The 114199-nt window shown below is 66.6% G+C and carries 101 protein-coding genes and 4 pseudogenes (2 of these 105 cut by a window edge); 57 read left to right on the top strand and 48 right to left on the bottom strand.

What is annotated here, in order from left to right:
• Positions 1-897, top strand: partial view of an ABC transporter ATP-binding protein gene (locus tag AB0N05_RS15765; RefSeq protein WP_364693489.1) — the 3' portion only. 819 nt of this gene lie to the left of the window's left edge; only the last 897 of its 1716 coding nucleotides appear in the window; its start codon lies beyond the left edge, outside the window; the stop codon is at positions 895-897.
• On the opposite strand, the gene AB0N05_RS15760 is transcribed toward AB0N05_RS15765, so the two are convergent.
• Positions 898-1509 (bottom strand): helix-turn-helix domain-containing protein, encoded by a 612-nt coding sequence (locus AB0N05_RS15760; RefSeq protein ID WP_364693486.1) that lies wholly within the window; start codon positions 1507-1509, stop codon positions 898-900.
• Positions 1510-1579: 70 nt separating this feature from the next.
• Between AB0N05_RS15760 and AB0N05_RS15755 the strand changes: the two genes are divergently transcribed.
• A complete protein-coding gene (locus tag AB0N05_RS15755) occupies positions 1580-2455 on the top strand; it encodes an alpha/beta hydrolase (protein WP_364693483.1) in 876 nt (291 codons plus the stop codon).
• Here the strand turns inward: AB0N05_RS15755 and AB0N05_RS15750 are convergent.
• Positions 2452-3111 carry a helix-turn-helix domain-containing protein gene (locus AB0N05_RS15750; protein WP_364693480.1) on the bottom strand — a complete coding sequence of 220 codons (660 nt, stop codon included), beginning with the start codon at positions 3109-3111 and terminating at the stop codon, positions 2452-2454. The two genes, AB0N05_RS15755 and AB0N05_RS15750, sit on opposite strands and share 4 nt — an antisense overlap.
• Positions 3112-3366: 255 nt before the next feature.
• Here AB0N05_RS15750 and AB0N05_RS15745 point away from each other — a divergent pair, with 255 nt between their 5' ends.
• From AB0N05_RS15745 to AB0N05_RS15735, 3 genes are all read left to right on the top strand, one after another.
• Positions 3367-5268 (top strand): CocE/NonD family hydrolase, encoded by a 1902-nt coding sequence (locus tag AB0N05_RS15745; RefSeq protein ID WP_364693477.1) that lies wholly within the window; start codon positions 3367-3369, stop codon positions 5266-5268.
• A 466-nt stretch (positions 5269-5734) separates the two neighbouring features.
• Positions 5735-6430 carry an aquaporin gene (locus AB0N05_RS15740; RefSeq protein WP_364693474.1) on the top strand — a complete coding sequence of 232 codons (696 nt, stop codon included), beginning with the start codon at positions 5735-5737 and terminating at the stop codon, positions 6428-6430.
• 31 nt (positions 6431-6461) lie between these two features.
• The gene (locus AB0N05_RS15735; RefSeq protein WP_364693471.1) at positions 6462-8096 is read left to right on the top strand and encodes an amidohydrolase; all 1635 of its coding nucleotides are present in this window, start codon (positions 6462-6464) and stop codon (positions 8094-8096) included.
• Positions 8097-8370: 274 nt separating this feature from the next.
• Here AB0N05_RS15735 and AB0N05_RS15730 read toward each other — a convergent pair whose 3' ends face one another.
• Positions 8371-9633 (bottom strand): MFS transporter, encoded by a 1263-nt coding sequence (locus tag AB0N05_RS15730; protein ID WP_364693468.1) that lies wholly within the window; start codon positions 9631-9633, stop codon positions 8371-8373.
• A gap of 86 nt (positions 9634-9719) precedes the next feature.
• On the opposite strand from AB0N05_RS15730, the gene AB0N05_RS15725 reads away from it, so the two are divergent.
• On the top strand, positions 9720-10679 hold the full coding sequence (locus AB0N05_RS15725) for a helix-turn-helix domain-containing protein (protein ID WP_364693466.1): 960 nt from the start codon (positions 9720-9722) through the stop codon (positions 10677-10679).
• Positions 10680-10761: 82 nt separating this feature from the next.
• Here the strand turns inward: AB0N05_RS15725 and AB0N05_RS15720 are convergent, their stop codons facing one another.
• The 6 genes from AB0N05_RS15720 to AB0N05_RS15695 form a co-directional block, all read right to left on the bottom strand.
• Positions 10762-11811: a lysozyme inhibitor LprI family protein gene (locus AB0N05_RS15720; RefSeq protein ID WP_364693463.1), complete on the bottom strand. Its 1050-nt coding sequence runs from the start codon at positions 11809-11811 to the stop codon at positions 10762-10764.
• 57 nt (positions 11812-11868) lie between these two features.
• Positions 11869-12996, bottom strand: coding sequence for an ATP-binding cassette domain-containing protein (locus AB0N05_RS15715; RefSeq protein WP_364693460.1), 1128 nt, complete (start codon positions 12994-12996; stop codon positions 11869-11871).
• 27 nt (positions 12997-13023) lie between these two features.
• Positions 13024-13863, bottom strand: coding sequence for a carbohydrate ABC transporter permease (locus AB0N05_RS15710; RefSeq protein WP_364693457.1), 840 nt, complete (start codon positions 13861-13863; stop codon positions 13024-13026).
• Positions 13863-14777 (bottom strand): sugar ABC transporter permease, encoded by a 915-nt coding sequence (locus tag AB0N05_RS15705; protein WP_364694610.1) that lies wholly within the window; start codon positions 14775-14777, stop codon positions 13863-13865. The genes AB0N05_RS15710 and AB0N05_RS15705 overlap by 1 nt, the downstream gene beginning before the upstream one ends.
• A gap of 62 nt (positions 14778-14839) precedes the next feature.
• Positions 14840-16159, bottom strand: a complete 1320-nt coding sequence (locus AB0N05_RS15700; protein ID WP_364693455.1) for a sugar ABC transporter substrate-binding protein — start codon at positions 16157-16159, stop codon at positions 14840-14842.
• 7 nt (positions 16160-16166) lie between these two features.
• Positions 16167-17198 carry a sugar-binding domain-containing protein gene (locus AB0N05_RS15695; protein ID WP_364693454.1) on the bottom strand — a complete coding sequence of 344 codons (1032 nt, stop codon included), beginning with the start codon at positions 17196-17198 and terminating at the stop codon, positions 16167-16169.
• Positions 17199-17297: 99 nt separating this feature from the next.
• On the opposite strand from AB0N05_RS15695, the gene AB0N05_RS15690 reads away from it, so the two are divergent.
• Together AB0N05_RS15690 and AB0N05_RS15685 are read left to right on the top strand one after the other, a co-directional pair.
• Complete coding sequence (locus AB0N05_RS15690) at positions 17298-18725, top strand: mannitol dehydrogenase family protein (RefSeq protein ID WP_364693451.1); 1428 nt, start codon at positions 17298-17300, stop codon at positions 18723-18725.
• Positions 18726-18762: 37 nt separating this feature from the next.
• Positions 18763-19182, top strand: coding sequence for a hypothetical protein (locus AB0N05_RS15685; RefSeq protein ID WP_364693448.1), 420 nt, complete (start codon positions 18763-18765; stop codon positions 19180-19182).
• 3 nt (positions 19183-19185) lie between these two features.
• Here AB0N05_RS15685 and AB0N05_RS15680 read toward each other — a convergent pair whose 3' ends face one another.
• Positions 19186-19737, bottom strand: a complete 552-nt coding sequence (locus AB0N05_RS15680; RefSeq protein ID WP_364693445.1) for a hypothetical protein — start codon at positions 19735-19737, stop codon at positions 19186-19188.
• A gap of 164 nt (positions 19738-19901) precedes the next feature.
• Between AB0N05_RS15680 and AB0N05_RS15675 the strand changes: the two genes are divergently transcribed.
• The 3 genes from AB0N05_RS15675 (at position 19902) to AB0N05_RS15665 (ending at position 23182) form a co-directional block, all read left to right on the top strand.
• Positions 19902-21137 (top strand): sensor histidine kinase, encoded by a 1236-nt coding sequence (locus tag AB0N05_RS15675; protein ID WP_364693442.1) that lies wholly within the window; start codon positions 19902-19904, stop codon positions 21135-21137.
• Entirely contained in the window at positions 21127-21822 is a 696-nt protein-coding gene (locus tag AB0N05_RS15670; RefSeq protein ID WP_364693439.1) for a response regulator transcription factor, read from the top strand. Before AB0N05_RS15675 ends, AB0N05_RS15670 begins: the two co-directional genes overlap by 11 nt.
• Positions 21823-22096: 274 nt before the next feature.
• Positions 22097-23182 carry an alpha/beta hydrolase family protein gene (locus tag AB0N05_RS15665; protein WP_364693436.1) on the top strand — a complete coding sequence of 362 codons (1086 nt, stop codon included), beginning with the start codon at positions 22097-22099 and terminating at the stop codon, positions 23180-23182.
• Positions 23183-23431: 249 nt separating this feature from the next.
• Here the strand turns inward: AB0N05_RS15665 and AB0N05_RS15660 are convergent, their stop codons facing one another.
• Positions 23432-27373 (bottom strand): arabinosyltransferase domain-containing protein, encoded by a 3942-nt coding sequence (locus AB0N05_RS15660; RefSeq protein WP_364693433.1) that lies wholly within the window; start codon positions 27371-27373, stop codon positions 23432-23434.
• 114 nt (positions 27374-27487) lie between these two features.
• Positions 27488-27802 carry a hypothetical protein gene (locus AB0N05_RS15655; protein ID WP_364693430.1) on the bottom strand — a complete coding sequence of 105 codons (315 nt, stop codon included), beginning with the start codon at positions 27800-27802 and terminating at the stop codon, positions 27488-27490.
• 184 nt (positions 27803-27986) lie between these two features.
• Here AB0N05_RS15655 and AB0N05_RS15650 point away from each other — a divergent pair, with 184 nt between their 5' ends.
• Positions 27987-29900, top strand: a complete 1914-nt coding sequence (locus tag AB0N05_RS15650; RefSeq protein ID WP_364693427.1) for a DUF6301 family protein — start codon at positions 27987-27989, stop codon at positions 29898-29900.
• A 5-nt stretch (positions 29901-29905) separates the two neighbouring features.
• Here AB0N05_RS15650 and AB0N05_RS15645 read toward each other — a convergent pair whose 3' ends face one another.
• Positions 29906-30724, bottom strand: a complete 819-nt coding sequence (locus AB0N05_RS15645) for a DUF1460 domain-containing protein (RefSeq protein ID WP_364693424.1) — start codon at positions 30722-30724, stop codon at positions 29906-29908.
• 117 nt (positions 30725-30841) lie between these two features.
• Between AB0N05_RS15645 and AB0N05_RS15640 the strand changes: the two genes are divergently transcribed.
• The 3 genes from AB0N05_RS15640 (at position 30842) to AB0N05_RS15630 (ending at position 34209) form a co-directional block, all read left to right on the top strand.
• The gene (locus tag AB0N05_RS15640) at positions 30842-31510 is read left to right on the top strand and encodes a class I SAM-dependent methyltransferase (RefSeq protein WP_364693421.1); all 669 of its coding nucleotides are present in this window, start codon (positions 30842-30844) and stop codon (positions 31508-31510) included.
• 336 nt (positions 31511-31846) lie between these two features.
• Positions 31847-32905, top strand: coding sequence for an aminotransferase class V-fold PLP-dependent enzyme (locus AB0N05_RS15635; protein ID WP_364693418.1), 1059 nt, complete (start codon positions 31847-31849; stop codon positions 32903-32905).
• A gap of 47 nt (positions 32906-32952) precedes the next feature.
• Positions 32953-34209, top strand: a complete 1257-nt coding sequence (locus tag AB0N05_RS15630; protein ID WP_364693415.1) for a serine hydrolase — start codon at positions 32953-32955, stop codon at positions 34207-34209.
• Positions 34210-34727: 518 nt separating this feature from the next.
• On the opposite strand, the gene AB0N05_RS15625 is transcribed toward AB0N05_RS15630, so the two are convergent.
• Positions 34728-35537, bottom strand: a complete 810-nt coding sequence (locus tag AB0N05_RS15625; protein ID WP_364693412.1) for an IclR family transcriptional regulator — start codon at positions 35535-35537, stop codon at positions 34728-34730.
• Between the two features lie 100 nt (positions 35538-35637).
• On the opposite strand from AB0N05_RS15625, the gene hutH reads away from it, so the two are divergent.
• The 5 genes from hutH (at position 35638) to hutI (ending at position 42654) form a co-directional block, all read left to right on the top strand.
• Entirely contained in the window at positions 35638-37176 is a 1539-nt protein-coding gene (gene hutH / locus AB0N05_RS15620) for a histidine ammonia-lyase (RefSeq protein ID WP_364693409.1), read from the top strand.
• A gap of 5 nt (positions 37177-37181) precedes the next feature.
• A complete protein-coding gene (hutU, locus tag AB0N05_RS15615; protein WP_364693406.1) occupies positions 37182-38831 on the top strand; it encodes a urocanate hydratase in 1650 nt (549 codons plus the stop codon).
• Positions 38832-38835: 4 nt separating this feature from the next.
• Positions 38836-40071: an allantoate amidohydrolase gene (locus AB0N05_RS15610; RefSeq protein WP_364693403.1), complete on the top strand. Its 1236-nt coding sequence runs from the start codon at positions 38836-38838 to the stop codon at positions 40069-40071.
• A 112-nt stretch (positions 40072-40183) separates the two neighbouring features.
• On the top strand, positions 40184-41479 hold the full coding sequence (locus AB0N05_RS15605) for a formimidoylglutamate deiminase (RefSeq protein WP_364693400.1): 1296 nt from the start codon (positions 40184-40186) through the stop codon (positions 41477-41479).
• Positions 41476-42654, top strand: a complete 1179-nt coding sequence (hutI, locus tag AB0N05_RS15600) for an imidazolonepropionase (RefSeq protein WP_364693398.1) — start codon at positions 41476-41478, stop codon at positions 42652-42654. The genes AB0N05_RS15605 and hutI overlap by 4 nt, the downstream gene beginning before the upstream one ends.
• 16 nt (positions 42655-42670) lie before the next feature.
• Here hutI and fmdA read toward each other — a convergent pair whose 3' ends face one another.
• From fmdA to AB0N05_RS15585, 3 genes are all read right to left on the bottom strand, one after another.
• Positions 42671-43924 carry a formamidase gene (gene fmdA, locus AB0N05_RS15595; protein ID WP_364693395.1) on the bottom strand — a complete coding sequence of 418 codons (1254 nt, stop codon included), beginning with the start codon at positions 43922-43924 and terminating at the stop codon, positions 42671-42673.
• Between the two features lie 18 nt (positions 43925-43942).
• Positions 43943-44224 (bottom strand): FmdB family zinc ribbon protein, encoded by a 282-nt coding sequence (locus AB0N05_RS15590; protein ID WP_364693392.1) that lies wholly within the window; start codon positions 44222-44224, stop codon positions 43943-43945.
• 133 nt (positions 44225-44357) lie between these two features.
• A complete protein-coding gene (locus AB0N05_RS15585; protein WP_364693389.1) occupies positions 44358-45449 on the bottom strand; it encodes a substrate-binding domain-containing protein in 1092 nt (363 codons plus the stop codon).
• A 51-nt stretch (positions 45450-45500) separates the two neighbouring features.
• On the opposite strand from AB0N05_RS15585, the gene AB0N05_RS15580 reads away from it, so the two are divergent.
• Positions 45501-45947 carry a MarR family transcriptional regulator gene (locus AB0N05_RS15580; RefSeq protein WP_364693386.1) on the top strand — a complete coding sequence of 149 codons (447 nt, stop codon included), beginning with the start codon at positions 45501-45503 and terminating at the stop codon, positions 45945-45947.
• A gap of 10 nt (positions 45948-45957) precedes the next feature.
• Entirely contained in the window at positions 45958-46119 is a 162-nt protein-coding gene (locus tag AB0N05_RS15575) for a hypothetical protein (protein ID WP_364693383.1), read from the top strand.
• A 78-nt stretch (positions 46120-46197) separates the two neighbouring features.
• Here the strand turns inward: AB0N05_RS15575 and AB0N05_RS15570 are convergent, their stop codons facing one another.
• Entirely contained in the window at positions 46198-47538 is a 1341-nt protein-coding gene (locus tag AB0N05_RS15570; RefSeq protein ID WP_364693380.1) for a putative glycoside hydrolase, read from the bottom strand.
• Between the two features lie 123 nt (positions 47539-47661).
• Here AB0N05_RS15570 and AB0N05_RS15565 point away from each other — a divergent pair, with 123 nt between their 5' ends.
• A complete protein-coding gene (locus AB0N05_RS15565; RefSeq protein ID WP_364693377.1) occupies positions 47662-48672 on the top strand; it encodes a polysaccharide deacetylase family protein in 1011 nt (336 codons plus the stop codon).
• 41 nt (positions 48673-48713) lie between these two features.
• The gene (locus AB0N05_RS15560) at positions 48714-49256 is read left to right on the top strand and encodes a YaeQ family protein (RefSeq protein ID WP_364693374.1); all 543 of its coding nucleotides are present in this window, start codon (positions 48714-48716) and stop codon (positions 49254-49256) included.
• On the opposite strand, the gene AB0N05_RS15555 is transcribed toward AB0N05_RS15560, so the two are convergent.
• Entirely contained in the window at positions 49200-50747 is a 1548-nt protein-coding gene (locus AB0N05_RS15555; protein WP_364693371.1) for a serine hydrolase domain-containing protein, read from the bottom strand. The two genes, AB0N05_RS15560 and AB0N05_RS15555, sit on opposite strands and share 57 nt — an antisense overlap.
• 24 nt (positions 50748-50771) lie before the next feature.
• On the opposite strand from AB0N05_RS15555, the gene AB0N05_RS15550 reads away from it, so the two are divergent.
• Positions 50772-51593 carry a thioesterase family protein gene (locus AB0N05_RS15550; protein ID WP_364693368.1) on the top strand — a complete coding sequence of 274 codons (822 nt, stop codon included), beginning with the start codon at positions 50772-50774 and terminating at the stop codon, positions 51591-51593.
• 55 nt (positions 51594-51648) lie between these two features.
• Here AB0N05_RS15550 and AB0N05_RS15545 read toward each other — a convergent pair whose 3' ends face one another.
• From AB0N05_RS15545 to AB0N05_RS15530, 4 genes are all read right to left on the bottom strand, one after another.
• On the bottom strand, positions 51649-52875 hold the full coding sequence (locus tag AB0N05_RS15545) for a cytochrome P450 (protein WP_364693365.1): 1227 nt from the start codon (positions 52873-52875) through the stop codon (positions 51649-51651).
• 10 nt (positions 52876-52885) lie between these two features.
• On the bottom strand, positions 52886-54118 hold the full coding sequence (locus AB0N05_RS15540; protein ID WP_364693362.1) for a cytochrome P450: 1233 nt from the start codon (positions 54116-54118) through the stop codon (positions 52886-52888).
• Positions 54119-54399: 281 nt separating this feature from the next.
• Entirely contained in the window at positions 54400-56124 is a 1725-nt protein-coding gene (locus AB0N05_RS15535) for an AMP-binding protein (protein ID WP_364693359.1), read from the bottom strand.
• 12 nt (positions 56125-56136) lie between these two features.
• Positions 56137-56292: a hypothetical protein gene (locus AB0N05_RS15530; protein ID WP_364693356.1), complete on the bottom strand. Its 156-nt coding sequence runs from the start codon at positions 56290-56292 to the stop codon at positions 56137-56139.
• A gap of 221 nt (positions 56293-56513) precedes the next feature.
• On the opposite strand from AB0N05_RS15530, the gene AB0N05_RS15525 reads away from it, so the two are divergent.
• A complete protein-coding gene (locus AB0N05_RS15525; RefSeq protein ID WP_364693353.1) occupies positions 56514-57365 on the top strand; it encodes a phytanoyl-CoA dioxygenase family protein in 852 nt (283 codons plus the stop codon).
• On the opposite strand, the gene AB0N05_RS15520 is transcribed toward AB0N05_RS15525, so the two are convergent.
• A complete protein-coding gene (locus AB0N05_RS15520; RefSeq protein WP_364693350.1) occupies positions 57362-58288 on the bottom strand; it encodes a cyclase family protein in 927 nt (308 codons plus the stop codon). The two genes, AB0N05_RS15525 and AB0N05_RS15520, sit on opposite strands and share 4 nt — an antisense overlap.
• A 120-nt stretch (positions 58289-58408) precedes the next feature.
• On the opposite strand from AB0N05_RS15520, the pseudogene AB0N05_RS15515 reads away from it, so the two are divergent.
• Positions 58409-58531 (top strand): annotated as a pseudogene (locus AB0N05_RS15515) (transcriptional regulator); the annotation flags it as partial.
• A 53-nt stretch (positions 58532-58584) separates the two neighbouring features.
• On the opposite strand, the gene AB0N05_RS15510 reads toward AB0N05_RS15515, so the two are convergent.
• The 4 genes from AB0N05_RS15510 to AB0N05_RS15495 form a co-directional block, all read right to left on the bottom strand.
• On the bottom strand, positions 58585-58713 hold the full coding sequence (locus AB0N05_RS15510; protein ID WP_364693347.1) for an SDR family NAD(P)-dependent oxidoreductase: 129 nt from the start codon (positions 58711-58713) through the stop codon (positions 58585-58587).
• Positions 58714-58859: 146 nt separating this feature from the next.
• Positions 58860-59063, bottom strand: coding sequence for a cold-shock protein (locus AB0N05_RS15505; RefSeq protein ID WP_067702963.1), 204 nt, complete (start codon positions 59061-59063; stop codon positions 58860-58862).
• A gap of 229 nt (positions 59064-59292) precedes the next feature.
• A complete protein-coding gene (locus AB0N05_RS15500) occupies positions 59293-60084 on the bottom strand; it encodes a hypothetical protein (RefSeq protein WP_364693343.1) in 792 nt (263 codons plus the stop codon).
• A 118-nt stretch (positions 60085-60202) separates the two neighbouring features.
• Positions 60203-60763: a lipoprotein LpqH gene (locus AB0N05_RS15495; RefSeq protein WP_364693340.1), complete on the bottom strand. Its 561-nt coding sequence runs from the start codon at positions 60761-60763 to the stop codon at positions 60203-60205.
• Between the two features lie 129 nt (positions 60764-60892).
• Here AB0N05_RS15495 and AB0N05_RS15490 point away from each other — a divergent pair, with 129 nt between their 5' ends.
• From AB0N05_RS15490 to AB0N05_RS15475, 4 genes are all read left to right on the top strand, one after another.
• Positions 60893-62551, top strand: a complete 1659-nt coding sequence (locus tag AB0N05_RS15490; protein ID WP_364693337.1) for a hypothetical protein — start codon at positions 60893-60895, stop codon at positions 62549-62551.
• Positions 62548-63570: a hypothetical protein gene (locus tag AB0N05_RS15485; RefSeq protein ID WP_364693334.1), complete on the top strand. Its 1023-nt coding sequence runs from the start codon at positions 62548-62550 to the stop codon at positions 63568-63570. The genes AB0N05_RS15490 and AB0N05_RS15485 overlap by 4 nt, the downstream gene beginning before the upstream one ends.
• A 1-nt stretch (position 63571) precedes the next feature.
• Positions 63572-65089: a tetratricopeptide repeat protein gene (locus AB0N05_RS15480; RefSeq protein ID WP_364693331.1), complete on the top strand. Its 1518-nt coding sequence runs from the start codon at positions 63572-63574 to the stop codon at positions 65087-65089.
• Positions 65090-65341: 252 nt separating this feature from the next.
• The gene (locus tag AB0N05_RS15475; RefSeq protein ID WP_364694607.1) at positions 65342-66574 is read left to right on the top strand and encodes a hypothetical protein; all 1233 of its coding nucleotides are present in this window, start codon (positions 65342-65344) and stop codon (positions 66572-66574) included.
• Between the two features lie 5 nt (positions 66575-66579).
• Here the strand turns inward: AB0N05_RS15475 and AB0N05_RS15470 are convergent, their stop codons facing one another.
• Genes AB0N05_RS15470 through merB form a run of 3 tightly spaced genes read right to left on the bottom strand, consistent with a single transcriptional unit; the run spans position 66580 to position 67576 of the window.
• Positions 66580-66726 carry a hypothetical protein gene (locus AB0N05_RS15470; RefSeq protein ID WP_364693328.1) on the bottom strand — a complete coding sequence of 49 codons (147 nt, stop codon included), beginning with the start codon at positions 66724-66726 and terminating at the stop codon, positions 66580-66582.
• Positions 66726-66908 (bottom strand): hypothetical protein, encoded by a 183-nt coding sequence (locus tag AB0N05_RS15465; protein WP_364693325.1) that lies wholly within the window; start codon positions 66906-66908, stop codon positions 66726-66728. Before AB0N05_RS15465 ends, AB0N05_RS15470 begins: the two co-directional genes overlap by 1 nt.
• A 23-nt stretch (positions 66909-66931) precedes the next feature.
• Positions 66932-67576, bottom strand: coding sequence for an organomercurial lyase (gene merB, locus AB0N05_RS15460; protein ID WP_364693322.1), 645 nt, complete (start codon positions 67574-67576; stop codon positions 66932-66934).
• 287 nt (positions 67577-67863) lie between these two features.
• Here merB and AB0N05_RS15455 point away from each other — a divergent pair, with 287 nt between their 5' ends.
• The gene (locus AB0N05_RS15455) at positions 67864-69195 is read left to right on the top strand and encodes a serine hydrolase (RefSeq protein WP_364693319.1); all 1332 of its coding nucleotides are present in this window, start codon (positions 67864-67866) and stop codon (positions 69193-69195) included.
• Positions 69196-69245: 50 nt separating this feature from the next.
• Here the strand turns inward: AB0N05_RS15455 and AB0N05_RS15450 are convergent, their stop codons facing one another.
• Positions 69246-69899, bottom strand: coding sequence for a zinc ribbon domain-containing protein (locus tag AB0N05_RS15450; protein WP_364693315.1), 654 nt, complete (start codon positions 69897-69899; stop codon positions 69246-69248).
• 163 nt (positions 69900-70062) lie between these two features.
• Here AB0N05_RS15450 and AB0N05_RS15445 point away from each other — a divergent pair, with 163 nt between their 5' ends.
• From AB0N05_RS15445 to AB0N05_RS15435, 3 genes and pseudogenes are all read left to right on the top strand, one after another.
• The gene (locus AB0N05_RS15445; RefSeq protein WP_364693313.1) at positions 70063-70539 is read left to right on the top strand and encodes a hypothetical protein; all 477 of its coding nucleotides are present in this window, start codon (positions 70063-70065) and stop codon (positions 70537-70539) included.
• A 257-nt stretch (positions 70540-70796) separates the two neighbouring features.
• Entirely contained in the window at positions 70797-71021 is a 225-nt protein-coding gene (locus AB0N05_RS15440) for a hypothetical protein (protein ID WP_364693310.1), read from the top strand.
• Positions 71022-71303: 282 nt separating this feature from the next.
• Positions 71304-71828: pseudogene (locus tag AB0N05_RS15435) on the top strand (HAD-IC family P-type ATPase); the annotation flags it as partial.
• 371 nt (positions 71829-72199) lie between these two features.
• Here AB0N05_RS15435 and AB0N05_RS15430 read toward each other — a convergent pair.
• Positions 72200-73627 (bottom strand): DUF1254 domain-containing protein, encoded by a 1428-nt coding sequence (locus tag AB0N05_RS15430; RefSeq protein ID WP_364693307.1) that lies wholly within the window; start codon positions 73625-73627, stop codon positions 72200-72202.
• Between the two features lie 324 nt (positions 73628-73951).
• On the opposite strand from AB0N05_RS15430, the gene AB0N05_RS15425 reads away from it, so the two are divergent.
• Positions 73952-74620 (top strand): DUF3159 domain-containing protein, encoded by a 669-nt coding sequence (locus AB0N05_RS15425; RefSeq protein ID WP_364693304.1) that lies wholly within the window; start codon positions 73952-73954, stop codon positions 74618-74620.
• Positions 74621-75194: 574 nt separating this feature from the next.
• On the opposite strand, the gene AB0N05_RS15420 is transcribed toward AB0N05_RS15425, so the two are convergent.
• Complete coding sequence (locus AB0N05_RS15420) at positions 75195-75785, bottom strand: TetR/AcrR family transcriptional regulator (RefSeq protein ID WP_364693302.1); 591 nt, start codon at positions 75783-75785, stop codon at positions 75195-75197.
• A gap of 444 nt (positions 75786-76229) precedes the next feature.
• Here AB0N05_RS15420 and AB0N05_RS15415 point away from each other — a divergent pair, with 444 nt between their 5' ends.
• The 4 genes from AB0N05_RS15415 (at position 76230) to AB0N05_RS15400 (ending at position 82376) form a co-directional block, all read left to right on the top strand.
• The gene (locus AB0N05_RS15415; RefSeq protein WP_364694604.1) at positions 76230-78071 is read left to right on the top strand and encodes an alkyl sulfatase dimerization domain-containing protein; all 1842 of its coding nucleotides are present in this window, start codon (positions 76230-76232) and stop codon (positions 78069-78071) included.
• Between the two features lie 20 nt (positions 78072-78091).
• Entirely contained in the window at positions 78092-79993 is a 1902-nt protein-coding gene (locus AB0N05_RS15410) for an alkyl sulfatase dimerization domain-containing protein (RefSeq protein ID WP_364693299.1), read from the top strand.
• 140 nt (positions 79994-80133) lie between these two features.
• Positions 80134-81432, top strand: coding sequence for a vWA domain-containing protein (locus AB0N05_RS15405; RefSeq protein WP_364693296.1), 1299 nt, complete (start codon positions 80134-80136; stop codon positions 81430-81432).
• A complete protein-coding gene (locus AB0N05_RS15400) occupies positions 81429-82376 on the top strand; it encodes a DUF6569 family protein (RefSeq protein WP_364693292.1) in 948 nt (315 codons plus the stop codon). Before AB0N05_RS15405 ends, AB0N05_RS15400 begins: the two co-directional genes overlap by 4 nt.
• Positions 82377-82587: 211 nt before the next feature.
• Here the strand turns inward: AB0N05_RS15400 and AB0N05_RS15395 are convergent, their stop codons facing one another.
• On the bottom strand, positions 82588-82944 hold the full coding sequence (locus AB0N05_RS15395; RefSeq protein WP_364693290.1) for a hypothetical protein: 357 nt from the start codon (positions 82942-82944) through the stop codon (positions 82588-82590).
• 245 nt (positions 82945-83189) lie between these two features.
• On the opposite strand from AB0N05_RS15395, the gene AB0N05_RS15390 reads away from it, so the two are divergent.
• Together AB0N05_RS15390 and AB0N05_RS15385 are read left to right on the top strand one after the other, a co-directional pair.
• Positions 83190-84188: a DUF5996 family protein gene (locus AB0N05_RS15390; protein ID WP_364693287.1), complete on the top strand. Its 999-nt coding sequence runs from the start codon at positions 83190-83192 to the stop codon at positions 84186-84188.
• A gap of 111 nt (positions 84189-84299) precedes the next feature.
• Positions 84300-85673 carry a phosphatidylglycerol lysyltransferase domain-containing protein gene (locus AB0N05_RS15385; protein WP_364693284.1) on the top strand — a complete coding sequence of 458 codons (1374 nt, stop codon included), beginning with the start codon at positions 84300-84302 and terminating at the stop codon, positions 85671-85673.
• 48 nt (positions 85674-85721) lie between these two features.
• Here the strand turns inward: AB0N05_RS15385 and AB0N05_RS15380 are convergent, their stop codons facing one another.
• The 3 genes from AB0N05_RS15380 to AB0N05_RS15370 all read right to left on the bottom strand — a co-directional run bounded on the left by AB0N05_RS15380 (position 85722) and on the right by AB0N05_RS15370 (position 87742).
• Positions 85722-86474, bottom strand: coding sequence for an alpha/beta fold hydrolase (locus AB0N05_RS15380; RefSeq protein WP_364693281.1), 753 nt, complete (start codon positions 86472-86474; stop codon positions 85722-85724).
• A gap of 82 nt (positions 86475-86556) precedes the next feature.
• On the bottom strand, positions 86557-87306 hold the full coding sequence (locus tag AB0N05_RS15375; protein WP_364693278.1) for an SDR family oxidoreductase: 750 nt from the start codon (positions 87304-87306) through the stop codon (positions 86557-86559).
• A 55-nt stretch (positions 87307-87361) separates the two neighbouring features.
• Positions 87362-87742 carry a hypothetical protein gene (locus AB0N05_RS15370; RefSeq protein ID WP_364693276.1) on the bottom strand — a complete coding sequence of 127 codons (381 nt, stop codon included), beginning with the start codon at positions 87740-87742 and terminating at the stop codon, positions 87362-87364.
• 252 nt (positions 87743-87994) lie between these two features.
• Between AB0N05_RS15370 and AB0N05_RS15365 the strand changes: the two genes are divergently transcribed.
• The 8 genes and pseudogenes from AB0N05_RS15365 to AB0N05_RS15330 all read left to right on the top strand — a co-directional run bounded on the left by AB0N05_RS15365 (position 87995) and on the right by AB0N05_RS15330 (position 98840).
• A complete protein-coding gene (locus AB0N05_RS15365; protein ID WP_364693273.1) occupies positions 87995-88573 on the top strand; it encodes a sigma-70 family RNA polymerase sigma factor in 579 nt (192 codons plus the stop codon).
• A gap of 121 nt (positions 88574-88694) precedes the next feature.
• Positions 88695-89150 carry a Rieske (2Fe-2S) protein gene (locus AB0N05_RS15360; RefSeq protein ID WP_364693270.1) on the top strand — a complete coding sequence of 152 codons (456 nt, stop codon included), beginning with the start codon at positions 88695-88697 and terminating at the stop codon, positions 89148-89150.
• A gap of 320 nt (positions 89151-89470) precedes the next feature.
• Positions 89471-90256, top strand: a pseudogene (locus tag AB0N05_RS15355) (N-acetylmuramoyl-L-alanine amidase); the annotation flags it as partial.
• A 1333-nt stretch (positions 90257-91589) separates the two neighbouring features.
• The gene (locus AB0N05_RS15350) at positions 91590-92600 is read left to right on the top strand and encodes an Hsp70 family protein (RefSeq protein WP_364693267.1); all 1011 of its coding nucleotides are present in this window, start codon (positions 91590-91592) and stop codon (positions 92598-92600) included.
• A gap of 178 nt (positions 92601-92778) precedes the next feature.
• Positions 92779-93786 carry a diiron oxygenase gene (locus AB0N05_RS15345; RefSeq protein WP_364693264.1) on the top strand — a complete coding sequence of 336 codons (1008 nt, stop codon included), beginning with the start codon at positions 92779-92781 and terminating at the stop codon, positions 93784-93786.
• A gap of 18 nt (positions 93787-93804) precedes the next feature.
• The gene (locus AB0N05_RS15340) at positions 93805-95391 is read left to right on the top strand and encodes an FAD-dependent oxidoreductase (RefSeq protein ID WP_364693261.1); all 1587 of its coding nucleotides are present in this window, start codon (positions 93805-93807) and stop codon (positions 95389-95391) included.
• A 615-nt stretch (positions 95392-96006) separates the two neighbouring features.
• The gene (locus tag AB0N05_RS15335) at positions 96007-98280 is read left to right on the top strand and encodes a hypothetical protein (RefSeq protein WP_364693258.1); all 2274 of its coding nucleotides are present in this window, start codon (positions 96007-96009) and stop codon (positions 98278-98280) included.
• 275 nt (positions 98281-98555) lie between these two features.
• Entirely contained in the window at positions 98556-98840 is a 285-nt protein-coding gene (locus AB0N05_RS15330) for a hypothetical protein (RefSeq protein WP_364693255.1), read from the top strand.
• Positions 98841-99364: 524 nt separating this feature from the next.
• Here the strand turns inward: AB0N05_RS15330 and AB0N05_RS15325 are convergent.
• The 9 genes and pseudogenes from AB0N05_RS15325 to AB0N05_RS15285 all read right to left on the bottom strand — a co-directional run bounded on the left by AB0N05_RS15325 (position 99365) and on the right by AB0N05_RS15285 (position 107046).
• Positions 99365-100129: a glucose 1-dehydrogenase gene (locus tag AB0N05_RS15325; protein WP_364693252.1), complete on the bottom strand. Its 765-nt coding sequence runs from the start codon at positions 100127-100129 to the stop codon at positions 99365-99367.
• A gap of 144 nt (positions 100130-100273) precedes the next feature.
• Positions 100274-100840, bottom strand: coding sequence for a hypothetical protein (locus AB0N05_RS15320; protein ID WP_364693249.1), 567 nt, complete (start codon positions 100838-100840; stop codon positions 100274-100276).
• A 218-nt stretch (positions 100841-101058) separates the two neighbouring features.
• A pseudogene (locus AB0N05_RS15315) lies at positions 101059-101211 on the bottom strand (FAD-dependent oxidoreductase); the annotation flags it as partial.
• 39 nt (positions 101212-101250) lie between these two features.
• Complete coding sequence (locus AB0N05_RS15310) at positions 101251-101967, bottom strand: sirohydrochlorin chelatase (protein ID WP_364694601.1); 717 nt, start codon at positions 101965-101967, stop codon at positions 101251-101253.
• Between the two features lie 112 nt (positions 101968-102079).
• Positions 102080-103378 carry a GTP-binding protein gene (locus AB0N05_RS15305; RefSeq protein ID WP_364693247.1) on the bottom strand — a complete coding sequence of 433 codons (1299 nt, stop codon included), beginning with the start codon at positions 103376-103378 and terminating at the stop codon, positions 102080-102082.
• Positions 103378-104316 carry a sulfate adenylyltransferase subunit CysD gene (gene cysD, locus AB0N05_RS15300; protein WP_364693244.1) on the bottom strand — a complete coding sequence of 313 codons (939 nt, stop codon included), beginning with the start codon at positions 104314-104316 and terminating at the stop codon, positions 103378-103380. Before cysD ends, AB0N05_RS15305 begins: the two co-directional genes overlap by 1 nt.
• Positions 104313-105023 (bottom strand): phosphoadenylyl-sulfate reductase, encoded by a 711-nt coding sequence (locus tag AB0N05_RS15295; protein WP_364693242.1) that lies wholly within the window; start codon positions 105021-105023, stop codon positions 104313-104315. Before AB0N05_RS15295 ends, cysD begins: the two co-directional genes overlap by 4 nt.
• A gap of 13 nt (positions 105024-105036) precedes the next feature.
• Positions 105037-106833: a nitrite/sulfite reductase gene (locus tag AB0N05_RS15290; RefSeq protein ID WP_364693239.1), complete on the bottom strand. Its 1797-nt coding sequence runs from the start codon at positions 106831-106833 to the stop codon at positions 105037-105039.
• Between the two features lie 120 nt (positions 106834-106953).
• The gene (locus AB0N05_RS15285) at positions 106954-107046 is read right to left on the bottom strand and encodes an Ms4527A family Cys-rich leader peptide (RefSeq protein ID WP_354835468.1); all 93 of its coding nucleotides are present in this window, start codon (positions 107044-107046) and stop codon (positions 106954-106956) included.
• 174 nt (positions 107047-107220) lie between these two features.
• Here AB0N05_RS15285 and AB0N05_RS15280 point away from each other — a divergent pair, with 174 nt between their 5' ends.
• The 7 genes from AB0N05_RS15280 (at position 107221) to AB0N05_RS15250 (ending at position 113985) form a co-directional block, all read left to right on the top strand.
• Positions 107221-107628, top strand: coding sequence for an SgcJ/EcaC family oxidoreductase (locus AB0N05_RS15280; RefSeq protein ID WP_364693236.1), 408 nt, complete (start codon positions 107221-107223; stop codon positions 107626-107628).
• 152 nt (positions 107629-107780) lie between these two features.
• On the top strand, positions 107781-108965 hold the full coding sequence (gene hemW, locus AB0N05_RS15275; protein WP_364694598.1) for a radical SAM family heme chaperone HemW: 1185 nt from the start codon (positions 107781-107783) through the stop codon (positions 108963-108965).
• Positions 108966-109102: 137 nt separating this feature from the next.
• The gene (locus AB0N05_RS15270) at positions 109103-110248 is read left to right on the top strand and encodes an epoxide hydrolase family protein (protein ID WP_364693233.1); all 1146 of its coding nucleotides are present in this window, start codon (positions 109103-109105) and stop codon (positions 110246-110248) included.
• 41 nt (positions 110249-110289) lie between these two features.
• Positions 110290-110856, top strand: a complete 567-nt coding sequence (locus AB0N05_RS15265) for a thioredoxin family protein (protein ID WP_364693230.1) — start codon at positions 110290-110292, stop codon at positions 110854-110856.
• A 152-nt stretch (positions 110857-111008) separates the two neighbouring features.
• Positions 111009-112049 (top strand): heat-inducible transcriptional repressor HrcA, encoded by a 1041-nt coding sequence (hrcA, locus tag AB0N05_RS15260; protein WP_364693228.1) that lies wholly within the window; start codon positions 111009-111011, stop codon positions 112047-112049.
• A gap of 36 nt (positions 112050-112085) precedes the next feature.
• Positions 112086-113240, top strand: coding sequence for a molecular chaperone DnaJ (gene dnaJ, locus AB0N05_RS15255; RefSeq protein WP_364693225.1), 1155 nt, complete (start codon positions 112086-112088; stop codon positions 113238-113240).
• A 4-nt stretch (positions 113241-113244) separates the two neighbouring features.
• Positions 113245-113985, top strand: a complete 741-nt coding sequence (locus AB0N05_RS15250) for a 16S rRNA (uracil(1498)-N(3))-methyltransferase (RefSeq protein WP_364693222.1) — start codon at positions 113245-113247, stop codon at positions 113983-113985.
• Here the strand turns inward: AB0N05_RS15250 and AB0N05_RS15245 are convergent.
• Positions 113969-114199, bottom strand: partial view of an MFS transporter gene (locus AB0N05_RS15245; RefSeq protein ID WP_364693219.1) — the 3' portion only. It continues 1047 nt past the right edge of the window; 231 of the gene's 1278 nt are visible here — the last part of the coding sequence; the start codon falls outside the window, past its right edge — the gene reads right to left on this strand; it ends in the stop codon at positions 113969-113971. The two genes, AB0N05_RS15250 and AB0N05_RS15245, sit on opposite strands and share 17 nt — an antisense overlap.

The raw sequence follows: 114199 nt of genomic DNA, 5'->3' as shown, positions 1-114199 counted from the left end.
TTGGCCATTCTGGTGCTCGCCGCCCGCTGCGCCGACCCCTTGCTGTCGCTGTCGGATATCGGCGGCAAGCTGCGCGGCGCACGATCCGAGCTGGCCCGGCTCGACACCATTCTGAACACCCCGCCGCTGCCGGAACCCGCCGAGCCGATCCGGCCGGAACGCCGGGACCTGCGATTCGAGTCCGTCACCTTCCGGCAGAACGGCCGCACGGTGATCGACGACCTGTCGCTGTCCGTGCCGCAGGGCCGTAGGCTCGCCATTGTCGGCCCCTCGGGTGCGGGCAAAAGCACTCTGCTGCAATTGATCGCGCGGTTCTACGACGTGGACGCGGGCGCGGTCCGGGTGGGTGGCGTGGATGTGCGCGCGATCAGTACCGAGGTGCTGATGGAGCAGATCGCCATCGTCTTCCAGAACGTCTATCTCTTCGACGGCACCATCGAGGAGAATGTGCGACTCGGCCGCCCCGACGCCGCCCCGGCCGAGGTGCGCGCCGCGGCCACCGCGGCCGGGCTCGACGAGGTGATCGAGCGCCTGCCCGGCGGCTGGTCAGCCGCTGTCGGCGAGGGCGGCGCACTACTGTCCGGCGGTGAGCGCCAACGTGTTTCGATCGCCCGGGCGCTGTTGAAGGACGCGCCCATAGTGCTGCTGGACGAGGTTACCTCCGCGCTCGACCCGGTCAACGAGGTCGCCGTCCACGCGGGCGTCGAACGCCTGATGTCCGGCCGCACAGTGGTTTTGGTGGCGCATCGACTGCGCACCGTGCAGAGTGCCGACCACATCGTGTTCCTCGACGGCGGTCGCGTGGTCGAGGAGGGTACGCATGATGAGCTGCTGCGCCGCAATGGCCGGTACGCCGATTTCTGGAACATCTCGCTGACACCCGTTGCGAGTGAATGACTATCGGGCAGTCCCGGCGAGGGTCGCGCGCACGATGTCGATCCACCACTCGATGGTGAGATCGTGTGCGCCCGAGGCCAATCCGGCGCTCCGGCGGAAGTCATCGCCGAACAATGGCTCCAGTGAAATGGCCTGATGCAGTGCGGCCACCGTGATCTGGATCGTCTCCCGTGTCGGGGGCGTCCGGCCGGTGGCCGCGCAGGCCGTTTCGGCCTGCGCGTGCAGGCGATCCACGACCTCGTCGAGCAGCCCGCCGCCGGTGTCGCGCCAGCCCGATCGATGCAATGCGAGCGCCAGGTCGGCATAGCCGTCGGCATAGAGCGCGGACAGCGCGCGCACCAGCTGGGCCGGGTCGACCGGTCCATCGGACCAGGTGCTCAGCACGGCGCGCAGTTCGGATTTGAGCTTGCGTCCGCCGAAGCGCAGGAGCTCGGCGAGCAGCTGTTCCCGGGTGCCGAAGTGGTGGTTGACCGCGGCGTCGGACACCCCGACCTCGGCGGCCACGGCCCGCACCTGCACGGCCGTGGGACCGCCCGCGGTGAGGAGCTTTTCGGCCGCTTCCAGGATCAAGCGCTTGGCATCGTCGGGTTTGCGTCGTACGCGGGGAGCCACGGGCCAGATCTTACCTTGACCGCCCAAGGTAGGAGTTTTACCTTGGAGGTCCAAGGTAAGGAGTTTCGTGATGAACCGACAGACCACGATCCCTTCGATGACCGACCGGGCGGCCGCACTGGGTGTCCGGATCCACGACCCCGCCCCGCCGCGCGAATTCGACTACTTCCACGCGGGCTGCCGATTGCACGGATTCGACTGGGGTGGAACGGGACCCGCCGTCCTGCTGCTACATGGTGGCCGATTGACCGCCCGCACTTGGGATTTCGTCTGCCTCGGCCTGCGTGGCGACGCTCGCCTGATCGCCCTGGACCTGCGCGGCCATGGCGACAGTGACTGGTCCGAGGACTATCGCATCGCCACCATGGCCGAGGACGTCCTCGCCGCCGCCGATCACCTCGGCTTCGATCGAGTCCGCCTGGTCGGCATGTCGCTCGGCGGCACGGTCGCGGCCCACCTCCGCGGCGCGCATCCCGATCGCGTCGAGCGGCTGGCGCTGATCGATGTCGCGCCCGGCGTCGACTTCGAGAGCACCGAGCGCATGCGGACCTTCCTGCTCGCCCTCGGCCCGGTCGCCGAACTCGATTCGGTCGTAGATGATGCCTTGCGGGTCAATCCGCTGGCCGATCGCGCCGCCGTCACTTATCGAATGAGCACCATGTTTCGCCATACGCCCGAAGGGGATTGGGTGCCCAAGGCCGATCCGAGACCGCCCGATTTCCCCGCCATCATGGCCGCCGTCGAGAGCTTCCCCGTGCAGCTCGCGGGCCTGCCGGTCCTGCTCGTGCGAGGTGAACGCAGCCGGGCGCTTCCGCAATCCGCCGCAGAGCGTCTGATCGGCAGCCTCCCCGGGAGTGCGCTCGTGGTGGTGCCGGACGCGGGACACAATGTCCAGGAAGACAATCCGGCAGTGCTGATCCCCGTATTGCGGGGGTTCCTGACCTAAGGGCGGGCCGGTAGCAAGCCGTCGACCACCGCCGACAGCCCCTCCCGATAACTGTCGAGGGTATTGAACTCCGACCAGCGATCGGCGACCGAGGCGAGGTAGGGGTGGGTGTCCGCGCTCAATTCGGCGATGACCCCGTACTGATAGGCGGGCTCGCCGGATCGGGCCCGGCGGCGCGCGCTGTTCACCCGGATCATCAGATTGCCGACGATATAGAACCAGATCGTGCGGTAAACGAATACGGCGCGCTCGGGGGTGCAGCCGTATTCGATTGCCGCACCGAGCATCTCATCGACGACCCACAGCGCCGACGGCCCGATAAGGTCGTCGCCGGTCAGCACCTCGACAATCCACGACCGCTCGGACAGCAGCTCGTAGAGCAGTACGGCAGTCTCCAGCAGCCGCTCCCGCGGATCCTGCGGCAGCTCGGGCCGCGGCATCTGCCGCGCATGCGCCTCCATGACGAGCAGCAACAGCTGATCCTTGTCCCGCACATGGTGATACAGCGCCATGGGCGCACTGCCCAGCTCGGTGGCCAGCCGCCGCATGGACAGCTTGTCGGCCCCCTCGGCCTCCAGAACGCGATCGGCCGCGGCAATGATCGCCTCCACCGTCAATCGCGGTGGCCGCCCGACGCTTCTCGCTTCGCGCGCCACGGATTACCGCAGGTCTCGAACAGTGTGGTGGCGGGTCATGCCTGCGATGTTATCCGCCGAGCCGGAAGCCACATCTACGCGGACGGACGTGCATCTCCGAGGGCACCCTGAACTTCCGGGGTCCGGCCTCACCGGAGGAGTAGGCATCGGTCACCGGCAGGGCATTGGCGCTGCCCGACCGATGGGCGAGTGTCTGTCTGGGACAGATTGTTCCAATTCGCGGACAGATACGGCCGGGCGGGGCAGGCTTGATCCATGGCGACACCGCTCATCCCCACGCCCGTTCCGCGCCCCGCGGATGCCCGCTTCGAGATCGGGCAGGAGCAATACCCCGCGGTCCATACGGACACCACGGTCACCATTCCGATGTCCGACGGCGTGATCCTGTGCGCCGATGTCGGGCGGCCCGCGTATCGCCGGGAAGAACCCGCGGACGGCGCATTTCCGGTGGTCGTGACCTTCACGCCCTACAACCGGATGGGCAATCGCTCGGGTGCGCGGTTCGCTCGGGTGGCCAAGCGCTTGGGGCGCGCGGTGCGCGGGTCGGATAGGCGGCGGTTCACCGGTCGAGACCTGGTGCACACCATGGCCGGTGGCGCGATGGACGTGTTCGCCACCAACCGGACCCTGGTTTCGCGCGGCTATGTGAATGTCGTGGTGGATGTGCGTGGCACCGGATCCTCCACCGGCAGTTGGGATTTCTTCAGTCCGCGCGAGCACCGCGATTACCTCGAGGTGCTCGAGTGGATTCGCGAACAGCCCTGGTGTGATGGACATCTGGCGATCACCGGTATCTCCTACGGCGCGATCGCCGGACTCATCGCGGCGGGCCAGCGGCCCGAGGGCCTGGACGCCGTTTTCGCGATCGTCGCCGGTGAGGACCCGGTGCGCGAACTCGGACTGACCGGCGGCGTGCCCACACCCGGTATGGCGGTGTGGCTGGCGGCGGTGAATATCGCCAAGTTCCTGCCGTCGCCGCGCGGCATGATCCGCAATCGGGTGCTCGGGCCGTATGTGCGCGACCGCCTGCGGGATCCGGCCAGCGGGCTGGGCCTGGCTACCCGGATCGCCACGACCGATGGTCATCCGGACGGCTTCCTCAATGATCAATGGCAGTCCCGGCTGCCCCGATTCGAGGACATCACCGCGGCCACCTGGATTCATGGGGCCTGGCATGACGTCTACAACCGTTCCAACTTCCGCATGTTCGATCGCCTCGGCCTGAGCGGGGGAGCGAAGCAGGTGCTTGTCGACGACGGCTATCACATCAGCTTCGGCAGCGGCTTCGGCGAAACAGGCAACCCGCCCGCCCTGGACGAGCTGCAATGCGCGTGGTTCGACAAGTGGCTCAGGGGAATCGACAACGGGATCGAGGGCTACGGGCCGGTGACCGTTCGCAGGCAGGGCGGGGGCGGATGGATCTCGCGCCCGAGTTTCCCGGACGCCGCCGCCACTGTGCGAAGGCTCTACCTGGCCGCCGAGCCCAGCGGTTCGGCAGCGCACGCGGCCACCGATGCCTCATTGGGGGACCTACCGCCGCAGGGTCCGTCATTCCTGCCACTGCCGACCGTCTCAGCCGGTGCCGCCTCCAATAACACCGCGCTCATGACCATGGGCGCACTCACCCTGCTCGGCCGCCGCTACGGTTCCGACGACCGCCGCGCCGAGGCCGCCGCCATCACCTTCACCACCGACCCGCTCCTCGCCGATCTCATCCTGTCCGGCCCGCTGAACCTGCACCTGCGCGTGGAAGCCGGTGGCACGGACGCCTTCTGGTCGGTGACCGTCACCGATGTCGAACCCGACGGCGCGTCCGCGCCCCTGACCCGCGGCGCACTCCTGTCCTCGCTGCGCGCTATCGACGAGAAACACAGCACCTATGTGGACGACGAACTCGTCTTCCCGCTGCACACCCTCCTGGCCGAATCGGTGCTCCCCGTCGTCCCCGGCGAACCCTTCGACATCGATATCGAGATCAACCCCACCGAAGCGGTCCTGCGCGCGGGCCACCGCTTGCGGGTCGCGATCGCGCCCAGGAGTTCCCCGCGCCATCTGCTGACCCCGTCCTTGAAGCGAAAGATCAACGGCCAGACCATAATCCTCGACCCCGACCACCCCAGCTACCTCACCTACCTGGCGGTCGATCCCGCTTCCTAGCCTGGCGTGGGTCACCTCGCACCCGAGTCTCTTTCGCTCAGTCACCGCGCGCGTTTCGAACCGAACGGCATACGCGGGCGGTTTGCGGAGACGACTGTTCGGCGGGAATTCCGCTGCCCGAGAGGGCGACTCGGCTCCGTCAAGACAACTGGTCGAACCAATCGCCTCCGGAGTTCGTGCTGTAGTGCGTGCCGCCGCGTGCGGACCTACTCAGCTAGGCCGGTCATGAACGACTGCATCCAGACCTTCCTGGACATCGAAGTCTGTCGGTTCCCCGTCGCGTACGACCCTGAGGCGAAAGCCTTCTGGGTGTGCGGACATTCGCTGCCCAGCCCCACCCGAAGCGATTCGAACTATTGCGGTGAGGTCTGTCTCGACCCCGATGCGCGGCTGCGTCGGCACGACCGGATCGCGGCGCTTCGGCGCGAACGGGAACTAGTCACCAGTTCGAAATTGGAGATCGGAAATGACTAGAGCGGCCTCGAAAACGACCACTGCGCAACAGCACCCCGACACCACCCGCCGGGATCTCGCGGGCAAGCTTGTCGTCGAAGGCATCGGCACCTTCTTCCTGGTGTTCACCATCGGCACGGCGGTGCACAGCGGGAGTGCGCTCGCACCGCTGGCGATCGGCGCGGCGCTGATGGTGATGATCTATGCGGGCGGCCACATCTCGGGCGGGCATTACAACCCCGCCGTGACGCTGGCGGCCCTGGTCCGCGGCCGGATCGGATTGATCGCGGCCGCCGCCTACTGGATCGTTCAAGTGGTCGCGGGACTCGTGGCGGCCCTGATCGTGCGCCTCGTCCTCGGCGGTCCCGCGGCGAGCAGTTCCCTGGATCCGTCCGGTCGCCCGCTGACCAATGCGCTGATCGCGGAATTCCTGTTCACCTTCGCCCTGGCGTATGTGGTCATGAATGTGGCCACCAGCGCGGATCATCCGAACAACTCGTTCTACGGCCTGGCCATCGGCTTCACCGTGGCGGCGGGAGCGGTTGCGGTCGGCGGCATTTCCGGCGGCGTATTCAATCCGGCCGTGCTGTTCGGCGGCCTGGTGATGGGCCTGTTCGGGGCGTCGACGCTGGTGTACCTGATCGTGCAGCTGCTGGCCGGCGCGCTGGCGGGCCTGGCCTTCCGCATGCTGAACCCCAACGACGCGTAGACCGGGATCCGCATCTGTCAGGATCAGTCGTGTGAAACCCGCGGACTTGGTCTTCCTCGGCGGCACGGTCCTGACCATGGATGCTGCCCGCAGTCGTGCCACAGCCCTGGCTGTGACCGGCGATCGCATTACCGCTGTCGGCCATCAGGAGGTGCGGGAGTACATCGGGCCGGGGACCGAGCTGGTCGACCTGAGCGGGAAGGCCTTGCTGCCCGGATTCCAGGACGCGCATGTGCACGCGGCGGCCGCCGGGGTCGAATTGGGTGCCTGTGACCTCACGGGCACCACCGACCTGAACGAATACCTGCGGCGGGTCGCCGCCTATGCGACCGCGCATCCGGAGCGGGAATGGATTACCGGCAGCGGATGGTCGCTGGAGAGTTTCCCGGGTGGCATGCCGACACGTGCGCAGCTGGACTCGGTCGTCGCGGACCGGCCCGTCTATCTGACCAATCGTGATCATCACGGTGGCTGGGCCAATAGCCGAGCCCTCGAAATCGCCGGTCTCACCGCCGATACGCCGGAGCCGCCCGACGGCCGCATCGAACGCGAATCCGACGGCACCCCAACGGGAATGCTGCAGGAGGGAGCGACCGACCTCGTCGAGCGATTCGTTCCGCCGATCACTCCCGCGGAACGGCTGGCCGGACTATTGCGCGCGCAGGCGGTACTGCACGCTCTGGGCATCACGGGCTGGCAGGAGGCCATTGTCGGCCCCTACGGCGATGCCTTCGACTGCGCCGCAGCCTATCTCGACGCCGCCGAACGCGGCCTGCTCACGGGACGGGTGACCGGAGCCCAATGGTGGGAACGCGAGCAAGGCGTCGAACAGATCCCGGCAATGATCCAGCGCCGCAAGGATTTCGCGGTCGGCCGCTTCCGCCTCGACACCGTCAAGATCATGCTCGACGGCATAGCCGAAAACCAGACCGCCGCAATGACCGCCCCCTACAAGGACAGCAAAGGCTGCTGCACCACCAACACCGGCCTCAGCTTCATCGACCCGGCGGCCCTGCGCTCCCACGTAACCGACCTGGACGCCAATGACTTCCAGGTCCACTTCCACGCCCTGGGCGACCGCGCGGTCCGAGAAGCCCTGGACGCCATAGAATCCGCTCTCCACACCAACGGCCCCCGAGGCAACCGCCACCTCCTGGCCCACCTCCAGGTGATCCACGCCGACGACATCCCCCGCTTTCACCACCTCGGCGCGATCGCCAACCTCCAACCCCTCTGGGCCGCACACGAACCCCAACTGGACGACTTGACTCTCCCCTTCCTCGGCGGCGACCTCCCCACCCGCCAATACCTCTTCGGCGACCTGGCCCGAGCGGGCGCAACCCTCGCCTGCGGCAGCGACTGGCCGGTCAGCGACCCCAACCCCCTCGCCGGAATCCACACCGCCGTCAACCGAGCAACCCCCGGCTCCACCCTCCCACCCCTCCTCCCCGCCCAGCGCCTGGACCTCATGACCACCCTCGCCGCCTACACCGCAGGCTCAGCCCACGCGAACCGCCGCGACGACACCGGCACCCTCCGCACGGGCCTGCTGGCCGACCTGGTCATCCTCGACCGCGACCCATTCACCGTGGCCCCCAATGAGATCGCCGACATCACCGTCGCGGAGACCTACGTCGGCGGAGCCCGCGTATACGGCCGAGAGTGATGTCGTAGCGGCACGCCTCGCGGGCCGCCTGTGTCACTGCTAGCCAGTCTTGCCGCGACATTCCGGCGGTGAGCATGCACTGGTGGAGGGCTTTTCCGGCGTGTCGCCTGCACCAGTGCATGCTCGAGGGCTTCAAGATGATGGTTCAAACCGTCTTCCTGGCACCGGATTTGGCCCCGGCCGCATCGTGCGTTGATCTCTCCGGGAGCCACGCCTGACATGGCCATTCCCCGGAACCGCGCGGTCGGCGGCCCCGGGGATGGCACTGGTGCCACTATGGCTGCGGTACGGCGGAAACTGTGGAGCGCGGACCGACCGTAGCGGGGATGGTTTTGCTTGCGGTGGCTCGATGGCGGGCGATGGCCAGGGTCATGGTGCCCAGCGACGCCACAATGATTCCCGCGCCGAAGATTTGGATGGTGTGCGCGGCCCCGAGATGGCGGGCCGTGTATCCGGCGGCGATGGCGGGCAGGGAGATCGCGGCGTAGGCGACGATATAGAAGGCCGCCATCACCTGTGCGCGCCGATCCGCCGGGGCCGCAGCGCCGATGGTGCGCACTGCGCCGAACATGCCACTGCCCATACCGAATCCGATGACGACGGCGGAGAAGAGGAAGGCCAGGGCGTCTCCGGAACGGGTCACCGACAAGGCCAGGCCGACAATGCCGGTCGACAGTATTGCCATGCCCCAGGCGATTTGGTCGGTCGGCGCCACCCGCTGCGTGTACACCGAGGCCACCGCGCCCGCGCCGCCCATGGCCAGAATCGAACCGCCCGCCGGGAGATAGCTCGTGGTGTGCAGCAAGGCCGGGGCGATCGCGCCGACCAGGCCCAGGAACAGTCCGACGATCGACCAGGCGCAGGTGATGCCCAAGCCCGCCAAGGTGAACGCCCCGAGGATCCGACGCGGCACGCCGGGGGCGCTGAACCGGAATCGAGTGCGCGACACCATGGTTTCCGGCATCAGTAGGCTGCCGCCCAACAAGAGCGCGACCAGCACCGCGAGCAGGATGAACGGCGTCACCAGCGGATCGGCCACGTATTGCACCAGCAGCGCCCCGGCCATGCCGCCGAGCCCGACGCCGAGCCCGCTCGCGACGACGTTGTAGAGCCCGGCCTTGGCCGGATTCTCACCGCGATACAGCTCCAAGAGCGCCGCACCGGCCGCGCTGATGGCGATCCCGGTCGAGAGTCCTTGCACGGCACGGGCGATGAACAGCCAGGTCACATTGGTGGCGTTGATGAAAATCAGCATCGACAGGAGCAGCCCGGTCAGCCCGGCCGCGATGACCGGGCGGCGGCCCACGGCGTCGGAGACGCGGCCGAACAACAGCAGCGTGGCCAGCACGCCGAAGCAGTAGATGGCGTAGATGAGTGTCACGGTCGAGGTGTCGAGATGCCAGTTCGCCGCATACAGCTTGTACAGCGGCGAGGGCATGGCGGACGCGGCCAGGCACAGCCCGATCACCGCGGCGGCCAGCGTGAATGCCAGCCGGTCTGGCAACCGCGGCACGCGCGAAATATCAATCGAAGTCATGACATTCAGCGTGGTCCGGTGACTGGTTCCTGACGAGTGGCAGAAAGGCCTAACTTGATGAAAATTCTGCCAGTACTCTGGAGTGCATGGGTACGGGAGTAATCGCGGTCGCCATCACGGACCGCATGGCATTGTTCGAAATGTCCATTGCCGCACAGGTGTTCGGTCTCGAGCGGCTCGATCTGATGGACCCGTGGTATGAGCTGCGCATGTGTGCCGCCGATCCCGGCGTCACCCGGGTCGAGCACGGCTTCGTCGTCGATACGCCCTACGGCCTCGACGCGCTAGAGGACGCGGACACCGTCATCGTGCCTGGTCTGGACCCCAAGGAGGTGACTGCGGGCACCGTCGATCCGCGCCTGATCCCCGCCGTCCTCGCCGCGCACGCCCGCGGAGCCCGCATGGTCTCGCTCTGCACCGGCGCATTCGCCTTGGCGGAGGCCGGGCTGCTGGACGGCCGCCGCGCCACCACCCATTGGCGCTACGCCGATCTCATGCGCTCCCGCTACCCGAAGATCGAAGTCGATCCGGCGGTCCTCTACGTGGACGACGGGGACGTGCTGACCAGCGCGGGCGTCAGCGCCGGAATCGACTTGTGCCTGCACCTGATTCGCACCGACCTCGGCGCGGACATCGCCAACCAGGTGGCCCGCCGCATGGTGGTCCAAGCCCACCGCGCGGGCGGCCAGGCCCAATACATCGAAGCCCCCATGCCCCGCTCCACCGGCGACGGCCTGGGCCCCCTCCTGCAATGGGCCACCGAGAACCTCGACCAGCAGCTCACAGTCACCCAATTGGCCCGCACCGCAGGCCTCTCCACCCGCACCCTGGCCCGCCGCTTCACCGAGGCCACCGGCACCACCCCCCTGCGCTGGCTACACGCCGAACGCCTGACCCGAGCCCGCCAACTACTCGAATCCACCGACCTCCCGGTCGAACGCATCAGCCAACTCTGCGGCATGGGCACCGCCGGAAACCTCCGCCACCACTTCACCCGAGAAGTAGGCGTCACCCCCATGACCTACCGCAGATCCTTCCAACCGTGACCACCAGCCTCGAGTGTTCATTAGTGCAGGCGACACGCCGGAAAAGCCCTGCACCAATGAACACTCGTTGCTCGGCAAGCGGCTATTTGAGGCGCTTCCACTCCGCGACGGGGGTGTCGGGGGAGTAGGTGAAGCTGCCGGGTTGGTTGAGGCGGGCTTTTGCGCCCTTGTAGGAGAGGCAGAATCCGTAGTTTTCGCCGGGGGCTACGTGGTGACCGGCGGGGCTGGTTTTATTGGCTGGGGTTTGGCCGGGGGTGATTTCGGAGCCCTTGGCGAAGTAGAACTGGGTGGGGTCGACCGTGAATCCGGAGGGGCCGCCGATGATTTGCCAGCAGGTGGTGCTGGCGGCTTGGGCTTCCGATGTCACGGTGGCGGCTATGCGGGAACCCTTCGGGGTGGTGTACCAGTCGGCGAGGGCCCAGTCGCTGTCTTTGACGTCGTGATTCTCTTTGAATGTGGGGAGGCCGAGCGTCGCTTTCGGGACCGTGATGCCCTGGAGGTCGGCCAGGCGGGCCTCCGAGATGTCGAGCAGGCATTTCGCGAAGGTGATTCGGTCGATGGTGCCGCCAGTCTTGAAGACATTGCAGGTGTTGGGGCGGGCGGCCAGCCAGGCGCTGTCCTCGGCGAGGATGTCGGCTCGGCCGGATTCCGGTTCCTTGGTGAAGCGCGCGAGTTGGAGGGCGTCTATGGCCGCATCGGTGTTCTCGATATGGTCCTGGTAGCAGGACGCTATGTCGCTGGTGGAGTTCTTCTGGGAGCAATCCTCCAGCGCGGAATGGGCTTTCGCGGGCTTGCCGTCCGTGGACCAGGGCTCCACGGTGTAGACGAACGGGGTCCCGGCGGCGGTGGTTGTCACCGGTGCCGCCGGTTTGGTCGCCGCCGGTGGTGCCGCCGCCGGGCTCGCCTGTGGCGACGAGGTGAGGCTTCGCACCGCGACGACCCCGCCGACGGTGAGTGCCGCACCGATCACCGCCGCCGCCACCGCGATGATCACGTATCGCCGGGTCTGCGAGCGTTTCGGGATCCGGCCGTGCGCGCGGTCCATGCGCGCCAGGTCCTCATCCGAAAAGCGTTCGAATACCTCGGTGTCCTGGTTCCATACGTCATCGGAACGCTGTTCCCCCCACGCCATCGCAGTTCCTCTCCATGATCGATTCGCTCTGACATCGATTGGTGAGGTTTGTCTGTTTCATTGGCTCGAGCGGGCGTGGACATCGGCGTCGACAACACGCTCGCCGGTGGTGGGGTGGAACAGATGCACGATGCCGCCATCACGGACACGCAGGGTGATGGACTGGCCCGGTTTGGCCGGAGCTCGGTGCGGGGAACGAGCCACGAACAGGCCGGAGCCATTGGTGGAGAGCGTGGCCGGGCGGCCGTAGACGTAGGACTCGCTACCCAACTCCTCGATCAGCTCGACCGTGACCGGGAAACCCGGTGCGCCGCCGTCGATGTCGAGTTGTTCGGGTCGGATGCCCACGGTGACGGAAGTCAGGTGGGCCGCCGCCAGCTGATCCAGGGTTTCGCGGGGAAGCCCGAGCGTGCTGCCCGCGAGAACCACGCCATCGGACCGGATCTCCGCCTCGAAGAGGTTCATGGCGGGGGAGCCGATGAATCCCGCGACGAAGGCATTCGCGGGGCGGTCATAGAGCTCGGTCGGCGGGCTGAACTGCTGAAGCTTGCCGTCGCGCAGCACGGCCACCCGGTCGCCCATCGTCATGGCCTCGACCTGATCGTGCGTGACGTAGACCGTGGTGGTGCCCAATCGTCGTTGCAGCGCGGCGATTTGGCCGCGCGTCGCGACACGCAGTTTGGCATCGAGGTTGGACAGTGGCTCGTCCATACAGAACAGCCGGGGCTCGCGCACAATGGCCCGGCCCATGGCGACGCGCTGGCGTTGTCCGCCGGACAGTTTGGCGGGCTTGCGATCCAAATACTCGGTCAGATCCAGCAATTGGGCCGCGGCGGCGACGCGGCGCTTGCGCTCCTCCAGCCCCACGCCGCGCATCTTGAGCGCGAATCCCATGTTCTCGGCCACGGTCTTGTTCGGATAGAGCGCGTAATTCTGGAAGACCATGGCGATATCACGATCCTTGGCCGCCACGCCGACCATGTCCTCATTGTCGATGGTGATGGACCCGGCATCGATCTCCTCCAGCCCGGCGAGCATGCGCAGCGCGGTGGACTTGCCGGAGCCGGACGGCCCGACCAGGACCACGAACTCGCCGTCGGCGATATCGAGATCGAGGGAATCGACGGCCAGGCTGGTCGCGCCCGGATAGACGCAGGAGGCGGATCGGTAACTCACGGTGGACATTTCGTACATCCTTAATTGGATACAGGCTTACTTGATCGCGCCGAAGGACAGCCCGCGCACCAGCTTGTTCTGGGCGAGCCACCCGGCAAGAATGACCGGCAGCGCGGTGAGCACCGCCGCCGCCGAGAGTCGCGCCCAGTACAGGCCCTCGCCGGTGATGAATCCGACCAGATACACCGGAATCGTCTGGGCCTGCACCGCGGTGAGGTTCACCGCGAAGAAGAATTCATTCCACGAGAAGATCACGCAGATCAGCGCGGTGGCGGCGATTCCGGGTGAGATGAGCGGCAGGATGACCTCCCGCATGGCCGTCCACAGGCTCGCGCCGTCCATGCTCGCGGCCTCCAGTATTTCGCCGGGCACCTCGAGGAAGAACGAGCGCATCATCCAGACGGCGATGGGCAGATTCATGGCGGAGTAGAGGATGACCAGCGCCCAGATATTGTCCAGCAGGCCGATATCGCCGACGATCACATACAGCGGCACGATGGCCGCCACGACCGGCAGCATCTTGGTGCTGATGAAGAAGAACAGCGCGTCCTTCGTCTTGCGGACCGGGCGCAGTGACAGCGCGAACGCGGCCGGAATGCCCAGGGCAAGAACGAGAATCGTGGATATCACGGTCGCGAAGGCGGAATTGGCCAGGCTGGTGCCGATACCGCCGTCCAGCACCGCGCGGAACTGATCCAGGGTGGGTGCGAAGAACAGCTTCGGCGGATCGGTGTAGGCGTCGCCCTCCTGTTTGAAGGCGGTCAGCGCCATCCACAGCACCGGGAAGAAGAAGCCGATGCCGATCACCCAGGCCAGCACGCCCCAGCCGATATTGCCCCAATTACGTTGCCTGCGAATACTTGTGGCGGCGGTCATCAGGCTGCCTCCTCTTTTCCGGTGAAACTGGTGAAGATCAGGCGCAGCGCCAGGGTCGCCACCACGATGGTGGCCACGACCGTCACCACGCCCATGGCCGCGGCCTGCCCGATATCGAAGCCGAGGAACGCGCGCTGATAGATGTAGAAGGGCAGATTGGAACTGGCGATACCGGGCCCGCCGGAGGTCATCATGTAGACCGCGTCGAAGGTATTGACCAGGTAGATCGCCCCCAGCACGGTGCCGAGTTCGAGGAACCGGCGCAGATGCGGCAGGGTGATCTCCCGGAACAGCGCGAAGGTGCCCGCGCCGTCGACCCGCGCCGCCTCCATGACGTCCCGAGGTAGCGATTGCAAGCCCGCCAGGATGAGCAGCATCATGAACGGCGTCCACTGCCAGACCAGATCGGCCATGACGGCGGGCAGCGGATACCGGCTCACCCAATCGATGTGATGCACGCCGAACGGCTTCAGCACGAAATTGACCAGGCCGAACACCGGGTCCAGCAGCGTCGTCTTCCAAATCAATGCCGCGGCAACGGGAGTCACCAGAAATGGCGTGATGAGCAGCGTGCGCACCACGCCGCGGCCGAAGAACGCCCGATCCAGCAGCAGCGCGAACAGCAGCCCCAGGATCGCCGAGATCAGCACGGTGCCGACGATCAGCACAATGGTGTGCCAGGCCACCTGACGGAACTGACTGTCGCGCACCACATCCGCGTAGTTCTGCAATCCGACGAAATGCTGGGAGCCGGGCCGCACCAGGTTCCACGACTGGGTCGAGTAGAACAGCGTGAAGACGAACGGTATCTGGGTGACGACGACCATGAAGATCAGCGCGGGCAGCAGCGGCCCGCGACGCCGCCAGCCTTCGACCCGGGAGATCCTGTCCCGCTTCGAGACGAGCGGCGGCACCGCTGCCGAAGTACCCGCCTGGGCCGCTGAATCCTTTGTGGCGGTGAATGTTCCGGACACGGCTAGTTGTCCTTCCGATAGGTCTTGCCGACCACCTCGGCGTACTGCTGAGACTGGGCGAGAGCATCGTGCACGCTGGTCCGCCCCGCCACCGCGGCGCTGATCTGCTGGCTGACTCTGGTGCCCAGGTCCTGGAATTCGGGAATGGTGAGGAACTGAACCCCGGTGTAGGGCACCGGTTTCACGGTGGGATGTTCGGGATCGGCACTCGCCATGGCTTGCAGGGTGACCGCGCCGTAGGCCGCCGATTCCTTCTTGTACCCGGGAATGTCGTAGGTGGACAACCGGCTTCCCGGTGGCACGTGCGTCCAGCCGAGCTGCTCGCCGACCATCCGGATGTACTCCTTGGAGGTCATCCAGGAAATGAATTTCCATGCGGCGTCGGGCTTGTCGCTGGTCTTGGGAATGCCGAGCGACCAGGTGTAGAGCCATCCGGACTGTGGCGTGGACTGGATCGGCGCGAGCGCGTACCCGACATTGCCCGCCACCTTGCTGGACTTGGGATCCTCGGTGACGCCGACCGCAGCGGTGGCGTCGTACCACATGGCGGCGTGACCCTGCGAGAACTGCGTAGCGCATTCGCCGAAACCGGCTGTGGCAGCGCCCGGTTCGCCGTACTTGCGGATCAGGTCGATGTAGAACTCGGTGGCGCGGGTGGTCTCCGGACTGGTGAGCTGCGCGTTCCAGTTCTCGTCGTACCAGCGTCCGCCGAAGGTATTGATCACGGTGGTCAGCGGCGCGAGCGATTCGCCCCAGCCGGGCTTGCCGCGCAGGCAGATGCCCGCAGTGTCAGGCGTATTCAGCTTCGTGGCCCAACCCGCGACCTGATCCCAGGTGGGCTGCGCGGGCATGGTGATCCCGGCCTGATCGAACAGGTCCTTGCGATACATCAGGAAGGAGGATTCGCCATAGAACGGCACCGAGTACATATCGCCCTGATACGACAGCGACTTCTGCAGCGACGGAATGATATCCGCCTTGTCGTAGCCGGGGTTCTGCTTCATGTACGGGTCGAGGTCGACCAGCCAGCCATTGGCCGCCCACTGCGGCGTTTCGTAATTGCTGATCATCACGGCATCGAATTCACCGGCCCCGGTCGCCACCGAGGCGGTGATTTTGGCTCTGGCCTCGTTCTCCGAGAGCGAGGTGAATTTCAGTTTGATGCCCGGGTTCTCGGCTTCGAACTTGGGGGCCAAGCCGATCGCATCCTGCATCTGCGAGTTCGACACGATCGCGATGGTGACCGTATCCGCGCCGCCGCCGGTGAACGAACCCGCTCCCGCGCAACCGGTTGCTACCAGTGCGACGGTCGCGAACAGCATTGCGAGCCTAGGTGTTCGGCGCCTTCGATGGGTTGGGACCGAATGTCGCATCGGTCGCCTCCTTCTTCCTATCCAGCAGCCAGCGCGCGCAGCCGACATCGGTGACCAGGACCTTGGCCAGGCCGCCGAGCAATGCCGCGTGGATGGCTTGATGCTTGATCTCTCCGCCGGAGACCAGCACCGCTGTCCGGCAGGCCCGGACCGCGTTCAGGGGCACCGAGACCGTGCGCGCGGGTAGATCGCCGCCCGCATCGGTGCCATCGCTTCTGAAGAACCGCCCGCCGATTTCGCCGACCGCGCCGCGTTCGTGCAGTTCGGCGAGGGTCCTCGCGTCGAGGTATTCCCCGGCGTACAGGGTGGTCGCCGTGGAGGCCGTGCCGACGCCGAAGGCCATGACATCGGCGGCCGCGCCGATCGAAAGCGCCTGTCCCACCGCGGAATCCTCGATCAATGCCTTGACCGTGGCCGGATCGGCGTAGAGCGGGGCGTACAGCCGGACGGGGGTGGCGCGCAGGACTTCGGCGCAGCGGCCCAGGGTGTAGTCGATGCCGGTCTGATAGTCGGCGGCGGTGAACGCGCCGTCGAGTTGGACCACCCGTGCGCAGCGAGTTGCCCTGGCGCGCAGGGCCTTCGCGATCGCCACGGTCTCGGGGCCCCAGGTGAAGCCGAGGACATCGTGCGGTTGTAGTCGCCGCACCAGGACTTCGGCGGCGGCGCGCCCCAGCACGTGATCGCCCGGAGCCTCATCCCCGCCGGGTGCGCCGACGACGCGGGCCTCGGTGAGTCCGAAGCGCTGTTCCAGCTCGTGTTCCAGCTCCGTGTGCACGGTGTCGCGCAGCTCGCCGGGGAGGGTGATCTCGATGCGGACCAGGCCCTGGGCGCGGGCGCGGGCCACCAGTCGGCCCGCGGTGGCCCGCGAAACGCCCAGCTTGGCAGCGATTTCCGCCTGCGTGGCTCCCTCGAGGTGGTAGAGCTCCGCGGCCCGCAGGGTCAGCCGCACGTCGTCCGACGTGGTGGGTGGGGGCGGGTCGAGCGTCACGGCGGTTCCTCATCGGTGAGCAAATGCTCAACGTGTGAGCGATTGCTCATGAAGGTATCATTCGAAATGTGATGCACGCAACAATCATTCGGGGCGGTCATGACTGAACCCAACGAGCGCAATCTGGCGGCAATCGCGAACCGAATTCCGGTCCCCACCTACGATCGAGAGGAGATAGGCACGGCCATAGTGCATTTCGGCATCGGTGGCTTCCATCGCGCGCATCAGGCGTGGTATCTGGACCGATTGCTGGAACAGGGCGGATCGCGCGACTGGGGAATCTGCGGGGTCGGCGTGCTGCCCGGCGACCGCCGCATGCGTGACGTGCTCGCCGCACAGGACGGTCTCTACACGCTGTGCGTGGCCGAACCGGGTGGCGAATGGACGCCTCGGGTGATCGGGGCGATCGTCGAATACCTTTATGCGCCCGATGATCCCGAAGCAGTGGTCGAGACGCTGGCCGATCCGAACACCCGCATCGTCTCGCTCACCATCACCGAGGGCGGATACCGCCCGGAGCTTGCGCAAGACGCCACGGCCGTCAGCGTATTCGGCCTGGTGACAGCGGCTTTCGCGCGCCGCCGCGCCCGCGGCCTGCCGCCGTTCACCGTAATGTCCTGCGACAATATTCCGGACAATGGCGCGGTCGCTCGCGAGGCCTTCGTCGCCTTCGCGCGGCGGCAGGATGCCGGACTGGCCGAGTGGATCTCGCGTGAAGGGGCCTTTCCCAGTTCGATGGTCGACCGGATCACCCCGGGCACCACCCCGGCGATGATCGCCGAATTGCGGCATCGGTTCGATATCGCGGACGGCTGGCCGGTCCTGACCGAGCCCTTCGATCAGTGGGTGCTGGAGGACGAATTCCCGTTGGGCCGACCGGAATTCGACCTTGTCGGCGTGCAGCTCGTCACCGATGTCGCGCCCTACGAGTTGATGAAGCTGCGCCTGCTGAACGGCGGCCATCAGGCACTCGCCTTCCTCGGCTACCTGGCTGGCCATCGCATGGTGCACGACGCGTTGGCCGATCCACCGCTGGCACGGTTCCTGAGCCGGTATCTCGAGCGGGAAGCGCGGCCGACCCTGCGCCCGGTGCCCGGCATCGATCTCGCCGCCTACTGCCGCACGCTGCTGGAGCGATTCGGCAATCCGGCCATTGCCGACACCATTGCCCGCCTGTGCGCCGACGCCTCGGAGCGAATCCCGAAATGGGTGGTGCCGGTGATTCTCGATCGACTCGACCACGACGGCGATATCGACTGCGGCGCAACCGTCCTCGCCGCCTGGGCCCGCTACTGCGAGGGCGTCGACGAGCAGGGCGATCCGATCGAGATAGTCGATCCGCGCCGAGACCGACTACTGGCCAACGCACTGAGCCAGCGCCACGACCCCCTGGCCTTCCTCGCCGACCGCGACCTTTTCGGGGACCTCATCGACAACCCGCGATTCGTCGCCTCCTATCGGAAGGCCCTCGACTCCCTGATCACCCGCGGGGCCACGGCAACCCTCACGGAACTGATCGGCGAGTAGTGCTGTGAGCTGCTCGGATTGCCTCGCGGAGAGGTCCGTGCCAGCCTGGTCCCAGAAGGAAGCCCCGCCGAGGCGCGCCGCATGCGCGCGGCCGGTCCGGGCGCTGGAGGAGGACGCCGTGCGGCACCAAGCCGGGTTGGAGGAGGTAGCGGTGCTGCGGGTCAGCATCGAATTCACCGATAGCGAGTATCGATCCGTCGATATCAGTTGGTCGCTGTCACCCGAGGCGGCGGCGCATAAGCGGCTGGAGTGCGCCCGCGTTTTCCTGATAGCCCTCGACGGCACACCGGCACGGACCTACCTGGACATTGTGGACACCCACCCTCGGGCATCGGTACGACTTCCCGGCGGATTGTCCCCCGGCGAATACGCCGTCGAGATCGACGCCTATGGCAGCTCCAGCTGGGGCGACGGCCGCCTGGACGCCCACGGCCGAAGTCCCTCGTTCACCCTGTAGATCTCATACCGATCGGGTATCGCGCAGGAGAAGACGGTCGAGCAGCCATGCGGCCGCCACCATCATCAGCGCGCCATCGAAGTAGTGGAAGGCCATCGCGCCCAGGTAGCTCGGGCCACCCCAGGCATTGACGGTGAAATTCGGGTCGAGGCCGCCGAGAACTTGGATGCCCATGCGGAAAGGGCCGAACAGCAGCAGCGCGGCGGGTGGGATCGCGGCGAGCAGACGGAAGATGGTTTTCGGCCGCCGCGGCACCGAGGCGAAGGTGTATCGAATCCGGTGTGCCGCAGACTTTCCGAGCGGTGCGAGGAGCACGATTGGCGAATGTGGCTGCGCGCGGCGGCGTTCGATGACGATGAAGATCGTCGAGGCGACCAGCGCCAGAATGATGTGCTGCCACAGTGCGTCCGTGCCCGGGACAAAGGGCTGCCGCTCCGGAGAGCGCTCCAGATAGGTCACGCCGCCCGCGATGACACCGGCCAGGAACAATCCGGAGGCCAGCGCGACGAGCGGAATCGACAACTGCCGGGCAATGGTGGGCGTGGTTGTGTTCACGGCGTTCAGAATCGTCGGCGCGGGCCATTGCTGTCGTCGGGCCGAGAGCTGGTTCGGAGGTCATCCCCGGGGTGGATGCCGCGCGCTCGTCCATCTCCGGGATGACGCGGGTATCGGACTCGCGCCGGACTCGGACCGCGGGTGTGGGGGATTACGGTCGGGATATGACCACCGCACTGTCCGCCGACCAGCGGGAACCGCATTCGCCACCAGCGCCTCGGTGGCGTCGTCCGGATCTGTGGCCGCATCGGGGCGAATCCGTGGATGCGATCGACGCGCTCATCGCGCTCGCGTCATTCGCCGTATTCACCTTGCCGATTCTGGTGGGTTGGACGGACGGGGTCGGATCGAAACCGGCCATCGCGGCGTTCGGGGTGCTCGCCGTCGCGCCGCTGCTGGTTCGGCGTCGTTGGCCGATGGCGACGCTGGTGGCGGTCACCGTCGTCATTTGCCTGGCCTCGCTGTGCGGGGTTCGGTTCACGCTGTGGGTGAGCAATGCGGGACCGGCCATCGCGGTCGCGGTGTTCACCGTGGCGGATCGACTGCCGCGCAAGGTTTCGCTGCTCGCGACCGTCGCCGCGGTGCTGGCCACCATTGTGGCCGCCCAGTTCGATATGGCCTGGCATCCGGATCAGGACCAGAACATGGTTCAGCTCGTGGCGGCCGCGCCCGCATGGCTGCTCGGCTACCTGCTGCAAACCCGTCGCGGGTACGGGCGGCAGCTCGAGGCCGAGGCGCGCGGGCAGGTTATCGAGCGGGAACGCCGGGTTCGGGCCGAGGAGCGGCTGCGGGTATCGCGGGATGTGCACGACGTGCTCTCGCACACGCTCAGCATGATCGCGGTCCGATCCGGGGTGGCGCGCCTGGTCGCCGATGAGCAGCCGGACGAGGCGAAACGCGCGCTGGCGGCGATCGAGACGGCCAGTCGGGAGGGGCTCGGCGAGCTGCGGCGGGTCTTGAATCAGCTCAGAGATGATGTGCCGCAACAGGATCAGAGCGAGCCGACGCTGGAGGCGGTGGCTCAGCTGGTGGCGGAGACGCGGCATCCGGGTCTCGCCATCGACTATCGCGCGAGTGGGCCGGTCGCGGCGTATCCGGCCTTGCTGGAGACTTCGGCGTATCGCATCGTCCAGGAGGCGCTGACCAATATCGTCAAGCATTCGCACGCCTCGCACGGCTGGGTCGAGGTGCGTCACGCGGCGGAGGAGTTGACGATTTCGGTTTATGACGATGGGAGGGGCGGGCCTGCGAGTCCGGATGCCGGGCAGGGGCTCGGGCTCCTCGGTATGCGCGAACGGGTCTCGCTGTTCGGCGGAACGCTGGAGGCCGGTCCGCGGGCGGAGGGTGGATTCGGCGTCGTCGCCCGGATTCCGATCGATCGGGCCGCCGATGACCACTGAGCCGCAGGGCCGAATCCGGGTATTGATCGCGGATGACGAGGCCCTCGTCCGCGCGGGCTTCCGCATTCTCGTCGATTCCGCCGCGGATCTCACCGTCATCGGCGAGGCCGCGAACGGCGCGGAAGCGGTCCATCTGACCCGGCAATCGCATCCCGATGTCGTGCTCATGGATATCCGCATGCCGATCATGGACGGCCTCGAGGCGATGCGGCATTTGGCGGCAAGGGAATTCGAGGCCACCCGCGTCATCATCGTGACAACCTTCGATCAGGACGAGCACGTCTACCGGGCCTTGCGCAGCGGGGCCAGCGGCTTCGTGCTCAAAGACACTCCGCCCGAACAGTTGCTGCACGCGATTCGAGTGGTGGCGGGCGGCGAGGCCTTGCTGACGCCGAGCATCACCCGCCGCATGATCGGCGAATTCGTGCGCCGGGCACCGGTTTCCGAGATGCGCGACACCCGGCTCGAACAGCTCACCGACCGTGAACGTGAGGTGCTTGAGCAGGTTGCCGCCGGACGATCGAATGCCGAGATCGCCGCGGTGTTGTTCGTCAGCGTCGCCACGGTGAAAACCCATGTGGGACGCCTGCTGACCAAGCTCGACGCGCGTGATCGGGCGCAGCTCGTGGTGTTGGCGTATGAGACGGGAGTGGTAGCGCCCGGCGGCAATCCGGGGCACCGATAGTTCCGTTTGGAAATCCGGCAATTCGCACCCGGTCTGACCAGCACAATCGAGGTCGGCTGCCTCACAGCCCCATTCGATGAGACCCCCGCGTGGCGAGCGGATATGCTGCACCACAAGATCTGCCGCGACGCGTCTTCGCGGCGGCGGGTCGATCGTGGGGACGCGGCTCGAGGGGCCGCACAACAGAAAGGCCGAATTGGATATGCGTGGCGTGGCTGTGCGAGGGGCGCAGGAGCGCCGACACAGATCCCGGGGTGGATGGCTCAAGCGGTCCGTGATCGGAGCCGTGGTGGTCGGACTACTGCCGTTCGGGGCGTCGGTGGTAGCGGCCGGACCGGCCTCGGCTGATCTTGATCCGTCGGCGATCGATTTCTGGGTCGACTCCAGCATGGGCAAGATCAAGTCGCGGGTCGTTCGCGCGGCCGACGGCAATACCGACCGGGTGGTGTACCTGCTCGACGGTGAACGCGCCCTGAGCAGCGGCAATGGCTGGGAAGTGCACACCAGCATTCCGGCCGAACTGGCCAAGTTCAATATCAATGTGGTGATGCCGGTCGGCGGCATGTCCAGCTTCTATGTGGACTGGGATCAGCCGAGCAGCTTCAGCGGCTACAACCCCGACTCGAACGGCCTGCCCGGCGCGGACTCCGGTTCGGCCATCGCGGGCTTCGACGAGACCATCGGCAAGACCAGCACCTACACCTGGGAGACCTTCCTCACCCAGAACTTGCGTGACGCGCTGCGGGATCGCCTGGGCTTCAGCACCTCTCGCAATGGCGTGTTCGGCCTGTCCATGGGCGGCGGCGCGGCCCTGATGCTGGCGGCCTACCACCCCGATCAGTTCAACTACGCCGGTTCGCTGTCGGGCTACCTGTACCTGTCCGCTCCGGGCATGCGCGAGGCGATCCGCCTGGCCCAGCTCGCCGCCGGCGGCTACAACGTCGACTCCATGGCCGCCGCGGGCAGCGCCAAGTGGGCGCGCATGGACCCGTACCAGTTCATGCCGAACCTGATCGCCAATAACACTCGCCTCTACATCGCCGCGGGCAGCGCGGTTCCGGCCAACCAGGATCTCTCCAACTCGGACGCGATCACCCTCGGCATGCCGCTCGAAGGCATCGCCCTGGCTAATACCCGTGCCTTCCAGTCGAAGCTCCAGGGCCTCGGCTACGACAACCTCACCTACGACTTCCCGAGCATCGGCGTCCACAACTGGGGCAACTGGGAACAGGTAGCCAAGCGCCTGGGTCCCGACCTGGCCCAGAACATCGGCAAGCCACTACCCCCGGGAGCCCAGCCCGGCCCGCCCGCCGACGGCCAAGGCCCTCCCGGTGGCGGCGACGGCCCTCCGGCCAAGTAACAACCCCGGAGGCCCCGAGCTCTCGGCCTCTTGGTTCGCTTTCCGACTTCGCCCACGTAATCGCATTCGATTACGTGGGCGAAGTGCTTGGAATACAGGTGAAGTCGGCGCAACGCCTCGGCCGCCGGTGCACCCTGCATGCTTCTTGCTGAAATGCGCTGGGGCGCACCACCTGTTGGTGGTGCGCCCCAGCGCATTCGGTGAGTGGGTCCGGGACGGTCTCGGTCGGTGGACCTTGAACGTCTCGGATCAGCGGAGCTTGATGGGGGAGTCCTTGCTCATGCCCCAGCGGTCTTCGACCTGCACCTTGACGGCGGCCGCGGGGGCCTCGGTGTAAGGGGTCAGGCGTTGGAGTTCGCCCCAGTCCCGGGTCCAGTCATGGTTGAGATAGGTGGGGACTGGGTGGGACTGGGTGAGGAGGGTGATCCAGCCGAGGGGGCCGCCATTGGCGTCATTCTGCCAAGTTTCGGAGACCTGGGAATTGAGCTTGTCCGGGGTGATGCGCCAGCTGGGGAGCTGGGCTACGCCGTCGGTGGTGTCGAGGGGGTGCTGGCACGGGAAGGCCAGGCCCACATGGAAGTCCGTCAGGACCGGGTCCGTGCTGCCCACCACGGTATTGAGGGTGTCCAGGCGCGGGAGGCGAGGTGGGGTGACGGCCAGCCACTGCTTGCCGGTCGGGTCGTCGGTCTTGGCGACCAGGCGAATCGCATTGGTGCCGCGGGGAATTCGATCCAGGCCGATCGGCAGGTTGCGCCAGGCGGGAGCGCCGCCGACATTCGGGGGCACCAGATCGCCGAGGGCCTGGATGGTGCCGTCGTCGGCGCGATGGGCGAATTCCAGCTTCAGCTGCTGGCCTTCGACCTTCTTGCCGTCATCGTCCACGGCGGCGATCTTGCCCGCCACGGTCAGCACCAGCACCTTGTAAGTGGAATCCTGCTGCACCGCAGCCGGATCCAGCTTGTACCACTGCGTGGTCAGGTGTCCCGGCTGCTGCTGGCTGACCGGCTGGCCGCCCGGCTGCTGACCGCCCGGCTGTTGTCCGCCGGGTTGTTGTCCGCCCTGCTGGCCACCGGGCTGGCCGGGCGGCTGTGAGCCGCCCGTGCTGCTGCCCAGTACGGGTGTACGAGCCGGATCCAGGCCGAACGGCAATGCCACTGTGCTGCCATTGATTCCGGGCTGAGTATTCCCGCTGGGACCACTCGGGCCGCCGGGGCCGCCACCGGGACCGCCGCCGGATCCACCGCTGGGCGGCGGACCGGACGGGCCGTTTCCGCCACCGGGCACATCCCCGGGTTCAGGGATCAGACTGCCGACACCATTGGCGGTGAAGCCGGTGTTCTCGGCGGAGAGACCGTCGGCAGCCGAGCCGGTGTAGGGCTGTAGTAGCGAGTCCGCCGTATTCGTCTCCACCAGAACGTCATCCGCCAGCGCGCACGGCTTACCTTGCAGAGTGCGCAGATTCGACGAGGCAACCGAATAGGCCGGGTGCTGGGAGACGGCGGCCGTGATCATCGACGCCAATTCGAACAGCACCAGCGCGGCCGCGGCCACGGTCAGCGGCCGCATGGCAATCCAGTCGAAAGCCCGTGCGCCAGTGGCATTTCCGGTCGGGTGATACCGCTCGAGATAGTACTGCCGAGCCGCCACCGCCAGGCACAGCACCGCCAGCACCAGGAACAGCGTCGAGAACCCCGCCCCGGCCAGCGTCGGCGCATGCGCGGCCCACGGCACCCCGTAGCCGGACACATACCACCAACCATTCGTCCCCGCGAAGGTCACGCCCAGCAGGAACAGCACCCCCGCCGCGAACAGCGAACGGTTGTACCGAGCCCGAATCGCATTGCTGCCCACCGCAACCGCGGTCACCGCCGCCAACGCCCCCGCCAGCCCCGCGTACACACCGAAATGATGCGTCCACTTGGTAGGCGTGAACATCATCAGCAACAGCGACATGAACACAATGGCAAGCACCCGAGCCACCGGCCCGCGCGCGGTATCCGGAATCCGCCCACCCTTACGCAGCGCCACCAGCACGCACACGCCCAGGCACAACAGCATCCCGATCACACCGAACCGCCGAGCCAGCGACCCATCCGGATTCTGCGACAACAAGGTCTGCCACCGAACGATCTCCTCGAACCACGAGTAATCCGGCCCGATAACCTTCCGCACCCGCACAGCCTCGAGCACCGTCGCCAGCGTCTGATCCGCGAACACCACAACCAGCACAAGCACGCCCGCGGCCACAATCGGCGCCAGCATCGCGCCGTAGCTCAACAGCCTTCCCGCACGCCCGGAACCGGCTTCGGCATGAGTGCGGGCGGAATCAACTCCGGACCGAGAGCCGTCGGAACCCGACGCCGCTCTGGAACCGCCGGAACCTGCTCCTGCTTCGGTACTAGTGGAATCGGCTGCCGCCAGGGAGCCGCCGGAACCCGCTTCCGCATCGGTAGTGGTGGAACCGGCTGCCGCCCGGGTGCCGCCGGAACCGGGTTGGGTGCGGGTGTCGGCGAAACCTGCGCGGGCGCGCGTGCCGATTGTTCTGAGTACCGGCCACATTCCGGCGATCAGGGCTGCCAGGCAGATCAGGCCGGAGGGGCCCGCTGCCAGGGAGAAGGCCGCGATCAGTGCGGCGATGGCGGCTGGGAGTAGGCGGCGGGTGGCTATGGCGCGTTCGATGGAGCACCAGGTCAGGAGTGCGCCCAAGGCGATCAGGGGTTCGGGGCGGAGGCCGTTGTTGTAGGGGAGCCAGAAGGCTAGGAAGACCAGGCCCGCTGTCCAGAGGGCCGCGGCGCTGCCGCGTACTCGGGAACCCAGGCGGGGTAGTACTTCTCGGCTGATGACCCACCAGCACAGGACTCCGGCCAGGAGCGACGGTAGGCGCATCCAGAGGCTGGCCTCGCTGACTCGGGTCATCTGGGCCAGGATCTCGTATGGCCAGCCGAAGGGGGCCTCCGCGACGCCGAACCAGCGGTAGTAGTTGGCTGTGTAACCGGCTGCCTTCGACGCTCGGGCCATGGTGAGGATGTAGCCGTCGTCGGAAGTGTTGGCGCCGATCACATGCCAGACGCCCAGCGTGCCGATGACCACGGCGTCGGCGAGGGTGAAGCGCCACCAGCGGGCCGGGAGGAAGCGGCGCGCGCGGCGACCGTCACGAGTGTCGATGAAATGCAGGCAGATCAGGGCGATCAGCGTGCACAGCACCGCGCCGATAATGGCGGCCAGCTTGAGCGGGGTCGGGCTGGAGGAGAAGCGCGAATCCAGTTCGGCGTGCAGGCGCGAATTGTCGAGCCGCATGCGGTCGAAATCGGTGTAGATGCCGACGATCTGCGGGCGCACGTCCTTGGTGATCGTGGTCCGGTACGGGCTGCCGTCACTGCGCAGGACGCCGGTCAGCTCGGCGGTGGTGGTATCGGAATTCGAGTGGATGGCCAGCGCTCCGCAAATGGTGGCCGGTGGCGCATTCGGGTCCGAGGCCGGTGGCGCACCGGGCGCGGTCGCGCTGCCATCCTGGGCCGCACCCGTGGTGGGCGGCGTCGAACCGGGCGGCGGCGTCGATCCGGGTGGGGGAGTCGATCCGGGAGGAGGCGTGGAACCCGGTGGCGGAGTTGCGCCAGGCGGCGGAGTTGCGCCGGGTGGTGGGGTCGATCCGGGCGGGGGAGTTGCGCCGGGCGGCGGAGTGGATCCGGGCGGCGGCGTCGAACCCGGCGGCGGAGTCTTCCCAGCCGCGGGCCCCATACCGGCCGGATCAGCGCCGGGCGCACCGACTCCCGCCGGAGTCGTGCCTGGTTCGGGCGCTTTCGCCACTCCGGTGATATCGGCGAGCGAGGCCGTCAGCAGCGGAATATCGCGCAGCAGCACCGAGAGCGTGCGCCCGCCATCGGAGTCCGTGATCCGCACCAGCAGGCCCTTTTCGGCCGCGCCGGGCGCTGTCGAGGGAATCGTGGACAGCACGGTCCCGCTGGGCAATCCGCGCAGCACCGTGCACGGCACGCTCAGATACAGATTGAGCGGCACGTAATCCACCAGCGGCGCGGTGACCTGAACCGTCTGCTCCTGCGGCCAATCCAGGCTCGTCCGGTCCTGCCGCACCGGCAGCAGCGGTGTCAGCACCGCCAGCAGTATGCCGAGCACACCGGCTATGAGACCGATCAATCGAATCCGCAAGAATCCCCCCGAAACAACACGCACGAACGCCGATGCTAGCCATAGTTCGGTGCGATCAACCACTCACGACGGAGCCGGCGGGCGGGCATAGGCCCACCGCGCCGGCTCCGATGTCGTGAGTTCGCGTGCTCAGGAGGGTTATCGGCCCAGCTGGTTGCAGGCGCCGGTGCCGCTGGCCTCGCCGACCACCGGCGGCATGCCGAGGATGGTGCAGTAGGCGCCGGCCGGCATCGGCTCGATCTTGATGTCGGAGCCGTTGATGCAGTTGATGAAAGCCGGGTAGCCCTGGATCGCGGTCTGCACCTGCTGGTACTCGCCACCGACCTGCTGGCACACCGAGATGGCCTGGGAATCGAAGTCGGCGGGGTTGCCAGCGCTGGCAGAGCCGGTGCTGACAGCGGTCAGCGCCGCCGCGGCGAAGCCCACGAGAGCCGCAGTACGGACGTTGATCATGGTGAATCTCCTTGATGTTGGGAGGCTTTGGTTCCGGTTCCCGACCTCCGGACACGGTACGGGGCGATCGCCCGCCCGGCCAAGCCTTCCTGCTACCCATCGGGAAAGTTTGGGGAGAAACCCCTAATGATCACCGCGAAACATTGCGGTCGAACACGTCGGCGTGTGGCGTTAGTGTCGGGCTGTGCGTGACGACTTGCGGGTGGATCTGGCGGGCGCGATCGAGTTGGCGGGGGTGGCAACGGGATTCGATTGGACATGGGATATCGCCGATATCCAGAAGTTTGCTGACGCGGCGGGGTGGAGCGGGCTCGAGCCGGGAACCGATATGGGTCAGGGCGGTTGGTTCGCCTCTACCGGCCTCGACGTGTGGCAGGGATCGGCGATGTTCTGGTGTGGGGATGAGCGGCTCGCGTACGTGCGAGTCGCCCTCAGCAGCCCGGCCTATGAGCATGACCCGGAGACGCCCGATACCGTGCGTGCCGCCTTCGATACAGCCGTCGCGGAATTCCACAGGGTCTGGGGTGATCCGGTGCAGGCCACGGCCGGACCGGAGCAGGGACCGTGCTGGGCGTTCCCGAACCTGTTCGCCGGAGTGGTGGTCGGCCCCCAAACAGTGGATCTCATGCTGATCAGCCCCGCGGAACAGCAGTACTGGACCGAGAAGAACGCACGGCGCACAGCGTGGAACACCGAGCTCAGCGCCTGGGAGCTGTTCACCGACAGCCTCGCCGCATTCCTGGACGGCTACCGCGCCGAAGGCACCAAACTGATCATCAGCGCGCCCGGAAATCGGTACGCGCAATTCGCCTTCGATGACGGCGGCCTGTATGCCGAACTGGCCGCCGCCGAATTCATCGAAGACGACTACCGGTATGGGCCACAGGTCGAGGCCGCGCTGATCGCGGACGGCTGGATGTGGCCGGAGCCGGACCGCAACTGGTCGCGGCAGCTGTCGAAACCGGTGAACACCTTCGGCTACAACGAATTGGCGGGCATCGTCGTCTTCGGTTTACAGGCACTGGGCATCGAGACACCGGACGAACTGCTGGCGGACGCGTGGATCGACGGCTCAGCCGACACCGTCGATCTCTCCGGATTGGGCATCCCGCCACACCCGAACATCGGTCCCCGTCGGGACCGGCAACGCGCGGCATCCGGTATTCGGATCGAGAGCGACCCGGAGGACGACCTGGCCGTGGATGTGCCCGGCGCGATCCGCATCGTCACTGCGGCAATGGCTTTCGAATGGACCTGGACCGAGGCTGACGCGGAGCGATTCGCCGCCGATGTCGGCTGGGCGCACGATGGCGATCTGTACAAGCAGTCCTTGCTACGCATGCGGACCGATCTGGAGATCGACGATCCGCAAGCGACGTATTGGTTCGAGGGCGAGACGCTCCGCAGGGTCGAATTCGCGGTCAGTGACAATGTCGGCCACCTCGACCCGGGCGAGGAGAACACGTACGAAGAGGAGCTGGTCCGGATCGCGTACGACTCGGTCCTCGAGGGGCTGCGAGAGGTCTGGGGCGCGCCGGTCGGGTATGGCACCGCCGGTTCCGGTTCCGGTGCGGTCTGGGAGTTTCCGGGTTTCGCACTGCGGGTGGAGAAGAGCGGAGAGTCGGTCGAGATGAATCTGCTCGGACCGGCCGAACGTAAACGCGGAGTCACCAATGACCGCAACCACATTGCCCATCGCGCGCAGGCCCGCGGCTGGGATCAGCTCGTCGAGGATCTGTCCTTCCTGCTCGCCGAAGACCTATCCGTCGGCGCGACCCTGATCGTCGGCGCGGAGGGCAACAAGTACGCGCGGATCACTCGTGAGCCGAAGGGCCTGCACGGCGAACTCGGCGACCGCATCGCGGATCCGCTCTGGCGATTCGGTTCCAGCACCGAGAAATACATGATCAAGTGGGGTTTCACCCCGCCCGATGACGAGCGTCCGAACTGGCGAATCGATCTCGCGCTTCCGGCGACACTTCGGGATTGCCGTGAATTCGCCCGCTTGCTCGTCTGGGGCGTGCGCACCCATGGCGGGCCGCTCGCCGAGGTCACCGTGCGCGGTGAGGGCCTCGACCTATCGGCCTTCGAGAGGTAATCGAACTACTGCGCGCGCAGAACGACTATGCCCGGCACGGATTGGACGTAATCGCTGAAGGAGGAGTCGACGACCTGGTTGTTCGCCGCCAGGGAGGAGGCATTGCGGAAGGCCGGGCCGCTCGCGGTATTGACGAAAATGCCCACGTGCGAGACATCCAATCCCGCGACATCGGTGTACGCGCCGATGTAGTCGCCGGGGCGGAGCTGGTTGATGACGTTCTGGTCGACCGAGCCGCTCGGAATATAGGTGATGGCGCGATCGACCACCGGGATCCCCGGAAGGTAGCGGCTGCCATCGGGCTTGACATTGAGTTGCTTGCCGACGGTGACCGTAGCGGGGGTCAGGCTCGCGGTGATATCGGTGGCGGCGACCCGGTCGGTCTGCGCCCAGTCGGTGAAGAAGTGCTTGCGCTTGGTGAAGTCGACCTGGCCGCCGGTGTAGCGGGTCTGGATCAGGTTCGCCACGAACTGGTTCCGGTCGGTGGATCGGGTGAGCGCTTCGACATAGTCGAGGTAGGTGAAGCAATCGACCGCGCGGAAGTCGATGACCAGCTGTTCGGGCTGCGAGGCGGAGCCGATCAGCATGTTCGCGCCGTAGGGGGTGCCGAGGAAGCGGCTCGACAGCGATGTGATCAGATCGCCCTTGCTCGCGAGCGGCTGCGTGGCGCGCAATGCCAGCAGCTCGTCCAGCTTTCGCGAGGTGGTGTCATCGAGATTCGCGGAATCCGGTGTCGCGACGGCCGCGGGCAATGCCGTGGCCAGACCGCAGACCAGCGCCACCATGACGAGCAGAACGCGGGCAATGGTGCGCGCTGTGTTCATGTGAAACGCCTCCGGCAGGGTTAACGGTCGGACAAGATCGACCCCCACGGTAGCCGGGCCGTGGCCCCGCGACCACACCCTTGACCTCGAGTGAGGTTGAGGGACGAACCTGAAGACATGACTCAGACCGCAGAATTCTGGAATTCCGTCTATGACAATGACACCGCACCCTGGGTGATCGGCGAGCCGCAATCCGCGATCCTCGAGCTGGAACGCGCCGGTCGGATTCGCGGTCGCGTCCTCGATCCCGGCAGCGGCGCGGGCGAGCACACCATCCTGCTCACCCGCCTGGGCTACGACGTGCGCGGCATCGACCTGTCACCCAGCGCGGTCGAATACGCTCGCCGCAATGCGGCCGCCCAGGGCGTCCCCACGGCCCGCTTCGACGTGGCCGACGCCCTCGACCTCGCCCACTCGGCCGCACTCACAGAGGAGGACGGCACCCCACCGGAATTCGACACCATCGTCGACAGCGCCCTCTTCCACGTATTCGGTGACGCCCCCGAAGCCCGAGCCGACTACGTCCGCAGCCTGCACGCGGTCACCAAACCCGGCGGTCACCTGCACATACTCGCCCTCTCCGACCGCGAGCCCGGCTTCGGCCCACGCATCAGTGACACCATCATCCGCGAATCCTTCACCGACGGCTGGGAACTCGAAGACCTCCAACCCACCACCTACCGAGGCCGCGTCACCGCAGCGATCGCCGCCCAATCCGACCTCTACAAAGGCCAAGAGGGCCTCGTCGACCTCGCCGCCTGGCTCGCCCACATCCGCCGCCTCTGAAACCGGGCATGTCCCAGACCTGAAGGCCGCGGCCAGGTTTGAGGTTGCCGGTCGCCGTCTCACCGCAGCGATCGCCGCCCAAACGACCTCTATGACTGGCAGGAGGGCCTCGTCGACCTCGCCGCCTCTGAAACCTATGGCCGGTCCGTCTCCGCTGGTCTCGTCGTTGCGGTCGGTTTCGGACGCCGGAGGCGGTGTCGCGTGGCAGTTGGATCTGACCTCGGCGAGATTCGAAGGCCGCGGCCAGGTTTGGGGGTGTGGTGTGGTTTGCCGGTTATGGCCAGATTTGGGGCGGTGGATCTTTTCGGGGGTGCCGTGGGCTTGGACAATGGCGGGATGACTGCTCTCTCCAGTTCCACGCTGTTACCGAGTTCCGTGCGAGACGCTTTCGCGCCGACCGTCACCTACTTGAACACGGCCAGTTGCGGTTTGCTGCCGACGACGGTGCTGGCGGCGGTCACGGCGGCCGATCAGCGGCGGGCGAGTGGCGAGTTCGATATCCCCGGCGTCGATGCGGCTATTGCCACGAGCCGGGCGGCCTATGGGCGGCTGGTCGGGACGGATGCCGATCATGTGGCCATCGGTACTCAGGTTTCGCAGCTGGTCGGCCTGATCGCGGAGAGTCTCCCGGAGGGCGCGAATGTGCTTGTGCCCGAAGGGGAATTCAACTCCGTGCTCTGGCCGTTCCTGGCCCGGCCGGACCTGAATGTCCGCACGGTTCCGCTGCGTGAACTCGCCGATGCCATCCGTCCGGGCGATGCGCTGGTCGCCGCCTCGGTGGTGCAATCCGCCGACGGCTCGGTGCTCGATATGCCCGAGGTGGTCGGCGCGGCGCATGCGCACGGCGCGCGGGTGCTCTTCGATCTGAGTCAGGCCGCCGGATGGCTCCCCGTGCATGACACCGGTGCGGATTGGCTGGTCTGCGGCGGCTATAAATTCCTGCTCGGTCCGAAGGGTTCCGCCTTCCTGTCAGCCACCGACGAGGCCTTCGATTCGCTGCGCCCGATCGGAGCCAGCTGGTACTCGGGCTTCGACCCGTGGCAGACCTGCTACGACGGCCCCCTGCGTCAGGCCGACAATGCCCGCCGCTTCGACCTCTCCCCGGTCTGGCCCTCCTGGATCGGCCACGTTCCAGCCTTCGAACTCCTGGAGTCGGTCGGCATCGAGGCCATCCACCGGCACAATGTGGCCCTGGCCAACCGCCTCCGCGCGGGGCTCGGTCTCGCGCCGGGCAATTCGGCCATCGTCTCCTTCGAGGCCGCCCCGGAAGCCGCCGCCCGCTTGCGCGCCGCGAAGGTGATCGGCGCGATGCGTGCGGGCCGCCTCCGCCTGGCTGTCCACCTCAATAACACCGAAGCCGATATCGACCGAGCCCTCGACGCGCTGGCCGGATAGCCCGCGACCAACCGGGTAGTTGGCCGAAGGTCGCTACCCTGGGGCCAATGGGTGCCCCTGCTATCGCATTGGTGAACGTCGCCGCCGATCTGGACGCGGTGACCACGATCGGCTCGGAAGACGATCCGGCGGATGCCGGTCTGACCAGCGCCGGAATCGAATCGGTGTGGGAGTCGGTGCGGGCGTGGTACCGGTTGGGGACCACACCCGCCATCCAGGTCTGCCTCCGCCGCAATGGGAAGGTCGTACTGAATCGGGCGATCGGCCACGGCTGGGGCAATGGCCCGGGCGACGGACCGGATACGCCGCGAATCCCGGTGACCACGGAAACCCCGTTCTGCGGATTCTCCACGGCCAAGGGCGTCTCGGCGGCCCTCATGTTCATGCTCATCGAACAGGGCGCGTTTCGGCTGAATGATCCGGTGTGCGAATACATTCCGGAATTCGCGGCCAACGGCAAGTCGGCGATCACCATCGGCGACGTACTCACGCATTCGGCAGGTGTGCCCTTCGTGACCGGGCCGTACCGGGGATACGAACTCGTGGTCGACGAGGACGTCGCAACCCGAGCGCTCGCCGATCTGAAGCCGAGCTGGCGACCGGGCCGATTCCGCGTCTATCACGCGCTGACCAGCGGGTTGATCCAACGCCTCCTGGTACAGCGGGCTACCGGCAAACACATGCGAGACCATCTCGCCGAGCAGGTCCTGGACCCACTCGGCTTCCGCTGGACCAACTTCGGCGTCCGCCCCGAAGACGTCGACCTGGTCGTCCCGAGCGTCAAGGTGGGCCCGGGCCCCTCCCGCGTCTGGAGCTATTTGGCGAGCAAGGCCCTCGGCGGCGGAATGAACGGCGCGATATCCGAATCCGCGAACCGCGCCTTCCTCACCGCCGAACTCCCCTCCGGAAACCTGGTCACCACCGCCTTCGAACTCTCCCGCTTCTACGAAATCCTCACCCGCGGCGGAGAATTGGACGGCGTTCGCATCATGCGCCCGGACACTCTCCACTCGGCGATCCAACCCGCGAAACGCATCCCCGGCGTAGCGGGCCGAGTAAGCCGAGCCGGTTACGAACTCGGTTCCCGCCGCTCGAAGTTCGGGCCCTACACCGAATCCCACTTCGGCCGAAGCGGTCTCACCACCCAATACGGCTGGTCCGACCCTGCCCGAGCCTTGTCCGGAGCAATCCTCACCAGCGGCAAGGCGACCGCCGACATCAACCGCCCCTGGAACCTGGTCGCTCAAATCTCCGAAGCCGTTCCCCACTCGGACGGCTCGGCCTTCGGCCATCGCTTTCATTAACCGCACCGGTTAGAAACACGACTCGGGGAGCTCGTGTCCGAAGCGCACGGCAGTACGGATATAGCGTGGTTGCGTCGCCTGCCGTACCCGACTTTGGCTCCCCAGCCCGGAGCCGTCACCTCTCGTCCCAGCCTGGCTGGAAGGTTGTGGTCCCGTTCCGAGACCAAACACCAAAGAACTAAAGACAAAAGGGACAAGAGACAAGAGCGCCTGGACGAGCAGAGAAGAAAAGACTCGAGAACAAGACTCGAGACCCTCCAATCCCGGGCCGAGGGGCCGGTTCTCGGCGTGTCGTTGCGTGTCGGCGCAGCCTCTTCGCCGAGGGGGGACATGAGCCGGGGTTTTGTCCGGTTAGACCAGCCTAATGTCCCTCCTGAACGTGTTCTACCTCTGAGACGCGCAGCGGTGGGGCCTTGGGAGGCCTTCAGAGCTGCTCGTTGGTCTTTGTTCTTGTCTTGTTTCTCTTGTTTTGTCTCTTCTTGTCCAGGCGTCCTTGTCTTTATCTCTCGTCTTCGTCTTTATCTCTTGTCTTCCCCCGCCGACGCAGTCGGCGAGCGCCCTCCGATGGTGGCAGTGAGAGTGGCTGCGGTCGCACGGACCTGGGAGGCCAGTTCTGGCCAGGTCTCTCCGCATTCGACCCCTTCCTCCGCACAGTGATGCCGCAGGGTCGAGCTGATTGCCGCGATAGGTCGTGCCCCATGGTCGAAGACGGCCGCTGCGACGGTGGCGAAACCTGGCGTGACGTGCCCGTCTTCGACCGACCAACCTCGGGTCTTCTCGGTTCGCAGGATATTTCGGAGATCTCGAAGGTCGCGTGGGCCTCGGTCGGTTCGCATGGGGAAGGCGGCGGGATTGGGGAAGAGGGCCCGGACATGGGTGGGGGCGAGGTGGCAGAGCATTGCTCGGCCTGTGGCGGTCAGGTGGGCGGGGAGGCGGACGCCTACGTCGGTGACCAGGGTTTGGGGGCGGGCGGGGCGTTGTTCGATCAAGTAGAGGGATTCGTTGCCGTGGAGGATGCCTAGGTGGCCGGTGCCGCCTGCGGCGTCTACCAAGGTCCATAGGAGGGGGGCGGCTACTCGTTCGAGGGGGTCGTGGCGGAGGTAGGCGGAGCCCAGTTCGAAGGCGGCTATGCCTAGCCCGTAGCGGCGTTCGGCGGGTAGGTAGGTGACGTATCCGGCCGTGCGCAGCTCGTTGAGCAGCTGATATGTGGATGAGCGGGGGAGGTCTAGTTCGCGGGCTATGACTGCGGCGGGGACCGGGTGGGGGCGTTGGGCTAGTAGGTCCAGGACTCGTAGGCCGCGCCGCAGGGCTGGGATGTCACCGCTCATACTGTCTGAAATACCAGACGAAACCCGGTCGTGGGTGCTCGCTACCGGAGGGCGAAGGGGCTGGAATGGTGGCCATGAGGCGAATCGGAACGCAGCGGGCATGACGAGTATCGGGATTCGGCGGGTGCTGGTCGGTGCGGGGGCATTGACATTGGCGGATGTGGTCGCGGTGGCTCGTGAGGGTGCGCGGGTGGAGCTTGATGCCGAGGGGCTGGCTCGGCTTGGGCGGGTGCGGCGGCATATTGATGAGCTGGCGGATAGTGAGCGGCCGGTTTATGGGGTGTCTACCGGATTCGGGGCGTTGGCGTTGCGGCATATTCCGCCGGAGCGGCGGACTGATCTGCAACGGTCGCTGATTCGATCGCATGCGGCGGGGGCGGGCGCGCCGGTGGAGCCGGAAGTGGTGCGGGCCATGATGTTGTTGCGGTTGCGGACGCTGATGAGTGGGCATACCGGTGTGCGTACCGAGACCGCGCAGGCGCTGGCGCAATTGCTGGACAGCGGGCTGATTCCCGTTGTGCCGGAATATGGTTCGCTGGGCTGCTCGGGGGATTTGGCTCCGCTGGCGGCGGTGGCACTGGCGCTCATGGGGGAGGGGGAGGTGCTCGGCCCGGATGGGCCGCATCCGATCGTCTCCGCCATGGCCGAACACGGGCTGAGCCCGCTCACGCTGGCCGAGAAGGAGGGGCTCGCGCTCACCAATGGCACCGACGGCATGCTCGGAATGCTCTTGCTGGCCATCGCGGATCTGCAGCGGCTCTTCGATATCGCCGATCTCACGGCGGCTATGAGTGTGGAGGCGCAACTCGGCACCGACCGGGTGTTCGCGGCCGACCTACAGGAGTTGCGACCGCATCCGGGACAGGCCGTCTCCGCTGCGAATATGCGTGCGGCACTGGCTGGTTCGGAGATCGTGGCCAGTCACCGTGGCGAGGATTGCCCGCGCGTGCAGGATGCCTACTCGCTGCGCTGTGCCCCGCAGGTGCACGGCGCGGCTCGCGACACTCTGACCTACGCCGAAACCGTCGCCGAACGCGAATTGGCTTCCGCCATAGACAATCCCGTCGTGCTCGCGGACGGTCGGGTGGAATCCAATGGCAACTTCCACGGTGCGCCCGTCGGCTATGTGCTCGACTTCCTGGCGATCGCCATCGCGGATCTGGCCAGCATTGCCGAGCGCCGTACGGACCGCATGCTCGATGTGCATCGCTCGCATGGGCTGCCCGCCTTCCTGGCCGCCGATCCGGGCGTCGATTCCGGCTATATGATCGCCCAATACACGCAGGCGGGAGTGGTTTCGGAGCTCAAGCGGTGTGCCGTGCCCGCCTCGGTGGACTCGATTCCCTCGAGCGCCATGCAGGAGGACCACGTGTCCATGGGCTGGTCGGCCGCACGCAAGCTGCGCCGGTCCGTGGACGGGTTGACCACGGTCCTGGCCATCGAACTGCTCACCGCCGCACGCGCTCTCGACTTCCGGGCGCCCCTGGAACCCGCGCCCGTGACCGCCGCGGTCCGAGACCTGGTGCGCAGCGTGGTGCCGGGGCCGGGACCGGATCGGCATCTGGCACCGGATATTGCCGCCGTGACCGATCTGATTCGATCCGGAGCGGTGAATCACCTTCTTGTTCAGGGGGTTTAGCGGCCATGACCAGAATCATTCGAGCTGCCCGCGGTTCGACTCTCACCGCCCGCAGTTGGCAGACCGAAGCCGCACTGCGCATGCTGCACAATAATCTCGACCCCGAAGTTGCCGAGCGCCCGCAGGATCTCGTCGTCTACGGCGGTACCGGAAAGGCGGCCCGGGACTGGAACAGCTTCGACGCCATCGGCCGCACGCTGACCGACCTGCGCGAGGACGAGACGCTTCTGGTCCAATCCGGTAAGCCGGTCGGCGTGCTGCGCACCCACGAATGGGCTCCGCGCGTGCTCATCGCCAACTCGAATCTGGTTCCGGACTGGGCGAATTGGCCGGAGTTCCGGCGACTGGAAGCGGCCGGGCTCACCATGTACGGCCAGATGACCGCGGGTTCCTGGATCTACATCGGTACCCAGGGGATTCTGCAAGGCACCTACGAAACCTTCGCCGCGGTGGCGGCCAAGAGATTCGGCGGCAGTCTCGCCGGAACACTCACCGTCACAGCCGGTTTGGGCGGCATGGGTGGCGCGCAACCCCTGGCCGTCACCATGAACGGCGGGGTGGCGCTGTGTATCGAATGCAATCCGCGCCATGCCGAAAGGCGGGTCGAGACCAGGTATCTGGACGAGATCGCCACGGACCTCGACGATGCCCTGGTGCGGGTTATGGCCGCCAAGCGCGACCGGCGTGCCCTGTCGGTCGGGGTCATCGGCAATGCCGCCGAAATCCTGCCCGAGCTGCTGCGCCGCGAGGTCGAGGTGGATGTCGTCACCGATCAGACCTCGGCGCATGACCCGCTCACCTATCTGCCGATCGGCATCGCCCTCGAGGACTGGGACGACTACGCGAGCAAGAAGCCGGACGAATTCACCCGCCGCGCACGGGATTCCATGGCCATCCACGTGGGAGCCATGGTCGGCTTCCTGGATCGCGGGGCCGAGGTCTTCGACTACGGCAACTCGATTCGCGGCGAAGCCAAGCTGGCCGGGTACGACCGCGCCTTCGACTTTCCCGGATTCGTGCCCGCCTACATCCGCCCGCTCTTCTGTGAAGGCAAAGGCCCCTTCCGCTGGGTGGCCCTGTCCGGCGATCCCGCCGATATCGCGGCCACCGACCGCGCCATGCTCGAGCTCTTCCCGGAGAACGAGGCCCTGGCCCGCTGGATCCGCCTGGCCGGGGACCGCGTCGCCTTCCAGGGTCTGCCCGCCCGCATCTGCTGGCTCGGCTACGGCGAACGTCACCAGGCCGGACTGCGCTTCAATGAAATGGTCGCCAGCGGTGAGGTTTCCGCCCCCATCGTGATCGGCCGCGACCACCTCGACTGCGGTTCGGTGGCCTCCCCCTACCGCGAGACCGAGGCCATGGCCGACGGCTCGGACGCCATCGCCGACTGGCCCCTGCTCAATGCCATGGTCAATACCGCCTCCGGCGCCACCTGGGTCTCCATCCACCACGGCGGCGGCGTCGGCATGGGTCGCTCCATTCACGCCGGTCAAGTCACAGTCGCCGACGGCACCCCACTCGCGGCGCAAAAGATCGAACGCGTACTCACCAATGACCCGGGCATGGGCGTACTCCGCCACGTCGACGCGGGCTACCCCGAAGCCGACGCCGTAGCCCGCACGCGGGATGTGCGTATCCCTATGTGGGAAAGGTGAGTCGGTGAGCCCACGATTCGAGGATGCGGCGCAGAAGCTCGCATCGGCCAATGATCTGCTGGCCGAGATCGCGCGGGTGGGCGCGGATCGGGCGCGGGGTGGGTACTCGCGGCATGTTTTCACCTCCGCCGATGCAGAACTGCGCGAATGGTTTGCCGGTGCGGCGCGGGCGCGTGGGCTGCAGGTGCATACCGATCGGAATGCCAATCTGTGGGCCTGGTTCGGGGCACCGGGGGTGGATGCGGTCGTTACCGGGAGCCATCTGGATTCGGTGCCGGGTGGCGGTGCGTATGACGGTCCGCTGGGGGTGGTGAGTGCGCTGGCCGCGTTCGACCTGCTGCGTGCGGAGGGGTTCGCGCCACGGCGGCCTTTGGCGATCGTGGTGTTCGCCGAGGAAGAGGGTGGGCGGTTCGGGGTGCCGTGCTTGGGGTCTCGGCTGTTGACCGGCACTCTCGAGCCGGAGCGGGCGCTGACACTGCGCGATGGTGACGGCACCACCTTCGCGGATGCCGCGCGAGCCGGTGGGCACGATCCCGGGCATTTCGGCCGCGATACCGAAACCCTCGGGCAGATCGGCACGTTCGTGGAACTTCATGTGGAGCAGGGGAGGGGACTGATTCACCTGGACGCACCGCTTGCGGTCGGCAGCAATATCATTCCGCACGGCCGCTGGCGGTTCACCTTTACCGGTCAGGGCAATCATGCTGGGACGACGCTCATGGATGACCGGCGCGATCCTATGATGCCCGCCGCCGAAATGATCGGCGCGGTAAGGCGTTCGGCGGCCGCGGTGCCTGAGGCTCGCGCGACTGTGGGCCGTCTGGTGCCGACACCCGGCGGCACCAATGTCATCGCTTCCCAGGTCGATGTCTGGCTGGACGCCCGGCTGCCCGAGCCGGGCAGTGTGCGCGACTTGGTCACGGAGATTGCTGAGAAGGCCAGGGCCGCCGCTGAACTCGAAGGCTGCACAGTCGACGTGCGGGAGGAGTCCTACGAGGGCACCGCCGTCTTCGATCCGGCGCTGCGGGACCGGCTCACCGCCATGCTCGGCGGCGCACCGGTGTTGCCGACCGGTGCCGGTCACGATGCCGCGGTGCTGGCCCCCTTCGTGCCCACCGCCATGCTCTACGTCCGTAACCCGACCGGAATCAGCCACGCGCCACAGGAATTCGCCGAGCCCGGCGATATCGACCACGGCACCGTCGAATTGGCGCGCGTACTGCGGAGCCTGGCCGGATGAGCACGTACTGGTGCCCACACGCCTGGCTGCCGAGGGGGGTGGCGGCCGTGGTGCGCATCGACATAGCCGACGGCACGGTTGAATTGGCGCGCGTGCCGAGGAGCTTGGCCGGATGAGTACGTATTGGTGCTCGCAAGCTTGGCTGCCCGGAGGGGTGGTGGCCGGGGTGCGTATCGATATCGCCGACGGCATAATCACAGCGGTCGACGTGGGTCAAAATCCCAGTGGGACGGTGCTTTCCGGGCTGGTGCTGCCCGGCTTCGCGAACGGGCACTCGCATGCCTTCCACCGCGCCTTGCGCGGCCGCACCCACACCGATCGCGGCAGCTTCTGGACCTGGCGTGAACGCATGTACGCCCTCGCCGAGCGGCTGGAGCCGGACTCGTACTACCGGCTGGCCCGCGCCGTCTACGCCGAAATGGTGCTGGCGGGCTACACCAGCGTCGCCGAATTCCACTACCTGCACCACCCCGGGCGCGGGCAGCGCTACGCCGACCCCAATGAGTTCTCGCACGCCCTGGTCGCCGCGGCGGCCGATGCCGGTATTCGGCTGACCCTGCTCGATGTGGCCTATCTGGCAGGCGGTTTCGGCCGCCCCACCTCCGGCGTGCAACAGCGCTTCGACGATGGCGATGCCGATGCCTGGGCGCGCCGGGTCGAATCCTTCAGCCCGGTAGGTGAACTCGTGACCGTGGGTGCGGCAATCCATTCGGTGCGTGCCGTCCCGGTCGAGCAGCTGCCCGCGATCGTGCACGCCGCCACCGGCCGCCCGCTGCATGTGCACCTCTCCGAACAGCCCCGCGAGAACGAGGAATGCCTCGCCGTCCACGGCTGCACTCCGACCCAACTCCTCGCGAGCGTCGGCGCGCTGACCCCGAACACCGTCGCCGTACACGCCACCCACCTCACCGCCGAGGACATCAAGGCGCTCGCCGAGAGCTGGGTCTGCCTGTGCCCCAGCACCGAAGCCGATCTCGGCGACGGCATCGGCCCCGCCCGCCGCCTCGCCGACGCGGGCGTGCGCCTCAGCCTGGGCAGCGACGGACACTCGATCATCGACCCCTGGTTCGAGCTGCGCGCACTGGAACTGCACGAGCGCCTCGCCAGCGGGCAGCGCGGCCGTTTCGAGAGCACCGAACTGCTGACCGCCGCCACCGCACACGCCGCCTCGGGCTGGTCCACCGTGGGCGCGATCGCCCCCGGCCACGCCGCCGACCTGGTCTGCGTCGACACCGACTCCCCACGCACCGCGGGCGCTGACGCCACCGGAATCCTCTACGCGGCAACGGCGTCCGATGTCACCGACGTCATGGTCGCGGGCCGCTGGTCGGTGCGCGATCGCCTCCACCGCAGCGTCACGGACATCGGAGCAACCCTCGATACCGAGATCGGAGCATTGTGGCAGTGAACCCGACGACCACGGTCATCACCGGCATAGGTGAACTCACCACCAACACAGACGAATTCGGCACCTTGCACGATGCTGCGCTGGTGCTGGAGGGCGAGTGGGTGCGCTGGGTCGGCCCGGCCTCCGCCGCCCCCGATGCCGACCATCACCTGGACGTCCACGGCCGCGCCGTCCTGCCCGGCTGGGTGGACAGCCACACGCACCTGGTCTTCGCCGGTGATCGCACGGCCGAGTTCGGGGCTCGTATGAGGGGAGTCCCGTACTCGGCCGGTGGCATTCGCACCACCGTCGAGGCCACCCGCGCGGCCGATGACCAGGTCCTCGCCGCCACTCTGCACCGCCTGCGTGCCGAGGCACTGCACCAGGGCACCACCTACATGGAAACGAAAACCGGCTACGGCCTCACCGTCGCCGACGAAAAGCGCTGTGCCGCACTGGCGGCCGAGGTGGCCGACGAGGTCACCTTCCTCGGAGCCCACGTGGTGCCCGCCGAATACACCGCCGAGGAGTATGTCGACCTGGTCTGCGGCCCGATGCTCGACGCGGTCGTCGACCATGTCCGCTGGATCGACGTCTTCTGCGAGACAGGCGCTTTCGACGCCGAACAATCCGCCCGAGTCCTCGCCGCGGGCCGCGCCAAAGGCCTCGGCCTGCGCGTCCACGGTAACCAACTCGGCTACGGCCCCGGAGTCCAGCTCGCCGTCGAATACGGCGCGGCCAGTGTCGACCACTGCACCCACCTCACCGACGACGACGTCGAAGCCCTGGCGGCTTCCACCACCATCGCCACCCTGCTCCCCGCCTGCGACCTCTCCACCCGCCAACCCCTGGCCCAGGCCCGCCGCCTCCTGGACGCGGGAGCCCGAATCGCCTTGGCCACCAATGCCAATCCCGGCAGCTCCTACACCACGTCCATGGCGTTCTGCGTCTCCACGGCGGTCCTGCAAATGCGCCTGTCCGTGGACGAGGCGATCTGGGCCGCGACCGCGGGCGGTGCTCTCGCCCTCGGCCGCGACCTCTCCGCCGACGGCGCTGTCGGCGTGATCCGCCCCGGTGCCCGTGCCGACCTGCACATACTCGACGCTCCGTCGGCAGTGCATCTGGCCTACCGCCCGGGCGTTCCCCTCACCTGGGCGGTCTGGCACCGAGGGGTACCGGCGGTCGTAGGTTATTGACCGCCGGTACTTCTGGTCATCGGGTGGCGTGCGGGGCTCCCATCCCCGGGTCGATGGTGACGGGGCCGGAAGCCGAGGGCGTGATCGGGAAGTCGAAGATCGCGGTCGGGATGTACACGGTCGCACACGAATTCGGGATGTCGACGACGCCGGAGAAGCGGCCCTCGATGGGAGCCGCGCCGAGCAGCAGATAAGCCTGCTCCGGGCTGTAGCCGAATTTGGTGAGGTAGTCGATGGCGTGCAGGCAGGCGCGCTCGAAGGACAACTGCGAGTCGAGGTAGCGCTGTTCGCCGGACAGCGTCACCGATGTCCCCGAAAAGGCAAGGTACTCGGTGTAATTGGGGCCTTCGTTACCGGGCATGAAGATGGCGTTCTCGGAGACGCCGTAGAGCTCCATGCCGTTCTTGATGAGATCCACCCGCAGATCGATGAAGCCACCCATCTCGATGGCCCCGCAGAAGGTGATCTCCCCATCGCCCTGTGAGAAGTGCAGGTCGCCGACCGAGAGCTTCGCGCCGTCCACGAATACCGGGTAGAACACCCGGCTGCCCCGGGTGAAGTTCTTGATGTCCTGATTGCCGCCGTTCTCGCGTGGCGGTGCGGTGCGCGCGGCATGGGCCGCGGCCCGGTCGAATTCGCTGCCGGTGAGCGAGCCCAGAATGGCGTCCCGAGGCTCCGGCGGGAGCGCCAGCGGCGGTACACGCAGCGGGTCGGTGGCGATGAGCGCGCCCTCGCGAGCATTCCACTTGGACAGGAGCGCCGCCGAGGGCGCGGTACCCATCAGGCCGGGGTGCGTGATGCCGGTGAACTTCACGCCCGGGATATGCCGCGAGGTGGCGGTGTGGCCGCTGAAATCCCAGATCGCCTTGTACGCGTCGGGGAAATGCTCGGTGAGGAAGCCGCCGCCATTGTCGGTGGGGAAGATGCCGGTGTACCCCCAGCCCTGCCCTGCTAGGGGACCCGAATCCTCCTGGGGGATCGGCCCGATGTCGAGAATGTCGACGATCAACAGGTCACCCGGCTTGGCCCCCTCGACCGCGAACGGCCCGGACAGGCAGTGCACGGTGCTCAGCGGGGCATTGAGCACATCCTCGGCGGAGTCGTCATTGTGGATCGCGCCATCGAACCATTCGCGCACGTGCACCCGGAATTCGTCGCCCGGCTTGACGGTGACCGGGGCGGGAATATCCGGATGCCAGCGGTTGTGGCCCACGAACTGCTGTTCGGTGAACTTTTTGCGGGAGTCGAGCGGGAAGAGCAGTTCGGGCATGGTCGGCCTTCTCTCGTGTCAGGGGCGGGGGAGGTTGCGATGCAGGGGATTGCGGGTGATGTGGCTGGGTCGCCGCCCGGGCGGTGGGGTGCTGACCACGCCCGGCTCGCTCGCGCTGCGTTGCGTCGTCTCGATGAGCTTTCCGAGCGCCGAATCCGGCCGGATGAGGGGCGCGCCCCCGAAGCGCCGCCCGCTGGGTGTATCGCAGATCGGGCAGGCCGTGGCGCCCGGGACATCCGCCATCGTGAAGTCACGGTCGAAGATTCCGCAGGTCGGGCAGCTGAACTGATAGGAGGGCACGTTCCACCTCAATTATCTTCATTCGAACATGTTCCGTATGGAGACGATACAAAGCGCCGCATGTCTCCGCAGCGAATCCGCCTCGTGAACTTCGGATTACGGTCGAAACGCCCCTGGACAGGAAGACGTTCGGTTACCGGCCCAACTCGGCCAGCACGCTGAACTCCAGCGCGTCGGCATCGGCGAGAAAGACCGGCTGGGTGGTGTGCGCCCCGCGCACCCGCACCTCACCGCGCGGGCCGCCATAGCTGACCCGTCCGGCATTGCGTTCGATGGCGCGCAGGTCCAGGCTGCGGGCGGCCTCGGCCAGCCCGGCGAACAACAACAGGCCCTCGTAACAGGATTCGCCGATATTATTGAGCGCGGGCGCCATCGTCCCGAATTCGCGCAGGTATCGTGCGCCGAAATCCATTCCGGGCGAGGACACCAGGGATTCGAAATATCCGCTCGCGGTGAACAATCCACGCGTGCTGGCGGCCCCGCCCGCGTACAGCACATCCTCGCCGATCATCATGCTCAATCGGATTCGGCTCTCGTCCAGACCGGCCCGGGCGAAGGCGCGATTGAAGGCCGCGCAGTCTGCGCCGACCATGAAGAGCAGCACGCCCTGCGCGGGCGAATGCCGGATCAGGTCGATGGCGTGCCGGAAATCGCGGCCGCCCAGCGGAATGAAGGTCTCACCGACAATGTCGAGATCGGTCGTCGCGGTGAATTCCCTTGTCACGCGCGCGGTTTCCCGAGGCCAGACATAGTCGTTGCCGATCACGCACCAGCGGCGAATGCCCTGTTCGGCGCGCAGCCAGCGCATGGCCGGGAACAGTTGATGCTCGGGCGTCTCACCGACCATGTACACGCCGTCGGAATCCTCGCCGCCCTCATAGAAGGTCGTGTACACGTACGGCACCCGCCCCGCGGTCTGCGGCGTGATCACCTTGCGGGCATTGGAGAGATGCCACCCCACCACGCCGTCGACCTGGCCGAGGCCGACCATCTTATCTATCCGCGCGGCCAATTCGGGCAGCGGTGCACCGGCGTCCACGGGATGCAGCCGAACCTCGCGCTCCAGAATCCCGCCCGCCGCATTGATATCGGCGACCGCCAGGTCGGCGCAGGCTTCACAGGAAGGCCCGAACATCCCCGCCGGACCACTGAGCGGCACCACGAGCGCAATGTCCACGGTCCGGCGATTGCCGCGAAATGCCGAGGGCGACACTGGAATCACCACCGCATATTTCCATTTGAATAAATACCGGACGGCTTTGTATATAGTGCTGACGTGGACGATAGTACCGCCCTCGCGGCCCTGGAAGAGCTGGCGCGACAGCTGCGCCGCACCTCGCAGGAATTGGATCGGGCCCTCGCGAGCTGCCTCGGCGAAACCTCCGTCGCCCGCTGGCATGTGCTCACGGCGGTGTCCGGCGGCACCGGCATCCCGATGTCGCAGATCGGCGAGGCGACCGTGCTCAGCGGTGCCAGTTTGACCCGGCTCATCGATGCGATGATCGCCGACAACCTGGTGCACCGCAAGGTGGACGCCACCGACCGCCGCCGCGTGCTGGTCTTCCCCACCCGCCGCGGTCAACTCGCCCTCCAGGTCATGACCCGCGCCATCACCGAGAACGGCCTCGACACCGTCGCCAACCCGCGCATCACCCGCTCCCTCACATCTCTCGTCGACCAGGTCCACAAGGTGGAGGAAGCCGAGCGGGTAGCGACGAAGTGATTCGCTCCGCGTGTGCGAGCCGCACGGCCGGGGCAAGCTCGGCGGCCGGGAGATCCCTGTGGTCGCCGGTGCCGAAATGACCTCGCTGGCCGCCGGACTGTGCTCCTCGGCGCGGCCGCCCGAGCCCGATCTCGCCCGCACCCCGATCCTCCCCGAGCCTGCCGGAGCGTAACTCCCCAAGTTGCAGGCCTTCTCGACAGTTGCAGGCCTTACACGGCATGCAGTTGTCGAGAAGGCCTGCAACCTGCTTTCAGTTGGGGAGGAGCGCGCCGCCGTGGTACCGGGTGGCAGCGTTCCAGAGGAAGTAGCCGTTCATGCCCGCGGCGTGGGTGGCGTCGATTTGTGCCTTCACCTCGGAGTCGCCATAGGAGACTCCGAGGCTGAAGTCCTGTAGCCACGGAACGACCTGGGCGTTGGTGCCTTCGGTGCGGGCGCGGAAGTCCTGCAGCGAGCGGAAGACGATGTCGTAGGGCGAGGAATTCGGGCTCGGGACGCCGTATTCGCCGGAATTCCAGTGCGAGGGATAGAGCATCGGGGCCACCACATCGACACTCTGGGCGATGAGCGGAATGTCCTGGGCGATCTCATCCGGGCGAGTCGCGGCAATGCCGAAGACGGCCGCGCCGAGGTGGGCTCCGGCCGCGTGGACCGGATCACGGCTCTGGGCAAGGAAATTCGCGATCGAGATGCTGGGGGTATCGGTCAGGCCTGGGAATTCCATGCTCGACAGGCTGCCGTCGGGGCGGCGGACGTAGTCGTACATGACGCCGTCGAAGCCGAGTTTGGCGGCCTCGGTCGCGAGATCTATGTTGTAGCCCCGGATTTCGGGATTCGCGAAGTTGGTGAAGGCGATCGCGCCGTAGTGGCTGGAGTACGGCTGGCCGGACGGGTTCTGGATCACCCAGTCGGGGTGGCCGTTCTGCCAGGCCCAGCCCGCCATGGTCGGATCGCGGAAGGCCACGATCCGGCCGACCACCCGCAGATGCATATCGTGCAGCTGCTGGATCGCGGCCCGTGCGTCGTAAATGTTTGTGGCAGCGCCCGATTCGCGGGCGAGTGGCACCTGTGAGTCGTAGCCGACGACGCCGTCCTCATCCTTGATATCGAGCTGGACGGTATCGATCCGGCCCTCGCGCGCCAGGTCCAGCACGGCTTCGCGCAGACCGTCGTAGGCCCACGCGTAGGCGGTCACGTGCACGGCCCGCATGCCCGGCAGCTCGACCTTGGTGGTGAGCGGGCGCGCCGTCTTATTGCCCGCCGCGTCCACGGCCACAACATCCAGGCCGGTCGGAATGCGCGGCAGGGTGAGGGCGAAGCTCCCGTCCGGACCCGGTGTCACCGACTGATCGCCGATCGCCACCCGGTCCGCGCCGATCGCGGTGCCGCGCACCGTCACCGGATCCCGATAGGACGTCGCGACGACCGGCTGCGTCACCTCCAAGGTCGGTGGCGTGGTGTCCGCCACCGGCGTGGCCGGCGACCCGCTCGGGGTACGCACCGCGCCGATGATCAGCGACACCACGAGAATCGCCAGGACCGCCCCACCCGCAATGATCGCCAGCCGCCGACGGCCGACCGATCGGACCCGCATAAGCAACGCTCACACCAACTTCCGCCGACACCTGTCTTGCACACTATCGACCGTCTCCGGGTCTCGGTGATCGCTTTTATGAAGATCATCCGTAAACCGTTGTCGCCGCGTAATGTTCGGGTGATGAAGCGGGGGTCGGCCGTCGTCCTGCGGATCGCCTTGGCTGCGCTGTCCTGCGCGGCGCTGGCCGCTTGCGGGGGTGCACCGAACGCGGCGACTCCGGCGCTCACCTCGACCTCCCCACCCGCGGCGCAACCCCCGCGCCCCGATCCGGCCGCGGTGGCCGCCAATGAGCTGGGCGTCATCCCCATCCTCATGTATCACCAGCTGTCGGCGAACCCGGCCGGTGACTACGACCAGACTCCCGACGAATTCCGCGCCGAGTTGGAGCGCCTCTACCGGGAGAACTACCGCCCGATCACGGTCGCCCAGTACATTTCCGGCGATATAGACATCCCCGCGGGCACCCACCCCGTCGTCCTCACCTTCGACGACTCCACCCGCAGCCAGCTCAGCTTCGCGGACAATGGCTCACCGACCCCCGACTGCGCGATCGGAATCCTGCAAACCCTCTCGGCCCAGCACCCGGATTTCGCCGCCCGAGCCACCATGTATGTGAACAACGAGCCCTTCGGCAACGACCCGCGCGCCCTGCCCTGGCTCGCCGCCCACGGCTACGAAATCGGTGACCACACAGCCGATCACAGCAATCTGGGCAGACTCGACGCCGCGAACGTGCAACGCGAATTCGTCGAGAACCTCCGTGCCATCACCGCGGCCGCCCCCGGTTACAAGGTCCGCACCATGGCCCTGCCCCTGGGCATATTCCCCACCGACCACGCCCTGGCCAGCGCGGGCGCTTGGGACGGCACCCCGTACCAATTCGAGGCGGTCATGTTGGTCGGTGCCAACCCGGCCCCCGCGCCCTACGGTCAGGTGGACCCGGCGGCAGTCCCGCGCATTCGCTCCGGCCGCGGCGAGGTTCCCTTCGACTCCGCCTACTGGCTCGACCACTTGGCCGCCGACCCCGCCCAGCGCTTCACCTCTGACGGCGACCCCACCCGTATCTCCTTCCCCCGGAACCTGGCCGCGGACCTGAACGCCCGCTGGTCAGGCCGGTCCAACCCGTACTGAGGTCCAACCGGTACTGAGGCCGCGGCTAAGCTCGTGCACCTATGGCTATCAGCGCAACACTCCACAATTTCGCCGTCCAGTTGGCCGATGTCGATCGCGGCGTCTATGAGGAGCTGGATCTGCGGGTGGCGCGGCATCCCTCCGAGACCGCCGAATTCATGCTGACCCGGCTGCTGGCCTACTGCCTCGAATACGAGGAGGGCATCACCTTCAGCGAAGGGGGAGTGTCCTCGACCGATGAGCCCGCCGTGCTGGTCCGGGATCTCACCGGTCGCGTCACCGCGTGGATCGAGATCGGCGCGCCCGATGCGGAGCGCCTGCATCGCGGGAGCAAGCTGGCCGGGCGTGCCGCCGTCTACACCCATCGCGATCCGGCGAAGGTGCTGGCGCAGCTGGTCGGCAAGAAGATTCATCGCGCCGAAGCGATCGGCGTCTACAGCTTCGACCGCGACTTCATCGATGCCGCCGTGCGAGCCATCGACCGCCGCAATACCGTCACGCTGTCGATCACCGAGCGCGAGCTGTACCTAGACCTCAATGGCACCACCTTCAGTACCCCCGTCGAGGAGCATCGGCTCGCCTGAGCCGCGCTTGCGAGAGCGGAAGAGCCGAATGCCACGGACAGCGAACACCACGAGCGTCGTCGCGGTCCCCGCCGCCATCCAGATCACGAGGGCGGGCCACACATAGGTGACCTGCTCGAAGGTGCCCGAGCGTCCGGCGAAGACGAGCCCGCTCAGATAGGGCAGCAAGATCAATGCCCCGGGCAGTACGAGGTAGGGCACCAGGCGCACGGCCGTGAGCCAGGCGGGCCGGTCGGCCGTGCGGGCCACCCAGCGTCGTGAGCGCACCACTGCCGCCGCGCCGAGCCCGATCGTCGCCAGGGTGAGCGCGGCCAGCGCCCAATCCGCGTAGATTCCGCCCGGCCGCCGCACGTCGGGAGCCTTGCCCTGAGTGAGCGCGACCAATCCGTCGGCAATGATTCCCGGGTCGTCCTCGAGCGACATCCCGGTATTCGCGATCACCGCGATGCCATAGCCGGTATCGGGCAGCAGCACCTGTTCGGAGGTGTAGGTGAACCAATCCCCATTGTGGCTGAGCTTTTCCGTGCCATCCTCGGGTTCCTCGCTGCGCCAGCCCATCGCGTAGGAATTCACCTTGGACGGTGTGTGCATGCGGGTGATGGCGGTGGCGGAGACCAGCTGCTGATCGTAGGGGGTGCGCCCGCCACTGTTCTGCATGATCAGCCACCGTGCGAGATCGGTTGCGGTGGAGATGATTCCGTGGCTGCCGCCCACGAACCAATCGGGTTCCCCGGCGGCGATCGGCAGCCCGTAGGCCCGGATATAGCCGTGCGCCAGGTCTTTCGCGTCGCGCGCGGTATCGACGGTCGTACTGTCGGCCATGGCAAGTGGCGAGAACACGTGGCGCGTCAGGTAGTCCGCGTACGGCTCACCGCTCACCACCTCGACGAGCCGGGCGGCCACCTGGTAATTCGGGTTGTGATAGTGGAATTGCGCGCCCGGATCGCTCGCCAGCTTCGCCGAATGCAGGCGTTCGACGGCCCCGGTCAGCGAATCCGCCTGCGGCTTGCGGAGATCCGGGAAGGTGGTGTCCGACATCCCCGAGGTCTGATTCAGCAACTGACGGACCGTGATCCGGTCGCCGCGCTGGTCGCCCAGGTGGAAATCGTTCAGGTACCGCCGCACCGGCGCGTCCAGATCCACCGTCCCGGCGTCGACGAGCTGCATTACCGCCAGCGCCGTGAAGGATTTGCTCAGCGAGGCGATCGGCATCCGGGTGTTCGCGGTGACCGCCGTGCCGGTGGAGTCGTGCCCGTAGCCCTTCACATAGGCGACTCGATCACCGCGCGTAATGGCAATGGAGACGCCGGGTAGCCGGGTCTTCGACATGTAGTCGCCCATGAACCGGTCGACCGCCGAGGTGTCGAGCTCGCGGATCTGTGCGGATCCGACCGCGATACACGGCGGCAGCACCGTGGCGATCATTGTCACGACCAGCAGCAATGCCGCACGCGCGGGCCGCTTCCATGCCTCGCCCGAGCCTCTCGCCACACCGACACGTTAGCCTCGGAACCTATGACGCACATGATCGCCCCACCGCATCCGTTCGATGCGGCGACGACCCTGACCCCGTCGGAATCGGGCGCGTTCCAGGGCAAGACCTCGGCGGACTACGCCAATATGGTCGGGCCGTTCGGCGGCATCACCGCCGCGATCATGCTGCGCGCCGCGCTGGACCACCCCGATCGAATCGGCGACCCGGTCTCGCTCACCGTGAACTTCGCCGCCCCGATCGCCGACGGATCATTCGACGTGGTCGCCCGGCCGGTGCGAACGAGCCGCAGCACTCAGCACTGGGCCATCGAAATGCTCCAGAACGATGAGGTGACGACCACGGCGACAGCCGTTTTCGGCATCCGCCGGTCGACCTGGGAGGCCACCGATATAGTCGCGCCCGAGGTCCCGTCGCCGGAATCGATTACGCCGCCGGAACTTCCGGAGTTCATCGCGTGGGTGCGCAATTACGAGATGCGATTCGTGCACGGCGGCCTCGACGCCCTCGCCGAGGGCAAACCGGCCGATTCCAGTTCCACCCTCTGGGTACGCGACACCCCGCCCCGTCCGCTGGATTTCCCGGCCCTCGCCGCAATGTCCGACATCTTCTTCCCCCGAGTGATGCTCCGCCTGGGGAAGCTCGTCCCCGCGGGCACGATTTCGATGACGGTCTACTTCCACGCCACCGCAGCACAACTCACCGCACAGGACGACCAGCCGGTGCTCGCCACCGCCCGCGCACTGCGCTTCGGCAATGGCTTCTTCGACCAGTCCGCCGAACTGTGGACCCCCGGCGGCGACCTGCTGGTCACCACTCACCAGATGGTGTACTTCAAGGCCTGACACTCGCGCGCACAGCGATCTGTGGCGGCGGGCTGGCCGCCACAGATCAGGGAAACTACTTGGCGTGCAGCGTGACCGGAAGGCGCACGTGCCCGTTGGAGATGAAGCTGCCGACCTTCTCCAGCTCGGCCGGATCGACGGCCAGGGCCAGATCCGGGAAGCGCTCGAAGAGCGCGGGCAGCGCGATGGTCGCCTCGAGGCGGGCCAGCGGCGCGCCCAGGCAGTGGTGTACGCCGTAGCCGAAGGCCAGGTGCTTGTCCTTGGTGGCGCGCGTCGGATCGAACTCGGCGGCGGTGTCGCCGTGCACGTTCGGGTCGCGGTTGGCCCCGGCATAGGAGGCGAGAATGGCCTCGCCCTTGGGGATTCGAATATCGCCGATTTCGATGTCCTCGACCGCGTAGCGCAGCGGCAGGTGTGCGACCGGGGCCTCGAAACGCAGGGTCTCCTCCACCACATCGGACCAGGAGATCTTGCCCGCCACCACGTCGGCGCGCAGCTCCGGACGGGTCAGCAGCGCGAATACGGCCTGATCGAGCAGGTTCACGGTGGTCTCGTGACCCGCATTGATGACCAGCATCAGCGTGTCGACGAGTTCCTTCTCGCTGAGCTGCGAATCGTCGTCCTCGTCGCGGGTGGCGATGAGCACGCTGATGATGTCGTCGCCGGGGGTTTCCCGCTTGAGCGCCACGATCTCGCCGACCAGCGCGTACATGGCCAGGTAGTTGGCCATGCCCTCCTCCGGCCCGAGCGAGCCGTCGAAGAAGCCGTCGACGCACTTGCGCAGAGCCGGATTGCGGTCCTCGGGCACGCCCATCAGCTCACTGATGACCTGGATCGGCACCGGATAGCAGTAGCCCTCGCGCAGGTCGACCGTTGCGCCGCTCGGGGTTTCGGCCAGCTTGTCCAGCAGCGCCGAGGTGATCGCCTCGATGCGCGGCCGCAGCGCCGTGGTGCGGCGATGCGTGAACGCGGGCGCGACCAGCTTGCGCAGCCGCCGGTGGTCGGTGCCGTAGGCGGTGAACATATTGTCCGCGGTCACCCACGGCAGCAGCGGCCATTCGGTGGTGATCTCGCCGTTCATGAAGGCGGTCCAGTGCTGGCGCGGATCCTTCGATACGCGCGGGTCGGTCAGCAGGCCCTCGAGCACGGTCGCATCGGTGACCGACCAGGCGGGTACGCCGTGCATCTCGACCTGCGCGACCGGGCCGCGCGCACGGATCAGGGCGGATTCGCCTTGAATATCGGAACCCAACGGGTCCAGGGCAATTGGTTGTTGTTCCATCGCGTTCTCCTTAAATCACCGGCAGCGGTGGGGACTTGGGGAAGACCACGGGCAGCGCCGCCAAGGCCCGGTGGAACGGTCCCGGCCGCCAGCCCAATTCGCCGGCGGGCACGGCCAGCCGCAGCTCGGGAATGGCGTCGAGCAGCTGATCGATGGCGTCCTGCGCCACGATGTAGGCCACCGAATTCGCGGGGCAGGCGTGCGGCCCGGCGCTCCACGCCAGGTGCGAGCGGTTGCCGGTGGGGTCGCCGTCCCGGATCGCGGGATCGTTATTGCAGGCGCTCAAACTGATCAGCACCGGCTGGTGTGCCGGGAGCCAGCTATTGCCGATCAGGATCGGCTGCTGCGGATAGGTGATGGAGAAGTTCGCCATCGGCGGGTCATTGAACAACACCTCGTCGAGGGCGTCCCGGGTGGAGAGACTGCCGCCGAGAATATCGCCGCCGAAACGCTCATCGGTGAGCATGAGCAGCAGGGTGTTCGCGATCAGGTTCTGCATCGGCTCGAGACCCGCGCCGTAGAAGCTGATCAGGTTGAACAGCATCTCATTGTCGTCGAGCTCGGCCGGGTGATGCGCGAGCCGCGAGGTGACGTCGTCACCGAGTTCGGCGCGCCGCAGGGCGATCAGCTCCAGCAGCGCCTCGCTCAGATGCTGCATGCCCCAGGCCGCGTTCACGGTGTCGAACAGCGCGGCCATGCCGGTGGCGACCCGCTGTCCCAATTCGGCCGAGCAGCCGACCATTTGATTGAGGATCTCGAAGACCAGCGGAAACGCGTACTGCGACACCAGATCCACCGATCCGGCCTCGCAGAACGTATTGATCAGCGGCGCCGCGGCCTTGCCGACCGCGGTGTGCAACGCGTGCAGATCGATGCCGTCGATGCTCGCCACATACGCCTGCCGATAGCGCGCATGCGCGGTTCCGCTGTTGCGCAGCGCATTCGGATACCACTGCATCATCGGCTTGATCGGCGAATCATCGGGCACGCTGTCTTGCCAGCCCCGCGGATCGGCCGGAAAGTGCTCCGGGTCATGCAGGATGCGCAGTGCGGTCCGGTAATCGATCACCAGCGTGGCGGGCACGCCCGGGGCAAGCTCGATCGGCACCAGCGGGCCGTACTCCTGCCGCATCTGCCGATACGCGCCGTGTGGATCGGCCGCGAATTCCTCGGTGTGCAGCAGGATTCGGGGTCCGGCGGCATCGGTCGGCGAGCCGTGCCCGACCGGGCAGACACCGGACATGGTGCTGAAGGAATTGGACGCAGAGGAATATGACGAGGTCAAAGACGTGGCTCCAGGACGATGGGACAGTACGATTCCGGCAAATCACCGTCCGATGGAGCAATCCTTCCCAGCCACCGCCCCCGCGACGACTGGCTCACAGTAGCAGCATCGCGGCAAATCCTCTCTCGATGTCGCAGGCGCGGGACCTGCTCACCGGGAATGTGCTGCTCGGGCAAAGCCGCTGGGCCACTGCCTATTACGGGGTAGCCATTCGGCGACCGCGCCCAGAATGACGAGCGTCACTGCGGCGATCGGCCGTATCGCGCGTATTCTGCCCAGAGCTCGGCTATCGCCTCCGGCGTGGCCGGACGGTACGTGTTCGACTTCGGATCACCGAGGTAGAGCGGATCATCCACCAGCCAGGATTCGCGGCGCAGCAAGGGCTTATCGATCTTCCGAGTCGCCGTCACCGGGATATCGGCCGCGATACGCACGATCCGGGGAGCCCATTTGGTGCCGAGATCGGCTTGCTCGGTGAGGAATCGGCCGAAGGCCTCGGCATCGAAGCGCACGCCCGCCTCGAGCGTGATCGTGGCCATGACACGATCACCGGTGCGCGGGTCCGGGATCGGGTAAACGGCCACCAGCGCGATGCCGGGGAAGCGGGCCAGGATTCGCTCGATCGGGGCCGCGGAGAAGTTCTCGCTGTCGACCCGGATGCGATCCCCCGAGCGGCCCGCGAAGTAGAAGAACCCGGCCTCGTCGCGATAGCCGAGATCGCCGGTGCGGAAGGCGGTTCCGGCGATCCGCTCCGCCGTCGCCTTCGCATTGCGGTAGTAGCCCTCGAACATGGCCGCACCCGTGGTGTTCACGATCTCGCCGATCGCCTCGGCCGCGTTGACCAGCCTGCCGTCGGCATCGAAGGCCGCTCGCGGGCATTCGTTCCCGTGCTCGTCGTGGATCTCCACGGTCATGTACTCCGGTGCGCGACCGAGGGATTGCGGTGGGGAGTCCGGGGTCACGCGGATCACGACCCCGCCCTCGCTGGAGCCGTAGCTTTCGATCGGGCGGACACCGAAGCGGCGTTCGAACTCGTCGCGGTCCCGGTGCGCGGCCTCGGTGCCGAAGACGGTGCGCAGGTGGGTGTCTCGCTCCAACGGCGACTCGGGCGCGGACAGCAGGTAGGCGAGTGAGCGGCCGACATAATTGAAATAGGTGACTCCGAAGCGGCGCACATCGGGCAGGAAGCCGGAAACCGAGAAGGTGCGGCGCATGGTGAAGGTCGCGCCCGTGAAGACCGACGGGGCCCAGCACGCCATGATCGCATTGCCGTGGAACAGCGGCATGGCGTTGTAGGTGACGTCGGCCCTGGTCAGGGCGCACGGGTTGGTCGCCGCCAGCATGGTCAGGCGGCCGGTCGTGCAGATGACCGCTTTGGGCGCGCCGGTCGAGCCGGAGGTGAAGGTCAGCAGCAGCCGGGTCGCGGGGTCTCGTGCGGAATCCGGTGGCTGCCAGGGCTTTCCCGCTTCCGCCCGCAATCGCTCCTGCCACCGCGGGCCGTCGACCTCCAGTATTCGATCATCGGAGATCCCGATATCGATTCCGGCCAATAGCTTTCGCTGCACCGAGTCCGTCACAACCAGATCGCAATCGACTCCGCGAATATCGGCCGCGAGTTCCTCACCCCGCCGAGTCGGATTGATGCCGATCACCGTCGCGCCCGACAGGGCCGCCGCGCCCAGCAGGAAGATGTACTCGGGCACATTCTCGAGCAGGACGCCGACATGCAGTTTCTCCGCAGGAGGCCCGTCAGCCCGCAGCCCGGTCAGCACCGCCGCCCGAACCTCGCACTCGCGCACCACCTCCCGCCAACTCCACCGCGCATCCTCGAACAACAGCCCGGAATGATCGTCCTCGGCGCGAGCCAGCAGCAGATCCGCGAAGGTCATCCGCCGCGCGGCAACCACATCCGGTGTCAATCGCGGAATCTCCGGGGAACCTTGGGGTTCGGCGGAATCAGGCACCCCTCCAGACTCTCACCGACCAGTGGCCGTTTTGCCCGGTTTTCCGTAATACGTTATGAGCATGTCGATGCCACCGGCAATGAGCTTCTGGGCCATGGCGGGGCTGATCCGGGTGGCATAGGCGTCCTGAACCAGATGCGGATAGAGCACCAACCCGTAGAACTGCAAGGCGGTTCCAACCCGAAAGCCTCTTGCGCGCCCTGTATCTCATCCGGATCTTCCCCTTGACCATGGCGGTCATCTCCCGAGGTCTAGACCCCGCCCGCCTGATCCGCCCCACCAGCCCGCGCGCATACCCGATGCGGCATCGATGGTCGCCGGGATTTCGCCCGTCGACCGTCCGCCTGTGCCACAGTCGAACGAAAGCGTTTCTGTTCGAAGGACCGGGTATGAGCACACAAGTTTCGTCCGTGACCGATCTGTCCGGAGACATCGCCGGAACCTATCGGCGCACCCAGAGCAGCGGGCACAGCATCGACCCCGCGGTGGCCGACGCCGACGTGGCCACCGTCCTGCGCGAGGGATACATCGTGCTGCCGGATCTGCTCACGGCGGACGAGCTGGCGGACATTCGCGCGGACGTCGAACCGCTACTGGATCACAAGGGCCGCAACAGCTTCGAGGGCCACACGACCCAGCGCGTCTATAGTGTGCTGAACAAGACTCGCAGCTGCGACCGGATCGCCGCGCACCCCCGCGTGCTCGCGCTCCTGGATCGGCTGCTGATGCCGAACTATCTGCTCTCCATGCTCCAGATCATCAATATCCTGCCCGGCGAATCCGCCCAGATGCTGCACACCGACGACGGCTTCTACCCGATACCCCGCCCGCGTGCCGCCCTCAGTGCGGGCACCATCTGGGCCATCGACGACTTCACCGCCACCAACGGCGCGACCGAATTCCTCCCCGGCAGCCACGAATGGGGCATGGAGGTGCCCGAAAACGATTCCCCCGCAAGAACTCCCGTAGTGATGAAGGCGGGCTCCTGCGTCTTCTTCCTGGGCACCCTCTGGCACGGCGGCGGCGCGAACACCTCCACCGCCTCGCGCCTGGCCGTCACCGCCCAATACTGCGAGCCCTGGCTGCGCACCCAGGAAGCCTTCAACCTCTCCACCCCGGGCGAGATCGCCGCCACGGTGAACGAGGACCTCCGCCGCATGCTCGGGTACAGCATCCATCCGCCCTTCGTCGGCCAGGTGAACGGCATGCACCCCAAACGCCTGCTCGAACTCGACGGTTAGAAGATCGCGACCGGTGCGACCGGAGTCCCGACCGCGCCCACGAACGGTTCGGGTGTGGCGGTGAGCAGGAATTCGTACCGCTCCTCCTCGGCGCACACCTGGGACAGCTCTTCGAGATTCCAGTTCTGCCCCTGGAGCATGCCCATCTCCACCAGGTGCAGGGCGTGCACCGACAGCCAGGCGTTCTCGATCTCCGGCGGGAAGATCTCGAAGGTCAGGGTGTCATTGGCGACGGCGGCGACATCCCGGGCGTGGAACCACTCGGGGCACCGCACCGAAAGTCCTGGCGCGGGAAGCGCATACCCGGTCTTATCGCCCGCCAGGTACAGCTGGATCTGCCCGGTGCGGACCAGCACGATATCCCCGGCGCGCACCTGCGTCCCCGCCAATTCCATTGCGAGCTCCAGATCTTCGGGCGTGACCGCGTATCCGCCCACCAGCCGGTCCACCCCGCGCGCCCGCGCCACATCGAGCAGCACGCCCCGCGAAACAAGATGCCGAGCCTTCTCGATCCCACTGAACGCCGCCCCGCCGTGCGGGGTGATACTGCTCGCCGGTCGCCCGTTGTAGATCACCCCCGAGTGCGAAACATGCGGCAGCGCATCCCAATGCGTCCCCGCCTGCAACCCCATCGTCACCACATCATCGCTGTTGGCCACCGTGTCGGGCCCGAACATCTCCCAGTTCACCGCGACCATGCTGTGCAGCGGATTGACCCGCCCCGGGATCATCCCGGTCTGAATCCCGTTCTGCTGCAATGGCACCGCCAGCCCCACCCGACGCCCACTGCGCACCGTAGCCGCCGCCTCCCGCACCACCTCATCGGTGATCAGGTTCAGCGTCCCGATCTCATCGTCCTCGCCCCACCGCCCCCAGTTGTTCACGCGCTTGGCGATTTCCAGGATCTCGGACGGCAGTCCCATGAGTAGAGCCCTTCTTCAGAACAGATCTCCCCGTAACGTACCTCGCTGCCACCGCCCACGGATCGTGGCATATTCGGTAAGCGAGACCGGATCTGTCGCCCTCGAGTGAGGAGGTCGCCGATGGCCAGGCAAGAGTTGGCTCGATACCTGCGTGATCGCCGAGAAGGACTGCGGCCCGCCGAAGTCGGCTTGCCGAATGCGGGCCGGCGGCGCACGCCCGGCCTGCGCCGCGAGGAGGTCGCGCAACCTCCGCATCGGTGACATCGAGGACGAGCAGGCGTGCGCCACGGCCGATCTCATGGACGGCGGCCTGCCCGCGCCCGGGATCCCACATAGACCGTGTGCCCACCCTCGGCCAGCAGCCGGGCGATTGCCTTGCCGATCCCTTTATTCGCCCCTGTGACCAGGGCATACGAATTACTCATGGCAACAACGTTGCCGCTGGTCCGGCCTTCTATCCAGGGATCATCCGTACCTGGATGTGGATTACGGCCAGGTCCGGACGGTCATGTCCGGAGAATGCGAAGAGCCCCGCACCCGAAGGTGCGAGGCTCTATCAAGATAACGCGTCTCAGATCGCGCGGACGTCCTGGGCCTGCGGCCCCTTCTGTCCCTGGCCGATCTCGAACTCCACACGCTGTCCCTCTTCAAGGGACTTGAATCCCGAGCCGGACACGGCGGAGTAATGGACGAAGACGTCAGGGCCGCCACCGTCTTGCGCGATGAAGCCGAAGCCCTTTTCGCTGTTGAACCACTTCACACTGCCTTGAGCCATTGCTTTACTTCATTCTTTTCTGTAGATGAGCCAAGCGGATCACGTCGATAAGCCTGATCTCAAGAGACAACAATGCCATGGATTCCCGGATTTGCCACTACCAACCCGCAAACTGTGAGCCACCCTACCTTGGGAACAATCCGTGATCGGCGACCGTTCCGCCGACGCACGGTATCGCCGCAGGGTCGGATGAGCTGCGACGATACAACTTTCCAGGGGTCTCGGAGGGTCATTGGCCGCCCGAATTGACCGGTAGGGAGATCACCAACTCCTGTTCGTTCTCGGGGAGATAGTGGACACGAACCAACCGGCCGATCTGCACCTGGGAGACCTTGTCGGGCGGCAGGTACTTCTCCGTGCGGGCCGCGAAGGTGGTGCCGTCGGGTCGGGTGACGACCAGTTCGAGGTCCAGGCGCGGGTGACCCTCGCGGATCTCGCCGGGGACGGACAGGGCCCGGACTACGGCCTGCGCGGGGACGCCGCGGCGGGCGATATCGAGCTTGGCGGGAGTGACCAGACCCTTGCGGACCATGGCCGCGTTCATGGCCTCCTGGGCGGCGGCCGGATCACCCGAGAGGTCGATCTCCACGCGATCGGTGCGGCCGGGGAGGTAGCGCACCGGAAGCACCACGCCGGGGCGCAGCAGGGCCAGCTCGGTGAGCGGAACGATGGTCTTGGCGTGGGAGGGGAACGTCTTGCCGTCCACGCCCTCCACCCGGAACTCGATGCGAACCTGCGGCTGATCGTTCAGCGAGACGCCGGTGTGCGCAAAGGATTCGACGGTGCCCAGGCCGAGCAGGCCGTCCCGGAACTCGGAGCTGTTGGTGCCGGTGAGGGCCGAGAGGATGCCGTCGCCGGTGAAGGCGAAGGCGATCGGGACGACCGTGCAGGCAATGATCGGCAGCGACATCTGCCAGCCGACCCAGGGCAGGAAATCATCGGAGGTCAGGCCGTGCCACACGTAGTAGCCGACGGACAGGGCGAGGAAGACGAGGGCGGCGGTACGGATCTGGGTCTTCATGAGGTGTCCTCGAAATGAGAATTAGCGGGCCGGAAGCGCGCCGAGGGGAGGTGCCCCGCTCATGCCCGGCGCGGCATGAGCGGGAGGGGCCTTGCCCAACCGCGGGCGGTGACCGGGACTAGCCGCCGACGATGCTGGAGCAGGCGAAGGTGATGTCGAACTTCGAGTTCTTGACTCCGGCAAGCGGATTGGACATGTCGGGAGCGCCCACGCCCTCACCGGTGATGGTGTAGGTATCGCCGTTCTTGGTGAGCTTGGCGGAGCCGCCCTGCTGGCCATTGCCGTAACCGACCGCGTACGGCATGCCGTTCGAGCCGCCCTTGCTGCCCGCGATGCCGACCGCCGTCACGGTGTCGCCGGAGACCGTGGCGCTCACGCTGAGCTGGCCGTAGGTGGCATTGGCGGTATCGGTCAGGGCGAGGGCCAGGGTGCCGCCCTGCTTGACGCAGGTGGTCTCGAACTTGGCGTCCAGGGCCACGCCGTCGACGGAAGCGCTGGACTTTCCGACGTGGGAAGCGGTGGTGCCGGGCGCGTTATTGGCCGGTGCGGAGCTGCCCGGGGCGGCCGAGGTGGACGACGAGCTGCTGCCGTTGTCATTGCTGCAGCCGGTCACGAGGAGGGCGACGGCGGCGGTGGCGGCGAAGGCGGTGGAAGCCAGGCGAATCGACTTGGTGTTCATGATGTTTCCTCGATCTCGATATCCGGCTCTCCGGTGGAGCCGATGCGAGAACGGTAGGAAGAACTGGTCGCCCTACCGATACCAACATTCGCCGCGCGAAAGGCACTGAAACTCCGCTAACCTGGGCGAATGCGAAGACCGAGGGCAATGGTGCTGGACGAGGTCTGGCGCCGCCTCGACGGTGTGGAAGCGCTGAGCGGTCCACACGGCGGCCCACTGCGCCGCACGGTGAAGCTGATCCTCGACCCGCTGGTCATCCGCCCGGTCCAGAACCCGGCCTGCGCCGGATCCATCCTGACCGCCGACGGGGCCGTCCTGCTGACCACCCGCATCAATGCCGCCGCCGACGTCCTGCGCGCCACCGCCGCCTGGTTCACCCTGCTCAAACAGACTCGGCGCGCTCTGCGCCTCACCGAGGGCAATGCCCAGGACCTCTACTTCCAGCGCTGCTTCGAACTGGCCACCGTCTCCGGCCTACCCGACCCGGTCCGCGACCGGCCCGCCGCCGAAGCCGCCCTCCGCGAAATCCACAACCTGACCGCCGGTCGCACCACCCAGGCGCTCAAGGAGTACCTGGCCGACCCGATCCGGGCACAAGAGCTTGGCGACCTCGTCCACACCGCCTGGCGGCGACGCCCGATCACCGGCACCCCCGACCACACCCCGGCCCTCGCCGACCTGCTGAACGCTTGCGCCGCAGCACGACTCGGCCTGCCCGCCCCCGAAATCGACGTCCAAGACCTGACCGACGCGCACACCGGCACCCATACCGGAATCCGGCTCTGGCGCGAAACAGCCGCCCCCGCACCGGAACTCGCCCCCACCGCCCATCGCCTCGGCCTCACCGTCCACCACCTCCCACAGCCACCCCGCGTCGGCGAATCGGCCTCGAAGGGCAGCCTCGGCCTCCCCTTCGACCGCACCATCCACGAACGAGTCTTCACGGTCCTTCAAGCCACCGGCGACCGCGCCGACCTCCCTCCGATCCCCGAACTCGTCGACGCCGAAATCGCCCGCGCCTGCGCCCCCTGGGCCCTACTCGACGAATCCTTGCGTGTGGCCGCCGCGGCAGGCTCCGTGCTCGCCATCCAGTTGCGCCCCTTCGGCGCCGTGGGTCTCGGGACCGGAATGATCCACGCGCCCTCCGGCACCCGTACGGATGCGGCCGATGGGACGGCAGGTTCGGGCGCGAGTGCGGCGGACGGGCTGGGCGTCGGTACGGCGAATGGGCTGCACTCGAGCGCCGGGGGCGGTGCGGCGGGTAGCCGCAGTTCCGGCGCGGAGGCCAGTGCCCGCAGAAACGCGACCGACGGGACGGCAGCAGCCGTGTCCGACGACAGTGTCGTGAATGACCTGCGCGAGGGTGCGAACAATGGCGTGGCAGCCGCCGTGAGCCTCGACATCGTGCCGGGTCTGCGCGCGGGAGACGGTGCGGTGGGTGATACAGCTGCGGCGCGGGTGATCAATGGGCGGTGGCAGCGGGAAGCGTATGTGCTGCAAGCGCGGCGGCTGGTGGTGCGCGGGGATGCGCCGGAGTCGGCGGGGCCGCTGGCGGGGATCGCGGCCGAGTTGCGGGTGCCTTGGCGCGCCTATTCTCGACGACTGTGGGTTCGGTTGCATGGGCGAGATGTGCGGGAGGCGCCGGTGTTCGGGTCGGATGAGTTGTGGGATCTGCTGGATGGGGTTGCGCGGTCGGTGATTTTGGATCACCGGATGCGGGTGAAGCGGGCGTTGGCGGCCACTGCTGTTGCGGCGGAGCTTGATCCGATGGAATCGAGGGCGGGATGACGAACTCTGGAGTGGTGATCCGGAGTTATGGGGATGGGGTACACGGGATTCTGCCCGTCGGGGCCGCGAACGTGCTGGATGCGGCGGCCGATGTGGATGTCATGGTGCTCGAGGTTGCGGGCGGGTACCTGAGTTGGAATGTGCTTGCCGGGCAGCAGCTTCCGGCCGCAGTGAGCTACGACGCGGAGCTTGCGCAGGAATGGGTGTGGGCGATCTATGGGGAACCGGCCGCGCTGGCGTTGGACGAGGGGCATCCCGTGGCGGTGGAGGCCGCGCCCGCGGTGCCGTCGCTGGCCGTGAATGCTCGGCGACTTGCGTACGCGCACTGGGCTTCTCGGTGGTGGCCCGCGTCGTCCCTGGATGCGATCGCGCCGCTCGATCCGACGCTGCTCGCTTGGGATATCGCGACGCTGAACGAGGCGTGCGAATCGCTGGTCGACGGGGCGGACGCGGTGATGCCCGAGCTGGCCGAGCTGGTCGAAACAGTTCCCCGGGCCTCGGATTACGCGTTGGCGGCCGGGGACGAGGAGCGCGGTGGATTGGTTCTCGCGCGGGGCGTGGGCGGATGGGATTGGCGGCGGTGCCCGCCCGGGTTGGTCGATGCGTCCGAACGCGCGGTGTCCTGGCAGGTGATCCGGGACGCGGGCGTGACGACCGTCGCGGTAAGTGCCGTCGCCGCACCGGGCCCGCCCGCGGATGTGCCCGCGTACCTGCGGCCTTGGGCGCGGATCGAGACCGGTGGGGGAGTGGTGGAGGCCGCGCTGCGCTGGGTCGGTGGCGCGTGGATCGGTGAGGCGGCGCTGCCGTCGGCCGGATCTGTCGGCCGCGTGGATGTTTACCTGCCCGGCTTCGGGGTGGACGCCGATCTCGGCTCGGGCGCGATCGAACTGCGCCGTGAGATTCGGGAATTCGCTGTGGCCAGGCTCCGGAACGCCGCACTGGCCGACTCCGATGACCAGTCTCCCGATGCGCCCTTGCTCGCCGAGATCGAGGCTGCCGCAGAGGATTCGGACTTCTGACATGAGTGATCCGGCGAGCGGTGCGGCACCGGATTCGGCGGTGCTGCGGGCCGGAGCCGATGCGGTGGCGCGCGGTGAACTGCGCGAGGCATTGCGGATCTTCGAGGCCGCGATCGGCACGGAGACCGGTGACTATCGGGTGTGCGCCATGGTCGATGCCGCTTGTCTGACGGATCAATTGGGTGATCACGCCGGGGCGGTCGTGCGCTTCAGGGAGGCCTTGGCGCAGATGCCGCCGCACGCTCCTCGCATGCGCCCGGGAACGTTGATCAATCTCTCCCAGGCCCTGCAACGGCTCGGTGACCTGGACGCCGCCCAAGAGGCGCTGGACCAGGCTCGTGGACTGCTGACGGCCGAGGACGCGCCGGGAGATCTCAGATTCGCCTGCCTCGTATCCCTGACGGCGGTGGCGCTCTACCGGCAGCAATGGTCGCTTGCCATCGAGCTGGCGAACGAATCCCTGGACGCCGCGGCACGATTCGATCCCGACCGAGTCGGGCATCCATTGATGAACCTGGCGACCGCCCACTTCGAGACCGGTCGCTGGGAACTGGCCGAGGATTTCGCCATGCAGGCCCTGGACGCCTTCCTGGCCGCCGGTGACCGCGGCGGCGTCGCCGAAACCCGGCAGAACCTCGCCGTCATGTATATGCGCTCAGGACGTTTCGACGACGCCCATCCACTCCTGGTCGAAGCCCAGGAATTCTTCGATAGCGCCGGAGACGCGCATCGAGCCGGAATCGGCTGGAAGGTCATGGGTTTCATCGCCGAGCACCGCGGCCGCCCCGACACCGCGAACACCCGCTACCGCCAAGCCCTGCAACGCTTCGAGGAATCCGGAGCCGTCGTGGACGCCGCCGACGTCCGGGCCCGCCTGGCCACCGTCGCCTTCACCACCGGCCACTTCGCCGACGGCGAAACCGAATTGGCCGCCGCCCGCACCATCTACGCCGAGCACGGCCTCGGCCTGCACTGCGCCCAACTCGACTTCTGGCACGCCGGCCTCCTCGAACCCCTCCTCGAATCCACCCCCGGCCTCCTACGTCGAGCCGTAGATCTCGCCCTCCCCGCGGCCCTGGCCCTCGACGCCGTCCGCTGCGAACTCCCAGACGGCACCCAGCGCGAAACCTGGAACCGCCGCATAGCCGACCCCGCCCTCCGCCTGGCATTCCGCTACGCCTACCTGACCGGCGACGCCCACCTCGTCGCCGACCTGATCGAAACCAAGTGCGCGGGAACAACTCCCGACATCGCCCGCCTGTCGGCCACACCGCCGCGCACACCCCTCGACCCGATCGACCCCTTGGACGCGCCGATGACGAAGTCCGGACCGGTCAACGACGCGCTACAACTGGGCACCGCCCTGGCCGCCGTCGCCGCGAGCGCCGGACTGCCCGTCACCCCGCCTCCGCATGTGGCGGTCGCCCCTGACGGCCACATCGCCCTCGCCGCCTGGATCACCGCCGCCGAACAGCGCTACGGCCGCCGTCTCCGCGACGATCGCGTGGTCCCGGCATGACGCACCGGTCAGGCTGTCACAGCCGGGCGACCCGCCTGGCGGAGCGCTTTGGCAGAGGTACCGTCCGTCATCCCGGCCTGCTTGTGGCCGGGATCCACCGCAGCCGAGTGGATTCCGGCCGAGAACATGCGGGAATGACGAGGATTGCCGCAGATCGGCGGCTTGTTATGGGGGAGTGGAATGGACTTGTGAGTCCGACTGGGCGAGGGGTGTTCCGGCGTGAGCGGTGAGCAGCCTGTTGTGCTGGTGCGGATGGCTGATGCGGGGGATCTGTATCTGACGTGGCGGTGGGTGGATGGGAGTGCGCCCGCAGGGGTGGGGGTGGTTCCGGAGGAGCAGGTCGAGGCTGCTGTGCGTCGATTCACGGCGGCATTGCCTGCGCCCGGGACAGAGGGTGGGCTCGAATCGGCGCTTACCACTGGGGAATTGGCGTCGTGTGAGGGTGAGAACGCACTGGCGCAGCAGCTTTCGGCGACCTTCCTGCCGTACAAGCTGGCGGTGCGGCTGCATGAGCTGTATGTGCAGGGGGTGCGCCCGCTGATTCGGATACAGCCGTCGCCGCGGGTCGCGCAGATTCCGTGGGAGTTGATCGCCCCCGATCCGGACCTGCGGCTGGTGGATATCGCGGACGTGAGCGTGCTCGCGCCACCCGGGATCGTGCATGCGCCCGCGCGGGTGGCCCGGTCCTGGAGCGAGACTCGGACGCTGCCCGTGGTTGCGATTCTGGATCCGCGCATCCCGGGATTCCGCGCCGACTCCGCGCTCGGTTCGGTGCTCGGGCGGATGGACTCGGCCGCGCCGCTGGCGGCCTTGGTCGCCGAGCATTCGAGTAAGCGTCGGCTGGTTCCGGTGGTGGATGATCCGCTCACCGCATTCCGGCGCACCGATGTGGATCGAGACTGGCTCGGTGAAGTATTGCGGGCAGGTGCGTCTCGGCTGCTCTATGTCGGCCATGTGACCGCGGCACCCCCGGCCTCCGGCCAGAGTGAGTCGGCCACAATGCATTTGGCGTGTACCGCCGAGACTCACGGGTTCGCTCCCGTCCAGCGTAATCACCGCCCACTCTCGGCGCGCGATCTGTTGCTCGGCACCCATACCTTGACCGACGACCCGCGGAGTGGTCCGCAACTCTGGCCGATCCCCAGCCGCGTCGCACTGATCGCGTGTGAGAGCGGCGGAGATCTGCGCTTCGGTGAAGCACTCGGCCTGATTGCCGCAATGCTTACCGGCGGTGCGGAACTCGTGACCGCAGGCCGCTGGCCGCTGCCCACCGACCTCGCTTTCCAGCGCTTGGGCGGCGCGCCACCGGAGAGCCGCCCACTCCAGGATGCGGTGTGTGCGATCGATGCCGCCCATGAGCAGCCGGACCCGGTGGCGGTCCTGAATCAGTGGCAGCGCACGCGATTGGCGGCCTGGCGCAAAGGTGGCCTGATCGAGGACTCACCCCTCGTCTGGGCCGCCTTCGCCACAGTCGATGCGCGCTGATTCACTCACATCGCCGCGAGTGCGCCGATCGCCGCAAGCAGCCCGAGTTCGGTGGCGATTCCCGCCGCGGTGATGCCGAGGAATTGTTTGGCGGTCATCGGAGTGCCCGGCGTTTTGGTCAGCCTTTCGATGAGCTTGTGCTTCAACGACATTACAAGGCCTCCAATCCGAATCGCACGCCGAACGCGCCGATTGCGACGATGCCGGTGTCAATTGCGATGAACACGCCCCAGACGGCCGCATATTGTTTCGCTGTGACATTGCGCAGTTTGCGCCAGAGGCTCTTGCTTGCGGGTTTTCCGCTCTGCGGCCCTGTTCGAGTATCGATCGTCATGATGAATCTCCTTGCCTCGCAACTCAGAACATGCTCGCCAGTTTTTTGGTGTCGGTCCACAGTTCCTGAATCGGTGCGGCGGCAATGGCGGGGTCGAGTGCGGCTGCGGCCTCGGCCGCTTCACGGTCGCGGTAGATATTGACCCGGTCGCAGTACACCGCTCGGATTTCGCCGCCGTCGGCCGGTGCGAGGGTGAACCATGCGTCCGGGTGTGAGAGCTTCGCGAATCCACCGGGCGTGACGGTGAAGGTGATCGTCTCGCCGGTCGCCGGACACACGGTCTGGCAAGGAGATTCGGTCCCGAGGATCATCGGGAACATGACAATGTCGCAGACGCACCAGTTGTAGAATCGACGGCCATTGATCTCGCAGATATGCACTGCGGAGCGCTCGTCGCAGATCAACGAAAGGCCCGCGCCCACAATGTCTCCGGCGGCGTTCACTTCCAGACCGTAGTCACGATCCGCGAAATACTGCACCATGCCCGTCGCCTGATCCTGTGGCGGCAGCCATAATGCGCCCTTTTCCGGCGGCAGCGGTCCCAGCTCGATCAAATGCGTGACGATCTTCGCGCCTTCTTTGATCAGTTCCTGCCCGGAGGGCTGCTGCCATTTCCGGACGAGCCGATCGCCGACCTCGTGGAATTTCTTTACCTGTTCAGCAGTCATTGCCGATTTCATGGACACAGTATTGCCATTCTCAACTTCATGGGAAGGTTCTACGTAGCGTGTCGGTCACGCCATCGGGGGCTCACAGCCCGCACCGATCCGGTTACAGAATTGACTGTATCAGACCGTGTAGCGCCGTCGGCGGAGTGATTCTCTTCTCATTGTCGCCATCGAGTGGGTGGGTGCCCCGAAAACCACGGCCCCAATAAGTCGGGGGTCACGAGACGATAACGGCCTGCTCCGCCCTCCGATGAATCGAGCGGAAGTTCGAGGAGTTGGAGGGACGGGTGTCGCGGTTATTGACAGGCCTTGCGGCGGTGGTGATTACGGCCGGCATGGTGCTGGTCGGTGGTCCCGGGTCGCAGGCCACGCCGGCAACGGCGGATGGGCTGAAGCATTGCGCCCCGAGCGATGGGCGGCAGCCGGAGACCGCGACGCCCGAAGAGGTGGGGCTGGATTCGGAGCAGTTGAAGAAGGCGGTGGCGTTCGCGTCGGATCCGACCCGATTCACGGTGCAGATCTTCCGGAACAACTGCCTGGTCGCGGGCGGGGCGAACAATAAACTCGCGGGCGGCGTGGCATGGAATCTGTGGAGCAGCACCAAGAGTGTGGTGTCCATGGTGACCGGAATCGCCGTCGACGATGGGCGACTACGCGTCGATGACCCGATCGACAAGTATCTGCCCGCGGGCATCGGGGATGCCGAGCATCGAGCGATCACCGTGCGCAGCCTGCTGACCGAGACCTCGGGCATGCAGGTCGCGGTCGCGTCCGAGGGCGTCACGGGGCTGGTGCAATTGGATCCGAATGTGGTGGCGCAGGCGCTCGGCATGCCGATCGTCAAGTCGCAGGGCGAGGAATGGCAGTACAGCCAGCGAGCCATCGACCTGCTCGCGTATACCGTGCAGCAGGCCGTCGGTGAGGACTTCCAGGCGTATGCGCAGCGAAAGCTGTTCGACCCCTTGGGGATCAAGAAATCCGACTACTACTGGGGACGCGACCGCAGCCACAACACCTACGGGTACGCCCATCTCGTGCTGCCGCCCGATGACTTCGCCAAGCTCGGGCTGCTCATGGTTAATCGCGGCAATTGGCATGGCACACAAGTGCTCTCCGCCGACTACCTGAAGCAGGCGGTCACACCGACCGCTGCCAACCCCTGCTATGGCTTCCTGTTCACCGTGAACGGCGATGGCTGCGATGCGGTGTTCCCCGGCCTGCCCAAGGATTCATTCCAGATGGCGGGCATGATGCGCCAGGACAACTTCATCGTGCCCAGCCTGGGCTTGCTCGTCAGCTGGACGGGTGTGACGGTTCCCGGTGGCGCGGTGAGCTTCCCGCACGAGGTGCTGCGCGGTCTCGCCGCCGCCTTCCGCAGTCCCACGCTGGCCGACCCCGGGCCGTATACCGAGCATCCGGATGTCAGCCTGACCGATCCGATGATCCTGAATCCGGACGCCACCTACGCGGCCCTGGGCATCGGCCCGATGTCCTATCCCGGCTGCGGAGTCCTGCAATGCCTGGGTAAATCCTTGTCCGCCCCGTTCGGTGATTGGCCGACCGGCTGCTTCATCCTCGGCTGCGTCGGCAACGATCCAGCCACCCCCGGCATTCGCTGAGGGTGGCGGCGGAACCGGCTGCTCGGGCAGCCGGTTCCGCCGATCGAGTGCTACTGCTGCTGACCGCAATTCGTGCAGAACATCGAGCCCGGCGGCACCTGATGGCCGCAACCCCGGCAATCCGTGCGAGTGTCCAGCGCGGTGCCGCAACCGCCGCAGAACTTGCCGCCATGGGTATCCGCGCCGCAGGTCGGGCAGTTCACGCGCGCCGGAGTGGACGGATCGTGCTGTCCGCCCACCCAATCCTGCTGGTAGGCGGCATCGCGGAACTGGGAGCCGCGGGCCTCGGCCTGCGCCTGCGCCATCTGGTGCGCGGCCAGCGGAGAGCAGCGGGTGCACTGGCCGACGTGCTCGTTCCAGCAGATGCGGTCGCACACCCAGGAGCCACAGCCCGCGCACAGCCGGAAATCACTCTTGACCTGGTCCACCGCGTTGGAGAACGCCTGATCCTTGGTGCCGGAAGAGGAACCGCCCCAATGGTTCGAGTAGCTCTCGGCGGCATTGGAGATCTTGTCGATGGCCTTCACCTGGTCGCCGAACAGGTCGCGCAGCACGCGCAGCGCGCCACGGCCGCGCGAGTAGTAGTTCTGCTGGAACGGCGACTTGTAGGAGGTGCTGCAGCGGTCGCAGCGGAACTCCCATTGGAAGCCGTCATCATTGGATTCGTCATGGTAGTAGCTGGTGAAGACGACCGGTCCGGTCATGAGTAAACGATTCCTTTACGGCTCAACGGAACTGTTGCGAACGAACAAGTCCGGACCCCCCGGACCGCGTTTCGTCAGCTTCATATCGTATGACCCGCCGAACCCGCAACGCCAGGCGTACGAACGTCCGCCCCTCGAGGCGAAAATCGCAATACCGTGGAGTATGCGAACTTTCGTTCACCTGCTGCTCTTCGTCTGCGCCATCGTCATGGCCGTCGGCGTTTTCGGTCCCCTCATAGGCACCGTCGATGCCCGAAATGTCCAATTCTCGGATCTCCGCAACGGTTTCGCATCCGGAGGATCCCTAGATCAAATCGGCTCCCAATCCGGTTCATTCTTCTCCTCCTTGGCAATCGCCCTCCTCGCCGTAGCCGCCGTAGTCCTCATCGCAGCGCTCACCGGCTCCCGCCTCATCGGCTGGATAGGCGTCCTGGCGGGCCTCGCAGGCCTGGGCATCCTCACCTGGCGCCTGAACCAAAACTTCGACCACCAACTCCGCGACGACTACCAAGACCTCCTCACCGGCTCCTGGGGCCTCTACCTATTCGGCGGCGCCCTCCTCCTCTCCCTACTCCTCCTACTCACCCCCCGCGAACGCCGAGCCCCCATCGGCACCCCACCGGGACGAGTCGGCGTTTAAGTTTGGAAAACAATTCACGCCCAATCGATCCCCCGTTATTCGAAGCGAAGGAGGGCCCGGCATTGCGCCGATCCCTCCAAAGCTCGTGCCCGGTGCAGATGCCGCATCGCGGGTGATGTTCTTCCGGAACGGAAACCGGATTTCCGGGCTGGAAAGGGCTGTCGAACTGTGTGTTTCGTATCCGGACCGGTCGTCATCAGGTGATCTCGGGTGGTGGCTCGGCGCATCCTCGATTCGATTCGAGGAATGGAGAGGTCATGAGTGGGGACATTGCGCTGGTCACGGAGATTGGGGTGACGGCGGTGCTGATTTATTTGGCGACCGTGCGAGCCAATAAGCGGTATCGGATTCAGTGTGGCGAGTGTGGGTATCGGACGCCTTGGTTGAGCGATGTGGAGGCCAGGGATGCGCGGGAGCGGCATCGGGCGCGACGGCATCCGGTGGGGGTGCCCAGCGATGATGTCGAGGTCACGGCTCCCTGATCTGGGTCGCACGCCATGAGCTGACACCGTACCCCTGTAGGGTATATGGTACCGGGGTCGTGTGAGCGGCGGGTATGGATCGGCAGAGCGGTACTGAGCACCGCGCACACACCGGAATGAGCGAGAGTGCGCCCGCCGGGCTGGATCACAGCGCACATGACGAGATGGTCCAGGACACGCACCTCACGATGGACCACGGGGCGCAGGCTGCGATGGATCAGAGTGCGTACGCGGCAATGGATCACGGGTCGCACGCGGGTATGGACCATGGCGCGATAGAACGGCCGCAAGGTGGTCATCGGCGATCGCAGACTGCTGGAGCGGGAGGGAATCCCACTGGGCGACTTGGCTTCCGCACGCGAGCGCGTGGCACGGGCCGGACAGACCGCCGTGCTCGCCGCGGTCGACGGCAAGGCGGCCGCCGTCATCGGTATGAAAGTCGCCATGGTCGGCGACGGCGTGAACGATGCGCCCGCCCTGGCCCGGGCCGATCTGGGCATTGCCATCGGCGCGGGCACCGATGTGGCGATCGAGACCGCGGACCTGGTGCTCATGCGCTCGGACCCCTTGGATGTGCCGACCGCGCTGCGTATCGGACGCGGCACGCTGCGCAAGATGCATCAGAATCTGACCTGGGCGGTCGGCTACAACTCCATCGCATTGCCGATTGCCGCGGGCGTGTTCGAGCCCATATTCGGCCTCACTCTGCGTCCGGAAATCGCCGCCATGTCCATGTCCGGTTCCAGCATTATCGTGGCGCTGAACGCACTGTCGCTGAAGCGTCTTAGGCTCCCTGACCGGGGGTAATCGCCAAAGTGGCTGGCGCGCGGCACTTTCACGGAATGTGACGGCGATTACGGCCGAGCGTTGATCGTGAGTCGATTCATGATGCAGACCTTTAGCCCGCCTAACTACAGTGGGACTGCATTTTTGTATCCGACTCGAAAGTAGAACGCTATGCCGATCATCAACCTCGGTTCCGCCGCGCTCGACCTGGCGAACTCGGTTACTGCCCTTGCCGCCAACGTCACCTACTTGCTGAAGGCGTGGGGCTTGGCTTAAACCAACTCTCGTAGCTCTCAGGGGCTTCGCCCCCGAACCCCCAAGAGCCCGAGCGCCCCGAATCCGGCGCAGCCTGCTCGTCCCGGACGAGCAGGCTGCGCTCTTTGGTATGAAGCTCAGTTCACCGTGGTGAGGGCGGGGACCTGCCAGTCGCCGTCGATGGCACGTTTCTGCGGCGCATAGAGGCGCATGCTGAGGGAGAACTGTCCGGACGATGGGATAGGCAGCCAGTTGCCATGCGGCACCGAGGAACCCGGATCTTCACTCTGGATGGCGAGATCGACCGAACCGTCCGCGTTCGGAACCACCGGAGTCTCGTGCCCGATCGCGTAGATGCCCGCCGGATTCGGAACCAGGTAGCTGCTCGCGTCATAGGCGGTGATCGACCAGAACGCGTCCACCGGCGGCAGTTGCCCGGCGGGGAAGTGCAGGCGATACCGGATCGGCGTCCCATTGTTGTCGGCCTTACCGAAGATGGTGGGGTACAACGAATCTTCGGGCAGGTTCGCACCCAGGGCCTGCTGCGCGGTGCGGGCGCGCAGCGCGTAATTGGTGCCATAGAACCCGAGGTCGGTGGCGAACATCCAGCCGTTCTCGTGCTTGGTCTTAGGGTCGTCGTACTTGGGAATCTGTGCTTTCGCCTGGGCCACACCATCGTTCAGCAAGTCGGCGGCCAGGTTGTCCACGGTGCCGCCGGGTTTGATGCCGATCTTGGCGAACCGCGCGAGCGCCGGAGCATCCTCGGGCGCAGGGGGATTCGCGGCCATCAATGCGCACATGCGGTTGAAGAAGGTCGGGCCGTCCATGGCCGCCACCTGCTTGGGCGGCGGGGTCAGGTTCGGATCGGAGGCGTAGGGCCGCCCATGGGAATCGGTCTCACCGCGCAGCCAGGCGCTCAGCGGCACCAGCTTGAGCTGATCCTGTAAGGCCCGGACATTTCCGACATCCTCCTGGCCGTTGACCTGAATGCGGCCGATCACCCACGCCGTATCGGAGGGCATGGGCAGCTGTGTCAGATCGCTCGGCACATTCCCGGTCCAGCCCGGCCCGGTCAGCAGATAGTTGTACGGCGCCCCATCATTGCCGGTGCGTTCCTTGGGGTTCACGCTGCTCGGGTTGTGCCGGGTATTCGTCCAGGCATCGAGGACCTGCATGAGCCAATAGCGCCCCGATTCCATGGCGGGCACCTGAAGCACCAGCGGTTCGGGGTGCAGATCCAGCCAGGCCTGGGAGTAGAGGGTGTCCAGATTAAGCCGGACCACCTGCTTCTCGTCCGGGGTCGGCAGCGCGACCGCATTGGCGAACTGATTGACCGGCAGTGCACCCGCGCGGGTGACATCCATGAGCACGAGCGGGTATCCGAACGTATAGGCCTCGGCGGCAACGTCTTTCGGATCGTGTGGGGGCTCACTCGTGGCCGAGGTGGAGGATCCGCTGTCGGATCCGCATGCGGCCAGCCCCAGTCCCGCGACGACCGCCGTGCCCATGCCCAGCACCCAGCGGCGTGATATCCGGTGTGTGTCCACTCCGGGAAGCTTAGCCATCCGTTTGCTCCTTAGTGCGATCTCGGTCATAGACCTCTTGCTCGTGAATAGCCAGCTTATTACAGTCGAACTGCAATAACAATGAGAGTTCGACAGAGAGGGCATCATGAACTTCCCCATCATCAGCCTGGGTTCCGCCACCCTGGACCTGGCTTCGACCGTCGCCGGACTGGCCGCCAATGTCACCTACCTGCTCCAGTCCTGGGGCTCGATGTAGTTCCCGTCCAACGAAACCGCTGCCGCGAGTTGTCCCCAATGCCGGGTCGATCCGTGGCAACCTCGAATCGCGGAGTATTAGCTATGACAGTTCACACGGTTGTAGAGGTGACAGTGGAATCCATCGATCAGCCTCGGTCCACGGCGTCCGAGATGTGGGGCAAGTTCCGGGCGCTGGGTGGACCGCAGCACATCGTGGACGGCGCGGCCCCCGCCATCGCGTTCCTGATCGGCTATGCGGCCGCGAACGCGAAGGTCGGCGTACTCCTCGCGCTCGTGGTGGCCTGCGGCATCGCCGGATACCGGATGGCCAGGGGTGACTCGGTGCGGGTGGTCGGGGTTTCGGTCGCGTTGGTGGTGGTCTTCTCGCTGTTCGTGGGCATCACCGGCGAGGGCCGCGGCTTCTATCTGCCGGATCTGCTGATCTGCGCGGTCGCGGCGGCGGCCTTCGGCGTCACGCTGCTCACCGGGAAGCCGCTCAGCCATTGGATCTGCCGCCGAATCGGCCTCGAACCCACCGAGGTCGCCGACCCCGCCGCGCGAATCCGCTTGCACCGCAAGGTGACCCTGGCCTGGTTCGTCTTCTGGGCGCTGCACCTGGTGATCATGGTGCCGCTGTATGCGGCGAACAAGGTGGTGCTGCTCGGATCCGTAGCACTGGTGCTCGGCAAACCGGCGCTGGTGGTCATGCTGGCGGCGACCTGGCTGTGGGTACGGCGTTCGCTGAAGCATCCAGACGACGCGCAGGTCCCGGAACCTCGCAATTCAGGCGTGTAGCAGCGCAGTCTGCACCTGACCCAGCCGCCCCACATCACCCCGGAATCCGGCGACCGCGTCGTTGTTGCGGCTGGCGGTCGGTGAGGGAGCTCTGGTGGCGGGATTTCCGGCGTGTCCCCACCGCCACAGCTCCCTCACCCCACCGCCCGGCGTGTCGGGCCGCGCCACGCCGGTGCCGGGGTGGCCTGTTCATCGAGAGGGGACATGAGCCGGGGTTTTGTCCGTTTACCCCAGCCTCATGTCCCTCCTGAACGTGTTCTACCCCTAAGACGCGCAGCGGCGGGGCCATCGGAGGCTTCACGGCTGCTCGTTGGTCCTTGTTCTTGTCTTGAATCTCTTGTCTTTTCGTGTTTTGTCTTTGCTTGTTGGTCCCGGAACGGGACCACAGCCATCCAGCCAGGCTGGGACGAGAGAGGGCGGCTCCTGGCTGGGGAGCCAACGTCGGGTACGTCCGGCGAGGTAACCACGCTATATCCGTACTGCCGTGCGCTTCGGTCACGAGCTCCCCGAGTCGTGTTTCTGACCGGTGCGGTTAATGACAGCGATGGCCGAAGGCCGAGCCGGGCAATGTCATTCACCCGAAAAGCGCTCGCAGCGCGCGGCCGATGGCGTGGGAGGCTGCGCGCTGGGAGAGCCCGCGGCGGTCGATCAGGGAATGGCGGTAGGCCCAGCCGACGGTGGATTCGATGAGGTTCAGGAGTTCCTCGTCGAGGGTGTCGTTGCGGGTCAGCTCTTGTGCGAAGGTGCGGGCCAAGGCTTCGCGGATTCGGTTGTCGGTCAGGCGCATTCGCTCGTCGATCGGCTTGCTGGAGATTGATTCCAGCAGGCCGAGAATGCGCGGGTTGCGTTGGGCGGTGAAGATCGCCTCGCTTTGTTTCACCACCGCGTCGATGCGCTTGTCCAGGGGGAGTGTCGGATCCGGGGTGACGATCAGCGTCTCCACGTAGTCGGACTGGGCTTCGACCACCGCTTGCCGGATGTCGTCCAGGGATTGGAAGTGGACGAAGACGCTGCGCTCGGAGATACCGGCGCGTTCGGCGATGTCCTTCGCGCCGGGGGCGAATCGGCCGTTCTTGAGTTCCTCGAGCAGCGCGTCCACGATCGCCTTGCGGGTCTGTTCCGGGTTGCGCCTGCGTCGGCGGACCGGGGTGGCGTCTGCGGTCATGACTGAATCCGATCACAGCGGGCGGGGGAAGTGGCGAAGTGGGTGGGGTGGGGTGTTTCGGAACGCATCACTATTGCAGTCTAACTGCAATATGAGTTAATGTCGGCATTGCAGCAAATGCGTGGATGACATGGCGAGCGCTGTGAGCGAATCGTTATCGGGAATGTAGACAACAATCAGTTAACTGTTGCTTGGCTGGTGCTCGGAAGGCAGGAGAGCGAAGTGGACGACGGCGACAAGGTCGAGGGCGCGGACAATCAGGGCAAGAGGTGGGGCGGTGTGTCCCGGCGAGGGGTGTTCGGTGTCGGGGCGGCAGCATTAGCCGCAGTCGGTGTCGGCTCGGCGCTCAGCGCGTGTGGGTCCTCGGACGAGGTGAATCCCTCCGGTACACAGACCGACCCGACCGACGGCATCGCGCAGGCGAACAAGAAGATCGTCGACACCATGCCGTTCTCCGACACCACCGACTTCGCCGATGCCGACCGTGGTTTCGTCGCCGCGCTGCAACCGGGCGTCATCAAGGACGACAAGGGGAAGGTTGTGTGGGACAACGACTCCTACAACTTCCTCCAGGGCACCTGCCCGTCCTCGGCCAATCCGAGCCTGTGGCGGCAGTCGCAGCTGACCGTCAAGCAGGGGCTCTATGAGGTCGCGCCCGGCTTCTATCAGGTGCGCGGGCTGGACCTGTCGAACATGACGCTGATCGAGGGGCAGACCGGTGTCATCGTCATCGACCCGCTCATCTCCAATGAGACCGCGGCGGCTGGTCTGGCGCTGTACCGCGAGCATCGGGGCAATCGCCCGGTCACCGGGCTCATCTACACGCATGCGCATGTCGATCACTTCGGCGGTTCGCTGGGCGTCACCACTCACGAGGATGTGGCCGCGGGTCGCTGTCCGGTGGTCGCGCCCTCCGGTCTGCTCGAACATGCGGTGTCGGAGAACATCTATGCGGGCACCGCCATGGCGCGGCGTGCCGCCTACATGTACGGCGCTGCGCTGCCGCGCGGCCCGAAGGGGCAGATCGGTGCGGGCCTGGGGCAGACCACGTCGGTCGGCACCGTCAGCCTGCTCGATCCCACCATCAATATCGAGAAGACCGGGCAGGAAGAGGTGATCGACGGCGTCCGCATGGTGTTCCAGATGACGCCGGGCACCGAGGCGCCGTCGGAGATGAACTTCTACTTCCCGGACCGCCGCATTCTGTGTATGGCCGAGAACGCCACGCACACCTTGCATAATCTGCTCACCCTGCGTGGCGCGCTGGTTCGTGACCCGCATGTGTGGTCGAAGTACCTCACCGAATCCATCAATCTGTATGCGCGCCAATCGGATGTGGTGTTCTCCTCGCACCACTGGCCGACCTGGGGCACCGATAAGATCGTGGAATTCCTTACCCAGCAACGGGATCTGTACGCGTACCTCAATGATCAGACGCTGCGGCTGCTGAACCAGGGCTATGTCGGCAGCGAGATCGCCGAGATGATCCAGATGCCGCCCGCCATCGAAAAGGCTTGGTCCTCACACGGTTACTACGGGTCGGTCAGCCACAATGTGAAGGCCATCTACCAGCGGTACATGGGCTGGTTCGACGGCAATCCGGCACATCTGTGGGAGCACCCGCCGGTCGATAACGCCAGGCGGCACGTGGACGCCATGGGCGGCGCCAACGAGGTGCTGAAGAAGGCCCAGAAGGCCTATGACGCAGGCGATTTCCGGTGGTCCGTGCAGCTGACCAACTACGTCATCTTCGCCGATGCGAACAATAAGAAGGCGAAAGACCTGGAGGCCAGTGCCTTCGAACAGCTCGGCTACGGCTCGGAGAACGCTACCTGGCGCAACTTCTACCTGTCCGGCGCGCACGAGCTGCGCAATGGCTCGTTCGGCACGCCCACCTCGGCGAACTCGAAGGGCCTGCTGGCCGCGCTCACCGTGGACCAGGCCTTCGACGCCATCTCGCTGTTCGTGGACGGCCCCAAGGCGTGGGATACGCATGTGGTCACCGACTGGAAGTTCAGTGACAAGAATGACCAGGTGCATCGCGCCGAACTGCGCAATGGCGTGATGATCCACTACGACCGCTGGCCCGACGACGGCCTGCCCGCCCCCGACGCCACCATCACGCTCACCCGCGGCGGCTTCATCCAGAACATGATCGGCGGCGGCAGCATGCAGGACGCAATCATGAAGGGCGACATCAAAGTCGACGGCAATATCGCCGTCCTGGCCACTCTGAAGGGACTTTTCGGCAAGCCTGATCCGAATTTCGCCATCGTCACTCCGTAATACGAGCAGGAGGCAGGGTAGTGAGCGCAGAAACCGAACCGAGCAGCTACATCGTCGAACAGCAGCAGCGGGCCGCCGCGGATCTGCCGTTCGCCGACACCACTGATCAAGAGGATGCCGATCGCGGGTTCATCGCCGCGCTCACACCCGGGGTGGTCAAGGACGACGCCGGAAATGTGGTCTGGGACAACGACTCCTACGACTTCCTGAAGGGCGCGTGCCCGGCCTCCGTGCATCCCAGCCTGTGGCGGCAGTCCGGGCTCAATATCCGGCAGGGGCTCTACGAGGTCACCGAGGGGATCTATCAGATCCGCGGCCTGGACATATCGAATATGACGCTGATCGAAGGCAAAACCGGTGTGATCGTGATCGATCCGCTCATCTCGGCCGAGAGCGCGAAGGCCGGGCTGGAGCTATACCGCGCGCACCGTGGTGACAAGCCGGTCACCGGAATGATCTACACCCATTCGCACGGCGATCATTTCGGCGGCGCTATGGGCGTCATCACGGTCGAGGACGTCGAGGCGGGCCGTTGCCCGGTGCTGGCTCCGGCGGGATTCCTCGAGCATGCGGTCGCCGAAAACGTATATGCCGGAACGGCAATGATGCGCCGCGCCGCGTATATGTACGGTGCCTTCCTGCCGCGCGGGCCGAAGGGGCAGGTCGGTGCGGGCCTGGGGCAGACCACCTCGCTCGGCACCGTCGCCGTGATCGCGCCGACGCTCGATATCACCCACACCGGGCAGGAGGAGACGCTCGACGGGGTGCGCATCGTCTTCCAGATCACCCCGGGCACCGAGGCCCCGTCGGAGATGAACTTCCACTTCCCCGACCACCGCGCACTCTGCATGGCGGAGAACGCGACTCACACCCAGCACAATCTGCTCACCCTGCGTGGTGCGCTCGTGCGCGACCCGCACGTGTGGTCGCAGTACCTGACCGAGTCGATCAATCTGTTCGCCCGCGACTCCGATGTCGTGTTCGCCTCACATCACTGGCCCACCTGGGACACCGATCGATTGGTGGAATACCTTTCCCTGCAACGGGATCTGTACGCCTACCTGCACGACCAGACCCTGCGCCGACTCAATCAAGGCTATGTCGGCGCCGAGATCGCCGAAATGATCGAACTCCCGCCCGCCGTCACCGCTTCCTGGAGCACCCGCGGCTACTACGGCTCGGTCAGCCACAATGTGAAGGCCATCTACCAGCGGTACATGGGCTGGTTCGACGGCAACCCCGCGCACCTGTGGGAACACCCGCCGGTCGAATCCGCCAAGCGCTACGTGGATTTCATGGGCGGCGCGGACGAAGTGCTGCGCAAGGCCCGGGTCTCCTTCGACAATGGCGACTACCGCTGGGTCGCCCAGGTGGTCAACCACGTCCTGTTCGCCGATCCCTCGAACGAGGCCGCGAAAACCTTGCAGGCCAGCACCTTCGATCAACTCGGCTATGGCGCGGAGAACGCCACCTGGCGCAACTTCTACCTGATGGGTGCCTATGAACTCCGCAATGGCAGCGTCGGCACCCCGATCAAGACCAATGCGCCGACCGTAATGGCCGCACTGAGCGTGAATCAGGTCTTCGACGCCATGTCCCTCCGCTTGGACGGCCCCAAGGCCTGGCACGAAAAGGCGGTCAGCGACTGGGTTTTCACCGACGAGAAGCGCACCCACCGCCTCGAACTCCGCAATGGCGTCCTCATCCACTACGACCGCCGAGACGGCGACAACCTCCCCTCCGCCGACGTCACCTTCACCCTCACCCGAGCCACCCTGATCGGCGTTCTCCTCGCCGGCCAAGACCTCGGCGCGGCAGTCTCCTCCGGAGCCCTCACCATCGAGGGCGACGCCCAGAGCTTCGTCCGTCTTGCGGGCTTGTTCGACAACCCCGACCCCGACTTCGCCATCGTTACTCCCTAGACGAGGCGTTGTGATGCCGCGCTCATGACCATCCCCGTGCGCAGCGTGGCGCACGGGGGAGCGCGGCACATCCTCCAAACAGCATGACGGGCAAAGAAAATCAATAGCCTGTGCGGTGTGATCGTTCCTACACTTCTGGGATGAACACCGCTGCACTGCTTCACCACTTTCATACCCACCGCGCGCCGCTGGCATTGTCCAAGGCCGGTGTCGTGACGTGGGACGATGCGGAACTGCACCGGGAGGCTTATCGGGCCGATCCGGAGGGGTACGTGTTGCTGGCTCTGGTGCCCGGAGTCGGGGAACAACAGCGGGCGCGGGTGCTTCTGCAGGTGCTGGCGAGTTCGCGAGTCGGGGTCGATGTGACCACTCGCGTCAATCTCGACAAGGGTACGCGGGCACTGCTTTTCGGGCTTACGCCGAATGTGGTGGTGACGGTTCTGCTCGCATTGCGGCGCATGCGGGTCAATCACAAGCACACCACTCGGGCGATTCTGGGGTTCGTGCTGGATCATCCGGATGCCGAGCTGCTGATTGCCGCGCGGCGGCCGTCGCTGGTGGACTGCTTCGAGCATGCGCTGGGTAAGGCGACGGCGCGTGGGTGCGTTCGGAGGATCGCGGAGGGCGATGTCGATTCGCCGGAGTTGCGGCGAATGCTGTTGCGGTTCAGTGTGAATCCGGCGGCGGCTGTTGAGCGGGTGCGGCAGTTGTATGCGCCGGGGACGTATGGCGTGCCTGTGCTGACCGAGCCGGTCGCGCCGCTCGAGCCCGTGCGGGAGCGGGAGCCGATTGTCACCGTGAGCAATCGCGGGGATATCGCCGCAACGCTGGTGCGCATCTATCGGGGTGGGTCGGCAAGCGAATTGAGTTCTGCGCTGGTCGGTTACGTCGCCGACGCCACCCGGGACCTGCCGCGCCTGGCGGGGACGGTCGCGGTGGTGCTGGACGCTTCGGAGTCCATGCGCGGCTACGGCGAGCGCGAATGGGCGCTGCTCTCGCAGGCCGAGGCGCTGCGGCTGGTCCTGGCTCGGGTCTGTACGGGATTGGCCGTCGTGGAGGTCGGTGCGGCGCAGCAAGGGCCGACCGATCTCGCGACCGGACTGCTCGACGCGCTCGATGCCGCACCGGATCTCGTCGTCCTCGTCACCGACGGCTATGAGAACCGGATGCCGGGGGATCTGGCTCGCATGGTGGAGACCCTGCCGCATATCGGTATCAAGACGCCGATCGTGTTGTGCCAGATCAAGTTCACCGGCCGCGATGTCATGACATTGCGCGATCCGGTACCGGCGCTGCCGCAGCACGGCGTCTGGCATCAGGACGATTTCGCCGCCCTGCTGCCGTGGATGTTCGCGCACTGCCCGACCGGAGGGGAGTGGATTCGCGAGGTGGCACTGCGGTTCCTCGATACGCACAGCTTGCAAGGAGCATCGGCATGACTCGACTCGACACCCTCGTCCGCGCGCCGGTCGACCTGACCGGTTACCGGCTCGGCGCACCGCAGCGCGCGGGCGCGCTCACCATGGTGCCCATTCACGGGCCGGAGCGACCGGGCATCGTCCCGCCCCGCTCCGGGCTGAAGCTGAATCGGGTCGCCGGATACGGGAGCGTGGAGTTGCACAATGGCGCGCCCGCGGGCGTGGCCATCGTGCCGCTGCACATCGGCTACATCCAGGACAGCGCGCAGAATCACGCGCTGTGCTCGGCGGCGCTGCTCGGTGCGGGGGAGACCCGCATGTTCACCGACGCCTGCTGTGTTCAGGCCGCGCAGGGCGGCTACCTGGAGGGCCGCGACCAGTGGTTCTTCATGCTGCCCGTGGAATTGCGCCCCCGCGCCCTGGCCCTGACCGGCCAGGTGGGCTACAGCAAGCTGTGGCCGGAAATCGCGGCGCTCAATCGTCGCTACCAGCTGCCCGCGCGTGGGCATCTGGAGCAGCTCCTCACCCGTAAGCGGGCGGTGCTCACCCAGTTCCGCAGCCGACTGGAACTGCTGCCGGGTCAGCTCGGCGCGCTGTTCTTCGTGGGTGAGCGGTTCGCGGGCCTGGAGATCGCGCCCGATACGCGCTACTTCGCCGAGATGTGGATGCCGCTGGTGTGCTTCGCCTACGGTGTCGCCGCATGGCATGCCGAGCCGGAGCGCGCCGAGGCCGAGCCGTTCGCGGCGGGCGACCTGGCCGGGCTGCGTGCGGAGCTGGAGCGAGACCGGGCCGAGCAGGCCGAGCAGGTGCTGTCCTGGATGTCCGCTCCGACCGAGGTGCGCATGGTCGAGCAGGAGCGCTACCTCGACCTGCGGCTGCACACCGTGACCGGTGACGGCATCACCGGCCAGCTGGTCGGCGAGCATGATCGTGTGGTCTACGCCTCCCTGTTCGCGGCGAATTAAATGGTTTGCGCCACAACCGAATACACGATTGAATAGGTATACCGGGAACTGAGCCGGGCACGACGGGAACCACGTCATTCCAGATGATGAAATCGCCTGAAAGCGAATAACGACCCGTCATCGCGCCGGCCGCCTGTCCCGTCCTTACTCCGGGAATGCCCCGGCGAGGCTACGCACCTCGCCGGGGTTTTTCCGTGTAAACCGCCCGATGTCACCGTTGGCTGGTGAGTAGCGCTCGCCGCCGCGAATCTTCGTCCCGCCGAGCCGCTTCCAGTGCGTGCATCGGCCTCGAACGCACCGCCGCGCTGAACAATTGATATTCCGCCGACGGTACACACACCTCGCGATACGGCTGCCGGGACGCGACCCGCCGCTGCGATCCGGGAATGACGACCCCGTGTCGGAGCGAACTACCCTCTTGCGCCCGGACCCAGGTCTGCATGGCTTGGGAATCGATGCTCGGGAGGTACTCGACCGCCCGCTCCCATGCCATGCCCTCTACCTCCATCGGGTCGGTGACCGCGGTGACGACGACGGCATACGCCGTCCCTACGGTGATGTCCGCCATGCGGATCTACCCCCTGTCCCTTGTTTCGGAAGATCTCCGGCATTGCGTGGGGAACGTCCAGGATACTGCGAAATATCTTGCACTACTGCGTCTTTCACAGTGATCGCAGGTGGGTTGCGGGTTATTACCGGTACGCGGGTACCGGTCTACCGCCGCGCCGTCGGTATAGCCACTGGGTAGCTGAGTAGCATGACGCTGAACCGCCGACCTCGAACACGACCGTCTCGACGAAAGTGGGTAGGGAAATGGCCGAAGCCGCGGGAACCGCGATCCTCGCCGCCGGAGCGGACGAAGTCCTGCCGCCCATCCCCCTCGAAGCGTGGTTGCCCACCAAGGCCACCCTGCACCGATTCGCGCAGGTCATCGGCAAGGTGGCGCTCGCGAAGGGCATTCGCCGCAACCACTGGTGGCACATCACCTACCGGCTGACCGCCCGCGGCTGGACCACCGTCCCGCTCGGCGACGCCACCACCGGCCCGGTCTTCACCTGCGCCTTCGACTTCTTCGACCACGTGCTGCGGCTGTCCACCGACCGCGGCACCCAGGACGAGATCCCCTTACGCGGCCAGTCCGTGGCCAGCTTCTACGCCGAAGCCATGCGCGGGCTGCGCGACCTGGGTGTCGAGGTCGCGCTCGCGCACCCCACCCCGTTCGACCTGCCCGATCACGGCCGCCCCTTCGCCGACGACTTCGAACACCACACCTACGACCCGATCGCCGCGCACCGCGCCTTCCGGGTGCAGAGCCAGGTCGGCCGCATACTCGAGGAGTTCAGTGCCGACTACTCCGGCAAGATCAGTCCGGTCCAACTCTTCTGGCACAGTTTCGATCTCGCGGTGCAGCGATTCTCCGAGCGTAAGATTGTGATGCCTGACACGGTGGATCCCGTGACGCGCGAAGCATATTCGCGTGAGGTCATCAGCGCGGGCTTCTGGTTCGGCGACGACAAGGTGCCCCAGCCGATGCTCTACTCCTACACCGCGCCCGAACCCGCGGGGCTGAGCGAACTTCCGCTGCGCCCGGCCGCCGCCAAGTGGGTGACCAGCGGGTCCGGGCATAGTGCCTACCTCGCCTACGGCGACGCCAGGAAGAGTGCGGACCCGGCCGCCACGGTGCTGGAATTCTTCCGGTCCGCCTACGCCGACGGTTCAAAACTGGCGGGCTGGGACACCCTCGGATTGGCTTGTCCGGGCGGCATCACCGACCCCGTTCTGGAGGGTCCGGGCCCGGGGTGGGCGGAATAAACCGTATGCCGGTTTTGGTCTCTTCGGCATAGTGTGTCGAAGAGGAGTTCGGGAGGATCACCATGGGGAGACGACTGGTGAATGGCCGGTCCGCGGAGAGCAGGGGGCGAAATGCGTGAAGAACGCGTAGCGAATCAGACGCTTACCGCCTACCGTGACACCGCCTTCACCGCCGGACCCAACACCCGCGTCGGACTGATCGGAGCCCTGGTCCTGGGCGCGGTAGTGCTGGTGTGGGCGGCCGAGCGCGGGCCCGCCGAAGGCAATGACTACGCCTGGTTCGTGGCGGTCTCCATCGCCGGACTGTTCGTCGCGCGCGGGCTGCACCTGCGCCGCCCCATCACCCTCCCGCATCTCACCGCGGCCGTCATGGTGCTGGTGGTCGCGAACTTCAGCTACCGGGCCTCACATCCGGTGGTCGGCTTCGTCTTCCTGGCGGCCAGCGGCGCGGTGCTCATGCTGCCCGTCGGCAGTCGCCCGCAGCCCGAACAGCTGCCGCGCGTGGCCGACCTGGTGCGGCGCACCGAGGGAGATCCCTTGGCGCCCTTCGCCATGCACTCCTCCAAGAGCTACTTCTTCAATCCCGAGGCCTCGGCGGCCATCGCCTACCGGACCCGGTTCGGGATTGCCGTGGTCTCCGGCGATCCCATTGGCGACCAGCGCCGATTCGGCGAATTACTCACCGATTTCTCGGTTTTCGCGGCCGATCACGGCTGGCGCATCGCGGTCCTGGGCGCGAGCCCCGAACTGGTGAAGCTGTGGCAGCTGCGGGCCATCGAGCACCGCGGCCTGCGTTCGGTCGCGGTCGGCCGGGACGTGGTGATCGAGGTGGGCGACTTCGAAATGGTGGGTCGCCGCTTCCGCAATCTGCGCCAAGCCGTCAGCCGCACCAAGAACTTCGGCGTCACCACCGAGATCGTGCCCGAGGTCGCGCTCACCGAACCGCAGCGAGAAGCGTTGTACGCCATCGTCGATGAATGGGGACACGGGCGGCAGACCCGCGGTTTCTCCATGATCCTGGATCACCTGCTCGACGGCAGGCATCCCGGCATGCTGGTCGTCATCGCCCGCGATGAACAGGGGCAGATCGCCGGATTCCAGCGCTACGGCGTCTCCAATAATGGCCGTGAGCTCAGCCTCGACGTGCCGTGGCGGCGGCACGACGCACCCAATGGCCTCGACGAACGCATGATCGTGGACCTGACGGACTATGCCCGCGCGCGCGGCATCACCCGAATCTCGCTGGCCTTCGCGGCTTTTCCGGAGATCTTCGCCGAGAAGGAACGCTCCCGGACCATGCAGCTGGTGTATGTGGCCGTGCGCGCCGGTGATCCGCTGATCCGGCTGGAATCGCTGTACCGATTCCTGCGCAAGTTCAACTCCTTCTCCGACCAGCGGTTCGTGCTGCTGCGCTGGCGCGAGGTGCTGATCACGGCGGTCGCGCTGCTGACCCTGGAATTCGTGCCGCACCGCCATCAGAACTGACGACGGCACGGCTTGCCCGGAAGTCGCTGTGCGACAGTCCGGGCAAGCTCACTCCAGGAACTCGACCAGCGCCGTATGGAAACCAGGGTCGACGACCGCGCCGAGATGATCACCCGGCACCACCACGCAGCGGGCATCGGGCAGGGCGGCGGCGAGACGTTCCGGTTCGGCCGCGAACGGATCCTTGTCGCCCGCCAGCACCAGGCTGGGAATCGTAATGCCGGAAAGGCTTTCGAGCGGAGCGGTGTTCAATCCGGCCGCGACGGCGCTGATCGCCTCGCGGTCCGCGCCCAGCGCGTCGGCGAGCATGCGGAACATCTTGGCCAGCGGCACCGCCTCGGACCCGTCACCCCGCATGGAGGCGATAATGTCCTCGGCCTTGATGACTCGCCAATCGATGCCGCCACAATCCACCACACCGCACCCGACGCCGCCGATGGCCAGCTTCTCGACCCGGCTGTCGGTGCTCGCCACCAGCAGCGAGATCACCGCGCCCATCGAATAACCCACCTGCGCAACCCGATCCAGCCCGAGCTCGTCATAGAGCGCCCGCACATCCTTGGCCATGGCCTCCCACCCGTAGCGGGCCGGATCATGCGGCTTCTCCGAGCGCCCGTGCCCGCGCGCATCCAGGGAGATGATGTGATGCCCGGCTTTCTGCAAGGCCGCCACCACGCCGACGCTCATCCAATTGGCATTGGTATCGGCGACGACGCCGTGCTGCAAGACCACAGGCAGCCCCTCGCCCTCCCACACGCGGTAGTTGAGCTCGAGACCGTCCCAGGTGGTGAACTTCGCCATTGCGCCGATGCTACGTAGGCCGGAGGCATCCCGGCGAGGATTTGGCCGGGATCGGCCTCCGACACGAGTGCGTGCAGCGGGCTCAGCCCATGCGCCGCATGACGCCGCGCGGCAGCATCGGCATCACGAATCCCAGCACCCGCCACGGCCATTCGGGAACCGAGGCGCGCACGGCCTCGCGCTCGATGGCGGCGACCATGGCGTTCACGCCCTTGTCCAGCGGCGCGATGAGTTTGGCATCGCCCGCCCGGGACGCCATATCGGTGGCGATGAAGCCGGGCTGCACCGTGGTCACCTTGATCGGCGTCCCGCGCAATTCGATCGCGAGCCCCTCACCCAGCGCCGACAATCCGGCCTTGCTGGCCGCGTACGCCGCCTTCTTCCCGGGCAGCCCGCGCACCGCGCTGATCGACGAGATCAGCACCAGATGCCCGGCATCCTGGCTTCGGAAGATGCTCATGGCGGCCTCGGCCTGAGCCAGCGCGCTCACGAAATTCGTGGTGGCCGTGGCGATATTGGCGTCCGCGCGACCGGTCCCGATCTTGGCGCCCTTGCCGAGCCCGGCGTTCACGATGACCCGGTCCAGGCCGCCGAGCTCTTCGCGCAATTCCTCGAACACCTTCGGTATCGCGTCATGGTCGTTCACATCCAGCCCGCGCACCGCGACCTTGATGCCGGGATGCGCGGCCAGCAGCTCATCGCGCAGCTCCTCCAGATTGGAGACCCGTCGCGCGCACAGGGCCAGATCCCGGCCCCGCCGCGCGAACTCGCGGGCCATGCCCGCGCCCAGTCCGGAACTCGCACCCGTGATGAGAATCTTGCGCCGCGTCATGCGGCTCACACTAGTGGCTCGTGCCGGACCGAGGCAGTGTCGGAATCGGCCGTTATTACCCGGCCGAACCGGTTGACGGTGCGTTCGGAACCAGATGCCACGCACCACAATTCTCGGTCTTGAACGCGACGTCGGTCGATTTGATCACCACGGTGATCGGCTTGAGCTTCGTGAAATCGCTTGCGGTGACGTAGTAGTTGGGGTCCGGATAATCCTCGGGAGTCTGCACCTTCCACAGTCGACGCCAGAAACAGCCGCCGGTGGCCGGGTCCGGCGTGCCGTCGCCGATGTAGGTGCCCGGTTGGATATCGGTATTCACCAAGTAGATCCCGTCCACCGTGATGTCGGTGGCGGGCGTGGCAGCCGCGGTTCCGGATGCCATCAGTACCAGCGCGGACCCAGCGGCCCCCGCGATCACGAGTGCGCGTGCACGCAACGTGTTCCTCCCTCGGAACTCTCTGAACCCACGGCTGCATCCCGCCGCAGCCGCGGCGTGGGCGATCCCCGAAATCTCCCGGGTGGGGTGTATCAGAAATTCGCGCCGGATTAGGGCAGATTGGCGGAATTACGGACATATGCAGAAAAATTGCGTGCACCCAGGTTCATATAAAGCCGACCAGTACGAGTGTCCAATAAATAGGCAGCAATTACCGATTCTCTTCTGGCCGCTGCCCACGATATTCAGGGCATGAGAACCCTTCGCCCGCTCGGACAACGCGCCGCCACCGGCCCGCCCGGCTGTACCGCGCACTGCGCCCGACTCTGTACCAACACCGGTATCGCCGCCGTCCTCGCCGCCGACAAGGCACTGCTGCACTGGCGGGCCATGCGCCGACTGGGCGATACCGGACTCGCCGAACACGCCGTCCAGGAAACCCTGCTGCGCGGCTGGAAGGCCTGCGCCACCTACAACCCCGAGCGTGGCAGCGTCCGCACCTGGCTGCTCACCATCGAGCGCAATGTCCTCACCGATATCGCCCGGGTGCGCGCCAGCCGCCCCGGCGACGCTCATTGGGACGAACTCGGCGACGTGGCCGAGGCCCGGTGCGCCGGGCCCGATTTCGCCGAGGCCATCAGCAATGGGCTCCTCGTCGACGAACTCCTCGCCCGCCTGCCCGAACCGCAACGTGACGCCGTGGTCCAGGTCATTCTGCGCGACCGCGCCTACCAGGATGTGGCCGCCGACTTCGGCGTCCCGGTCGGCACCGTCAAGACTCGCGTCCACTACGCCCTGCGCTCGCTGCGCCGCCTGCCGATCAGCGCCTGAGACGCCCGAATCCCATGGCTTCCGGACTACCCGTTGCCGCGACCGGTGAACCGCGCGCCCCCTTCGCCCGTCCAACTAGCAGCGGCCGACCGCACCGGTCCGCCCCGAGGTAGGAGAAACCATGCCCGATCACAATCTCGCGCCCGGCTTCCGCATGGATCGGCGGACCGCGCTCGCCGCCACCGGGGTGGCCGCCACCGTTTTGACCGTTGCCGCCTGCGGCAGCAGCAATACCGAGTCCGCGTACGCCGCATCGGACCCCGCCCAGGGGAAGAACCCTGTGCAGAAGAAGCAGGATCCGGTCGAATTGGCCAAGACCGCCGATGTGCCGGTCGGCGGCGGCGTCATCAGCGGCGATACCGTCGTCACCCAGCCCAGCGCCGGGACGTTCAATGGCTTCTCCTCCACCTGCACGCATCTGGGGTGCAAGGTGAACTCGGTCGAAGGTGGGCTGATCAAGTGCCCGTGTCACGGCAGCTCGTTCAATCTCGACGGCTCGGTCGCGGGTGGTCCCGCGCCGCGCGCCCTGGATACGAAGGCCGTTCACGTGGACGGCGACCGCATCGTCGCGGGCTAGCTCCGCCATCTGTCGAACCCAAAAGTCTCGAGTCAGTAAGTCACGGTCGCCTCGAGGTCCCGGCACAGCCCCTTCGGGACCTCGGCGAGTCTCCACGGCCGAGGGTGGGGATTGCGGGATAGTTGGCCGGGTGGTCGGTTGCCCGCATCGGTCGAAATCATCCTGATCTGCGGGTTCTGGTCCTCTGACCATTGGTAACAGTTCCATCAAGTAGCTTGCCAGACGGTAACTGATGTTGCCAAAGTAACAGCTGGGTTTGGTGTTACTCGTGTTACTAGTGGGAAGGGAGGGGCGTCCCGGCCAGGGTCGCCGTCACCGTTATGAAGCCGAGCATTCTGAAGGCCGGTATCTGCACCGCTGTCACCGCCGCGGCATTCTCGACCGTGGCCGGGCTCATCCCGGGCATCGCCCTGGCCGCGCCCACATTGCCCGATCTGCCCCAGAAGCTGGCCGGGAAGACCATCTTCCTGGACCCGGGGCATCAGGGACCCAACCACAATCAGGACGTCGCCAAGCTGGTCGACGATGGCCGCGGCGGCACCAAGGCGTGCCAGACCACCGGCATGAGCAGCGTGCACGGGGTCCCCGAGCACACCATCAACTGGAACGTCGCCCAACTGGTGCGCACCTCGCTGGAGGGGCTCGGCGCGAAGGTCGTGCTCAGCCGGCCCGACGACACCGGCTGGGGCGGCTGCGTCGACGAACGCGCCCGCGCCGCAAACCAATCCGGAGCGGACGTCGCGGTCAGCATCCACTCCGACAGCGGGCCCGCCGACGCCCGCGGCTTCCACCTCATCGTGCCGCAGCTGCCGATTCCGGACGCCAAGGCCAATGAGGTGCAGTCCGTCGCCGGACTCGCCGCGAGCAGGGCCATGCGAGACGCCTACGCGCAGGCCGGATTCCCGGTCGCGGGATACAACGGCGCGGTCGAGGGCCTGCAAACCCGCAATGACATCGCCGGACCGGCCCTGACCCAGGTGCCCGACGTCTTCCTCGAGATGGGCAATGGCGCCAATTCCGAGGACGCGCAACTGCTGGAGACCCCCGAAGGTCAGCTGCGGCACGCGATCACCATCACCACCGGTCTCGCGTCGTACCTGCTCGGACTCCCGATCCCGTCGACGGATCCGACCGAGAAGGTCTCCAACAACACCGACAAGACGGCCCCGGCCCCCGAAGCCCAGCCCGCACAGGCGAATCCGCCCGCGCCCCAGGCTCAGCCCGTGGCTCCGGCTCAGCCCGCGGACCTGAATCAGCCCGCTCCTCCGGCCCTGCCCGCGGACCTGAACCAGCCCGTGCCCCCGGCGCAGCCCGCACAGGCGAACCAGCCCGCACCGCAGGCGCAACCGGCACCGCAGGCGCAGCCCGCACCGGCGAATGATCCTGCCCCGCAGGCGCAGCCGGGGCAGAGCGAGGTGCTGACCTGGCAGGAATTCCAGGATCAGTTCCTGCCCAAGCCGGGGGAACCGGCCAAGGAACAGGCTCCGGGACAGCCCGGTGCCGCGCCCGAGGCCCAGGTGCAGCCGCAGGTCGCACAGCCGGGAGGGGCGCAATCGCAGGCCCAGCCGCGAGAAGCGGTGCAGCCGCAGGTTCCTGCGCAACCGCAGGCCGCAAAGCCGGAGGTACCGCAGCCGGTGCAGTCGGCCCAGCCGGAGACCGTGCAGCCCGCGCAGGCTCCGGGCAAGGAGCAGTCGAAGCCGAGTGACGCGGCCGGGGTGGTTCCGGGCGTGAAGCCGGTGGCCGCGCCGATCAAGCCGCAGGCTCCGGCCGCGCCGGGTGGCAACCAGGGCGCGGGTAGCCCCGGGGCACAGCCGAATCCGGCCTCGCCGGGCGCGCTACCCAATCCGGGCGCGCAAACGCCCGGCGGGCAGGCGAATCCGGGCGGGCAGGCCCCGTCGACCGATAAGAACTCCAAGTCCGAAGGGCTGGACGTGGATTCGATGAGCACGCTGGTCACGACGGCGATGAAGTTCCTGGGTCCGCTGGCCAAGATGCTCATGGGCAATACCGGGGTCGCCTCGGACATGATCAACCTGGCGTACAGCATGGTGTCGATCCTGAGCTCGTCGATGCTGTCGACTTCGACGAAGTAGTTTCGCGCTTCGGCGCACAGGTGCGAGAAATCGCCCCCACTCCGAATTGTCCGGAGCGGGGGCGATTTTCGTCTGTGGACCGCCGCACCGGCCCCACCCGTACCGTCCGGCCTCGTTGTTCCCACGTCCGGCGAAGCGCCGAAGCCGGGCAAACTTTGCGCGATCAGCGTGGCCGGAAATCTGTCCGCCCCCGCCCCGCTGGCCAGTGCGGTCGTGTCCGGAATGAGGCGCACGTGCGGACAACCGCGTGTCCGGTGGTTGGCAAGCATCCGGCGCAGGAGTTGCATGAATCCCGGGTCGGGTCAGAGCAGCTGACGTATACGACTCGTCGATCGAGGTGGATGTGATGGCGTTCGGTGTGGGCTTGAGTATCGGCACGGTCAATACGGTGTGCGCTACGGCAGCCGATAAATCAGGCAAATATCCGCCGGGACGTCGAGGAGCTCCGCCCACCACCTGGCGGACCACCCTCACCTTCGACAGTTCCGGTACCGCCCGGGTCGGGCGCATACCCCGGCACGGGCGGGTCATCACCGAATTCGCCGATCTGACCCAGCGCGGGGCGCCGGTCGCGCGGGTCGGCCACCGGGCGCTGTCGGCCGCGGATCTCGTTGCGACCGTGGCCTACAGCGTTATCGAGGAGGTGCTGGGGAAGGCTCCGGCGGGAGGGGAGACGGGCATTGCCGTCACCCATCCGGCCGGGTACTCCGAGAACCTGGTGGCCGACCTGCGCACGGCTCTGAACGGGGTGGGGCTCGAGGATGCCCTGCTGGTCGCCGAACCCATTGCCGCCGCTACCTGGCTGCAAGCCGAACGTGGGCCGCTCACACCGGGTCTGGCGTTGATCTACGACCTGGGCGGCTCGGGTCTGGACGTGACCTTGGTCCGGGTCGGGGCGGGCACGCCCACCAATCCGATCGTGGGACTGCCGCTGCATTCGGAGGAGTACGGCGGCCGGGCCTTCGGCGGCCTGGTGGCCAAGCAGATGCGCCGGGCCACGGGTTCGGCGGTGGTCTCGCGGGTGCAGTCCGATGCCGATGCGGGGGATCTGCGCACCGAGCACATCGAGCGGTCGCTGCGGCTGGTCTACAAATGCCTGCGGATTGCCGATGTGACCATGGCCGATGTGGATCGGGTGCTGGTCGTGGGCGGTGCGGCGCGGCCGCCGGAGGTGGCGGCCGTATTGTCCGCGCAGCTGGCCCGGCCCGTGGTCGTGGCTTCTGATCCGGAACGCACGATCGCGGATGGCGCTGCCATTGCGGCCCGGCAGGCAATGCTGGCCCAGGATTCGAACGGCCATCGGCCGCATTCGCTGACCGGGTTCTTCCGCAGGGTGACGCGGGTCGCGGCGCTCTGAACCTTCGCTGGACGGCTCCGAGCGGCTCTGATCACCGGTTACCGACCGGTTCGTCCTTCATGGTGTGTCCCCTGGTGCTGGCTCATGCAAGCATCTGGCTAGCAGGTTGTTGACGCTAACTCCGGTTACGTGTAACTTTTGATTACACATAACGACACCGACTGGAGAGGTGACGACGATGTCTCCGACCACGACACCCGTTGACTACGACCCCGTGGTTGCCGAAGCACAGGATTATGCGAACAAGCTGCTGCTGCTGTCGGAAGGGTCGGTCAACAAGAACTTCGACCCCTTCGAGGACATCGACTGGGAAAACCCGGACTTCGACGCGAATGCCAAGCCCGAGCGCTGGATCCTGCCCGCCTCCGCGGACCCGCTCGGCCGGCATCCCTGGTACCGGGCGCTGACGCAAGAGCAGAAGATCGCCGTCGGCATGTACCGGCAGGCCAATATCGCCAAGGTCGGCCTGCAGTTCGAGTCCATCCTGATCAGCGGCATGGTCAACCACACCTTCGGCCTCGCGAACGGTGACCCGGAATTCCGGTACTGCACCCACGAGATGTCCGAAGAGCTGAACCACACCCAGATGTTCCAGGAGATGGTCAACCGCATCGGCGTCGACGTTCCGGGCATGGGCCCGATCGTGCGGCAGCTGCGTCTGCTCGGCGTGCCCGTCGCGGTCATGTTCCCGAACCTGTTCTTCATGGCCGTGCTCGCCGGCGAGGAGCCGATCGACCACATTCAGAAGCAGATCCTGCGCTCCGGCGAGGATGTGCACCCGATCATGCGCGGCGTCATGGCGATTCACGTCGCCGAGGAGGCCCGCCACATCTCCTTCGCGCACGAATTCCTCAAGCATCACGTGCCGGAGAAGAACGTGCCCACCCGCCTGGTGCTGTCGATCGCCATGCCGATCGTCATGTTCATCCTGGGCCGCTCCATCGCGACGCCGCCCAAGAAGTTCTTCCAGGAGTTCGACATCCCGGACACGGTCCGCAAGGAGCTGTTCTACGGGTCGAAGGAATCCAAGCAGGTCTTCAGCGACTACTTCATCGACGTGCGGGCGCTGGCCCAGGAAATCGGCCTGATGAACCCGATCGCCAAGCGCGTGTGGAAGGTCCTCGGCATTGCCGGAACCGCCTCCCGCTACCGGTCGGAGCCCATCCGCGCCGGCAAAGCGGCCTGAGCGTAAGGGAGTCGTACAGTGCCGTACGTCGTAACCCAGTCCTGCTGTAGTGACGCCTCCTGCGTCTATGCCTGCCCGGTCAATTGCATCCATCCCACGCCCGATGAGCCGGATTTCCGGACGGCGGAGATGCTGTACGTCGACCCGCAGGCGTGCGTGGACTGCGGGGCCTGCGCCACCGCCTGCCCCGTGGACGCCATCACCTCGACGAAGAAGCTGACCGACGAGCAGCTGCCCTTCATCGAGATCAATGCCGACTTCTACCGCGAGGAACGGCCGAGACCGCTTCTGGCGCGGCCGATTCCGGCGGCGGAGGTCAAGCCCGGGCGGGAGCCGCTGCGGGTGGCGATCGTCGGCTCGGGGCCGTCGGCCATGTACGCGGCCGATGAATTGCTCACGCAGCCGGGCGTTTCCGTGACGGTGTTCGATCGGCTGAGCACGCCCTACGGGCTTGCTCGGTTCGGTGTCGCGCCGGATCACACCAAGACGCGGCAGGTGAGCCAGCTCTTCGATGTGATCTCGGCGCAGCCTGGGTTCGGGTCGTACCTGAATGTGAATGTCGGCCAACATGTTTCGCATGAAGAGCTGTTGGCGCATCACCATGCGGTGGTTTACGCCGTCGGTGCGTCGTCGGATCGCAAGCTCGGCATTCCGGGTGAAGGACTGCCCGGCAGCGTGTCCGCCACCGAGTTCGTCGCGTGGTACAACGGGCATCCCGATCAAGAGGGCCGGTTCTTCGATCTGTCGCAGCAGCGGGCCGTGATCGTGGGCAATGGCAATGTGGCGCTTGATGTCGCGCGCATTCTCACCACTGATCCGGAACTGCTGATCGATACCGAAGCGTCGCCGCGTGCGGTATCTGCCCTGCGGCGCAGCAAGATTGAAGAAGTCGTGATTCTCGGACGACGCGGTCCGGCCGAATCCGCCTTCACCGCGCCGGAATTCGTGGGCCTGCTGGGCGCGGACGTGGATATCGTGGTCGAGGGTGAGATCCCCGAACCGGTCGCCGGTATGTCGCAGAAGGTGGAGCACAAGCTGAAGCTGCTGCGCGGGCTGGCCGAACGGCCGACCGGCGGGCGTAAGCGGATCGTGTTCCGGTATCTGTCCTCGCCCACGGCCTTCACCGGCGTGGATCGGGTGACCGGGGTCGAGGTGGTGCGCACCGCGCTCGTCACCGGTGATGACGGTGCGGTGCATGCGGTGGCCACCGAGGATGTCGAGACCCTCGACACCGGTCTGGTGCTGACCTCCGTGGGCTATCGCGGTGTGGCGTTGTCCGGCGTGCCGTTCGATGAGAAGGCCGGTGTGGTGCCGAATCTCGATGGGCGCGTGCTGGAGGAGTCCGGTGGCGCGGTGGTGCCCGGGTCGTATGTGACCGGCTGGATCAAGCGCGGGCCGACCGGGTTCATCGGGACCAATAAGTCATGTGCGCAGCAGACGGTGCGGCAGCTGGTGGACGACTTCAATGCCGGGCGGTTGGATCGTCCGGCGCGCAGTGGCGGTGACTTCGACCGACTGGTCGGTGCGCGGCAGCCGAATGTGGTGCGCGGCGGTGCGGTGAACCGGCCGCGGCGGCTCCTGCCATTGCTGGTGCGAGGCCGCTAGTTTCAGGACTCTACGACCGCCGCATGCGACTCGGTTCGCCTGCGGCGGTCGTCATTTTCGGGTGGAAGCTATCCGCGCCGGGGGCGGCTGCGAATCCGATAGGCCCCTGCCCGCCCGTGGGGTCTCCTATATGTGCCGTGTTGTGTGAGTTGTAATGATCCGTTTGCTCGCTACGACATCACTTGTAGTAGAGAAGAATTCATCGCGAATCACGGACGGCGAGCCTCCACGCATTGGGGAATTCGAGGCAGCAACCGACCAGTGATCGGTATCTCACACTCCCAAACTGACGTTGCGGTTTTGTTTTTCGGACACTCATCGCCTACCGGTTGGTTTGGAATTTGAGTTCGCTGGGGCGTTGCCATTTTAGAACCGACCGGTATTGTTCTGCCGCGTAGTCCGTTTCGATCTTGATGTCTCAGTTACTTGACCAGTAGATTCGCCATCTTCGCTACTGGACGCGAAATCTTTTCTCCGGATTCGATATTCACATCCGGCATGCGCCAGCTAACCTGAACGCGCTGTTTGGAAAACGACCGCGATCACATGGTTGGTACGCCTGTGGGGCCGTGGTCACGGTGCGTTGACGGGATAGCAATGACTGTTGGCTTTGGCATGAGCATCGGCACAGTGAACTCCGTATGGGCGATCTCGGCGGGGGACCGGAACCGGCCCACCGTGCGCGTTCGGCGTACGGCTGTCACCTTCGACAGTGCGGGCGGCCCTCGAATCGGGGGAATTCCCCGATTCGCCCCGGTGGTCACCGACTTCGCCGATCTCACGACCGAGCCGGATCCGGTGGTCATAGGCGGTCGTATTTGGTCGCCGGGGGATTTGGTGGCTGCCGTCGTAAATGGGCTTATTGAGGCAAATGCCCCAGAAGCCCCGGCCGTAAGTACTTATCCCGCATGCTATTCGGACAAACACGTCACCCGATTGCGGCGGGCGCTGGATTGGTCCGGCGCGGCCGACGTCACCCTTATGCCCGAACCCGTGGCCGCCGTGGAATGGCTGGACGCCGAATACGGCATTTCCGAAGGCGGCCTCACCCTGGTCTACGACCTCGGCGGCAACTGCCTCGACGTCGCCGTCGTGCGCACCGAAGCCGACCGCGATGTCCGCGGAATCCTCGGCCGCGCCGAACGATCCCACGATTACGGCGGCCGCCCGCTCGGCACCCTGCTCGCCCGCTACGCCCGCAGCATCGCGCCGGGCGCATCGCAGCCGGTATCGGCCGTGGTCCCCGCCTCCGATACGAATCGCCTGCGCACCTGGCACATTCGCAATTCGCTACGGCTCGCCAGAGCCTGCGTGCGCAGAGCCGGGCTCACCCTCGACGATATCGACCGCGTACTCCTGATCGGTGGCGCCGCCCGCCCCATCGAAGTGGCCCGCGTGCTCGGCGACCTCGGCCGCCCGGTCATCATGTCCACCGATCCGGCCCACACCGTGGCCGTCGGGGCCGCCATCGCCGCCTTCCGCAGCGCAGACACCGGCTCCGCCATCGGCCGCTACGCCCCCCGCGCCGCCGTATTCTCCGGCGCCGCAGTAGCTTCCGCCCTCGCCATGTCCGCCGCCACCGTCCTCGGCGGCCCGGTCGCGGGGCCGCCCGGCCTGCAAGCCGCCCCCGGCCCCGCCGACACGGTCGGCACCCCCATCGGGCTCGGCGACGTCATCATCCTCGAAGACGCGTCCGCGCCCCCCGGAACCCGCCCCCACGCGGTGACGACCGTAGCTGCGGTCCACAGCTACGGTCCCACCGCGGCCACGGTCACCCCGAACTGGTCCCAGGGGCGACCGGTCGACAACACCCGCGCCGGAACCCATTGCGACACCCGCATAGTCCAGGACGCGGTCATGTACTCCAACCCGGCGTCGTTCACGAATCCCCTGCCATTCCTGAACACGTCGACTCTGAGCAGCTCGCTCACGATCGGGGCCTACCCCGGCCAGATCCCCTCGGTGAGCCTGCCCGCCGCAGGCCAGCCTGCCTCGGGGCAGCCGGTCGCCGGTGTGCCTCAACAGCCCGGCACTGCGCCGGGTGCTCCAGCTGCTGAAACCCCGCCGGGTGCAGCACAACCCGCTGCCCCGGCACCGGGTGCCCCGGCCAATCCGGCTCCGGCGGCCGGGGAACCCGCTTCGACCACGACGGGCGGTACGACGACCGGCGGGACCACTACGGGTGGAACTACCACGGGTGGAAGCACCGGCGGAACTACAGGTGGCACGACAGGTGGCACCGACACGAGTGGCGGGACCGGCGGCGGCACCGATCCGGGTACGACCACCGGGGGCGGGGCGACTGGTGAAACTACCGGTGGTGGAACGACTTCCGGTGGAACGACCGGCGGAACCACCTCGGGTGGGACGACTGGCGGTGGGACGACCTCGGGTGGGACCACCGGCGGTGGGACGACTTCGGGTGGGACTGATGGCGGAACGACCTCTGGTGGCGGGACCAGTGGTGGGGGTACGACTGGCGGAGGTGCGACCGGTGGAGGCACGACGGGTGGCGGTTCGACTTCCGGTGGAGGCACTGGCGGTGGAACGACTTCCGGCGGTGGCACTTCCGGCGGTGGCGGAACCACGGGTGGCGGTACGACCTCCGGCGGAGGCGGCACCAGCGGCGGATCCACTTCGGGTGGGAGTACCAGTGGCGGTGGAACTTCCGGCGGCGGCGCGACAGGTGGGGGTGCCACCGGTGGCGGTTCGACCTCCGGGGGTGCTACCGGTGGCGGTGGCACGTCGGGTGGAACTTCGTCCGGCGGAGCATCTTCCGGCGGTGGCGCAGCTAGTGGTGGTGCCGGTGGAGGTGGCGGCGCTGGAGGTGGCGCTGGTGGAGGCGGCGGCCATGGCGGCGGGGGTGGTGGCGGTGGAGGTCATCACTAGCCACACATAGACGGCGACGCGGGCGGCGGCGGACGGGTCCACCGGCACCGCCCCGACGTCGAAGCGACCAGCCCATCCTCGCGCCATTCCTAGTGCCCAGCGCGGGGGTGGGTGCGTCGCGTTTGGGCGCGGGGGAGTTTTAGGGACAAGAGATGAAAAGACAAGAGAGATAAGAACAAAAGACAAAGACGCCTGGACAAGAAGAGAAGAAGAACAAGAACAAAGACCAACGGGCAGCGCGGCTCCACGCGCTGAGAACCTTGGGTCACGTTGGCATGGCACGGCTGGTTCGGCTCGCTTCGCTTCGCCCGACCCCCTCAGCCGCTGACCCTCCGAGACCACCCGCATTTCACCCAGGCTGTTACGCGGAACGTGATCTGGGCCGCCTGGCCGCCGGTGCGGACATCGTCGCTGCGGCTGCCGGGCTCGTCGGCGTGTGCCACGACGAGGTGCTGGCGGCCGTGCTGCCCGGCTTACCGCGTACCCCGGCCGCCGTCGAATCGGTCGTCACGACTCTTCTCGACGGCTTCGGGCCCGCGCTGATCCCCCTGGATTCGTGAAGTGCGTGAAAGCGTTTGTCGCCGAACGTGGATCGGGTCTGCGTGCCATGTCGGTGTCGCCGCACCGGCGTGTCGGGTGGTGCAGAGGGTGAGGGAGCTGTGGTGGTGGGAAAACGGGCGAATTCCCACCGCCACAGCTCCCTCACGCCTTAGCCGGGCCGCCTGCGCGTCCCCCGCGCGGCGTGTTGCGGAGTGGCGCTGGGTGGAACGCGTTCAGGGGGACATGAGGCTGGTCAATCTGGACAAATCCCCGGCTCAAGTCCCTCTCGGTGAGGAACTGGTGTGGCGCGCTGGTGGATTCGGCGGGAGGGAGGCTGCGCAGCCGGGGGAGGCCGAGGATGAGGATGCTGTGGCGGCGGGAAAACGTTCGAATTCCCACCGCCACAGCGCCTTCACGCCACAGCTGGGCCGACTATGCGTCCCCCGCGCGGCGTGTCGCGGAGTGGCGCTGGTGGAACACGTTCAGGGGGGACATGAGGCTGGTTGAACCGGACAAAACCCCGGCTCATGTCCCCCCTCGGTGGCTAGCGGGCGGTGAAGCCGCCGTCGATGGCTAGGGCTGCGCCTGTGATGAAGGTGGCTTCGTCGCTGAGGAGGTAGGCGCAGAAGGAGGCGATTTCTTCGGGGCGGGCGATTCGGGCGATGGGGTGGAGGGAGGCGATTGCGGCCTCGCCTTCGGGGGTGCCGCCCATGGAGTTTCGGAAGGCGGGGGTGTCCACTGCGCCGGAGGTGATGGCGTTGACTCGGATGGACTGGTCGGCGTTCTCCAGGGCTACGGCCTTGGTGAGGCCGACTACGCCGTGCTTGGCGGCGACGTAGGGGGCCACTTGGGCCATGCCGACCGTGCCCAGGTTGGAGGCGTTGTTGAGGATTGCGCCGCCGCCGGTGGCCGCCAGGGCGGGGACCTGGTGGCGGAGGCCGTAATAGACGGCGGTTAGGTTGAGTTCCAGGTCGGCGCGCCAGGCGGACTCGTCGATGTCCTGGACGGGGCCGAAGGCGTTGATTGCGCCTGCGTTGTTGAAAGCGCCGTCGAGGCGGCCGAATTCGGCGATCGCGGCGTGGGTCAGGCGTTCCACGTCGGCCTCGATGGTGACATCGGCGGGCACGAACAGAGCGCGGCCGCCGGTGGCGCGGATTTGCTCGGCCAGGCGGTCACCGGCCTCCTTGCCGCGGGCACCCAGGACGACTGCGCCGCCCTCTGCGGCGATTCGGCGGGCGACGGCCTCGCCGATGCCCGAGGTGGCACCGGTGATCAGGACGACCTTCGACTCGAAACGAGATCCCATCATGACTGCATTTCCCCTTGCGGTTGAACCGTTTTCGTTGACATGTCATATTCAACGCGGACCGCGGGGGTGGCGCTGGCGGAAATCCGCCCTCGCACTTGATGTGTCATGTATTCGGATGAAACCGCTGGAGAAGGGTGGGGGAAGTCAGCGCTGAGCGTTGATGAATCCGATGGCAGTCGCGCCCCACCAGCAGATTTGCGAGACCAGACCGGTCGCCGCGCCCCATGCCAGGAGTCGTGCCGTAAGCGGTGCGTCTCCCCGCCGGTGCAACCGCCGTCCCAGCGCCCACGCCTGGATCCCATTGAGCGTCAGGATCAATACCAGCGTCAGCTTGGTCCGCGTCATGGACGAGGAGAGGTTCGGCTCCAGCACGCACCCGCTGGAAACCAGCCCGGCGAGCCCCACCCAAATCGGCGCATGCAGCCGATTGATCACCCGCAGCGTCTCGCCGAGCGTGGCGCGCCCGGCAAGCCACCGCAGCGCAAAGGAATCCGCGACCAGCACCCCACCGAACCCGAGCATCAGCGAAGCAAGATGAACGAACAGCCCGCCCGTATGCACCGCATGCGTCACCGTGGCATGTGCCGCGATCCACACCGCACCCGCTAGCGCCCCGGTGGCCAGCAGTGCGTACGCGGCCACGATCCGCCACGAATCATGCGGAATACGAGCTACTCCGGTTCCATACCGGACGCCACCGCCGTCGAACATCCCGAGCCTTCGCTTCCATCAGGTAAGGGAAGCCTAAACTATCGACCCACCGCCCCCGGCTGCAAATCGGACACAAACCATTCGCCACCCCGCCGATAATGCGGCCACGCGCAGTGACATCAGCCGGTCCCCGCTCCACCGCTGCCGCCAGGTCGACGTACTCGCCCAGTCCAAGTTGGCAGCAGTTCGGGGTGAACCCGCGCCTACGGTGTCGGCAGCGAAACCGCCGCTGTGACACCGGGCGCGACGATGCGCGCATCGTTGACGCTGGTCAATGTCTCGTCGGTAAGCAGACGGCCCAAAGTGTCGTTGTTTGGCCCGCTCCGGGCGGCCAGTTCGGGCACGCCGAATTCGGCGGTAGGAACCGTGGAGCACTCGACGATGGTCGGTGAGCGTGTTGGGGCCTTTGGTTAGGCGGACAGTTCCAGGGGCTGCGCAATGGCGGCGGTGTAGCGGTCGAGGACCACATCGGCGAGGAGGGGGTGGGGGCCGATGGTGTTGGCGTGCAACAGGTTCGGGGCCGCTGTCATGAGGCGGTCGGTGAGTAGGCCGGGGGCCAGGAACCAGGGGGCGATCAGGACTCGGTCTGCGCCGCGGGTGTGGAGGGTGGAGATTGCTTCGGTGACGGTTGGTGTCGTGGTGGCGAAGCAGATTTCGGTGGGCCAGCCGGTGATTGCGGATAGACGGTGGGCCACCTGGGCGGTGCGGGCGTTCGCGGTGGGCGAGGAGGAGCCGACTGCTGCCACGGCGATGCCGATTCGCTCGCTGTGGCGGGCGAATGCTCTGTCGGGCAGCGCATTCCGGTGATCGGAGGATACGGCGGCGACGGCCTCCAGTACGCGATCTTGAAGCGCCAGCAAGAGTCGGGAATCGGGGCCGAGCACGTTGGCCTGGGTCAGTTGCAGGCGCGGGTTGCGGGTGCGGGCGGCGGCCAGCATGCCGGGTAGGTCTACGCGGGCGTGGAAGGCGCTGCCCAGGAGGAGGGGAACTACGACGGCGTGTGAATAGCCGTCGGCGGCAACGGCATCCACTATCTGGTCCACCGACGGCGCGTTCAGATCAAGGAAGGCCAGGCGTACGTCGAGATCCGGTCGGGCGGTGGCGATCTGCTCGACCACGGCGTGCATGGTTGCGGCCGAGCGGGGGTCGCGGCTGCCGTGCGCGACGGCTATGAGCGCCGCGCGGCCCGCGCCATCCGGCCGGATGGCCGAGACGGTGCGGGCGGCGGGCGAACTCATATCAGGCTCCGGCCGCGGTGCCGACCTCGACCTTGGTCAGGGCGTCGCCGACCAGGCCTGCGGCGAGGGTGTTGCCGCCCGCGGGGTCGATGAGTAGGAAGCTGCCGGTCTGGCGGTTGACGCTGTAGTCGTCGGCCACGATCGGGTCGGCGACCCGGATGGAGATGCGGCCGATGTCATTGAGGGACAGGGACTCCGGGTCGGGGTCCGCGGCCAGGTGCTGTTCGTCGAAGCGCTCCAGGAGGGTGCCGACAATGGCCTGGGTGGTGCGGGTGCCGTGCTTGAGGAGCAGGCGGGCACCGGGGCGCAGCGGCTTGTCGCCGAGCCAGCAGATGGTCGCGTCGAAGGACTCGATCGGCTCGGGGGCATTGGCCGCGGCGGCGATGGTGTCGCCACGGGAGACGTCCACATCGTCGGCCAGGATCAGGGTGACGCTGCGGCCGGGCTGCGCGGAAAGCAGTTCGCCATTGGGGGTGTCGATGCGCTCGACGGTGGTGCGGGTGCCGGACGGCAGCACCACGACCTCATCACCCTTGGTGACCACACCGGCGGCGACCTGGCCCGCATAACCCCGGTAGTCCGGGTATTCGGCGGTGCGGGGGCGGATCACGTACTGCACGGGGAAGCGCAGGCCGACATCGTGGCGGCGGGCATCCGCGTCCACCGGCACCGATTCCAGGTGCTCGATGAGCGAGGGGCCGGTGTAGTACGGGGTGTTCTCCGAACGCGAGGCGACATTGTCACCGTGCAGCGCGGAGACCGGGATCTCCACGACATCCTCGGGAGCCCAGCCGAGTTTGGCTGTGAGACCGGAGAATTCGGTGACGATGCGCTCGAACACACCGGCCGGGTCATCGACCAGGTCGATCTTGTTCACGGCCAGCACCAGCTTCGGCACACCCAGCAGCGCCATCACGGCGGCGTGCCGGCGGGTCTGCTCGATGACACCCTTGCGGGCATCCACGAGCAGGATCACCAGCTGCGCGGTGGACGCGCCGGACACCGTGTTCCGGGTGTACTGCACATGCCCGGGGGTGTCGGCGAGCACGAAAGACCGTGCGGGCGTGGCGAAGTAGCGGTACGCCACGTCGATGGTGATGCCCTGCTCGCGCTCGGCGCGCAGGCCATCGACCAGCAGCGACAGGTCCGGAGTGGACAGGCCCTTGTCGACCGAGGCGCGGGTGACCGCGTCGATCTGGTCGGCAAGAACGGATTTGGTGTCGTACAGCAGGCGTCCGACCAGAGTGGACTTGCCGTCGTCGACGCTGCCGGCGGTGGCCAGTCTCAGTAGGTCGGACATCAGAAGTAACCCTCTCGCTTGCGGTCTTCCATGGCGGCCTCGGAGACACGGTCGTCTCCGCGGGTCGCGCCACGTTCGGTCAGCCGAGACGCCGCCACCTCGGCGAGAATCGCCTCGTTGTCGGCCGCATCGGAAAGAATTGCGCCGGTGGTGGATCCGTCGCCGACGGTGCGGTAGCGCACCGACTTGACCGACATTTCCTCATTGTCGGCGGGCCCGCCCCAGGAGCCGGGCGTCATCCACATGCCGTCGCGCTGGTACACCGGGCGCTCATGGGCGTAGTAGATGCTCGCCAGTTCGATGTCCTCGCGGGCGATGTACCGCCAGATATCCAGCTCGGTCCAGTTGGAGATCGGGAACACGCGCACATGCTCACCCGGAGCGTGCTTGCCGTTGTACAGGTTCCACAGCTCGGGCCGCTGCCGCTTGGGATCCCAGCGACCGAAGGCGTCACGCAGCGAGAAGATGCGCTCCTTGGCGCGCGAACGCTCCTCGTCGCGGCGGCCGCCACCGAAGACCGCGTCGAAGCGGTTCTCATTGATGGAGTCCAGCAGCGGAACGGTCTGCAACGGGTTGCGGATGCCGTCCGGGCGCTCGGTCAGCCGCCCGTCGGCGAGGTATTCCTCGACCGAGGCGACGTGCAGGCGCAGCCCGTACTTCTCGACGATCTTGTCGCGGAATTCGAGGACCTCGGGCAGATTGTGCCCGGTGTCCACGTGCAGCAGCGTGAACGGCAGCGGCGCGGGCCAGAAGGCCTTGAGCGCCAGGTGCAGCAGCACGGTGGAGTCCTTGCCGCCGGAGAACAGGATCACCGGCCGCTCGAACTCGCCCGCTACCTCGCGGAAGATATGGATGGATTCGCTCTCCAGCGCGGCGAGCGTGTCGAAGTCCTCGAGGGCGAGCGAGTCGAACTCGGCGTCGGTGTCGATTGTGGTCATGAGGCGTGCAACCCGCATTCGGTCTTGGCGAGGCCGGCCCAGCGGCCGCTTCGCGGATCGGATCCCGGTTCCGGCTTCCGTGTGCACGGGGCGCAACCGATGGACGGATATCCCTCCTCAACAAGAGGATTGACGAGGATGCCGTTGGCTTCGATGTACTCGGCCATGTCTTCGTCGGACCAGGCGGCGATCGGGTTGATCTTCACCAGGCCGAAGGCCTCGTCATAGGAGATGAGGGGCGCGTTGGCGCGGGTGGGGGATTCGACGCGGCGGATGCCGGTGACCCAGGCGTTGTAGCCCTTCAAGGACTTGGTCAGCGGGACCACCTTGCGCAGGCGGCAGCATTCGGCGGCGTCGCGGGCGAACAGGTCCTTGCCGAGCAACTGATCCTGTTCGCCCACAGTGTTTTCCGGCTGCACATTGACGATGTTCACGCCGTAGACCAGCTCCACCGCGTCACGGGTGCCGATGGTTTCGGCGAAGTGGTAGCCGGTGTCCAGGAACAGCACATCCACGCCCGCATGCACTTTCGCGGCGAGCTCGACCAGTACGGCGTCCTGCATGTTGGAGGCGACGATGTAGCCGGTACCGAAGTTGTCCTCGGTCCACTGCAACAGTTCCTGCGCGGTGGCGTTGGGGCCCAGTTCGGCCGCGCCCTTTTCCGCCAGCGCCCGGAGGTCGGCTTCAGCGAGTTTCGTTGTAGTCATTGATGTCTCCCAACTACCGCAGGTCGTCTTCGTCGGCGCGAACGGCCCAGACCGCGAAACGTTCACCCGCATCACGGTTCTTGACGAAGTTGCGCACCACGCGCTCGATGTAGTCGCCGAGCTCGGTGCTGGTCACCTTGTGCTGGCGCAGCTTGCGGCCGAAGCCGCTGTCGAGCCCGAGACTGCCTCCGAGGTGAACCTGGAAGCCCTCGATCTGATTCCCCTCGCCGTCGTCGACGAGCATGCCCTTGAAGCCGATATCCGCGATCTGCGAACGGCCGCAAGAGTTCGGGCAGCCATTGATGTTCACGGTGATCGGAACATCCAGGTCGGCATTGATATCGGCGAGCCGGGTCTCCAGCTCGGGAGCCAGCACCTGGGACCGCTTGCGGGTCTCGGTGAACGACAGCTTGCAGAACTCGATACCGCTGCAGGCGAGGAGGTTTCGCCGCCAATGCGACGGACGGCCGTGCAGGCCCAGCGGCTTCAGTTCCTCGATCAGCCATTCGACCTTGTCGTCGGGCACGTCGAGGACGATGAGCTTCTGGTACGGCGTGAACCGAACCCGGTCGGAGCCAATGGATTCCACCGCGTCGGCGACCTTCTGCAGGATGGTGCCCGAGACGCGACCGGCAATGGGGGAGAAGCCGATGGCGTTCAGTCCATTGCGCAGCTTCTGCACACCGATGTGGTCGATCGGGCGCTCCGGCTTCTCCGGCGCGGGACCGTCGATCAGTTTGCGCTTGAGGTACTCGGTCTCGAGCACCTCGCGGAACTTCTCGATACCCCAGTCCTTGACCAGGAACTTGATCCGCGCCTTGGTGCGCAGGCGGCGGTAGCCGTAATCGCGGTACAGCGAGACGACGGCTTCCCACACATCCGGTACCTCGTCCAGCGGCACCCATGCGCCGAGTCGCTGGGCCAGCATCGGATTGGTGGACAGGCCGCCGCCGACCCACACGTCCAGGCCGGGGCCGTGCTCGGGATGCTCGACGCCGACGAAGGCGATGTCGTTGATCTCGTGCACCACGTCCTGCTGACCGGAGATGGCGGTCTTGAACTTGCGCGGCAGGTTGGAGTATTCCTTCTTGCCGATGTAGCGCTTGACGATCTCGTCGATGGCCGGGGTCGGGTCCAGGACCTCGCCGAACGACTCACCGGCGAGCGGCGAACCGAGCACCACGCGCGGGCAATCGCCGCACGCCTCGGTGGTCTGGAGACCGACCGCTTCGAGCCGCCGCCAGATCTCCGGCACGTTCTCGATTTCGATCCAGTGGTACTGCACGTTCTCGCGGTCGGACAGGTCCGCGGTGTCGCGGCCGAACTCGGTGGAGATCTGGCCGAGGGTGCGCAGCTGGTTCACATTGAGCGCGCCCGCGTCGCAGCGCACTCGCATCATGAAGTACTTGGCCTCGAGAATGTCGATGTTCTCGTCGCCGGTCCAGGTGCCGTCGTAGCCCTGCTCGCGCTGGGTGTAGAGGCCCCACCAGCGCATACGGCCGCGCAGATCGCTCTTGTCGATGGAGTCGAAACCCTGCTTCGAGTAGATGTTCTCGATGCGCGCGCGAACGTTGAGGGGATTGTCGTCCTTCTTGTTCTGCTCGTTCGGGTTCAGCGGCTCGCGGTAGCCGAGCGCCCACTGCCCCTCCGACTTGCGCTTGACGGGCTTGCCGGTGCGCTCACGCGGCGCGACGGGAGCATCCGAATGCGGACGATCCGGACGCACCCGACGCTCGGCCACAGGGCGCTCAGGCCGTGCGGGACGAACGTTTTCGGAACTATTGGGACCGGCGTCGGTGCTCGACGTCATTGGGGTCGCTCCTGAAGGTCTTGCGGGCAGGCGGGAGGGGCTGACTCACGCCTCCGATATCAGCGAATCGGTCCCAGGCGTCACGAAAAGACGCCGAGTCCGGAGAGAATGGGAGCCGATCTACCGGAGGCTTCCCGGCAGACAGCTCGCGCTGCAAACACGCTTGAAGTCGACGTGGCGCCGCGCCACGAGTCGTACTCCAAGTCCAGTCATGAAGCTTATTGTGCCACGTCAACGGGGTCGTTCCGACCGCCCGTCGATATTTTCCGCACTTTTGAGGGAAATCCCCTGGATAGCCGACCCCATTTGTGACAGGTGTCATAGATCAGGTCGTTATGGACCCTGGACGGTTGACCTGTACCGCCCTAGAGGTTTCAAGGTTGAGTCATGACAACAGCAGACCTCGACGCCACCGCCGAAACCGCCGCAATCCACGCCGTCGTGGCCGCGGTCCAAGCCGCCCAGCGCGCCGAAGACTCCGACGCCTTCCTCGCCCTCTTCCACCCCGACGCCATCTGGACCACCGGAGGCGGCAAATTCCTCAATGGCCGCGACGAGATCTCGGAGTTCACCCGCGCGGTCCTGCCCGGCGCGACCAAGGACGGCTACGCCACCTATGAGCCGTTCTTCATCCGCTTCATCCGCCCCGACGTGGCCGCCGTCAAGGTTCGCCAGACGTACTTCAATCATGCTGGCGAAAAGCAAGCCGAAGGCTCGCCTCTCTACGGCATGACCAAGGAAGACGGCCGCTGGCAACTCACCTTCTGCCAGAACACTCCGGTTGTCGACCACTGACGAAGACCGCCGTGCGTGGGAGGTGACCGGTGCGTCCGGTCACTCCTGCGAGTGCGGGCGGATGGGCGGGCGCGTGCGGTGTGAGCTGGGCGACCGGTCACACTGGTGGGGTGACTTCGACCGCTTCGACTTCGACCAGTGCGACCGCTCCGATAGGCGACGATTCGCTCGTGCCGGTGCTGCGCGACTTCGGGGGTGGGGCGTTCGGGATCTATGTTCACGTGCCGTTCTGTGCTACTCGGTGTGGGTATTGCGACTTCAATACGTATACGGCCGGGGAACTGGGGACTTCTGCTTCGCCGCAGTCTTGGTTGGAGGCGCTGAAGGGGGAATTGGCTACTGCGGCTGAGCAATTCGCGGGATTCCCGAGTTCGACTCCGGCGGTGGAGACGGTGTTCGTGGGTGGGGGTACGCCCTCGCTGCTGGGTGGGGATGGGCTCGCGGAGGTGATGAGCGCGATCCGGGACAACTTCACGCTGGCTCCCGGGGCCGAGGTGACCACCGAGTCGAATCCGGAATCGACTTCGCCCGCATTCTTCGAGCGGCTGCTCGAGGGGGGATTCACGCGGGTTTCGCTGGGGATGCAGTCGGCGGCCGCGCATGTGTTGAAGGTGCTGGATCGGACGCATACGCCGGGGCGGGCCGTGGCGGCCGCGCAGGAGGCTCGGGCTGCCGGGTTCGAGCACGTCAATTTGGATTTGATCTATGGGACGCCGGGGGAGACCGACGCCGATCTGGATGCCAGTTTGGATGCTGTGCTCGCGGCGGGCGTCGATCATGTGTCCGCGTACTCGCTGATTGTCGAGGACGGCACCGCCCTTGCTCGGCGGGTGCGCCGAGGCGAGCTGCCCGCGCCGGATGATGACGTGCTGGCCGCTCGGTATGAGCGCATTGATTCTCGGTTGGAAGCGGCCGGGTTGAGTTGGTATGAGGTCTCCAACTGGGCCGCGAATGACAGTGCGCGGTGCCGTCACAATCTCGGTTACTGGGATGGCGGCGACTGGCTCGGTGCCGGTCCGGGCGCGCACAGTCATGTCGGCGGTGTGCGGTGGTGGAACGTCAAACATCCTGCGCGCTATGCGGATCGGGTCGCGTTGGGTGGGCTGCCTGCCGCTGGGTGGGAGGCGCTCACCGATGAGGAGCGCTACACCGAGCGGGTGATGCTGACCGCTCGGCTGCGCACGGGAATGCCGATGGCTGATCTTGATGCGAGTGGTCGAGTGGCTGCCGAGGGCGTGATCGCCGACGGTCTGGCCGAGCTTCGGGCCGACCACCTCGTGCTGACCGATCGCGGGCGGCTGCTCGCGGATGGTGTGGTTCGCACTCTGCTCACCTGAGCGACCGACTCGCTCGGCCCAGCTGACGCATCTGCGTCGATTCCGGTAAATCGGGTACGCGGCCAATGGTGGGGCCTACGCTCCAACGTATAGCCGAAACGAGCCGCCGCCGGGCGCTCAGGTCGTGAGGAATCGTCATGTTCGACGATGACATCGTCCCGTTCCAGGTCGATATTCCGCAGGCACAATTGAATGACCTGCGCAAACGTTTGAATGAAACACGCTGGCCCGCACAGGTTCCCGGAGTGGGCTGGAATCGTGGTGTGCCGCTGGACTATCTGCGAGAGCTGGCCGGGTACTGGGCCGAGCGCTTCGACTGGCGGAGCTGGGAGAAGCGGCTCAATGCCTATCCGCAGTACACCACCGTCATCGATGGTGCGCGAGTTCACTTCCTGCACATACGATCTCGCCGATCCGATGCGACACCGATGATCATGCTGCACGGCTGGCCGGGGTCCGTGCTCGAGTTCATCGACGTCATCGAACCGCTCACCGATCCGGAGGATGGCGGACCGGCCTTCCATCTGATCATTCCCTCGCATCCCAACTTCGGGTTCTCCGGACCCGCGCCGCATGCGGGCTGGGACAGCGATCGCACCGCCCGCGCCTATGTGGAACTCATGGTGCGGCTGGGCTATCCGCGATATGCCGTGCAGGGCGGCGACTTCGGCGCGTTCATCGGCCCGGATATGGCGCGCGTCGATACCGATCATGTGATCGGTGTGCACGTGAACGCCGCCACCATGGGCTTCATCCCGTACGGCCCCGTCCCCGACGAGGTCGCCGAAACCCTCACCGATCTGGAGCGATCCAAGCTCGACCTGCTGGCCGCCTTCCTCTCCGATGGCAGCGGCTACTTCCAGATCCAGGGCACCCGCCCGCACACCCTCGGCTTCTCGCTCGCCGATTCCCCCGCGGGCCAATTGGCTTGGATCGTGGAGAAATTCCACGACTGGACCGGCAACGAGGGTTCCTCGCTCGAGGACCGGGTGGACCGCGATCACATGCTCGCCGATATCTCGATCTACTGGTTCACCAATACCGGCAGCTCCTCGGCGCAGATGTACTACGAATCCCTGCACTCCAACAATCAGCCCATTCTGTCGAGCACCCCCACGGCGGTCGCGAACTTCCCCGCCGATCCGGCCATCCGCCGCTACGCCGAACAGCTCCACACCATCGTCCGCTGGACCGAATTCGACCGCGGCGGCCACTTCGCCGCCATGCAGACCCCCGACCTGCTGGTCGCCGATATTCGCGCCTTCTTCCACGAACTCGGCTGAGGCCGCCTGCGAAGACCGGTCGGGCGGCGCAGAATCGAGGCATGGCACTCGAATCGTTCATGGTTCAACTCGGCACGCCCGCACCGGAATTCACGCTGCCCTCGGTCGGCGGCGAGAAGGTGTCCCTCGACAGTTTCGGCGGCGAACCGGCGCTGCTGGTGATGTTCCTGTCCAATCACTGCCCGTATGTGCGGCACGTAGAGCGCGGGCTGGGCGCGGTCACGGCGGAACTGCGGTCGCAGGGTTTGGCCTCGCTCGCCATCTGTAGCAATGACATCGGCAACTATCCCGACGATGATGCCGAACATCTGCGGCAGCAGGCGCGGCGCGCCCGATTCGAATTCCCATATCTCATCGACGAATCCCAGGACGTCGCCCGCGCGTATCACGCGGCCTGCACCCCTGACCTGTTCCTGTATGACGCCGACCGCCGCCTCGCCTATCGCGGCGAATTCGATGCCGCCCGCCCCGGCAACGCCAAGCCGGTCGATGGCGCGACCCTGCGCGCCGCCTTCGAACTGGTGCTCGCCGGTCGCCCCGTCCCCGAACCGCACACTCCCAGCATCGGCTGCGGCATCAAGTGGAAGCCGGGTAGCGAACCGAGGTGACAAGCCGCCGTCGGGCAGGTGAAGCCGGGCGCGCAGGCAATTTGCCAACGGGCAACTAAACTGGGTCTCGGATATCCCGGGAATCCGCATGGTCACCGCTGTGCCGCAAACTCGGGATCGGCTACCTGAAGGCGAGCGAGGAGGTGGGGCCGATGTCGAGCACTGAGCAACGGCGGCTGGAGGTCCTGCGGGCGATCGTCGCGGACTACATCGCGACCAAAGAGCCGATCGGATCCAAAACTCTCGTGGAACGGCACAATCTGGGCGTCTCCAGTGCGACCGTCCGCAATGACATGGCGGTGCTGGAGGCCGAAGGCTATATCGCGCAGCCGCACACCAGCTCCGGGCGGATCCCGACCGATAAGGGCTACCGGCAGTTCGTCGATCACATCTCCGAGGTCAAGCCGCTGTCGAATGCGGAGCGGCGGGCCATCATGGACTTCCTGGAGAGCGGTGTCGACCTCGACGATGTGCTGCGCCGCGGCGTGCGGCTGCTGGCGCAGCTGACCCGGCAGGTCGCCATGGTGCAGTACCCGACGGTGTCGGCCTCGACCGTGCGGCATATCGAGGTGGTCGCGCTCAATCCCGCGCGGCTGCTGCTGGTCGTCATCACCGATACCGGCCGAGTCGATCAGCGCCTGGTCGATCTGGGCAATGTCGTCAATGAGGAAGACCTCTCGGTGCTGCGCGCCATGGTCGGCAAGGCCATGGAGGGTAAGCGGCTCGCCCTGGCTTCGGCCTCCGTCGCGGAACTGCCCGAGCATTCGCCCGCGCGGCTGCGGGATGTCCTCATCCGGGTGTCGACCGTGCTCGTGGAAACCCTCGTCGAGCATCCGGAGGAACGACTCGTGCTCGGCGGTACGGCGAATCTCACACGCAATGCCGCAGACTTTGCCGGGAACGGATTCCCCGGCTCCCTTCGTTCAGTCCTCGAAGCCCTGGAAGAGCAGGTCATCGTGCTGAAATTGCTGGCCGCATCGCAGCTTCCCGGCACCGTCACCGTCCAGATCGGGGAGGAAACGAAGGTCGAACAGATGCGTGGAACGGCGGTGGTTTCCACCGGCTACGGGATGCCCGGTACCGTTCTCGGAGGTATGGGGGTGCTGGGCCCGACCCGCATGGACTACCCGGGGACCATTGCCTCGGTGGCGGCGGTCGCCCGATACATCGGTGAGGTGCTCGCCGAACGGTGAGCAAGCGGCGAGACGAAACAGGACTAGAGAGCGCACGTGGCACGGGACTATTACGGACTGCTCGGCGTCGCACAGAACGCGACCGACCAGGAGATCAAGCGCGCCTATCGCAAGCTGGCGCGTGAACTGCATCCTGACGTGAACCCGGAACCGGAGGCGCAAGAGCGCTTCCGGGAGGTGTCGAGCGCCTATGAGGTGCTGTCGGATCCGGAGAAGCGGCGCATCGTCGACCTCGGCGGCGACCCGCTCGAATCCGGCGGCGGCCCGGGCGGCGGCTTCTCGGGTGCCGGGTTCGGCGGGCTCGGGGACGTGTTCGAGGCGTTCTTCGGCGGCATGAGCGGCGGCGGCAACCCCCGCAAGCCGCGCGGACGGGTGCAGCCCGGCGCGGACTCGCTGCTGCGCACCCGGCTGTCGCTGCAGGAGTGCGCGGTCGGCGTCACCAAGCATCTGACCGTCGACACCGCCATCCTCTGCGACCTCTGCCAGGGCGCGGGCACGAACGGCAACTCCAAGCCGGTCCGCTGCGAAACCTGCGGCGGCGCAGGCGAAGTGCAGACCGTGCAGCGTTCCTTCCTCGGCCAGGTCATGACCTCGCGGCCCTGCCCCACCTGCCGTGGCGCGGGCGAGACCATCCCCGATCCCTGCCGCAAGTGCGGTGGTGACGGCCGGGTGCGGTCGCGTCGCGAGATCGCCGCGCCGATTCCGGCCGGTGTGGCCAGCGGCATGCGGGTGCGCCTCGCGGCCCAGGGTGAGGTCGGCCCCGGCGGCGGCCCCGCCGGTGACCTCTACGTCGAGATCGTCGAACAACCGCACGACACCTTCGTGCGCGACGGCGACGACCTGCACTGCACCATCCGGGTGCCGATCGTGGATGCCGCCCTCGGCACCACCGTGGTCGTCGACACCATCCTCGACGGCCCGGTCGAGCTGAACATCCCCGCGGGCACCCAGCCCGGCGAGGTGGAGGTGCTGCGCGGCCACGGTATGCCCAAGCTGCGCGTCAACTCCCGCGGCGATCTGATCGCCCACCTGGACATCGTGATCCCGACCAAGCTGGACGCCAAGCAGACCGACCTGCTGCGCAAATACAAGACCCTGCGCGGCACCGAACGCACCGAAGTGCTCTCGGCCCAGTCCGAGCACAACAGTGGCCTGTTCGCCCGTCTGCGAGCCTCCTTCAGCGGACGCTGAGCACTTGGCCGCCACCGTCTTCTACCTCGACGACATCCCCGAACCGGGTGCGACCGCGGTCCTGGACGGCCCCGAGGGCCGTCACGCCGCCACCGTCCGCCGCACCCGGGTCGGAGAGCCCATCACCCTCTCCGACGGCCACGGGGTTCTCGCCGACTCGGAAGTGACAGCGGCCCAAAAGGACCGCCTCGAACTGAAGGTCCTCTCCCGCCGCCTCGCCGACCCGGTAACGCCGCAGGTGACGGTGGTCCAAGCCCTCCCCAAGAACGACCGCTCCGAACTCGCGATCGAACTCATGACGGAGGCGGGCGCGGACGCCATCGTCCCGTGGCAGGCCTCGCGCTGCGTAGCCAACTGGGAAGGCAAGGCCCGCAAGGGCGTCGACAAATGGATCGCCGCCGCTCGCCAAGCGGCCCGCCAATCCCGCCGCGCCTATATCCCGGATGTGGGCGAGTTGCACAGCACGCGTGACCTTCTCGACCTGGTCCGCACGGCGAAAGCCAACGGCGCGATCGTGGCGGCTCTGCACGAGTCGGGTGGCTCCCGCTTTACGGAACTCTCCTTCGATGGAGTCCCGGAAGTCGTTCTCATCGTCGGCCCCGAAGGCGGCCTCGACGATTCCGAACTGAAGTCCCTCGAAGAGGCGGGCGCGGAAATCGTCCTCCTCGGCCCGACGGTCCTGCGCACCTCCACCGCCGCAGCCGTCGCCCTGGGTGCCCTGGGCGCTCTCACCCCACGGTGGTAGCCACAGGGGGCATCTGCGCCGTCCGTGCGCGAGTTTCGGAGCGGTGCAGGTGTGTGACGAGTAATGCGGCCGCGCCAGCCAGGGTGGCGACGTAGGCGGCCAGGGCGGGCCAGCCGTGGGGGCCGTAGGCGATGCCGCCGAGCCAGCCCAGGACGGAACTGCCGAGGTAGTAGGCGAAGAGGTAGAGGGAAGAGGCGGCGGCTCGGTTGCCGGT

The sequence above is a fragment of the Nocardia sp. NPDC051030 genome (assembly GCF_040683015.1).
In the GTDB taxonomy this organism is placed as follows: Bacteria; Actinomycetota; Actinomycetes; order Mycobacteriales; family Mycobacteriaceae; genus Nocardia.
This window is presented reverse-complemented; position numbering and strand designations above follow the sequence as displayed.

Excerpts from the sequence above, each read along its gene's own strand:
- AB0N05_RS15755 (WP_364693483.1), top strand. The coding sequence starts at position 1,580 with ATGAACCGACAGACCACGATCCCTTCGATGACCGACCGGGCGGCCGCA.
- AB0N05_RS15745 (WP_364693477.1), top strand. The coding sequence starts at position 3,367 with ATGGCGACACCGCTCATCCCCACGCCCGTTCCGCGCCCCGCGGATGCC.
- AB0N05_RS15740 (WP_364693474.1), top strand. The coding sequence starts at position 5,735 with ATGACTAGAGCGGCCTCGAAAACGACCACTGCGCAACAGCACCCCGAC.
- AB0N05_RS15730 (WP_364693468.1), bottom strand. The coding sequence starts at position 9,633 with ATGACTTCGATTGATATTTCGCGCGTGCCGCGGTTGCCAGACCGGCTG.
- AB0N05_RS15725 (WP_364693466.1), top strand. The coding sequence starts at position 9,720 with ATGGGTACGGGAGTAATCGCGGTCGCCATCACGGACCGCATGGCATTG.
- AB0N05_RS15720 (WP_364693463.1), bottom strand. The coding sequence starts at position 11,811 with ATGGCGTGGGGGGAACAGCGTTCCGATGACGTATGGAACCAGGACACC.
- AB0N05_RS15715 (WP_364693460.1), bottom strand. The coding sequence starts at position 12,996 with ATGTCCACCGTGAGTTACCGATCCGCCTCCTGCGTCTATCCGGGCGCG.
- AB0N05_RS15710 (WP_364693457.1), bottom strand. The coding sequence starts at position 13,863 with ATGACCGCCGCCACAAGTATTCGCAGGCAACGTAATTGGGGCAATATC.
- AB0N05_RS15700 (WP_364693455.1), bottom strand. The coding sequence starts at position 16,159 with ATGCTGTTCGCGACCGTCGCACTGGTAGCAACCGGTTGCGCGGGAGCG.
- AB0N05_RS15690 (WP_364693451.1), top strand. The coding sequence starts at position 17,298 with ATGACTGAACCCAACGAGCGCAATCTGGCGGCAATCGCGAACCGAATT.
- AB0N05_RS15675 (WP_364693442.1), top strand. The coding sequence starts at position 19,902 with ATGACCACCGCACTGTCCGCCGACCAGCGGGAACCGCATTCGCCACCA.
- AB0N05_RS15670 (WP_364693439.1), top strand. The coding sequence starts at position 21,127 with ATGACCACTGAGCCGCAGGGCCGAATCCGGGTATTGATCGCGGATGAC.
- AB0N05_RS15655 (WP_364693430.1), bottom strand. The coding sequence starts at position 27,802 with ATGATCAACGTCCGTACTGCGGCTCTCGTGGGCTTCGCCGCGGCGGCG.
- AB0N05_RS15645 (WP_364693424.1), bottom strand. The coding sequence starts at position 30,724 with ATGAACACAGCGCGCACCATTGCCCGCGTTCTGCTCGTCATGGTGGCG.
- AB0N05_RS15640 (WP_364693421.1), top strand. The coding sequence starts at position 30,842 with ATGACTCAGACCGCAGAATTCTGGAATTCCGTCTATGACAATGACACC.
- AB0N05_RS15635 (WP_364693418.1), top strand. The coding sequence starts at position 31,847 with ATGACTGCTCTCTCCAGTTCCACGCTGTTACCGAGTTCCGTGCGAGAC.
- AB0N05_RS15630 (WP_364693415.1), top strand. The coding sequence starts at position 32,953 with ATGGGTGCCCCTGCTATCGCATTGGTGAACGTCGCCGCCGATCTGGAC.
- AB0N05_RS15625 (WP_364693412.1), bottom strand. The coding sequence starts at position 35,537 with ATGAGCGGTGACATCCCAGCCCTGCGGCGCGGCCTACGAGTCCTGGAC.
- hutH (WP_364693409.1), top strand. The coding sequence starts at position 35,638 with ATGACGAGTATCGGGATTCGGCGGGTGCTGGTCGGTGCGGGGGCATTG.
- hutU (WP_364693406.1), top strand. The coding sequence starts at position 37,182 with ATGACCAGAATCATTCGAGCTGCCCGCGGTTCGACTCTCACCGCCCGC.
- AB0N05_RS15605 (WP_364693400.1), top strand. The coding sequence starts at position 40,184 with ATGAGTACGTATTGGTGCTCGCAAGCTTGGCTGCCCGGAGGGGTGGTG.
- fmdA (WP_364693395.1), bottom strand. The coding sequence starts at position 43,924 with ATGCCCGAACTGCTCTTCCCGCTCGACTCCCGCAAAAAGTTCACCGAA.
- AB0N05_RS15570 (WP_364693380.1), bottom strand. The coding sequence starts at position 47,538 with ATGCGGGTCCGATCGGTCGGCCGTCGGCGGCTGGCGATCATTGCGGGT.
- AB0N05_RS15565 (WP_364693377.1), top strand. The coding sequence starts at position 47,662 with ATGAAGCGGGGGTCGGCCGTCGTCCTGCGGATCGCCTTGGCTGCGCTG.
- AB0N05_RS15560 (WP_364693374.1), top strand. The coding sequence starts at position 48,714 with ATGGCTATCAGCGCAACACTCCACAATTTCGCCGTCCAGTTGGCCGAT.
- AB0N05_RS15550 (WP_364693368.1), top strand. The coding sequence starts at position 50,772 with ATGACGCACATGATCGCCCCACCGCATCCGTTCGATGCGGCGACGACC.
- AB0N05_RS15545 (WP_364693365.1), bottom strand. The coding sequence starts at position 52,875 with ATGGAACAACAACCAATTGCCCTGGACCCGTTGGGTTCCGATATTCAA.
- AB0N05_RS15540 (WP_364693362.1), bottom strand. The coding sequence starts at position 54,118 with ATGTCCGGTGTCTGCCCGGTCGGGCACGGCTCGCCGACCGATGCCGCC.
- AB0N05_RS15525 (WP_364693353.1), top strand. The coding sequence starts at position 56,514 with ATGAGCACACAAGTTTCGTCCGTGACCGATCTGTCCGGAGACATCGCC.
- AB0N05_RS15520 (WP_364693350.1), bottom strand. The coding sequence starts at position 58,288 with ATGGGACTGCCGTCCGAGATCCTGGAAATCGCCAAGCGCGTGAACAAC.
- AB0N05_RS15510 (WP_364693347.1), bottom strand. The coding sequence starts at position 58,713 with ATGAGTAATTCGTATGCCCTGGTCACAGGGGCGAATAAAGGGATCGGC.
- AB0N05_RS15505 (WP_067702963.1), bottom strand. The coding sequence starts at position 59,063 with ATGGCTCAAGGCAGTGTGAAGTGGTTCAACAGCGAAAAGGGCTTCGGC.
- AB0N05_RS15500 (WP_364693343.1), bottom strand. The coding sequence starts at position 60,084 with ATGAAGACCCAGATCCGTACCGCCGCCCTCGTCTTCCTCGCCCTGTCC.
- AB0N05_RS15495 (WP_364693340.1), bottom strand. The coding sequence starts at position 60,763 with ATGAACACCAAGTCGATTCGCCTGGCTTCCACCGCCTTCGCCGCCACC.
- AB0N05_RS15490 (WP_364693337.1), top strand. The coding sequence starts at position 60,893 with ATGCGAAGACCGAGGGCAATGGTGCTGGACGAGGTCTGGCGCCGCCTC.
- AB0N05_RS15485 (WP_364693334.1), top strand. The coding sequence starts at position 62,548 with ATGACGAACTCTGGAGTGGTGATCCGGAGTTATGGGGATGGGGTACAC.
- AB0N05_RS15480 (WP_364693331.1), top strand. The coding sequence starts at position 63,572 with ATGAGTGATCCGGCGAGCGGTGCGGCACCGGATTCGGCGGTGCTGCGG.
- AB0N05_RS15475 (WP_364694607.1), top strand. The coding sequence starts at position 65,342 with ATGGCTGATGCGGGGGATCTGTATCTGACGTGGCGGTGGGTGGATGGG.
- AB0N05_RS15470 (WP_364693328.1), bottom strand. The coding sequence starts at position 66,726 with ATGTCGTTGAAGCACAAGCTCATCGAAAGGCTGACCAAAACGCCGGGC.
- AB0N05_RS15465 (WP_364693325.1), bottom strand. The coding sequence starts at position 66,908 with ATGACGATCGATACTCGAACAGGGCCGCAGAGCGGAAAACCCGCAAGC.
- merB (WP_364693322.1), bottom strand. The coding sequence starts at position 67,576 with ATGACTGCTGAACAGGTAAAGAAATTCCACGAGGTCGGCGATCGGCTC.
- AB0N05_RS15450 (WP_364693315.1), bottom strand. The coding sequence starts at position 69,899 with ATGACCGGACCGGTCGTCTTCACCAGCTACTACCATGACGAATCCAAT.
- AB0N05_RS15445 (WP_364693313.1), top strand. The coding sequence starts at position 70,063 with ATGCGAACTTTCGTTCACCTGCTGCTCTTCGTCTGCGCCATCGTCATG.
- AB0N05_RS15440 (WP_364693310.1), top strand. The coding sequence starts at position 70,797 with ATGAGTGGGGACATTGCGCTGGTCACGGAGATTGGGGTGACGGCGGTG.
- AB0N05_RS15430 (WP_364693307.1), bottom strand. The coding sequence starts at position 73,627 with ATGGCTAAGCTTCCCGGAGTGGACACACACCGGATATCACGCCGCTGG.
- AB0N05_RS15420 (WP_364693302.1), bottom strand. The coding sequence starts at position 75,785 with ATGACCGCAGACGCCACCCCGGTCCGCCGACGCAGGCGCAACCCGGAA.
- AB0N05_RS15415 (WP_364694604.1), top strand. The coding sequence starts at position 76,230 with ATGCCGTTCTCCGACACCACCGACTTCGCCGATGCCGACCGTGGTTTC.
- AB0N05_RS15405 (WP_364693296.1), top strand. The coding sequence starts at position 80,134 with ATGAACACCGCTGCACTGCTTCACCACTTTCATACCCACCGCGCGCCG.
- AB0N05_RS15400 (WP_364693292.1), top strand. The coding sequence starts at position 81,429 with ATGACTCGACTCGACACCCTCGTCCGCGCGCCGGTCGACCTGACCGGT.
- AB0N05_RS15395 (WP_364693290.1), bottom strand. The coding sequence starts at position 82,944 with ATGGCGGACATCACCGTAGGGACGGCGTATGCCGTCGTCGTCACCGCG.
- AB0N05_RS15390 (WP_364693287.1), top strand. The coding sequence starts at position 83,190 with ATGGCCGAAGCCGCGGGAACCGCGATCCTCGCCGCCGGAGCGGACGAA.
- AB0N05_RS15385 (WP_364693284.1), top strand. The coding sequence starts at position 84,300 with ATGCGTGAAGAACGCGTAGCGAATCAGACGCTTACCGCCTACCGTGAC.
- AB0N05_RS15380 (WP_364693281.1), bottom strand. The coding sequence starts at position 86,474 with ATGGCGAAGTTCACCACCTGGGACGGTCTCGAGCTCAACTACCGCGTG.
- AB0N05_RS15375 (WP_364693278.1), bottom strand. The coding sequence starts at position 87,306 with ATGACGCGGCGCAAGATTCTCATCACGGGTGCGAGTTCCGGACTGGGC.
- AB0N05_RS15365 (WP_364693273.1), top strand. The coding sequence starts at position 87,995 with ATGAGAACCCTTCGCCCGCTCGGACAACGCGCCGCCACCGGCCCGCCC.
- AB0N05_RS15360 (WP_364693270.1), top strand. The coding sequence starts at position 88,695 with ATGCCCGATCACAATCTCGCGCCCGGCTTCCGCATGGATCGGCGGACC.
- AB0N05_RS15350 (WP_364693267.1), top strand. The coding sequence starts at position 91,590 with ATGGCGTTCGGTGTGGGCTTGAGTATCGGCACGGTCAATACGGTGTGC.
- AB0N05_RS15345 (WP_364693264.1), top strand. The coding sequence starts at position 92,779 with ATGTCTCCGACCACGACACCCGTTGACTACGACCCCGTGGTTGCCGAA.
- AB0N05_RS15335 (WP_364693258.1), top strand. The coding sequence starts at position 96,007 with ATGAGCATCGGCACAGTGAACTCCGTATGGGCGATCTCGGCGGGGGAC.
- AB0N05_RS15330 (WP_364693255.1), top strand. The coding sequence starts at position 98,556 with ATGGCACGGCTGGTTCGGCTCGCTTCGCTTCGCCCGACCCCCTCAGCC.
- AB0N05_RS15325 (WP_364693252.1), bottom strand. The coding sequence starts at position 100,129 with ATGATGGGATCTCGTTTCGAGTCGAAGGTCGTCCTGATCACCGGTGCC.
- AB0N05_RS15320 (WP_364693249.1), bottom strand. The coding sequence starts at position 100,840 with ATGTTCGACGGCGGTGGCGTCCGGTATGGAACCGGAGTAGCTCGTATT.
- AB0N05_RS15310 (WP_364694601.1), bottom strand. The coding sequence starts at position 101,967 with ATGCACGCCGTGGTCGAGCAGATCGCCACCGCCCGACCGGATCTCGAC.
- AB0N05_RS15305 (WP_364693247.1), bottom strand. The coding sequence starts at position 103,378 with ATGTCCGACCTACTGAGACTGGCCACCGCCGGCAGCGTCGACGACGGC.
- cysD (WP_364693244.1), bottom strand. The coding sequence starts at position 104,316 with ATGACCACAATCGACACCGACGCCGAGTTCGACTCGCTCGCCCTCGAG.
- AB0N05_RS15295 (WP_364693242.1), bottom strand. The coding sequence starts at position 105,023 with ATGACTACAACGAAACTCGCTGAAGCCGACCTCCGGGCGCTGGCGGAA.
- AB0N05_RS15290 (WP_364693239.1), bottom strand. The coding sequence starts at position 106,833 with ATGACGTCGAGCACCGACGCCGGTCCCAATAGTTCCGAAAACGTTCGT.
- AB0N05_RS15285 (WP_354835468.1), bottom strand. The coding sequence starts at position 107,046 with ATGACTGGACTTGGAGTACGACTCGTGGCGCGGCGCCACGTCGACTTC.
- AB0N05_RS15280 (WP_364693236.1), top strand. The coding sequence starts at position 107,221 with ATGACAACAGCAGACCTCGACGCCACCGCCGAAACCGCCGCAATCCAC.
- AB0N05_RS15270 (WP_364693233.1), top strand. The coding sequence starts at position 109,103 with ATGTTCGACGATGACATCGTCCCGTTCCAGGTCGATATTCCGCAGGCA.
- AB0N05_RS15265 (WP_364693230.1), top strand. The coding sequence starts at position 110,290 with ATGGCACTCGAATCGTTCATGGTTCAACTCGGCACGCCCGCACCGGAA.
- hrcA (WP_364693228.1), top strand. The coding sequence starts at position 111,009 with ATGTCGAGCACTGAGCAACGGCGGCTGGAGGTCCTGCGGGCGATCGTC.